This is a genomic window from Pseudolactococcus plantarum (assembly GCF_002441715.1).
In the GTDB taxonomy this organism is placed as follows: Bacteria; Bacillota; Bacilli; order Lactobacillales; family Streptococcaceae; genus Pseudolactococcus; species Pseudolactococcus plantarum.
Window position 1 is genome coordinate 1 of the sequence record NZ_JXJX01000010.1, and the last position, 110,592, is coordinate 110,592.

104 protein-coding genes, 1 riboswitch and 1 other annotated feature are annotated in these 110,592 nt (G+C 36.4%); of the genes, 52 read left to right on the forward strand and 52 right to left on the reverse strand.

The genetic code is table 11. From position 1 onward, the window contains the following. Positions 1–213 precede the first annotated feature (213 nt). From RU87_RS07190 to RU87_RS07235, 10 genes are all read left to right on the forward strand, one after another. Positions 214–1,164: an NAD(P)-dependent oxidoreductase gene (locus RU87_RS07190; protein ID WP_068163772.1), complete on the forward strand. Its 951-nt coding sequence runs from the start codon at positions 214–216 to the stop codon at positions 1,162–1,164. 351 nt (positions 1,165–1,515) lie between these two features. Beyond that, complete coding sequence (locus RU87_RS07195) at positions 1,516–2,397, forward strand: helix-turn-helix transcriptional regulator (protein ID WP_231860449.1); 882 nt, start codon at positions 1,516–1,518, stop codon at positions 2,395–2,397. Between the two features lie 214 nt (positions 2,398–2,611). Continuing rightward, positions 2,612–3,634 (forward strand): putrescine carbamoyltransferase, encoded by a 1,023-nt coding sequence (ptcA, locus tag RU87_RS07200; protein ID WP_068163770.1) that lies wholly within the window; start codon positions 2,612–2,614, stop codon positions 3,632–3,634. Positions 3,635–3,649: 15 nt separating this feature from the next. Continuing rightward, complete coding sequence (locus RU87_RS07205; protein ID WP_068163767.1) at positions 3,650–5,011, forward strand: APC family permease; 1,362 nt, start codon at positions 3,650–3,652, stop codon at positions 5,009–5,011. Between the two features lie 10 nt (positions 5,012–5,021). Continuing rightward, positions 5,022–6,128 carry an agmatine deiminase gene (gene aguA / locus RU87_RS07210; RefSeq protein WP_068163766.1) on the forward strand — a complete coding sequence of 369 codons (1,107 nt, stop codon included), beginning with the start codon at positions 5,022–5,024 and terminating at the stop codon, positions 6,126–6,128. Positions 6,129–6,134: 6 nt separating this feature from the next. Continuing rightward, positions 6,135–7,082 (forward strand): carbamate kinase, encoded by a 948-nt coding sequence (gene arcC, locus RU87_RS07215; RefSeq protein ID WP_068163763.1) that lies wholly within the window; start codon positions 6,135–6,137, stop codon positions 7,080–7,082. 282 nt (positions 7,083–7,364) lie between these two features. Next, positions 7,365–8,075: an acetolactate decarboxylase gene (gene budA, locus RU87_RS07220; protein ID WP_068163761.1), complete on the forward strand. Its 711-nt coding sequence runs from the start codon at positions 7,365–7,367 to the stop codon at positions 8,073–8,075. Then, the gene (locus tag RU87_RS07225) at positions 8,068–9,270 is read left to right on the forward strand and encodes a bifunctional folylpolyglutamate synthase/dihydrofolate synthase (protein WP_068163758.1); all 1,203 of its coding nucleotides are present in this window, start codon (positions 8,068–8,070) and stop codon (positions 9,268–9,270) included. Before budA ends, RU87_RS07225 begins: the two co-directional genes overlap by 8 nt. Positions 9,271–9,449: 179 nt before the next feature. Then, positions 9,450–10,958 carry a metal ABC transporter solute-binding protein, Zn/Mn family gene (locus tag RU87_RS07230; RefSeq protein WP_068163755.1) on the forward strand — a complete coding sequence of 503 codons (1,509 nt, stop codon included), beginning with the start codon at positions 9,450–9,452 and terminating at the stop codon, positions 10,956–10,958. A 168-nt stretch (positions 10,959–11,126) separates the two neighbouring features. After that, positions 11,127–12,401: an STM3941 family protein gene (locus RU87_RS07235; protein ID WP_068163752.1), complete on the forward strand. Its 1,275-nt coding sequence runs from the start codon at positions 11,127–11,129 to the stop codon at positions 12,399–12,401. Positions 12,402–12,452: 51 nt separating this feature from the next. On the opposite strand, the gene RU87_RS07240 is transcribed toward RU87_RS07235, so the two are convergent. Next, complete coding sequence (locus tag RU87_RS07240) at positions 12,453–13,463, reverse strand: lactonase family protein (RefSeq protein WP_068163748.1); 1,011 nt, start codon at positions 13,461–13,463, stop codon at positions 12,453–12,455. 281 nt (positions 13,464–13,744) lie between these two features. On the opposite strand from RU87_RS07240, the gene RU87_RS07245 reads away from it, so the two are divergent. From RU87_RS07245 to RU87_RS07265, 5 genes are all read left to right on the forward strand, one after another. Then, the gene (locus RU87_RS07245) at positions 13,745–14,881 is read left to right on the forward strand and encodes an AI-2E family transporter (RefSeq protein WP_068163745.1); all 1,137 of its coding nucleotides are present in this window, start codon (positions 13,745–13,747) and stop codon (positions 14,879–14,881) included. Positions 14,882–15,043: 162 nt separating this feature from the next. Further along, the gene (locus RU87_RS07250) at positions 15,044–16,501 is read left to right on the forward strand and encodes an AcpB/EbpR/MafR family transcriptional regulator (RefSeq protein WP_068163743.1); all 1,458 of its coding nucleotides are present in this window, start codon (positions 15,044–15,046) and stop codon (positions 16,499–16,501) included. 226 nt (positions 16,502–16,727) lie between these two features. Further along, complete coding sequence (gene glpK / locus RU87_RS07255; RefSeq protein WP_068163740.1) at positions 16,728–18,224, forward strand: glycerol kinase GlpK; 1,497 nt, start codon at positions 16,728–16,730, stop codon at positions 18,222–18,224. A 15-nt stretch (positions 18,225–18,239) separates the two neighbouring features. Beyond that, positions 18,240–20,072 (forward strand): type 1 glycerol-3-phosphate oxidase, encoded by a 1,833-nt coding sequence (glpO, locus tag RU87_RS07260; RefSeq protein WP_068163737.1) that lies wholly within the window; start codon positions 18,240–18,242, stop codon positions 20,070–20,072. 4 nt (positions 20,073–20,076) lie between these two features. Next, entirely contained in the window at positions 20,077–20,793 is a 717-nt protein-coding gene (locus RU87_RS07265) for an MIP/aquaporin family protein (RefSeq protein WP_068163734.1), read from the forward strand. Between the two features lie 63 nt (positions 20,794–20,856). On the opposite strand, the gene RU87_RS07270 is transcribed toward RU87_RS07265, so the two are convergent. Further along, entirely contained in the window at positions 20,857–22,437 is a 1,581-nt protein-coding gene (locus RU87_RS07270) for a sensor histidine kinase (protein WP_082782188.1), read from the reverse strand. Beyond that, positions 22,421–23,119: a response regulator transcription factor gene (locus tag RU87_RS07275; RefSeq protein ID WP_068163731.1), complete on the reverse strand. Its 699-nt coding sequence runs from the start codon at positions 23,117–23,119 to the stop codon at positions 22,421–22,423. Before RU87_RS07275 ends, RU87_RS07270 begins: the two co-directional genes overlap by 17 nt. Positions 23,120–23,350: 231 nt before the next feature. On the opposite strand from RU87_RS07275, the gene RU87_RS07280 reads away from it, so the two are divergent. From RU87_RS07280 to pheA, 4 genes are read left to right on the forward strand one after another with little or no spacing between them, the layout of a single operon-like run. Then, the gene (locus RU87_RS07280) at positions 23,351–23,680 is read left to right on the forward strand and encodes a putative DNA-binding protein (RefSeq protein ID WP_068163728.1); all 330 of its coding nucleotides are present in this window, start codon (positions 23,351–23,353) and stop codon (positions 23,678–23,680) included. Positions 23,681–23,730: 50 nt separating this feature from the next. Then, positions 23,731–25,251, forward strand: a complete 1,521-nt coding sequence (gene ffh / locus RU87_RS07285) for a signal recognition particle protein (RefSeq protein WP_068163727.1) — start codon at positions 23,731–23,733, stop codon at positions 25,249–25,251. 59 nt (positions 25,252–25,310) lie between these two features. Continuing rightward, positions 25,311–25,796 (forward strand): shikimate kinase, encoded by a 486-nt coding sequence (locus RU87_RS07290; protein ID WP_068163724.1) that lies wholly within the window; start codon positions 25,311–25,313, stop codon positions 25,794–25,796. Further along, positions 25,793–26,620, forward strand: coding sequence for a prephenate dehydratase (pheA, locus tag RU87_RS07295; protein WP_068163721.1), 828 nt, complete (start codon positions 25,793–25,795; stop codon positions 26,618–26,620). The genes RU87_RS07290 and pheA overlap by 4 nt, the downstream gene beginning before the upstream one ends. 20 nt (positions 26,621–26,640) lie before the next feature. Here pheA and RU87_RS07300 read toward each other — a convergent pair whose 3' ends face one another. Further along, positions 26,641–27,852, reverse strand: a complete 1,212-nt coding sequence (locus tag RU87_RS07300) for a hypothetical protein (RefSeq protein ID WP_068163718.1) — start codon at positions 27,850–27,852, stop codon at positions 26,641–26,643. A gap of 256 nt (positions 27,853–28,108) precedes the next feature. On the opposite strand from RU87_RS07300, the gene RU87_RS07305 reads away from it, so the two are divergent. The 23 genes from RU87_RS07305 to xerS all read left to right on the forward strand — a co-directional run bounded on the left by RU87_RS07305 (position 28,109) and on the right by xerS (position 50,505). Continuing rightward, positions 28,109–28,861 (forward strand): ABC transporter ATP-binding protein, encoded by a 753-nt coding sequence (locus RU87_RS07305; protein WP_068163716.1) that lies wholly within the window; start codon positions 28,109–28,111, stop codon positions 28,859–28,861. Next, positions 28,861–30,825 (forward strand): FtsX-like permease family protein, encoded by a 1,965-nt coding sequence (locus RU87_RS07310; RefSeq protein ID WP_068163712.1) that lies wholly within the window; start codon positions 28,861–28,863, stop codon positions 30,823–30,825. Before RU87_RS07305 ends, RU87_RS07310 begins: the two co-directional genes overlap by 1 nt. 115 nt (positions 30,826–30,940) lie before the next feature. Then, positions 30,941–31,597: a response regulator transcription factor gene (locus tag RU87_RS07315; RefSeq protein WP_068163710.1), complete on the forward strand. Its 657-nt coding sequence runs from the start codon at positions 30,941–30,943 to the stop codon at positions 31,595–31,597. Continuing rightward, positions 31,594–32,559 (forward strand): sensor histidine kinase, encoded by a 966-nt coding sequence (locus tag RU87_RS07320; RefSeq protein WP_068163704.1) that lies wholly within the window; start codon positions 31,594–31,596, stop codon positions 32,557–32,559. Before RU87_RS07315 ends, RU87_RS07320 begins: the two co-directional genes overlap by 4 nt. 182 nt (positions 32,560–32,741) lie before the next feature. Continuing rightward, complete coding sequence (trmFO, locus tag RU87_RS07325) at positions 32,742–34,088, forward strand: methylenetetrahydrofolate--tRNA-(uracil(54)-C(5))-methyltransferase (FADH(2)-oxidizing) TrmFO (protein WP_068163702.1); 1,347 nt, start codon at positions 32,742–32,744, stop codon at positions 34,086–34,088. A gap of 50 nt (positions 34,089–34,138) precedes the next feature. Beyond that, positions 34,139–35,386 carry a diaminopimelate decarboxylase gene (locus RU87_RS07330; protein ID WP_068163699.1) on the forward strand — a complete coding sequence of 416 codons (1,248 nt, stop codon included), beginning with the start codon at positions 34,139–34,141 and terminating at the stop codon, positions 35,384–35,386. A gap of 68 nt (positions 35,387–35,454) precedes the next feature. Further along, complete coding sequence (locus tag RU87_RS07335) at positions 35,455–35,691, forward strand: YneF family protein (protein WP_068163696.1); 237 nt, start codon at positions 35,455–35,457, stop codon at positions 35,689–35,691. 128 nt (positions 35,692–35,819) lie between these two features. Continuing rightward, complete coding sequence (gene racE / locus RU87_RS07340; protein ID WP_068163694.1) at positions 35,820–36,614, forward strand: glutamate racemase; 795 nt, start codon at positions 35,820–35,822, stop codon at positions 36,612–36,614. Continuing rightward, positions 36,611–37,540, forward strand: coding sequence for a nucleoside-triphosphate diphosphatase (locus RU87_RS10000; protein WP_082782187.1), 930 nt, complete (start codon positions 36,611–36,613; stop codon positions 37,538–37,540). The genes racE and RU87_RS10000 overlap by 4 nt, the downstream gene beginning before the upstream one ends. Positions 37,541–37,547: 7 nt before the next feature. Continuing rightward, positions 37,548–38,066 carry a metallophosphoesterase gene (locus RU87_RS07350; RefSeq protein WP_068163692.1) on the forward strand — a complete coding sequence of 173 codons (519 nt, stop codon included), beginning with the start codon at positions 37,548–37,550 and terminating at the stop codon, positions 38,064–38,066. Further along, a complete protein-coding gene (gene cbpB / locus RU87_RS07355; RefSeq protein ID WP_068163689.1) occupies positions 38,063–38,530 on the forward strand; it encodes a cyclic-di-AMP-binding protein CbpB in 468 nt (155 codons plus the stop codon). Before RU87_RS07350 ends, cbpB begins: the two co-directional genes overlap by 4 nt. After that, the gene (gene xerD, locus RU87_RS07360) at positions 38,511–39,230 is read left to right on the forward strand and encodes a site-specific tyrosine recombinase XerD (protein WP_167373832.1); all 720 of its coding nucleotides are present in this window, start codon (positions 38,511–38,513) and stop codon (positions 39,228–39,230) included. Before cbpB ends, xerD begins: the two co-directional genes overlap by 20 nt. Before the next feature lie 15 nt (positions 39,231–39,245). Next, on the forward strand, positions 39,246–39,992 hold the full coding sequence (locus RU87_RS07365) for a segregation/condensation protein A (RefSeq protein ID WP_068163684.1): 747 nt from the start codon (positions 39,246–39,248) through the stop codon (positions 39,990–39,992). After that, positions 39,985–40,560: an SMC-Scp complex subunit ScpB gene (gene scpB / locus RU87_RS07370; protein ID WP_068163681.1), complete on the forward strand. Its 576-nt coding sequence runs from the start codon at positions 39,985–39,987 to the stop codon at positions 40,558–40,560. The genes RU87_RS07365 and scpB overlap by 8 nt, the downstream gene beginning before the upstream one ends. Beyond that, positions 40,547–41,266 carry a pseudouridine synthase gene (locus RU87_RS07375; RefSeq protein ID WP_068163678.1) on the forward strand — a complete coding sequence of 240 codons (720 nt, stop codon included), beginning with the start codon at positions 40,547–40,549 and terminating at the stop codon, positions 41,264–41,266. Before scpB ends, RU87_RS07375 begins: the two co-directional genes overlap by 14 nt. A 77-nt stretch (positions 41,267–41,343) precedes the next feature. Then, positions 41,344–41,473: riboswitch (FMN riboswitch) on the forward strand. 59 nt (positions 41,474–41,532) lie between these two features. Continuing rightward, positions 41,533–42,138 (forward strand): ECF transporter S component, encoded by a 606-nt coding sequence (locus RU87_RS07380; RefSeq protein ID WP_068163675.1) that lies wholly within the window; start codon positions 41,533–41,535, stop codon positions 42,136–42,138. Between the two features lie 39 nt (positions 42,139–42,177). After that, positions 42,178–42,312, forward strand: a sequence feature (ribosomal protein L10 leader region). Positions 42,313–42,338: 26 nt separating this feature from the next. Then, on the forward strand, positions 42,339–42,839 hold the full coding sequence (rplJ, locus tag RU87_RS07385) for a 50S ribosomal protein L10 (RefSeq protein ID WP_068163672.1): 501 nt from the start codon (positions 42,339–42,341) through the stop codon (positions 42,837–42,839). Positions 42,840–42,927: 88 nt separating this feature from the next. After that, positions 42,928–43,293, forward strand: a complete 366-nt coding sequence (rplL, locus tag RU87_RS07390) for a 50S ribosomal protein L7/L12 (protein WP_068163669.1) — start codon at positions 42,928–42,930, stop codon at positions 43,291–43,293. Positions 43,294–43,382: 89 nt separating this feature from the next. Beyond that, entirely contained in the window at positions 43,383–44,741 is a 1,359-nt protein-coding gene (gene brnQ, locus RU87_RS07395) for a branched-chain amino acid transport system II carrier protein (RefSeq protein WP_068163666.1), read from the forward strand. A gap of 205 nt (positions 44,742–44,946) precedes the next feature. Continuing rightward, on the forward strand, positions 44,947–46,635 hold the full coding sequence (locus RU87_RS07400) for an alpha-glucosidase (RefSeq protein WP_068163663.1): 1,689 nt from the start codon (positions 44,947–44,949) through the stop codon (positions 46,633–46,635). Positions 46,636–46,769: 134 nt separating this feature from the next. Then, positions 46,770–48,215 (forward strand): sucrose phosphorylase, encoded by a 1,446-nt coding sequence (gtfA, locus tag RU87_RS07405; protein WP_068163662.1) that lies wholly within the window; start codon positions 46,770–46,772, stop codon positions 48,213–48,215. Positions 48,216–48,270: 55 nt separating this feature from the next. Then, positions 48,271–49,257, forward strand: a complete 987-nt coding sequence (locus RU87_RS07410; protein WP_068163659.1) for a LacI family DNA-binding transcriptional regulator — start codon at positions 48,271–48,273, stop codon at positions 49,255–49,257. A gap of 177 nt (positions 49,258–49,434) precedes the next feature. Further along, positions 49,435–50,505, forward strand: a complete 1,071-nt coding sequence (gene xerS / locus RU87_RS07415; RefSeq protein WP_068163786.1) for a tyrosine recombinase XerS — start codon at positions 49,435–49,437, stop codon at positions 50,503–50,505. A 63-nt stretch (positions 50,506–50,568) separates the two neighbouring features. On the opposite strand, the gene RU87_RS07420 is transcribed toward xerS, so the two are convergent. Both RU87_RS07420 and RU87_RS07425 read right to left on the reverse strand, forming a co-directional pair. Beyond that, positions 50,569–52,923, reverse strand: a complete 2,355-nt coding sequence (locus RU87_RS07420) for an HAD-IC family P-type ATPase (RefSeq protein ID WP_231860448.1) — start codon at positions 52,921–52,923, stop codon at positions 50,569–50,571. Positions 52,924–53,155: 232 nt separating this feature from the next. Then, positions 53,156–54,181, reverse strand: a complete 1,026-nt coding sequence (locus RU87_RS07425) for a branched-chain amino acid aminotransferase (RefSeq protein WP_068163655.1) — start codon at positions 54,179–54,181, stop codon at positions 53,156–53,158. Positions 54,182–54,315: 134 nt separating this feature from the next. On the opposite strand from RU87_RS07425, the gene RU87_RS07430 reads away from it, so the two are divergent. Continuing rightward, on the forward strand, positions 54,316–55,062 hold the full coding sequence (locus RU87_RS07430; protein WP_068163651.1) for a mechanosensitive ion channel family protein: 747 nt from the start codon (positions 54,316–54,318) through the stop codon (positions 55,060–55,062). Between the two features lie 5 nt (positions 55,063–55,067). Here RU87_RS07430 and rnhB read toward each other — a convergent pair whose 3' ends face one another. The 17 genes from rnhB to RU87_RS07520 form a co-directional block, all read right to left on the reverse strand. Then, a complete protein-coding gene (gene rnhB, locus RU87_RS07435) occupies positions 55,068–55,835 on the reverse strand; it encodes a ribonuclease HII (RefSeq protein WP_068163648.1) in 768 nt (255 codons plus the stop codon). Beyond that, positions 55,822–56,697 (reverse strand): ribosome biogenesis GTPase YlqF, encoded by an 876-nt coding sequence (gene ylqF / locus RU87_RS07440; RefSeq protein WP_068163646.1) that lies wholly within the window; start codon positions 56,695–56,697, stop codon positions 55,822–55,824. The genes rnhB and ylqF overlap by 14 nt, the downstream gene beginning before the upstream one ends. 267 nt (positions 56,698–56,964) lie before the next feature. Beyond that, positions 56,965–57,321: a PTS glucitol/sorbitol transporter subunit IIA gene (locus tag RU87_RS07445; RefSeq protein ID WP_068163642.1), complete on the reverse strand. Its 357-nt coding sequence runs from the start codon at positions 57,319–57,321 to the stop codon at positions 56,965–56,967. Between the two features lie 30 nt (positions 57,322–57,351). Continuing rightward, entirely contained in the window at positions 57,352–58,362 is a 1,011-nt protein-coding gene (gene srlE / locus RU87_RS07450; protein ID WP_068163640.1) for a PTS glucitol/sorbitol transporter subunit IIB, read from the reverse strand. Positions 58,363–58,380: 18 nt separating this feature from the next. After that, entirely contained in the window at positions 58,381–58,932 is a 552-nt protein-coding gene (srlA, locus tag RU87_RS07455; protein ID WP_068163634.1) for a PTS glucitol/sorbitol transporter subunit IIC, read from the reverse strand. Positions 58,933–58,965: 33 nt separating this feature from the next. Continuing rightward, positions 58,966–59,424 carry a transcriptional regulator GutM gene (locus RU87_RS07460; protein ID WP_068163631.1) on the reverse strand — a complete coding sequence of 153 codons (459 nt, stop codon included), beginning with the start codon at positions 59,422–59,424 and terminating at the stop codon, positions 58,966–58,968. After that, positions 59,421–61,265 carry a BglG family transcription antiterminator gene (locus RU87_RS07465; protein ID WP_068163628.1) on the reverse strand — a complete coding sequence of 615 codons (1,845 nt, stop codon included), beginning with the start codon at positions 61,263–61,265 and terminating at the stop codon, positions 59,421–59,423. The genes RU87_RS07460 and RU87_RS07465 overlap by 4 nt, the downstream gene beginning before the upstream one ends. 21 nt (positions 61,266–61,286) lie before the next feature. Further along, positions 61,287–62,087 (reverse strand): SDR family oxidoreductase, encoded by an 801-nt coding sequence (locus RU87_RS07470; protein WP_068163626.1) that lies wholly within the window; start codon positions 62,085–62,087, stop codon positions 61,287–61,289. A gap of 206 nt (positions 62,088–62,293) precedes the next feature. Further along, positions 62,294–64,222, reverse strand: a complete 1,929-nt coding sequence (locus tag RU87_RS07475) for a sucrose-specific PTS transporter subunit IIBC (RefSeq protein ID WP_068163623.1) — start codon at positions 64,220–64,222, stop codon at positions 62,294–62,296. 1 nt (position 64,223) lies between these two features. Continuing rightward, positions 64,224–65,897 (reverse strand): alpha-glucosidase, encoded by a 1,674-nt coding sequence (locus RU87_RS07480; RefSeq protein WP_068163620.1) that lies wholly within the window; start codon positions 65,895–65,897, stop codon positions 64,224–64,226. A 64-nt stretch (positions 65,898–65,961) separates the two neighbouring features. Continuing rightward, complete coding sequence (locus tag RU87_RS07485; protein WP_068163617.1) at positions 65,962–66,954, reverse strand: LacI family DNA-binding transcriptional regulator; 993 nt, start codon at positions 66,952–66,954, stop codon at positions 65,962–65,964. A 503-nt stretch (positions 66,955–67,457) separates the two neighbouring features. Next, the gene (locus RU87_RS09665; RefSeq protein ID WP_156470820.1) at positions 67,458–67,625 is read right to left on the reverse strand and encodes a hypothetical protein; all 168 of its coding nucleotides are present in this window, start codon (positions 67,623–67,625) and stop codon (positions 67,458–67,460) included. A 485-nt stretch (positions 67,626–68,110) separates the two neighbouring features. Next, positions 68,111–68,299: a hypothetical protein gene (locus RU87_RS07500; protein ID WP_068163607.1), complete on the reverse strand. Its 189-nt coding sequence runs from the start codon at positions 68,297–68,299 to the stop codon at positions 68,111–68,113. 208 nt (positions 68,300–68,507) lie between these two features. Then, positions 68,508–69,215, reverse strand: a complete 708-nt coding sequence (locus RU87_RS07505; protein ID WP_068163604.1) for a LytR/AlgR family response regulator transcription factor — start codon at positions 69,213–69,215, stop codon at positions 68,508–68,510. Between the two features lie 177 nt (positions 69,216–69,392). Next, complete coding sequence (locus RU87_RS07510) at positions 69,393–69,755, reverse strand: hypothetical protein (protein WP_068163601.1); 363 nt, start codon at positions 69,753–69,755, stop codon at positions 69,393–69,395. A gap of 313 nt (positions 69,756–70,068) precedes the next feature. Continuing rightward, positions 70,069–70,566: a GNAT family N-acetyltransferase gene (locus tag RU87_RS07515; protein ID WP_068163598.1), complete on the reverse strand. Its 498-nt coding sequence runs from the start codon at positions 70,564–70,566 to the stop codon at positions 70,069–70,071. 103 nt (positions 70,567–70,669) lie between these two features. After that, positions 70,670–71,545, reverse strand: coding sequence for an NAD(P)-dependent oxidoreductase (locus tag RU87_RS07520; RefSeq protein ID WP_082782185.1), 876 nt, complete (start codon positions 71,543–71,545; stop codon positions 70,670–70,672). A 49-nt stretch (positions 71,546–71,594) separates the two neighbouring features. Here RU87_RS07520 and murT point away from each other — a divergent pair, with 49 nt between their 5' ends. After that, the gene (gene murT / locus RU87_RS07525) at positions 71,595–72,941 is read left to right on the forward strand and encodes a lipid II isoglutaminyl synthase subunit MurT (protein WP_068163595.1); all 1,347 of its coding nucleotides are present in this window, start codon (positions 71,595–71,597) and stop codon (positions 72,939–72,941) included. Further along, the gene (gatD, locus tag RU87_RS07530; protein WP_068163592.1) at positions 72,938–73,714 is read left to right on the forward strand and encodes a lipid II isoglutaminyl synthase subunit GatD; all 777 of its coding nucleotides are present in this window, start codon (positions 72,938–72,940) and stop codon (positions 73,712–73,714) included. The genes murT and gatD overlap by 4 nt, the downstream gene beginning before the upstream one ends. Positions 73,715–73,824: 110 nt before the next feature. Here the strand turns inward: gatD and RU87_RS07535 are convergent, their stop codons facing one another. From RU87_RS07535 to RU87_RS07550, 4 genes are all read right to left on the reverse strand, one after another. Continuing rightward, positions 73,825–74,280, reverse strand: a complete 456-nt coding sequence (locus tag RU87_RS07535) for a MarR family winged helix-turn-helix transcriptional regulator (RefSeq protein WP_068163589.1) — start codon at positions 74,278–74,280, stop codon at positions 73,825–73,827. Further along, positions 74,280–74,702, reverse strand: a complete 423-nt coding sequence (locus RU87_RS07540; RefSeq protein WP_068163585.1) for an SRPBCC family protein — start codon at positions 74,700–74,702, stop codon at positions 74,280–74,282. Before RU87_RS07540 ends, RU87_RS07535 begins: the two co-directional genes overlap by 1 nt. A 104-nt stretch (positions 74,703–74,806) precedes the next feature. Continuing rightward, positions 74,807–76,624 (reverse strand): glutamine--fructose-6-phosphate transaminase (isomerizing), encoded by a 1,818-nt coding sequence (glmS, locus tag RU87_RS07545; protein ID WP_068163582.1) that lies wholly within the window; start codon positions 76,622–76,624, stop codon positions 74,807–74,809. Between the two features lie 123 nt (positions 76,625–76,747). Continuing rightward, a complete protein-coding gene (locus RU87_RS07550; protein WP_068163579.1) occupies positions 76,748–77,476 on the reverse strand; it encodes an XRE family transcriptional regulator in 729 nt (242 codons plus the stop codon). A 100-nt stretch (positions 77,477–77,576) separates the two neighbouring features. Here RU87_RS07550 and plsY point away from each other — a divergent pair, with 100 nt between their 5' ends. The 5 genes from plsY (at position 77,577) to nrdF (ending at position 82,104) form a co-directional block, all read left to right on the forward strand. Next, entirely contained in the window at positions 77,577–78,218 is a 642-nt protein-coding gene (plsY, locus tag RU87_RS07555; protein WP_068163576.1) for a glycerol-3-phosphate 1-O-acyltransferase PlsY, read from the forward strand. A 103-nt stretch (positions 78,219–78,321) separates the two neighbouring features. Further along, positions 78,322–78,540, forward strand: a complete 219-nt coding sequence (nrdH, locus tag RU87_RS07560; RefSeq protein ID WP_068163574.1) for a glutaredoxin-like protein NrdH — start codon at positions 78,322–78,324, stop codon at positions 78,538–78,540. Beyond that, positions 78,537–78,893: a class Ib ribonucleoside-diphosphate reductase assembly flavoprotein NrdI gene (nrdI, locus tag RU87_RS07565; RefSeq protein WP_068163571.1), complete on the forward strand. Its 357-nt coding sequence runs from the start codon at positions 78,537–78,539 to the stop codon at positions 78,891–78,893. Before nrdH ends, nrdI begins: the two co-directional genes overlap by 4 nt. 3 nt (positions 78,894–78,896) lie before the next feature. Then, positions 78,897–81,050, forward strand: a complete 2,154-nt coding sequence (nrdE, locus tag RU87_RS07570) for a class 1b ribonucleoside-diphosphate reductase subunit alpha (protein WP_068163568.1) — start codon at positions 78,897–78,899, stop codon at positions 81,048–81,050. A 91-nt stretch (positions 81,051–81,141) separates the two neighbouring features. Beyond that, the gene (gene nrdF / locus RU87_RS07575) at positions 81,142–82,104 is read left to right on the forward strand and encodes a class 1b ribonucleoside-diphosphate reductase subunit beta (protein ID WP_068163565.1); all 963 of its coding nucleotides are present in this window, start codon (positions 81,142–81,144) and stop codon (positions 82,102–82,104) included. Between the two features lie 41 nt (positions 82,105–82,145). On the opposite strand, the gene RU87_RS07580 is transcribed toward nrdF, so the two are convergent. From RU87_RS07580 to rpiA, 15 genes are all read right to left on the reverse strand, one after another. Further along, positions 82,146–82,907 carry a carbonic anhydrase gene (locus RU87_RS07580; RefSeq protein WP_068163561.1) on the reverse strand — a complete coding sequence of 254 codons (762 nt, stop codon included), beginning with the start codon at positions 82,905–82,907 and terminating at the stop codon, positions 82,146–82,148. Between the two features lie 132 nt (positions 82,908–83,039). After that, complete coding sequence (locus tag RU87_RS07585; RefSeq protein WP_068163558.1) at positions 83,040–83,906, reverse strand: glutathione S-transferase C-terminal domain-containing protein; 867 nt, start codon at positions 83,904–83,906, stop codon at positions 83,040–83,042. A 36-nt stretch (positions 83,907–83,942) separates the two neighbouring features. Beyond that, positions 83,943–84,077 (reverse strand): hypothetical protein, encoded by a 135-nt coding sequence (locus RU87_RS09890; protein WP_269447767.1) that lies wholly within the window; start codon positions 84,075–84,077, stop codon positions 83,943–83,945. A gap of 192 nt (positions 84,078–84,269) precedes the next feature. Then, the gene (locus tag RU87_RS09895) at positions 84,270–87,821 is read right to left on the reverse strand and encodes a calcium-binding protein (RefSeq protein ID WP_068163555.1); all 3,552 of its coding nucleotides are present in this window, start codon (positions 87,819–87,821) and stop codon (positions 84,270–84,272) included. Beyond that, positions 87,818–88,300 carry a hypothetical protein gene (locus tag RU87_RS07595; RefSeq protein ID WP_068163552.1) on the reverse strand — a complete coding sequence of 161 codons (483 nt, stop codon included), beginning with the start codon at positions 88,298–88,300 and terminating at the stop codon, positions 87,818–87,820. Before RU87_RS07595 ends, RU87_RS09895 begins: the two co-directional genes overlap by 4 nt. 137 nt (positions 88,301–88,437) lie before the next feature. Continuing rightward, positions 88,438–88,917: a hypothetical protein gene (locus RU87_RS07600; protein ID WP_068163548.1), complete on the reverse strand. Its 480-nt coding sequence runs from the start codon at positions 88,915–88,917 to the stop codon at positions 88,438–88,440. Further along, positions 88,917–89,429: a hypothetical protein gene (locus tag RU87_RS07605; protein ID WP_143471398.1), complete on the reverse strand. Its 513-nt coding sequence runs from the start codon at positions 89,427–89,429 to the stop codon at positions 88,917–88,919. The genes RU87_RS07600 and RU87_RS07605 overlap by 1 nt, the downstream gene beginning before the upstream one ends. Positions 89,430–89,569: 140 nt before the next feature. Beyond that, positions 89,570–90,052 carry a hypothetical protein gene (locus tag RU87_RS07610; RefSeq protein WP_068163542.1) on the reverse strand — a complete coding sequence of 161 codons (483 nt, stop codon included), beginning with the start codon at positions 90,050–90,052 and terminating at the stop codon, positions 89,570–89,572. Positions 90,053–90,147: 95 nt separating this feature from the next. Next, positions 90,148–90,432, reverse strand: coding sequence for a hypothetical protein (locus tag RU87_RS07615; RefSeq protein WP_068163539.1), 285 nt, complete (start codon positions 90,430–90,432; stop codon positions 90,148–90,150). A gap of 2 nt (positions 90,433–90,434) precedes the next feature. Continuing rightward, positions 90,435–90,902, reverse strand: a complete 468-nt coding sequence (locus RU87_RS07620) for a hypothetical protein (protein ID WP_068163536.1) — start codon at positions 90,900–90,902, stop codon at positions 90,435–90,437. A 120-nt stretch (positions 90,903–91,022) separates the two neighbouring features. Further along, complete coding sequence (locus RU87_RS07625) at positions 91,023–92,591, reverse strand: beta-barrel domain-containing protein (RefSeq protein WP_068163534.1); 1,569 nt, start codon at positions 92,589–92,591, stop codon at positions 91,023–91,025. Beyond that, a complete protein-coding gene (locus tag RU87_RS07630; protein ID WP_197456626.1) occupies positions 92,588–94,711 on the reverse strand; it encodes a peptidase domain-containing ABC transporter in 2,124 nt (707 codons plus the stop codon). Before RU87_RS07630 ends, RU87_RS07625 begins: the two co-directional genes overlap by 4 nt. A 249-nt stretch (positions 94,712–94,960) precedes the next feature. Continuing rightward, positions 94,961–95,449 carry an NAD(+) diphosphatase gene (locus RU87_RS07635; RefSeq protein WP_068163532.1) on the reverse strand — a complete coding sequence of 163 codons (489 nt, stop codon included), beginning with the start codon at positions 95,447–95,449 and terminating at the stop codon, positions 94,961–94,963. A gap of 155 nt (positions 95,450–95,604) precedes the next feature. Then, positions 95,605–96,582 carry a Gfo/Idh/MocA family protein gene (locus tag RU87_RS07640; protein WP_068163529.1) on the reverse strand — a complete coding sequence of 326 codons (978 nt, stop codon included), beginning with the start codon at positions 96,580–96,582 and terminating at the stop codon, positions 95,605–95,607. 13 nt (positions 96,583–96,595) lie between these two features. Continuing rightward, on the reverse strand, positions 96,596–97,264 hold the full coding sequence (gene rpiA, locus RU87_RS07645) for a ribose 5-phosphate isomerase A (protein WP_082782184.1): 669 nt from the start codon (positions 97,262–97,264) through the stop codon (positions 96,596–96,598). Positions 97,265–97,459: 195 nt separating this feature from the next. On the opposite strand from rpiA, the gene RU87_RS07650 reads away from it, so the two are divergent. Next, positions 97,460–98,281 (forward strand): MurR/RpiR family transcriptional regulator, encoded by an 822-nt coding sequence (locus RU87_RS07650; RefSeq protein WP_068163523.1) that lies wholly within the window; start codon positions 97,460–97,462, stop codon positions 98,279–98,281. Between the two features lie 137 nt (positions 98,282–98,418). Here RU87_RS07650 and RU87_RS07655 read toward each other — a convergent pair whose 3' ends face one another. The 8 genes from RU87_RS07655 to RU87_RS07685 form a co-directional block, all read right to left on the reverse strand. Further along, on the reverse strand, positions 98,419–100,692 hold the full coding sequence (locus RU87_RS07655) for an ABC transporter permease (protein WP_068163520.1): 2,274 nt from the start codon (positions 100,690–100,692) through the stop codon (positions 98,419–98,421). Continuing rightward, positions 100,692–101,387, reverse strand: a complete 696-nt coding sequence (locus tag RU87_RS07660) for an ABC transporter ATP-binding protein (protein ID WP_068163517.1) — start codon at positions 101,385–101,387, stop codon at positions 100,692–100,694. Before RU87_RS07660 ends, RU87_RS07655 begins: the two co-directional genes overlap by 1 nt. Positions 101,388–101,396: 9 nt before the next feature. After that, entirely contained in the window at positions 101,397–101,714 is a 318-nt protein-coding gene (locus RU87_RS09900; protein ID WP_269447766.1) for a hypothetical protein, read from the reverse strand. 95 nt (positions 101,715–101,809) lie between these two features. Next, positions 101,810–102,172: an AAA family ATPase gene (locus RU87_RS09905; RefSeq protein ID WP_269447765.1), complete on the reverse strand. Its 363-nt coding sequence runs from the start codon at positions 102,170–102,172 to the stop codon at positions 101,810–101,812. Then, positions 102,172–103,092, reverse strand: coding sequence for an AvrD family protein (locus RU87_RS07670; protein WP_068163514.1), 921 nt, complete (start codon positions 103,090–103,092; stop codon positions 102,172–102,174). Before RU87_RS07670 ends, RU87_RS09905 begins: the two co-directional genes overlap by 1 nt. Positions 103,093–103,223: 131 nt before the next feature. After that, a complete protein-coding gene (locus RU87_RS07675; RefSeq protein WP_068163512.1) occupies positions 103,224–103,826 on the reverse strand; it encodes a response regulator transcription factor in 603 nt (200 codons plus the stop codon). Continuing rightward, positions 103,823–105,601 carry an ATP-binding protein gene (locus RU87_RS07680; RefSeq protein WP_068163510.1) on the reverse strand — a complete coding sequence of 593 codons (1,779 nt, stop codon included), beginning with the start codon at positions 105,599–105,601 and terminating at the stop codon, positions 103,823–103,825. Before RU87_RS07680 ends, RU87_RS07675 begins: the two co-directional genes overlap by 4 nt. 325 nt (positions 105,602–105,926) lie before the next feature. Continuing rightward, positions 105,927–107,309, reverse strand: coding sequence for a 6-phospho-beta-glucosidase (locus RU87_RS07685; protein WP_068163508.1), 1,383 nt, complete (start codon positions 107,307–107,309; stop codon positions 105,927–105,929). A gap of 198 nt (positions 107,310–107,507) precedes the next feature. Between RU87_RS07685 and RU87_RS07690 the strand changes: the two genes are divergently transcribed. Further along, entirely contained in the window at positions 107,508–108,386 is an 879-nt protein-coding gene (locus RU87_RS07690; RefSeq protein ID WP_068163493.1) for a MurR/RpiR family transcriptional regulator, read from the forward strand. A 294-nt stretch (positions 108,387–108,680) separates the two neighbouring features. On the opposite strand, the gene RU87_RS07695 is transcribed toward RU87_RS07690, so the two are convergent. Together RU87_RS07695 and RU87_RS07700 are read right to left on the reverse strand one after the other, a co-directional pair. Then, on the reverse strand, positions 108,681–109,010 hold the full coding sequence (locus RU87_RS07695; RefSeq protein WP_068163491.1) for a nucleotide pyrophosphohydrolase: 330 nt from the start codon (positions 109,008–109,010) through the stop codon (positions 108,681–108,683). A gap of 11 nt (positions 109,011–109,021) precedes the next feature. Beyond that, positions 109,022–110,389 carry a DNA/RNA helicase domain-containing protein gene (locus RU87_RS07700; RefSeq protein ID WP_244173070.1) on the reverse strand — a complete coding sequence of 456 codons (1,368 nt, stop codon included), beginning with the start codon at positions 110,387–110,389 and terminating at the stop codon, positions 109,022–109,024. Positions 110,390–110,592: the final 203 nt, after the last annotated feature.

A 110,592-nucleotide genomic window follows, 5' to 3' on the forward strand; every position in this document is an offset into this window, starting at 1 on the left:
AACATCAAACTTGGTGAAACAATCTTACCAGATGAGTTTTATTAAGCGATAAGCATTAAGTTTGAGTAAAAAAGAAGGTGACTAAAAAGTACCTTCTTTTTTTCATGATGTGTTTATATGATAATCATTATAGATCTTTAATAGACAAAAGTTGACGATATGATAGTGAAAAAAGGCTAAACCCGACAGATAATTAGAAAGTGTAGTTAAACGATGAATGATAAAACAGTTGTACTAAATGCAGGTATTGTAAATTATGACGGAAAAATAGATTATTCAACGATTTCCTCTGACGTTAAGTGTTATGATGAAACAGATGAGTGTCAAATTTTAGAACGCGTGCAAGGGTTTAATATTGTGGTGACAAAGGAGATGAGGTTAAGTCGTGACATCATTTTAGATTTTCCTGATAGCGTCAAGATGATATGTGAAGCAGGTACAGGTTACAATAATATTGATTTAGAGGCAGTACGTGAGAAAAATATTATTTTATGTAATATTCCTGATTATAGTAGCAAACGTGTTGCACATACAGCAATTATGCTGATGTTAAACCTAGCAAGTTCAGTTCAAAAACAGCTGCGTATGTTAGCTCAAGATAATCACGATAATTTTCATAAGCACTTGATGGTTGACCATGTGGAACTTAACGGAAAGACTTTAGGTGTTATTGGCTACGGACATATCGCAAAAGAGATCATTAAAGTCGCTCAAGCACTAGATATGAACATATTAGTCTCAACAAGGACTGCAAGAGAAGATAAAGATGGTGTGCGGTTTACAACGGCAGAAACAGTGTGGACACAAAGTGATTTTATTTCTCTTAATTGCCCATTAACACCACAAACACATCATATGATTAAGGAAGACACATTAGCACTAATGAAAAACACAGCCTTTATTATCAATACAGCCAGAGGGCCATTGATTGATGAGGGTGCCTTAATTAAAGCGATTAATACGGGAGTCATCGCCGGTGCAGGTCTTGATGTGCAAGAAGTCGAACCATTAGCTGATACAAGTCCCTTATATTCGATGGATAAAGTGATTATCACGCCACATATTGGCTGGAGAGGCTTAGAAACCAGACAAAGATTAATCTCTATCATCAAAAATAATATCACTGCTTTTTCACAAGGCAAGCCCATAAATGTTATACAATAACGGTATTAACCAGTAATTTGCAAAATCAGATACGATAAAACCCTTAATTCTTTTGTGATTAAGGGTTTTTTCCATAGATATTGCTACATTTGCTAAAAATTTTGACAAATTTAATAGTTTTTGAGAGAATGAGTTTGTAAGCGGTTGCTTTTTTGGAGTTATATCGGTTTTGTCACGACATATGGTAAATGATGTTATAGACAAATGATCATGAGAATAGAAGTGGAGAGTGAGTTCAAACAAATGATGTTTAATTATATTTATACGAGCTTATTAACCATTTTATATACGATAGTCATGTCTTTATTTTTGTGTTTATATTTAAAAAAACGCCAAAAAAATGAGTTATTGATGATGATATATTTTTTAGTTGTCATTATAAAAGGTATTGTGATTGCCATGTCTGAAACTTTCCATGTGTTTGCTAACGGTTATAATCAACTTTTCATGATTAATCCAATTTTTGATACACTTTATTATTTGGCTATAGTTGGAATTGCCCTAAAGTTAACAGATGAGCTACTGAATATAAAGTTAAAGTTTTATCAGTATGTTCTCTATATCCTATTTGCTTTTTGGTTAATTCTTGTGCCGTTCATGAGTGACTCCGCCTTAAAAGTTTGGTTATATTATTTACCAAGTCAGGTATTAACGATTTATTTGGGAGGGTTATTATTAAAACATGTTCGCCAACTGGATGAAACCCGTCAGTTTTACAGATATATTAGATTACTTGGGTGGTTAACCATTAGCTTTGGTCTATTAATCTTTTTAGAAGATAGCTTTGTTATTTATGTTAGAGATAGTTATCATCGTAATGTGTTGCAAATTCAAAATAGAAATATATCAGAAGATGTCTTTCATATCGTACTTTGTATGATCTCAATCCGCTACGTGTGCACTCAGTTATTAGCAGACAAGTTCACCTATCACGCGCCTAGTCCCCCAAATAATAGTCAGTGTGAGCGTGTTGAAACGACAGCTAATCAGCAGATGCCCAACCAAGAAGATGACTTTTCCAGATTCGTAAGTAAATATGGGATTACCCAACGAGAAGCAGAAATACTAAAGTTACTCATCGCACATAAACATAATCAGGAAATCGCGACGCAACTCTATCTGTCTATAGGAACAGTTAAGACACATACACATAATATTTTTATCAAACTTCAAGTTGACCGTCGCACAGAGGTTTGTAAAATTTGGGAAGCATTTGAACAACATGATACATGATATGATCAATAACCATTTTTAAAATGGTTTTTTTTATGGTTATTTGATCTAAACCTTTCTCTAAACTTTTGGGCCATAGCCTAGTCTAACAGTAGTGCAAGCGATGCTTAAGGTTTACATCCTTTAGTTTATTGTTTTGCTAAAAACGACTTGCTATACTGAAAACGTTCCCAATAGAGAACGTCGATCACATACTATTCAGGAGGATAACAACATGAACGCAACAAAGAAACGTGATTTTATTACGACGGAAACCTACTCAAAATCTGAAATTCTCGATATTGTAACGCTGGGATTAAAGATTAAAGCTGCCATCAAAAATGGCTATTATCCACCATTATTAAAAAATAAATCATTAGGTATGATTTTTCAACAATCCTCAACACGTACGCGTGTTTCTTTTGAAACAGCCATGACACAGTTAGGTGGTCACGCCCAATATTTAGCACCAGGTCAAATTCAATTGGGTGGTCATGAAACAATAGAAGATACAAGTATAGTTCTCTCTAGACTACTGGATATCATTATGGCACGTGTCGACCGTCATGAGTCTGTTGATAAACTCGCTAAATATACGAGCATACCAGTGTTAAATGCCATGTCAGACTACAATCATCCGACACAAGAAATAGGAGATTTGACAACGATTATCGAACACTTGCCAGTTGGTAAAAAATTAGAAGACTGTAAAGTTGTATTTGTAGGAGATGCAACTCAAGTTTGTTTTTCATTAGGATTGATTACGACAAAAATGGGGATGAAGTTTGTGCATTTTGGACCAGAAGGGTATCAATTGAATGCAGATCATCAAGCCAGACTGGCCGCTAATTGTGACGTATCAGGAGGCAGTTTTGAGGTCACAGATGATGCCTCAGCGATTATCGGTGCAGATTTCCTTTATACAGATGTTTGGTATGGCTTATATGATGCAGAGTTGTCTGAGGCAGAGCGTCTAGCAATCTTCTATCCTAAATATCAAGTCACACCAGACATGATGGCAAAAGCAGGCGCAAATACAAAATTTATGCACTGTTTACCAGCGTCAAGAGGTGAGGAAGTTGTTGATGCAGTCATAGATGGGCCAAATGCGATCTGTTTTGATGAAGCAGAAAATCGTTTAACATCGATTCGAGCGTTACTGGTATGGTTAATGACTGATTATACTCAGAAAAATCCTTATAATCTAGCGACACAAAGCATAGCTGAGTCTGAGTTAAAAGCTTACTTAAGCAAATAGGAAAGTGTGAGCATTATGGAAAATGGAAAGAAAAAATTTAGCTTGTTTAGTGCGATTCTTTCCGTCATTTGTGTTGTTTTTGTTGCCGAGGCTGCTGCACCAGTAGCTGCTATCGGTAACTCGCAGTTCTTTTGGTGGATTATCCTTATCGTAGCTTTTCTCTTACCTTATGGGTTGATTACATCAGAACTTGGGACTACCTATACAGGAGAGGGTGGGTTGTATGATTGGATTACAAAAGCATTTGGGCATCGTTGGGGAGCGAGAGCGTCCTGGTTTTACTGGATAAATTTTCCGTTATGGATGGCATCACTTGCTGTATTATGTCCGAAGTTATTACAAACGATCTTTGGTTTTCAGCTAACGACTGGGATCTCGATAGGTATCGAGTTGGTTTTTATCTGGGTTATTGTCTTAATTAGCTTATATCCAGTAAGTGATAGCGTTTGGATTTTAAACGGTGGAGCTGTGATTAAAGTCTTCTTAGCTTTAGCATTAGGGGGATTAGGTGTTTACTCAGCCATGACCAAAGGGGTTGCAAACTACTATACACTTGTATCATTATTGCCAAACTTTGATTTGAACAGTTTATCTTTTATATCAGTCATCATCTTTAATCTACTTGGTTTTGAAGTCATCTGTACCTTTGCTGACAGTATGGAAAATCCTAAAAAACAGATACCACAGTCCATCATCATTGGTGGTGTTGTTATCGCAGCTATCTATATGTTTTCTGCTTTTGGGATAGGCGTTGCGATTCCGACAGATCAACTATCAACAAGTTCAGGATTAGTCGATAGTTTTCAAGTGATGCTAGGTACGCCAACAGGTTGGTTTATTAGCTTAATTTCTTTCTTGTTTATGCTAACACTCGTTGGGAATATGGTTTCATGGTCACAAGGGGTTAATAATATCGCAAGCTATGCAGCAGATAATGGTGATATGCCAAGGTTTTTCTCGAAACGTCGGGCGACTAATGGTATTTCTTGGGGTGCAGCCTTGATGAATGGTCTTGTTGCGACAGTAATTGTTGTGATTTCACCGTTATTACCAAATCAAGATTTGTTTTGGTCATTCTTCTCACTAAATCTTGTGTTATTTTTACTAAGCTATATCCCAGTCTTTCCTGCATTTTATAAATTACGACAGAGTGATCCAGATACACCACGTCCCTTTAAAGTTAGTGGTAGTGTTACAACATTAAAAGTGTATACGGCTTTGCCGATGATTATCATTATTATCTCGTTGATTTTTACAGCGATACCATTACAGTTTGATGCCGCTTCTTTAACAGCACAATTACCTATTACCATTGGTTCAATTATCTTTATTGGGATTGGTGAGTTAATTATTAAAGTGAAGCAAATAAAAAAATAGGAGAAAAAATATGTCTAAACGTATGATTGGCTCTACACCAAAATCAGATGGATTTTGGATGCCAGCAGAATTTGAAGCACAAGAAGAAATTTTTATGATTTGGCCTGAACGACCAGATAATTGGCGTGATGGTGCAAAACCTGTTCAAATAGCCTTTACACAAGTAGCTAAGGCAATCAGTCAATTCACACCAGTTACCATGTTAGTGTCTAAAGCACAGTACCAAAATGCACGTTATCAATTACCTGATGTTATTCGTGTACTTGAAGTATCGAATAATGATGCATGGGTACGTGACTGTGGACCAACTTTTGTCATCAATGATCACGGAGATATTAGGGCAAATGATTGGTCGTTTAACGCCTGGGGTGGTCTTGTAGATGGTTTGTATTTTCCATGGGATCAAGATGACCTACTAGCACAAAAAGTTTGTGAGATAGCGCGTATCGACTCTTATCGTACAGATGATTTTGTCCTAGAGGGGGGCTCGTTTCATGTAGATGGTGAAGGGACAGTCTTAACAACAGAAATGTGTCTGTTATCAAGAGGCAGAAACCCTCATATGACTAAATCAGATATTGAGTCTAAACTAAAAGCCTATTTAAATGTTGAAAAAGTCCTATGGCTCAAAGATGGCATCGATCCAGAAGAAACTAATGGACACGTAGATGATGTTGCTTGTTTTGTAGCTCCTGGCGAAGTGGCTTGTATCTATACTGAGGATAAAACATCACCATTTTATCAAGCCTCACAAGAGGCATACAAACGCTTGAGTCAGATGACAGATGCTAAAGGGCGACACCTAAAAGTTCACAAATTAACTTGTCCTGAAAAAACAGTCACGATAAAAGGTGATTTTAACATAGATAACGTGGAGGGAACAATCCCTCGAGAAGATGGTGATATTTGTATTGCATCTTATATGAATTTCTTGATTACGAATAAAGGTGTTATCGTACCGCAGTATGGAGACCGTCATGATGCACTTGCTTTAAAACAAGTACAAGCGATGTTTCCAAGTCATGAAGTTGTGGGGGTTAATACAGTTGAAATCGTCTATGGTGGCGGCAATATTCACTGTATTACCCAACAAAAACCTCAAGTGAAAAGGAGCTAGGTTAAGATGGGAAAACGTATCGTAGTCGCTTTAGGTGGGAATGCCATATTAACTGATGATCCATCTGCGAGCGCACAAGCAAAAGCACTACAACAAACAGCTGAGCAGTTAATGCCCTTGATTAAAGATAATGATGTTGAGATGGTTGTCACACATGGTAACGGCCCTCAAGTCGGTAATTTACTCTTACAACAATTGGAGAGTGATTCAGATAAAAATCCAGCTATGCCACTTGACACTGCAGTTGCTATGACACAGGGTGAAATTGGCTATTGGATGCTTCAAGCCTTTACGGCCGCACTCAATCATAACGATATGTCTGATGTGCCACTTGTTTCTGTGATTACACGAACTGTTGTAGATCCAGCAGATGAAGCATTTGATAACCCAACGAAGCCGATCGGACCTTTTTATACTGAATCAGAAGCAACCCTTATCAAAGCCCAATATCCAGAGTGGAAAATGATCGAAGATTCTGGCCGTGGGTATCGCCGTGTTGTGGCATCCCCACTTCCGTTAAAAATCGTGGAAGCGAAAGCGATAAAACCATTACTAGACGCATCAGCTTTGGTGACAGTATGTGGCGGTGGCGGTATTCCTGTGATAGAAAGTGATACAGGCTATGAGGGTGTGGAAGCTGTTATCGATAAAGATTTTTCTGCCTCAAAGTTAGCAGAACTTGTTGAAGCAGATGAATTAGTCATTCTTACTTCAGTGGGAGATGTATTTTTAAACTTTGGCAAACCTAATCAACAAGCACTTGGAACTGTTTCAGTGAGTGACATGCGTTCGTATTTGAACCAAGGATTATTTGCAGCAGGATCCATGAAACCAAAGGTCGCAGCAGCAGTTTCATTTGTTGAAAATACAGGCAAAAAAGCCACGATTACCTCGTTAGATAATGTTGAAAATTTCGTAAAACATGGATCAGGAACTTGTATTATTCCTGATTAATCAGCTGTAGTTATGATATGAGAAGTGTCCTAGTCCTCGAAACAGTCCTTTTCGAGGGCTTTTTTATTGGCAAGAGGTGGTAGGTTGATATCATCAAAGCAGTATTTTGTCACAATGATTAAGCATAAAAGTTAAACGTCTAAATGATATTTTACTAGTGTTTGTGATAGAATATAATTAAAACTTGCGAGGAAATCACAAGCTTTTCAGCAACATTTAAGGACATAGCACAGATGATGCGTCTATGACTCTGTAAAAAGATGATTAAGGAAAAATTAAAAAATGGCAGAACCAATTAAATTATTTCAGTACAATACCTTATCAGCACTCATGAGTGGCCTTTTTGAAGGTAGCATGACGATTGGTGAGTTGCTTGAGCAAGGGGACTTGGGCATTGGGACACTTGACGCGATTGATGGGGAATTGATTGTCCTTGATGGTAAAGCTTATCAAGCACGTGGCGATAAAACGATCACTGAAGTTGGACCAGATGTTCAAGTCCCTTACGCAGCAGTCGTATTTCATCAAGCAGAAGTTATCTTTAGACAACGTTTTGAAGCGACAGATGAAGAACTCCAAACACGTATTGAAACATACTATGATGGTGCTAACCTATTTCGTTCTATAAAAATTCATGGGACTTTTTCAAATATGCATGTTCGGATGATCCCTAAGGCAAAAGCAGGTGCAAAATTTGCTGATATTGCGACGAATCAACCAGAATACACTGAAAAAGATGTAACGGGTACAATTGTTGGGATTTGGACACCAGAGATGTTTCATGGTGTGAGTGTTGCTGGCTACCATCTACACTTTATTACGGATGATCATACATTTGGTGGGCATGTCCTAGACTACGTAATTACAGAAGGTACTGTAGAAGTGGGGGCAGTAGACCAACTAGATCAACGTTTCCCAGTACAAGATAGAAAATATCTTTTTGCTAAATTAAACTTAGATGAATTAAAAGAGGACATTAGTAAAAGTGAGTAATGCAAGTATTGATTGGATTCATTCGCGTTTAAAGTTTGGGATTAAACCTGGTTTATCTCGTATCGCATATTTACTACAAGAATTAGATAATCCACAAGATAAACTCAAAACAGTTCATATCGCGGGTACCAATGGCAAAGGCTCAACAGTTACTTTTTTGTCGAATATTTTACAGCAACATGGCTTAAGCGTTGGCACTTTCACCTCGCCATATATCGAGATATTTAATGAACGTATCGCGATTAATGGTCATTTTATAACAGACCAAGAACTTGATGATGTCGTAGGAGTGATCAAACCTATCGTTTTAAAAATGGATGAAGACGAGGCGCTGTCAAATATCACTGAGTTCGAAATTTTAACTGCTATTGGCTTTTACTATTTTAATGAAAAATCTGTGGATATTGCCATCATCGAAGTAGGGCTGGGTGGACTTTTTGATTCGACAAATGTTATCACACCTTTAGTGTCTGCAATTACAACGATCGGCTTAGATCATCAAGATATTTTAGGAGATACGCTTGCTAAGATAGCTAAAGAAAAAGCAGGCATCATTAAGCAAGGTGTGCCCGTTGTCATCGGTAGTCCAATCGGGATGCCCGATGAAGCATATGATGTCATCGTACAAGTTGCAAAGCTTAAAAACGCACCGCTTTACCAATCAAGTGCTGATGGTCGTTTTGATCTCAACTTACATGGTCAATATCAACAAGAAAATGCCGCTTTAGCGGTTAAGTTGTTTGAACAACTATCAGAGACACTATCCTTAACAGTAGATCAAACAAAAATAGCACAGGGCCTTAAACAAGCATTTTGGCCGGCAAGAATGGAAGCCTTGCATGGCTATATTTTAGATGGTGCGCATAATATACCAGCAATCAAGCGCTTAGCTAGTGAATTTCAAGGAGAACAGAAAGTCAATATTTTATTTTCTGCCTTACAACGTAAGGATTTCCATGAAATGATCTACCTTTTACAAGAAATCCCTAATGTAAGCTTGACATTATCTACGTTTGACTATCCTAAGTCAATACAAGAAAGTGACATAGCTGATATTTCAGGTGTTACCTGGTTGGCGAACTGGCAAACTTTTTTTGATAATCCTAAACATGCAGACGAGACCTACCTCATTACAGGTTCCTTGTATTTTATGAGTCAAGTTAGAGAATTTCTACTCAAACAAGAGAACAGATAAGAATTAAATAAAATAAAAATAATGTTTTTGGTTTGACATTATTTTTTTATGTGATATACTTAACTGGTAAATGACTTTTACATAGGGTCACGTCTGTATAAAATGTTAGGATTTGTTATCCTCATTTATATTTTTTTGACTATATGATTAACTGGTAAACTATTTTTAGAAAGAGAAACATGAAAAAGAAATTATTTTTTGGCTTATTAGCGACAGTTGCCTTAGTATCCTTAGCTGCCTGTGGTAGTGGCGATAAAACAAGTAAAAAGAGTGATAAACTCAATATCGTTACGACGTTTTATCCCATGCAAGAATTTACCAAACAAATTGTTGGTGATCAAGCAAGCGTTTCAGTTCTAGTTAAACCTGGAGTTGAGCCACATGATTTTGAACCATCAGCAAAAGATGTTGCTGCTATTCAAGATTCTGATGCTTTTGTGTATAACAATGAAAACATGGAAACATGGGTTCAAAAAACAACAAAAGATATGAAAAAAGTGGATGTCATTAAGGCTTCAGACGGTATTTTACTATTACCAGGCATCAGTGAGGAAGAATCTGCAGGTCATGAAGGCCATAGTCATGTATTGGATCCTCACGTTTGGTTAGCACCTAGTCTTGCGATTAAAGAAGTTGAAACAATCCGAGATCAACTGATTAAAAAGTTTCCTAGTAAAAAAGACATTTTTACACAAAATGCACATAATTACTTGAAAAAACTCAAAGCATTGGACGCAACTTATAAAGAAAGCTTAACGAATGCAAAACAGAAAAACTTTGTGACACAACATGCTGCATTTGCGTATCTAGCTATGGAATATGGTTTGAATCAAGTACCGATTACTGGTATTAATCCAGATGTAGAGCCATCTGCAAGTAGAATCAAAGATTTAAAAGCTTACGTAAATAAAAATGATATCAAATATATTTATTTTGAAGAAAATGCAACAGATAAAGTCGCTAAAACGTTAGCAAAAGAAGCAAACGTGACGACTCTTGCCTTGAATCCTTTAGAGTCATTAACACAAGAACAAGAAAAAACTGGCGATGACTACATTTCAGTTATGATGCAAAATCTGGAAAACCTGAAGAAAACAACAAATGCTGATACGAAAGTCACAGCAATCGAACCAGAAAAACAAGAAGCTAAAACAGCAGCACAAGGCTACTTTAAAGATAATGAAGTCAAAGATAGAAGCTTATCAGATTGGGCTGGTACATGGCAATCTGTTTATCCTTTACTAAAAAGTGGTGCGTTGGATCAGGTGATGAGCTATAAGTCATTACAAAATAAAGATAAAACTGCGGATGCCTATAAAGCATATTATGAAACGGGTTACCAAACAACTGTTAATCAGATTAAGATAAAAGGAGATGAGGTCACATTTTATATAGATGGTCAAGCACATAAAGCAAGTTATAAGTACAGTGGTAAAGAAACGCTAACTTATGATAAAGGTAATAGAGGTGTGCGTTATCTCTTTGAGGCTGTAGGAGATACAAATGGTGCATTTAAGTATTTGCAATTCAGTGACCATAGTATTGCACCTACAAAAGCTGAACACTTCCATATATATTTCGGAAATGACAGTCAAGCCGCATTAACAAAAGAACTTACTAATTGGCCGACATACTATCCATCATCTATGAGTGCAGCTGAGATCGCTCAAGAGATGGTAGCCCATTAATCAATCAAAAACAGTGACGTCGTAATTTAATTGCTCACTAAAGGACTACACTTATGAGTCAAAAAAAGCACACTAACTCTAGGAGTGACAGTTAGTGTGCTTTTTTAATTTATGTATCATATGTTATAATAGAGAGTATCATAAGCGATATGATTAGAAAAGGGTTAAATGAAAAAACATCGTGACAAACAACTAGCTATTCCCTTAGAGGTAAAAGCGAGTATCATTAAACTAGCAATGATATCAATCAGTATATTAGTACTGGGTATCGTCATGTTTTTGGGGTTCACCTTTACGCCTGATACACCTATACTTGTTTTATTATTTGGTATCTTTTTCATCATCGCAGGTATCATGGTCGGTATCATTTGTGTGAAGTCTAAAAAACAAATCATATTAAGAGTTGATGAAACAGGAATCACCTACCAACCAGTTTCATTTGGGAAACAACAAATCGTTGGCCCGGTGCTGTGGTCTGATATAATTGACATTAGCATAAAAGTCGTTCGTTCTGGAAAAAGTACACAACGTTACCTTGAAGTACAAGTCAAAAATCCAACTGATTATCAGTTAAAGAAAACGAAACCAATTCTGGATAAATTATCAAAGTTTAATTTAGCTAGTAAAACGCCTGATTTTACAGTGATTTTAGCCCCTTTATCGATGTTAAAAATAAAAAACGATGCCTTACTCGCAACCTGTCAACGTGAGTTTGAGACCTATCGACATCTGGCTAGTGAGGTATCAAGCGAACAACAAGATGAAAGTCAACATGACCTGACTCATGCGCAACCTTTTCAAATCAAAACTGATAGTGCCATGAGTTCGCCATTTGAAACTCAAGATACAAACCCAAATAGACAGGCAACGCAAAAACTGGCGACGCGTCTAACTATCCTACTCATTATCTTAATTTTTATAGGTGGTGGTTTATCTTATTTTAAAGCACAATCAAAATATGCAGGATTAAAGAACAAAACACAGTATTATTTGACGGAAAATAAGGGTGAAACCCCTGATATCTTATTTAGTTTTAGAATCTTTAGCAGTCTGAAAGCAAAATACCCAGTGGTTTTGTTTGCCACACAATATAAAACGAATACAGCCTTAACTAAAGACACTGTTGATGCTTTAAACAATGTTCAAAATCAAGTCATCCAAGATGATAAAATCTATGCATTGAAAAATGATGGTGACTACTATGCGAGTTACAGTAAATATCAGATTAAAAATAAACAAATCAAGATGGATTTAATAGATGGTGCAGGCAAGTATATTTTCGGTGATGTTGATTATCTAAACATCGGAGATATCAAGCGTGATAATCAAAAGCACTATTATACAGCGACACTTGAGTCTAGACAAGAGAATAAATCTAATAGTCTCAAAGTCAGGATTTATTCATCAGCTGATTTAATGAAAATTAAAGATTATCAGAAATAAGTGGTGATCGAATCTATAAACAAAAAAACTGACAAATGTGTCAGTTTTTTATTATTTTACAACAACACATACCGCTTCAGGTACCTTAAACTCATGTTGGACTTCAGTCAGTAAGCCTGTTTGAGCATCACGTAAAAATGTCGTAACAGTGTCAGAGTCTTGGTGCGGGGCAATTAAGACATGTTCATCTGTAGAAAGCGTAAAATCTCTTGGTATTTTACCGTTCGTTGCGATTATTTGTATCAGTTCAAGTGTACCATCACCGATAATTTTATAAGCAGCAATAGAATCATGACCACGGTTTGAGGCGTAAAGGAATTTACCATCTTTAGTGATGCGAATCGCAGCAGTACCGTTAAACTCAGTCCAATCTTTTGGCAGTGTAGAGATGGTTTGTAAGAGACTTAACTGTCCTACCCCATCATAAATTAATACTTCAATCGTACTATTCAATTCACAAATGAGATAGGCGATTTTTTGGGTAGGATGAAACACGATATGTCTCGCACCAGCACCTGGTGTTGCTTTATAGGTTGCGAGAATAGATAATTTGCCATCTGTAGCTACATCGTAAGTGATGACTTCATCAGTACCTAAATCACAGGTGATCAGATATTTATCGGGCGTAAGATCAGCAAAATGAAGGTGTGGACTTGCTTGGTTTTCATGTGGACCAGACCCACTATGTTTAGTGGTATCAACTAGTGTGAGTTTGCCATCGTCAGCTTGTTTATAGACAGTCACCTCACCTTTGTGATAATTAGCACCATAGACTAAACCACGTGCTTCATCAAAGGCGACATAACAAAGTGGCGCACCAGGAGAAACAACGTGATTTAACAGCTTGCCTGACGCGTCAAAAGCAGCAATACCACCTTCTCCATTTTCAGCACCAACGCTATAGAGATGCCCAGCAGCATCAAAAGTTAGATAGGTTGGATTAGGTTCTTTAATTTTTAACTCAAGCTCACGCAATATGCCAGAAGTCGTATCCAGCGATGCGCTATAAATACCCTCAGATGTTCTTTTAGTATAAGTACCAAAATATAGGTTGTCTATCATGAATGTAATCCCTTTCATTTCTATACTGATATTATACCATAAGTTTTTAAAATTGGTCAGAGTGGCCAGTTGTCATAGCAGTATCCTCATAAAACTATAATAAAATGAGTGAAAGACATGAACTGTTCTATAAATTGAAATCTTATTAGACAATGAAAGCACTAACATATGCTATAATAAAGTAACATCTTTTAAATTATGTAACTGTTGACATTAAGGTATCAGGTCATCTATATCTTATATTTTTTTTATACAAAATAACTGAAGAGTAGGGGAAATAGATGGAAAGTAATAATAATTTCAAATCGTCTTGGTTTTTTAAGTGGCTGTTGGATAATAAGGTAGCAACTGGTTTTGCTGTTACATTACTCTTTTTGCTCAACATAGTACTTTTGACCAAACTAAGTTTCATGTTTCAACCGATTGCTGACTTTCTTGGTGTTATCATGCTTCCCATTATTTTAGCAGCAGTCTTTTACTATTTACTTAGCCCGATTGTTGATTATTTTGAAACGCGTAAAGTCAAAAGAGTTATCACAATCAGTGTCTTATTTGCACTTATTTTGGCATTAATTATCTGGGGTTTAGCTGTTGCTATCCCAAACATTGCCTCTCAAGTTGAAAAATTAATTGCTAATTTTCCAGCATATGTTGAAACTGGTAAAACACATATTAATAGTCTTGTTGAAGATAACCGCTTTAAACAATTTCAACCTCAAATTGAGAAAGCAGTCACGAGTTTCTCAAATAACTTAATTGATATTTCAAAAAATATTTCAGGTAGTTTAGTGAATGGGACCAGTTCATTTTTATCTGCAGCAACTGGTGTTGTGATCGCACTCATGATTTTCCCGTTTATTTTGTTTTATTTATTAAGAGACGGTAAACAACTCAACGGCTATATCACTAAGATGTTACCAATCTCATGGCGTAAGGATACATCAAAGGTATTATCTCAAGTTAATGAACAATTATCTAGTTATGTTCGTGGTCAGTTAATTGTTGCAGGTGCTGTTGCCATTATGTTTTCTATCATGTTTTCAGTTATCGGCTTAAAATATGCTGTTTTGATTGGTATTTCTGCAGGGTTTCTTAACTTGATTCCTTATTTAGGGTCATTTCTAGCAATGATTCCTGCTTTAATCATTGGCCTTGTAGCGGGGCCGTTCATGATCGTTAAAGTTCTGATTGTCTTTGTTATCGAACAGACCATCGAAGGTCGGTTTGTTAGTCCATTAGTACTTGGTAGCAAGTTAAATATTCATCCGATTACAATTTTGTTTGTCTTGTTAACGTCAGGTAAGATTTTTGGTTTTTGGGGTGTGTTAATTGGGATACCTGCTTACGCATCTGCTAAAGTTATCGTTGTGTATTTGTTTAAGTGGTATCGTCAAATCTCAAGTCTTTATGAAGATTAACTGATCAGCTCATATAAAAAATCACGCATAGTTATGTGTGATTTTTTTATTGTCCAATGATTTGACAATATAATTGATATAACGTAATATAAAAATAACATAGGGATGAAAAAAGTGACCTGTTGTTCAACTTAGGCAGCAACAAAAAGAAAGTAAATTAGCATGCATATTGAGAGTTTATTAGATAAAAAAGAAGTAATACAAGTTGAGATCATACGGTTTTTATTATTTCAGACGAAAAAAACGACAAAACAAGCCTTAGCCAAAAAAGTCAAATTAACTCAAAATGCCTTAAAAGAGTACTTAGTGGATATCGTGACAACTTGTCAATCTTTAGGAGAAAGCTTTAGCATTTCAATCGAAGAAAAAGAGTTAGCCATCACCTTTTCATCAGATATTAACTTTGACAAAATCATATTAGCTTATGTGAATCAGAGTTTAGCCTATCAGATTTTGCGATATGTGCTAGAACATAAAAAAGTATCCATTTTTCAGTTAAGTCAAGAATTTAGCAGCAGTGAAGCCACTATATTTCGTAAATTAAGAGACCTAAATCAGCTACTAAAACCGTTTCATATTAAGATAAAAAATGGCCAATTAGTGGGGGATGAATTGCAAATTCGCTATTTTTACTTTAGCTTATTGACAATCATAGATACAGAATTTTCAAGTGATGATTTGGCTGTTACTCACTTGATAGAAAAAATACAACCTGAGTTTCGTCATACGTTTTCCAAAGGCGCATTGAAACGATTAAGCTGCTGGCTTTTTGTAACACGACATAGATTTTCAGTAGCAAATCATGAAAATAGTCATTTTTTTGAGATCCAAGATAAGTTTATTTCTGATCCCCTATATCAAAAAATGGGAGAGGGTATACAGCGTTATTTTAAAGATATGATCAGCTATGTCGGTAAATATGAAGGGGCGATGTTTTATTGCTTTTTTGTCAGTTTTGATATTTTAGGGACGGATAATTTTTCTAGTTATGACCTTACCAGACGAAAAAAGATATCGACAGCTATGTTAGATACCTATAGTCGTGAAATTATTCTGTCGTATTATGGGTATCAGCGCCTTAGTATCTCAGATGAGAAGGGATTAGCTTATAAACTTTCTCAAATCCATACACGTGTACTTTGCTTTCAGGGCGAGGTGACACTTTACGATACCAAACGGATACACGACTATTTTCAACAATATATCACACCTGATATGACAGACTTAATTATTAGATTGATCCAAACAACTCAAGAACGCTTAGGGTTAACAGAGGCGATAAAGCCCTTTCTCTGGACTAACTATGCCAATATTTTAGTATCAATCAACCTATCTCTTTATCAAAACTTAACTGTCGGCATTGATCTTGATAATTTGTTTAGTTTTGGAGAGAGTTTATATCACTTTTTACTCAGTGAGTTATCAGGGATTCCTCAGGTGAGATTTGAAAAATTTCATGAATACGAGTATTATGATCTGATACTGACGACTAGAGAAAAACCAATTTCTGAAACGCCACACTATTATTATTTATCAGAATTTATATCGCCGTATGATATCAAAAAAATAAAACTGATCATCAATAAAATCAAGCATCAAAAAAATAACTATCAAAAATAACGTAAAAATAGTCTATTATTGATAGTCTATTTTTTTGCGTCTATGTTACGATAAGATTATAGAAAACGTTTTCAACATCAAAAACAAACACTTTGATTGAAAATTGTTCGATAAGCTAATGATGCATCAGGGTATGCCCCATGAGTTATTAGCTTATCACAGACGTTGTGTAGTAGGTGTGATATCATATCTTTAACAGTAGATATCTAGATAATGGAGGATTATTTTGGTAGAAGAACAGTACATTATGGCAATTGATCAAGGTACCACAAGCTCACGTGCGATTATATTTGATAAGTCAGGTCAAAAAATTGGCAGCTCCCAAAAAGAATTTACACAATATTTTCCGCAAGAAGGTTGGGTAGAACATAACGCAAATGAAATATGGAATTCAGTCCAATCTGTTATAGCTGGAGCCTTTATCGAGTCTGGGATTAAACCGACACAAATTGCTGGTATCGGGATTACGAATCAACGCGAAACGACTGTGATATGGGAAAAAGATACTGGTAAACCTATTTATAATGCTATCGTGTGGCAGTCAAGACAGAGTTCAGAGATTGCGGACAAGCTAAAAGCAGATGGAAAGAGCGAGTGGTTTCATAAGAAAACCGGGTTGGTGATTGATGCTTATTTCTCAGCAACTAAAATTCGCTGGATCCTTGATCAGGTACCAGGTGCACAGGAACGTGCTGATAAGGGTGAATTATTATTTGGGACGATTGATACTTGGTTGGTATGGAAATTAACTGATGGTCAATCACACGTCACTGACCTCTCTAACGCCAGTAGAACCATGTTATTTAATTTAACAACACTAGAATGGGATGCAGAGATTTTAGACTTACTCAATATTCCGAGAGTGATGTTACCTAAATTAGTCTCAAACTCTGAAATTTATGGAATGACACAGAGTTTTCACTTTTACGGTAGTGAAGTACCAATCTCAGGTATGGCTGGAGATCAACAAGCAGCCTTGTTTGGACAGATGGCTTTTGAAGCAGGTATGGTGAAAAATACATATGGGACTGGCTCTTTCATTGTCATGAATACTGGGGATACGCCAAGTTTTTCTAAAAATAATCTACTCACAACTGTAGCCTATAGTCTAAATGGTCAAGTCAATTATGCTTTGGAAGGTAGTATCTTTGTTGCCGGTTCAGCAATTCAATGGATTCGAGATGGCCTTGAATTACTTGAGAAGGCTAGTGATTCTGAGGCAGCCGCAAAAGCGTCTCAAAATGATGATGAGGTTTATCTCGTACCAGCCTTTGTTGGTCTTGGTGCCCCTTATTGGGATCAAGATGTACGCGGTGCAATGTTTGGCTTGACGCGCGGGACAACTAAAAATGACTTAATTAAGGCGACCTTACAATCTATTGCCTATCAAGTTCGTGATATCGTTGATACCATGCAAGAGGATACAGGGATTGCAATCCCAATTTTAAAAGTAGATGGTGGTGGTACTGCAAATAATTACTTGATGCAATTTCAATCAGATCTACTAGATATTCCAATTCAACGGAGTAAAAACGCTGAAACAACTGCACTTGGTGCTGCATTTTTAGCAGGCCTTGGCGTTGGATTTTGGAAAAATACAGATGAAATCCGAGAATTTTATGAAGCAGGAAAAGTTTTTGAAGCAGATATGACTTCAGAGCGTCGTGAAAAATTATATGACGGATGGCAAAAAGCTGTCACAGCTACACGGACATTTAGATAAGGAAAGAGAGTCAAAATGGTAGAATTTTCAATTAAGACACGCAAAGAAACGATAGACACACTAGCTCAAGAACAACTTGATCTGCTCATCATTGGTGGCGGGATTACAGGTGCGGGTGTTGCTTTACAGGCAGCAGCATCAGGAATCAAAACAGGCTTGATTGAGATGCAAGATTTTTCAGAAGGTACCTCGTCAAGATCAACAAAATTAGTACATGGTGGTATTCGCTATCTTAAAACATTTGATGTAGAGGTGGTATCTGATACTGTCAAAGAAAGAGCTATTGTCCAACAAATAGCGCCACATATCCCTAAACCAGATCCGATGTTATTGCCGATTTATAATGATGAGGGACCAACAACTTTTGATATGTTTTCTGTTAAAGTTGCCATGGATTTATATGATCGTTTAGCAGGTGTTACAGGGACAAAGTATGAAAACTATACTTTGACTGCTAAGGAAGTTCTAGCACGTGAACCTTATATCAAAAAAGAAGGGTTACAAGGTGCGGGTGTCTATCTTGATTTTCGCAACAATGATTCCAGACTTGTTATTGAAAATATCAAACAAGCAGCACATGATGGAGCTTACTTGGCAAGTCGTGTTAAGGCGACGGCCTTCTTATATCAAGGCGATAAAATTATTGGAGTTAAAGCGCGTGATGAGTTAACTGGAAAAGTATTTGAGATTAAAGCAAATGTCGTTATCAACACAAGCGGCCCTTGGGTTGATAAGATTCGTAATTTAAACTTCACAAGAGCCGTTATCCCACAAATGCGCCCGACAAAAGGTGTACATCTGGTTGTAGATGCTAAAAAATTGCCAGTCCCACAACCCACTTATTTTGATACACAAAAACAAGACGGACGTATGGTTTTTGCAATTCCAAGAGAAAATAAGACTTATTTTGGTACAACAGATACCGATTATGATGGTAACTATGAAAATCCACAAGTCACACAAGAAGATGTTGATTATTTACTAGATGTGATTAATCTGCGTTATCCTGAGGCTAACTTAACGATCGATGATATAGAAAGTTCATGGGCAGGATTACGTCCACTTTTGATGGGAAATGCTGGGTCTGATTATAATGGGGGAGATAACGGCAGTTTATCAGATCAAAGTTTTGACAACGTACTCAATATCATCGGTGAATTCAAAGCTAATAAAGTAAGCAGAGCAGAAGTTGAAGACGTATTGAATCATTTAGAAAATTCGCGCGCTGAAAAAAAATTATCACCATCTCAAGTATCACGAGGCAGTTCTCTCAAACGAGAACCTGATCATCTCATTAGTTTATCAGGCGGCAAAATTACTGATTATAGAAAAATGGCTGAGGGAGCTATTGAGTTGATCAAAAAAGTGTTAGCTGATGAATTTGGGCAAGTCTATCAAGCGATTAATTCTAAAACATATGCTGTTTCTGGAGGAGATTTTGATCCAGAAAAAGTAGCAGAAACAGTAGAACAAAATGCTTTGATCGGAATAGATGCAGGGTTATCTAGTGACGAAGCAACTTATATTGCAGATTTTTATGGTACAAATGCGTTAATTATCTTTAAACTTGCTAAATCATATCCTGCCTATGCACAGTTAAGTTTAGCAGAATCAGCTATGCTACGTTATGCTATGGACGCTGAGATGGCGTTGACACCAAGTGATTATTTGATGAGACGAACAAACCATATATTGTTCCAACGTGATCGTTTAGATGCGATAAAACTGCCTGTAGTCGATGCTATGGCTGACTACTATGGTTGGACAGATGATGAGAAAACGCAGCAATTGGATTCACTCAACAAAGTCATTCATACATCAGATTTGATCGATTTGAAAGAGGGGTAAGCAAATGTCGGCAGAAATGACTCAAATTTTTAGTGAATTTATTGGTACAGCCATTCTTATCTTATTAGGTGATGGCGTTTGTGCGGCAGTAAATTTGAATAAAAGTAAAGCGCAAAATTCAGGATGGATCGTGATTGCGTTTGGTTGGGCATTAGCAGTTACGATAGCCGTTTTTGTAGCTGGGCTGAACGGACCTGCACATCTCAATCCAGCGGTAACGATTGCGATGGCGATGAATGGTAGTCTTAGTCCTAGTTTGGTCTTACCGTTTATCATTGCCCAGGTATTGGGTGGTATCGTGGGTGCCATTTTAGTCTGGTTAGCTTATCTACCACATTGGGATGTCACGACGGATAAAGGGGCAATACTTGGTACCTTTGCAACAGGTCCTGCCATCCGTCATTATCCTGCTAATTTTATCTCAGAAGTGATTGGCACTTTTGTTCTTGTAACTGGTTTATTAGCGATTGGTGCGAATAAGTTTGCAGAAGGGTCAAATGTCTTTGCAGTTGGTGGGTTAATTTTAGCTATTGGCTTATCACTTGGTGGGACAACTGGCTATGCTATCAACCCAGCTCGTGACCTAGGTCCTAGAATTGCTCACTTCATCTTACCGATGAAAAATAAAGGGGACTCAGATTGGGCTTACAGTTGGATTCCAGTCATTGCCCCTATCGTTGGTGGGGGATTAGCTGTTGCATTATTTACCTTAATCAAATAAGTGCTTAAGCTATCTAAAAAAACATTCTGGACAGTAGTCTAGAATGTTTTCATTTGTTTCATTTTAAAAAGTGACCGTAAATGTTGTGCCTTTATCAAGAACACTGACCACATCGATATGTCCACCAAGCTCTGCTAAATTCTTTTTGACGATAGCAAGTCCTAGTCCAGTACCTTCTGAATCTCTAGTATGATCTGCACGATAGAATCTTTCAAATATACGGGATGTTTCTAATGCCGTTAATCCTGGTCCATTATCAGATATGGTAAACGTTACTATTTTGTCGATTTTACTAGCAGAAATGAAAATTTTACCACCTGCAGGCGTATAATTAATCGCATTTTCTATCAAATTCTTTAGGATGGCATAGAGATGTTTTTCATTAGATTTAAAATAAAGCTTCGCATCATATTGTTTAGTGAGCGTTAGCTGTTTATCTTTAATCGCAAACTCAAAATTAGTTAATACCTCATCTATCTGTGTGGATAGATTCAATTTCGTCTTTTTGAGATGTAGTGGTTGTCTAGTCATTTCTAAGGTATCAGCAACCAAAGTAGATAAACGCTTAGTTTCTTTAACGATATGTTTAGCAAATACCTTGGCATCACTTGTAGAGAGTTTATCTAAGTCATTCACTAAAATATCAGCAAAACCAGCTATAGCTGTTAATGGCGTTTTTAAATCGTGTGAGACATTAGCAATAAAGTCATTATGGGCGATTGTGGTAGCTTTATAGGTAGTGACATCAATCATTGTCACCATTAATCGATGATCAAGAGACTGGATCGGTCGAACATTCATCGTATAGTAGGCATTGAGTTGTTCAAAATAAAACGTCTGTTCTTGTTGACCAGGTTTTAGCATTTTATTGACTAAAAATTGTAAAACATCACTATAGGGACTGAAGATGTCTAGATTTTTTGTATCAGCAAATTCATTTTTAAAACTAGCATTACTGCGGCGAATTGTCCCTTTTAGATCGTAAATGAAGATAGGAAATTCAAAAAGTTCGATGAATTCATATAAATTTTTCTTAGCAGGAGTAGAACTCTCAGCTTTATGCTGAATACTTTCTCCTAGATGATTTAATGCAGTTGTCACTTTATCATCATTTTCAGAGATTAGATAACTCTGAGTTAGGGGACTGCGTCGAATATTTTTAATCTTAGCAATGGTGTCTGTCTCAAACTGATGTAGTTTTTTAGCACTGGTATATAGTTGATAAATCCATATCAGATAGATGATTGTTGTAAAGGCAATAATGATACCATTAACAGCACTATCTGAAGAGCGTTCACGTGTAATTTGGATATAATTTTTTAAAACAGCATCCTGATAATTTGGTATGGTTACTGTCATAGATGTTTGGGTCAGTGAACGTGTAAATCTTGCCCCATTTTTGATATTTTCTACTGCTTTTGACTGAGTAGACAAAGGCAAGACTAAGACTGAATCATCAAATTTAGTTTGCGGATTTTTATTTAAAATATCAGCAACCGCATAAGCACGCACTGTCAAGTTATCGGTATCTATTTTCAAGGTATGTTGCGTTAAAAAGATAATCATCACAACTGTTGTTAAGAGATAAACACCAGAAAAAAGTAGGAGCTTAGACTTGTTAAATTTATTATTTAATTGTTTCATCTTCAATGAATCTGTACCCAAATCCTCTTTTAGTTTTAATATATCTGTTGTTTAATTTTTTTCTCAAGTTACTAACGGTGACATCTACAACACGTGTTTCATAATCTTGAACTTCGCCCCAAAATTCAGTGAGAATTGCTTCACGACTAACGATAATATCTTGATGTTGAATCAAAAAAACGAGGAGATTAAATTCTCGTTTTGACAATAACACTTTTTCATTTTCAAGTGTTGCTGTTTTTGTTTTCAGATCAATGCTTAAGTCTTTAAACTCATAAGCAGTAGGCACGACATCAGGTTGAGTTGCCTTATGATAGACCTGATTACGCCTAATCAACGCATTGGCTCGCGTGATAATCTCTCTTTGCGGTGTCGTTTTATCTAGATAATCATCGACACCAGCGTTGATGCCAGTGATTTTAAGATCATCATCATCACGTGCTGTTAAGATAATAATTGGCGTATAATTGCCATGTTGCCTTAACTGCTCAGTAACAGCAAGACCTGATAAACCAGGCATCATCATGTCTAGTAAGATAAGATCAAAACTTTGTTTACGTGCAAGTGATAAAGCCTCTACTCCGTCTGAGACAAGCGTTACCTTAAATCCACCTGACTCGAATGTATAAGATAATAGTGCTAAAATCGCACGATCATCGTCAGCAATCAAAATTGTTTTCATATTTAGATTATAACAGAAAAGTCCTGGTAAAATTCGATTATCTTGGTATTTTTTTACAAATATAATCCTATTTTTTTACAAAAACTAGTGATTAATATGTCATGAATATCACATAATAATCTTGTTTAATTTTAAAAAGTATGAGCAAATCAAAATAATCAACTCTAAAAGAGGTAAATGTTTATCCTGTATATTGCTGAGTTTATCTGATATTTTTGGTATAATAAAAGAATGGAAATTGAAAAAACAAATCGCATGAACGCCTTATTTGAGTTTTATGCGACTTTGCTTACTGAAAAACAAATGAATTATATCGAACTATATTATGCAGATGATTATTCACTTGCTGAGATAGCTGAAGAGTTAAACGTCACACGTCAAGCCGTTTATGACAATATCAAGCGTACTGAAAAGGTATTAGAAACGTATGAAACAAAACTACATATGTATTCTGATTATATTGTACGTGGTCAAATTCTATCTGATCTCTTGACTAAATATAGTGATGATACATATTTATCTGAACAACTTGAGTTATTACAAAGTTTAGAAAATGAATAGACATACAAAAAAGGAGAAGTTGAGCTGATTTTAGGCTCACCAAAAAAATCATGGCATTTGAAAATTTAACCCAACGGTTGCAAGGTGTTTTTAAAAATTTACGTGGTAAGAAAAAAATCACTGAAAACGATGTTTTAGAAATTACTAAAGAAATTCGTGTCGCTTTATTAGAAGCCGACGTAGCCTTACCAGTTGTTAAAAAATTCATCAGAAATATCCGAGAACGTGCAATTGGTGTTGAAGTATCTGAAGCGCTACAACCTGCACAACAAGTCATCAAAATTGTTGATGAAGAATTAACAACGATTCTTGGTGGTGGAGAAGTCGAATTAGGTAAGTCACCTAAAATCCCTACGATTATTATGATGGCAGGGCTACAAGGTGCCGGTAAAACGACGTTTGCAGGTAAATTAGCTAAACGACTTAAAGAAACAAATAACGCACGTCCCCTCATGATCGCAGCTGACGTTTATCGTCCTGCTGCAATTGAGCAGTTAAAAACAGTTGGTAAACAAGTTGATGTACCTGTCTATGATGAAGGAGTTGATGTTAACCCTGTAGAGATTGTGCGTAATGGGTTAGCATTAGCCGCTGAAAAAAGAAATGATTATGTCCTAATCGATACTGCAGGTCGTCTAGAAATAGATGACAAACTGATGGATGAGTTGATTCAGATCAAAGCTGTCGCTCAGCCAACAGAAATCCTGTTAGTTGTGGATGCGATGACTGGTCAGGTAGCTGCAGATGTTGCTAAAAAATTCAATGAAACCTTAGATATCACGGGTGTTATCATCACTAAGCTTGATGGTGATACACGTGGTGGTGCTGCCCTTTCTATTCGTGAGATTACTGGTAAACCAATTAAATTCGTTGGTACTGGTGAAAAATTAACGGATCTCGAAGTATTTTATCCAGATCGTATGAGCTCACGTATCCTCGGTATGGGGGATATGCTGACATTAATCGAAAAGGCACAAGGTCAATTTGACGAAGCGCAATCAGCAAAAATGGCTGAAAAAATGCGCGAAAACAGCTTTGATTTTAATGATTTTATAGAGCAACTTGATCAGGTTCAATCGATGGGACCATTAGACGAAATCATGAAAATGATTCCTGGTATGTCTGAAATTCCAGGTGCTGCTAATATGAAAATAGATGAAAAAGATGTCGCTAGAAAACGGGCGATGGTCTTATCTATGACACCAGAAGAGCGAGAAAATCCTGATATTCTATCTCCATCTCGCCGTAGACGGATTGCTGCTGGATCAGGGAATACTTTTATCGAAGTGAATAAACTGATCAAGCAGTTTAATGAGTCTAAAAAGATGATGAGTGGTATCATGAACGGTGATATGAATGCTATGCTTGGTAATATGGGGGGCAATATGCCCAATATGCCAGGAGGTATGCCTGACATGAGCGCTTTAGGTGATTTGGGTGGAGCTGGTATGCCTGATATGAGTGCCATGTTTGGTGGTGGTCTTAAAGGTAAAGTCGGTAAGATGGCGATGAATGCTGCCATGAAACGTGCTCAGAAAAAACTTAAAAAAGGCAAGAAAAAGAAAAAATAGTGCACAAGATGATGGCTTGCCATGCCTTGTGAGATGAAAGAGATAGGATATAAGTATACATGAAGCCAACTTTTTTGATCGGATTTATGGGGTCGGGTAAATCGACGATTGCTAAATTACTAGCAGATGACTTTGTTGATCTTGATACGGTCATTGTCGAAAAAATTGGTATGTCTATTTCTGACTTTTTTGAACAGTTTGGTGAAGCCAAGTTTCGTGAATTAGAAACTGAAACGCTAAAAAGTGTATCAACAACCCATCAAATCATCTCAACTGGCGGTGGTATCGTCATGTCTGAAGAAAACCGACAATTTTTAAAAGATGCAGATGTAAATGTTGTCTATCTAGAAGGTGACTTTGATAAACTCTATGCGCGTATTTTAGCTGACAAAGAAAATATCCGGCCAATAGCCATATCACGTACACGTGAAGAGCTATTTGATATCTATCAGCATAGAGCAGATTTATATGACGCTGTCGCCACACATAAGATTTGTGTGACAGACAAAACGCCTGAGGAGATTGTAAAGGAAATTCAATTATGAGAATCGGCTTTTTAGGACCTAAAGCATCATTTACTTATGCAGCTGCAACGGCTGCGTTTCCAGAAGATCAACATGAGTTAATCCCTTTTGAAACAATCACTGAGGTGATTAGAAGTTATGAGAGGGATTTGGTTGACTTTGCTATTGTCCCAGTGGAAAATTCTATTGAAGGTAGTGTACATCAAACGATAGATTATCTCTTTCTACAAGCTGATAACCTACATACACAGGCAGAAATTATCTTACCCATTCGACAACAGCTCATGGCAACAGATAATCAAAAGAAGATAGAGAAAATCTTTTCACATCCACAAGCGATTGCCCAATCTTTAAAATATATTCAGGAACATATGCCGGGTGTCAAACTTGAACCGACTGACAGTACAGCATATGCAGCACAATTTGTTGCACAACATCCTAATAAACCTTTTGCAGCTATTGCACCTGTAGCCAGTAGCATAGAATATGGCTTAACTATTATCGCCCATGATATTCAAGAAATACATGAAAACTATACACGCTTTTGGGTGTTAGGAAAAACGCGACCACAGTTAAATTTAGTGGCGGATACCCAAAAAATTACATTGGCTTTGACGCTACCAGATAATTTACCTGGTGCCCTGTATAAGGCCTTAAAAGTATTTGCTGATTTTGGTATTAATCTATCTAAAATAGAATCACGCCCATTAAAGACATTTCTTGGAGAATATTTCTTCTTAGTAGATGCTGTTTATTCTGGTGATTATCTTTATCTGCTAAATGCGCTTGAAAAACTTGGTGTCACGGTTAAACAATTAGGCAGATACAAAGTATATAAAATGTAACGCATCAAAAAAACTAATGACTATACTGAAATGTCATTAGTTTTTTTGACGATCACAATATGTTTGTCCCCAGTCAATTTTATGTTATACGTTATAGGGGGAGTCAGTGTCTGCTTAAGATTTTGTAAGCAAAGTATTAACCAGGTAAACCCTAGTCCATATCCAAGTATTTCAAAAGCCGTTAATGAAATATAATGAACACCCATGAATAAAACAATCAAGGCAACCATAGATCCTGCAAAGGTATAAGATAAGATTAAAAATTCTTTTGAGATATTCGGGACTAGATATTTTTGTAATAAAATGATGACTAACATCAGGACTACCATAGATTTTGCAGCAAAATTATGTGCAGTATGTAACCATGAATTAGCCACATTTTCAAATGTGCCAATTAAGCCAAGTGATAGACAAATTAAACCAAATAGGACTCTTAATATCGTCAACTTGGTATAAAGCTGTTTAGATAATTTATTTTTATCAATGATGTCACCAAAAATATAATCAGTTAGCGTTAACATCAAAAACGCGGAAAAGATGAGTGTCATGTTAAATTGCCACTTATTACCTGCATTTTGAGTACCTAGAAAGCTAAAATTGATCTGCCACCAGTTAGGATTGGTATTGGTGATCATTGATAAAAATAAACCACCAATTGTTGTCAATGAAAAAATGGTTGTAATTCGAGCAAATGTCAAACTCAAGGCTGAGTAGATCATACTATAATTACCAATCGCGACAATGATTAAGATCAACCAACTAGCAGTAAAGGCATCAAATTGTGCCCCAATAAAAGCAAAGTCGATGACATAAAAAAAGAGTGAGTAAAAGGCATAAAGTAGAATCGTATGTGCGGTAGTTAAGGTTATAAAGTTTCTAATACGTGTGAGTCGACCAGTTGAAAAACTAGCAATCCCTCGACTAAATGTTAACGTCACAATAAAACTTATCAAGCCTGAAATAACACCCAAAAAAGCACCAACTTCGCTAATGGAAAAAGTATCTGATACAAGTGGAACAAGTCGTATATGCTTCATAGCAAAAATAAGCCATGCTACAAGACCACTAATCAGTGCGGGTAATAAGGTCCATCGGATCGTTGTATTTTGATAGGTATTTGTGTTGTCTGTTGCTTTTATTACGAGAGTATCAGGTGATAAAACTGCGCCCATGTCATTATTACGCGCTAATTTATCATATAAATCGTCAGGTATCTGTAAATTGAGGTTCATAGCTATAGTATAGCATATCCTATAAAGCAACTCATCTATTAAGTCGATAGTTTTTTTAATGAAAACAGCAAAAATGGCTGAGCGACCATACAAAGTAGGCTAAATAAACTGTCTTACAAGACTGTAAGAAATGACATAAAGTCTGTAATAAAAAGACAACATCTTTATGAGATAATGAATAAGTATTAGCGTTGTCAGTTGATGACAGCAGCATTATTGAACTATAAAATTATTAAACCTACAGGAGAAATTTATCATGTTTTTACAAGTCAATCATCTAGAAAAAGTTTTTCAAACCCGTTTTTCAAAGGAAAAAACGACCGCACTATCTGATGTTAGTTTTACAGCAGAAGAAGGGGAATATATTGCAATTATGGGAGAAAGCGGTAGTGGTAAAACAACCTTACTTAATATCTTAGCCACCTTAGAAAAACCAAGTAATGGTGACGTTATTCTAGAAAATAAAAAGATTAGTGCTATAAAAGAAGCCCAGTTAGCAGAATTTAGACGTGATCATCTAGGGTTTGTTTTTCAAGATTTTAATTTGCTGGATACCTTGAGTATTCGCGATAATATTTTTCTACCTTTAGTACTAGCAAGACACCCCTATATAGAAATGGTAGAAAGACTCGAAGCGTTGGCACCTAAACTCAGTATTTCAGACTTATTGGATAAACAACCGTTTGAGTTGTCAGGCGGTCAAAAACAACGTGTTGCGATCGCACGCGCCTTAATTACACATCCCAAACTCATTTTAGCAGATGAGCCTACAGCAGCTTTAGACTCTAAAAACTCGGATGCATTACTTGAGCTATTTGAACATATTAATGCTGATGGTCAGACAGTGCTTATGGTCACACACTCCAGTTTAGCAGCGAGTCATGCAGGAAGAGTTTTATTTATCAAAGATGGTAAAATATTTCATCAACTTTACCGAGGCTCAAAAACACCAAGAGAGTTTAATCTTGATATTATGTCAACAATGACGACAATATTGGGAGGTAAATAATGTTTTATTTTAAACTTGCCATCCGAAATATCAAAAAATCCTTAGGTATTTTTGCACCATTTCTGTTAGCAACAACAGTGATGTTTGCCATGACATTTATCATCTCAAATATCAGTTTTTCTAAAGGAGTGGACAAACTACGAGGCGCACAATATGCGCAGTTCATGATGTTTGCAGGACTTTTTATTGTCATCGTATTTTCGGTGATCATCGTTAGCTATAGTTATCGATTTTTACTCAAACAAAGAACGAAAGAGTTTGGTTTATATAATATTTTAGGATTAAATAAACGTCAAATTTCAACAATTTCTTTCTGGGAGTTATTGATTGCTTTGATCATTACTGTGATTACGGGAGCAATTATTGGCATCATTTTATCTCAATTCCTATTTTTAGTATTTGTCAAAATTATTGGGGCAAACTATTTTAATTTAGGTATTTCTCCGATAGCAATTAGTCTTTCAGTAATCGTTTTTACTATTATTTTCTGCTTACTGATGGGATTTGCTTTGATCACGATTCGCAGACATTCTGCTATCAGTCTTTTAAAAGATAATAGTCGTAGTGAAAAAGAACCACGTGGTAGAGTCATCATATCTGTTTTGAGCTTGTTATTACTTGGTACTGCTTACTTTTTAGCACTGACAATTAAAAATCCATTAGTTGCATTCTTTATATTTTTCATAGCTGCGCTACTCGTTATCATCGGTACTTACTTACTTTATATGGGCGTAACTATCTTTGTTTTAAAACGTCAAAAGGCAAATAAAGCCTATTATTATAAACCTGAGCATTTCATCACGACAAGTAGTATGCTTTATCGAATGAAAACAAATGCAGTAGGACTTGCTAATATTACAATTTTAGTAACGATGACCTTTGTGACTATCGCAACTTCGCTAGCACTCTATATCGGTGTGCAAGATGTGGTCAAAGATTTATTTCCTAAAAACACAGATATTAAAACATATACAGGATCAATTTCAGAAAACAAGAATCGTTTAAATGCCTTTATCAAAGACAATAAATTAGAGAATCATGACCTATCAACATATTCTAATTTTTTGATCCAAACGACTTTTAATAGCGATACCGCAGATCATATTAACATATCATCTCAAAAAGCACCGGTAGATAATATGGCATCACTATTATTTGTTACGCGAGATGATATGGTAAAATTGGGCAATACTATTCCAGAATTAAAAGATAATCAACTAGTGATGTATCCTGTACTAGGTAAAGTAAATGCAAAATCAATGAGCTGGTATGGTGAAGACCTTTCTATCATAAAAGCATCATCCAAATTAAAAAATTTACCTAGTAATTATGCCATTACAACTTCACTCGTGTTTGTTGTGAAAAATGAACAAGAACTTATCAAATTAAATGAGTTGTTTAATGTTAATAATAAGTCAGAGATGTCTGATGGCGGTGCACAAAATGTTAAATCACCTATTAATACGGATAGTTTATTAAATATATCTGAAAAAAAACAACGTGATTTAGTCACTAAAAATACAGATAAGATTAACGTATCAACGAAAACTGAAGTTCAAGAGCTCATGAACGGGTTAACTGGTGGATTTCTATTTATAGGGTTTATACTTGGTATTACCTTCATCTTAGGTGCGGCTTTGATTATTTATTATAAACAAATTTCAGAAGGTGCAGAAGATAAAAGAAGTTATAGGATCTTACAAGAGATTGGTCTAACTAAAAATGAAGTCAAAAAGACGATTAATTCTCAAGTTCTGGTTGTTTTCTTTATGCCAATAATCGTTAGTATCATTCATTTTGCTGCTGCCTTTGTCATGATTTCAAAATTAATCAAACTTTTTGGCGTCACAAATATGTCCATTATTATAACTGTTAGTATCTCAACTATCATTATTATTACACTTATTTACTTCTTGATTTATCGCAAAACGTCAAAAATCTATTATCGGATTGTCGAAAGATAACGCACAAATGAAAAAACACTTGTTAAGGTGTTTTTTTGCATGTATATGATTCTAACAGACCGACTATTTACGACTCTATTATCGTTTTATATCATTATTTTGATAGAATAGTAGTATGTTAGATAAAGTATTTATAGTAGAAGATGACGCAACGATTGTTAAATTACTACATGATCGATTACAAGAAGAGTTCAAGGTCGCAGCAACTGAAAATTATCGTGCGGTCACATCAGAAATCCAGGAATACCAGCCTGATTTGATTTTAATGGATATCACTTTACCCTATTTTAACGGTTTTTATTGGACAACAGAAGTTCGTAAAACCAGTCAAGTACCGATTATTTTTATTTCAAGCGCGACTGATGAGATGAATGCGGTCATGGCAATGAATATGGGTGCTGATGATTTTATCAGTAAGCCTTTTTCAGTGGAAGTCTTGATAGCTAAAATCAATGCATTGCTAAGGCGCACTAAATTACAAACGGATCATATTTTGTATGAAAAATTTAAATTAGATTTGACGGGTATTTTTTCTGATGGTCAAAATGAAGTTACTTTAACTAGAACTGAGACAGTCATCCTAAAAATATTACTTGAGCAAGCAGGTAGTGTGGTAGATAAGCAAGTCATCGTAAAAAAATTATGGGAAAGTGATGACTATATAGATGCAAATACGCTGAACGTTAATATGAGTCGACTTAGAAAAAAATTAGCGCCACTACATTTTGATGCGATTCACACAATACAAGGTGTGGGGTATGTCGTGAAATGAGAAAACAATTAGGGTTATATTTTAAATTTTGTGCTGAACAAGCTAGCGAATTTATCTGCTTCTTTGTTTTAGAAGGCATGATTATCCTTATTTTTTTATTGCAAGGCTTAAATTTAGACTTTTTTTGGGTAGCTCTTTTTACACCCTTGCTTTTATTTTTGATGTTTCAATTAGCTGCGTTTGTTCGCTTCTTGCGTTTACATCAGTTCTTATCAACTGTGGAAGTAGAGATACTGCCAACCTTTACAGATACTCGTGTGATTAGTCAAGATTATCAAAAAATTATCGTGGCACTTGATCACTATCATCGCAATAACTATCAACAACTCGCGAGCTTTGATAAAAGTTTACTGGATTTAACCACTTTATGGACACATCAGATGAAAGTGCCATTATCAGCGTTAGATTTGATGGTACAAACAAATCGCCTAACAGCTTCTGATGTCGAAAATCAAGTATTAGAACTAGATAATTACCTAAACATCTTGTTAAGTTATTTAAGGCTACAACATACAGCGACAGATTTTCGATTTGAAACTTTTGATATGGCAGATATCATACATGTCATCATCAAAAAATATGCCAACCAATTTATTTTAAAAGACTTGTCAGTAACTGTGACAGGCTCTTATCAAGTAACTAGTGATAAAAAATGGTTAACGGTTGCGATTGAACAACTGATTAATAATGCGGTTAAATATACCAAAAAAGGTAGTGTTGCCATCGTTTTAGATCAAGGTATCCTGATTTCGGATACAGGTATAGGTATCTTGCCAGAAGATATACCACGCATTTTTGATCATGGATTTACTGGATTTAATGGCCGAAAAATGCAAAAATCAACTGGGTTAGGCCTGTACCTCACAAAAGATATTTTAAAGCAACTTAATTTTGATATTAAGATTACTAGTCAAATCGATCAAGGGACAGAGGTGACCATTACACCACACGATATAAAATAGTATAAGATAGCGATGGTCAAAGAGTGACACTCGCAAGACACGTCCCCTTTGTTGAAGAGCGATATAAAAACACGAGCTAGCTCACACTAGTTCGTGTTTTTATAAGGGCAAACCATAGTATCAGTTTAGCAGATATGCTATAATAATGAGAAGTAATAAAGTAATTAAAAAGGAAACTACTTATGTCTAATCATATAAATGTCATCGGAGCAGGTCTTGCTGGCTCTGAAGCAGCTTACCAAATTGCCAAACGTGGCATACCAGTCAAACTTTATGAAATGCGTGGTGTTAAGCCAACACCACAGCATAAAACAACTGATTTTGCAGAACTTGTGTGTTCGAATTCTCTACGTGGCGATGCAATTACGAATGCAGTCGGCCTCTTAAAAGAAGAGATGCGTCAGCTAGACAGTATCATCATCAATTCAGCTGATGAAACAAAAGTACCAGCAGGTGGGGCATTAGCCGTTGACCGCGAAGGATTTGCTGCAACTGTAACGCACAAGATTAGCAACCATCCATTAATTGAAGTCATTAGACAAGAAATAACTGAGCTACCTACAGACGAGATTACAATCATCGCCTCAGGCCCTTTAACATCAGATGCCTTAGCTGAAAAAATTCACGCCTTAAATGATGGTGATGGGTTTTATTTCTACGATGCAGCAGCGCCTATCGTTGACGTCAGTACGATCGATATGAGTAAAGTCTACCTTAAATCGCGTTATGATAAAGGTGAAGCAGCCTACTTAAATGCGCCGATGTCAAAAGCTGAGTTTACTGCATTTCAGGAAGCGCTGGTTAATGCTGAGGTTGCTGAGTTAAATGCTTTCGAAAAAGACAAATATTTTGAAGCCTGCATGCCGATAGAAGTTATGGCTGCTCGTGGCTATAAAACGATGTTGTTTGGTCCCATGAAACCTGTTGGTTTAGAGAATCCAAACGAAACTTATACTGTCACAAAACGAGATGGGACAACCTATGAAACAAATGTCCCCTATGCTGTCATTCAACTTCGTCAAGATGATGCTGCCGCAAGTCTATATAATATCGTCGGCTTCCAAACGCATCTTAAGTGGGGAGAACAAAAACGCATCTTTAGGATGATTCCAGGACTTGAGAATGCAGAATTTGTCAGATATGGTGTGATGCATCGTAATTCTTATATGGATTCACCAAACTTACTGACACAAACATTTAGATCTAAAAAACAAGATAATCTTTTCTTTGCAGGTCAAATGACAGGCGTAGAAGGCTATGTAGAATCAGCAGCATCAGGATTAGTTGCAGGGATTAATGCTGCTAAATTATTTAAATCAGAAGCAGAAGTCATCTTCCCTGAAACAACAGCTATCGGTGCACTACCTTACTATGTGACGCATGCTAATAGTAAAAATTTCCAACCGATGAATGTCAACTTTGGGATTATTAAGCAACTCGAAGGTGAGCGTATTCGAGATAAAAAAGAACGCTATACTGCAGTTGCTGATCGAGCACTTAAAGCATTGCAACCCTATTTATCTGTTTAATATGACATAATAAAAATTATGTAAACTACAGTGATCGTTAAGGAGAAATCATGAAATTACCTTTTGTTACACAAGAAAAACTTGAAGAAATCATCCAGGAATATCCGACCCCTTTTCACTTGTATGATGAAAAAGCCATTCGTGAAAAAGCTCGTGCATTAAACAATGCATTTAGTTGGAATGCGGGATTTAAAGAATTCTTTGCTGTGAAGGCAACGCCGACCCCAGCGATTTTAAAAATTTTACAAGAAGAGAACTGTGGTGTAGACTGTGCTTCTGAAATCGAGTTATTGATGTCACATAAACTTGGGTTTAAGGGTGAAGATATCATGTTTTCTTCAAATAATACACCTGCTCAAGAATTTCAATATGCTAGAGAAATAGGCGCAACGATTAACTTAGATGCTTATGAGCATGTCGCCTTTTTAAAAGATGTGACCAGTGTTCCAGAAACAATTTCATGCCGTTATAACCCAGGTGGTGTCTTCTCACTTGGTACTGACATCATGGATAATCCAGAAGAATCTAAGTTTGGCATGACAAAAGCGCAGTTGATTCAAGCTTTTAAAGACTTAAAAGTCTTAGGCGTGAAAAAGTTTGGTATCCATTCATTTTTAGCATCCAATACAGTGACTAATGATTATTATCCTGCACTTGCTAAAGAACTATTTGAGTTGGCTGTAGAAGTTGTTGCAGAGACTGGTGTCACACTCGATTTTATTAATTTATCAGGTGGTATCGGGGTAAATTACTTACCAGATCAAGTGGCAAATGATATTATGACGATCGGTGAAGGCGTTCGACAAGCATATGAGAGTATTTTAACACCTAACGGATTAGGAAACGTCAAATTATATACTGAGTTAGGTCGCTTTATGCTGGCTCCTCATGGTCATTTGATCACACGTGTCTTACACAAGAAAAAGACTTATCGTGATTATGTTGGTGTCGATGCCAGTGCTGTCAATCTTTTACGCCCTGCAATGTATGGCTCATATCATCATATTACTGTTTCAGGAAAAGAAACATTACCAGAGACTCATGTCTATGATGTTGTCGGTTCATTATGCGAAAATAATGATAAATTTGCCAAACAAAGACCGCTCCCAGAAGTTGAAGTTGGTGATCTGTTAGTCATTCATGATACTGGTGCACATGGGTTTTCTATGGGTTACCAATATAATGCAAAATTACGATCTGCTGAGATTTTGCTTCAAGAAGATGGGTCAACAAGACTGATTCGTCGTGCTGAGAAACCTGAAGATTATTTTGCAACCTTGTATGGGTTTGATTTCTAATCGAAAATAGACAGATTATGTAAAATTTGATATAATTAAGTGAATAAATAAAAGAAGAGAGATAAAAAATGCCAATCGTAGTTGCTATTTTATTAATTGTTATTGCTGCCATAGCTGGCTTTGCTGGTGGATTGTTCATGAGCCGTCGCCAAGTGAAACAAATGTTGATGGAAAACCCACCATTAAATGAAGACGCTGTTCGTACAATGATGAGTTCTATGGGACGTAAACCAAGCGAAACACAAGTACAACAAGTACTTCGTCAAATTCGTGCTGCTGCTAAGCAAGCTGATACTAAAAAATAAGTGTAGAATAAGGTATCTCTACTGACACATATCAGGACATGCACATCATAATTGGATGTGTGATTTTCCTAGAGGTATCTATAAAAAGCTGAGAGTGTCTCAGCTTTTGTTTTTGTGAGGTAATCTATATGGACAACCGCCCGATAGGATTTTTAGACTCAGGAGTTGGCGGCTTAACAGTTGTTAAGGAACTGATGCGACAACTACCTGATGAAGAAATCATTTTTGTAGGGGATTCACGCCGTGCCCCTTATGGGCCTAGACCTGCTGATCAAATACGCCTTTTTACGTGGGAATTAGTTAACTTTTTATTAGCTAAAGATGTTAAAATGATCGTATTTGCCTGTAATACAGCAACAGCAGTAGCATGGGAAGAGGTTAAAGCAAAGCTTGATATTCCTGTTTTAGGAGTGATACTTCCCGGTACTAGTGCAGCCATAAAAGCGACAACAGACGGAAAAATCGGTATTCTTGGCACAGAAATGACAATCCGATCTGATATCTACCAGAAAAAAATTCATTTATTATCTCCTAACTTAGTCGTTCATTCACTTGCTTGCCCTAAATTTGTGCCACTCGTCGAGTCAAATGAGATTAACTCTAGTGTTGCCAAAAAAGTTGTTTATGAGACGCTAACCCCTTTAGTAACTCAGGTAGATACGCTGGTGTTAGGCTGTACACATTATCCACTTTTAAAGCCGATTATCCAAAATGTGATGGGAAAATCAGTGAAATTGATAGATAGTGGGGCAGAATGTGTCAGAGATATCTCAGTATTGCTGAATTATTTTGAAATTAATCATGAACGTACCACTTTAGCTAAAGCCCACCAATTTTATACAACAGCAAGTGCACAATCATTTGATGCTATTGCAGAAAATTGGTTGCATATTCCAGTAAATTCAAGGACAATTAGATTATGACAAAACTCTATCAACATCCAACTAAACAATTATTTGCCTATGTACTTGAGGATAAGAGAGAGCTGATCATTGAAAATATTTTTGGTGATCCGCTTGAAATACCTATCTTTAGTTTGTTTTTTAAATACTTTCCTCATGATAAAGGATTGAAAGTGATTGCTGTTGATGACTCACCAGCAGAGGTGATTGACTTGTTCTTTCAAGTTTTGGTTGACATCACAACTGAACCGTATCACTACGAACTCACGCCGTCAGCATTGACTGTCGAATTGGCAGGCAAACAAATTCACTCTGAAACAATTAGCTTGCCACAGACTACTGAAAAAACGTTACTCATTGCAACGAGAAATGAAGGCAAAACAAAAGAATTTAAGGCATTGTTTAGCCCACTAGGCTATACTATAAAAAATCTTAATGATTTTCCAGACTTACCAGACGTAGCAGAAACAGGCATGACCTTTGAAGAAAATGCTAGATTAAAAGCTGAGACGATTGCTAAATTAACTGGTGAGATGGTGCTTGCAGATGATAGCGGTCTGATGGTCGATGTATTAGGAGGACTGCCTGGTGTTTGGTCAGCTAGATTTGCTGGTATTAACGCAACTGATGCAGCCAATAATGCAAAACTATTACATGAACTAGCAAGTACGGCAGTAACGCCAGAAAGACGGACAGCGAAGTTTCATACGACATTAGTCGTTGCTGAACCCGATAAACCCTCTTTAGTCGTAGAAGGGGAGTGGTTAGGGTCAATCGCAACCATACCAAAGGGTGAGAATGGATTTGGGTATGATCCATTGTTTGTCGATGATGAGACAGGTAAAACAGCTGCTCAATTAACATTGGAACAGAAAAACAAACGATCACATCGTGCAATTGCCCTACAAAACTTATTAAAAAAATTGCCAGAATGGCAAAATAGTTGAGGTTTTTATGATCATTATTATGAGCGATTCTCATGGAGAATCAGAAGCAATAGACAACATTAAAACAAAATATCAACATGATGCAAGTTTAATCATACATTGTGGGGATTCTGAATTTCCTGCTACAGATCCCATATGGCAAGGTGTGTCAGTTGTTAGAGGAAATTGTGATTTTGATAATGGGTTTCCAGAATCTACTGTCTTAACGGCAGATGGTATCTCTATTTTTGCTACACACGGTCATCTCTATAATGTCGGATTTACACTATCACACTTGGCACAAACTGCAACCGAAAACCATTGCCCAGTTGCAACCTTTGGTCATCTTCATACACCAATCGTGCGTGTCGAAGAAGGTGTCTTGTGTATCAATCCAGGCAGTGTGGCACAGCCTAGAGGACAATACCAAACTAAAATGTATGCTAAACTAGAGGTTACTCCTGATACGTATGTCATTACTTACCTTGATTTAGCACATCAGCCAATAGACGGCTTAGCGTTTGAAGTACCGAGGGTAAACAAATGATTGACAAACATATCGAGTCTTTCTTGATGAAACAAAGCGATACATTTTTAAAACCTGCCAGTGAAGTCGCAGTTTTATTAAGTGAGCATAATGTATCTCATGCAAAGATTTTACTCAGCCAATATAAATATTCTAAAGTCCCTGTCGTCAACCAAGACCATGAGTTTGTTGGTATTTTAGGATGGACTGATATCATCAATTTTGAAATCCAGCACGATTTTTTCTATGAAAAATCAGATCGGACAAAGATTTCAGAAATTGTTGATAGAGATGTCGCGACAGTTCAGAAACTTTACGAATTAGAAGATATTTTACATCTATTAGTGAGTGAACCTTTTTTACCTGTTTTACAAGGTAGAGAATTCTATGGTATTATCCCACGTCAGGAAATACTAAAAGCTTTTAATGCGTTTGCACATACTTTTACAAAGGATTATGACATTGTTGAACGAAAAAAAGATTAATACTTTTATCAGTACTCGACAAACTGTATCTGAAAATACAAAGTTGGCTTATTTTTATGATTTGCGTGCTTTCGTCAAGTTCTTAGATGAACGGCCGCTGACACAAACTTTATTAACACTTTTTCAGATTGACTTACAAAAATTAGCACCAGCCTCACAGCATAGAAAAATTACACATATCAATCGCTTTCTAAAATATCTATATCAAAGTGGTGATATCGACCAATTCTTTGAATTACCAGTAACTATACAGGATGAACAACACATCACCCGCCAGACGAAACTGCCAGAGTTACTGGATTTTTCTAAATTTTATCAAAAACTGCAAACACCTGGAGAATTTATCTTGTTGTTAATCGTAGAATTTGGCTTGAAACCATCAGAAATTCAAGCACTCAGATGGCATGAATTTGATTGGGATTTCAAGATTTTGACAGTAAAAGATAAAGGACTGACCCGAGTATTGCCGATCAGAGATAGATTTGCCAGAATTGTACGACCACTCCAAAACGCTGATGAGTTATTCTCAAAATCTAGACAGTTTTTATACTATGAACTCAAAAAAACAACAGCATTAACTGCAAAAGACTTAAGAGAGCAGTATATACTGCAACGTGTTTCTGAACATATTTCCATCTATGAATTAGCTGAGCTTCTGGGATTAAAATCAATTCACACTCTTGATAAATACTACAGATAAGAGAGTTTACATAAAATGAATTATGTAAAAAACGAAATTAACATTAAAATACAGGACTTTGAAGGTCCTCTAGATTTATTACTTCACCTTGTCAACCAATATAAGGTTGATATTTATGAGGTACCTTTGGTTGACGTCATTACCCAATACTTATCATACTTAGATATGATGAAAGATCATGCGCTCGATCTTGCGTCTGAATACTTAGTCATTGCTAGTCAATTAGTCTTGATCAAATCGCGTAGACTTTTGCCAACTGTATCTGAATCATTCGAAGAAGAGACGATAGATTTGGAACAAGAAATTTTAACGCAGATTGATGAGTATCGTAAATATAAAGCTTTGAGTTTACAATTAGCAGACAAACATAGTGAACGTAGTCATTTTTATTCTAAAGCTAAGACTGAAATATTGGCGGAAAATGTCACGCTCTTAGCTGATAAAGATGCCCTAGATTTGTATTTTGCATTTTCAACGCTAATTCAGCGAAAAAAAGCAGAATTTCAAGATCATCATAATACGATTAACTCTGATGAATTTTCAGTTGAAGATAAGCTTAAAGAGATTCTGACTGTATTTGAGACCACTAGTAGCTGTGGGTTTTCATCTCTTTTTCACTCATCAAACTCTTTAGATGAAATCGTGACCACATTTTTGGCCATGTTGGAATTGATCAAAAATCAATTGCTTTTCTTTCATCAAACTGCAGCATTCGATGAGATTATGCTAACGAGGACAGAAATGGAGGTCAGTCATGAATAAAACTGCTGAACTTGAAGCGCTCCTTTTTGTGACTGGAGAAGAAGGACTATCACTTAGAGACTTATCTGGTCTATTAACGATCACGCCTAGTGCCGTCACACAACAATTAGATAAACTTTCAGAGAAATATCAAGAGGATCCCCTGTCTGCTCTGACGATCATAGAAACAGCAGGTAAATACCGATTAGCAACCAAAGCTGACTTTCAAACACTCTTACAACATTATGCTAAGACACCGATGAATCAGTCGCTTTCTAAGGCAGCCTTAGAGGTGTTAGCAATTATTGCCTATAAACAGCCCTTAACTCGTTTAGAGGTTGATCAGATTCGTGGTGTTAATTCATCTGGTACCATGACCACGCTTCAAGCATTTGATTTGATTGAAGTTGTGGGTAAAAAAGAAGTCATAGGTAATCCAAATATCTATGCGACAACAAGCCATTTCTTAGATTATATCGGCATTAACAGTCTTGACGCACTGCCTGAGATAAACGAAGAATCACTTATGAATATTGACGATGTCGATATTTTCAATGAAAAGGAATTAATGACCAATGAGAATCAATAAATATTTAGCACATGCAGGGGTTGCAAGTCGACGTAAAGCAGAAGAGCTGATCAAAGCAGGTGAGGTTACCGTTAATGGTGAACGCATGGTTGATCTATCTTATCAAGTCAAAGCAGGTGATACTGTAGAAGTCAAACAGGCACAGGTTTATAAAGAAGAACCAGTTTATTATGTCCTCAATAAACCTCGTGGTGTTATTTCTTCAGTTTCTGATGAAAAAGATCGTAAAACAGTCCTAGATTTCTTTCACCATATTCCTGAAAGAATCTATCCTGTAGGTCGACTAGACTGGGATACTAGCGGACTCATTCTACTAACAAATGATGGGGAATTCGCAAATCTGATGACACATCCACGCCATGAAATCGAAAAAGTGTATGTTGCTAAAGTAGAAGGTCAAGCGACTAAAGAAAACTTGCGCCCACTGACACAAGGGGTCAAAATAGATGGCCGTAAAACAAAACCAGCCGTTTATCAAATTATCAAGCAAGATATTAAATCTAAAAAATCTGTCGTGCAATTAACGATTCATGAAGGACGTAACCATCAAGTTAAAAAGATGTTTGAAGCAATTGGGTTACCTGTCCAAAAACTCTCTCGTATCCAATACGGGACATTAGGCCTAACTGGGTTACAACCTGGTGAATTCCGTAGACTATCAAAAAAAGAAGTGAGTCAACTTGTTAATGCAGCTAAAGGTAATTAAGTTTACATAAATTTAATTATGTATCTATATGAATAAATCAAAAGACTTGCAAATCAGCAGGTCTTTTGTTATAGTTAGAGTGTCTTCAGGGCGGGGGTCGTTTCCCCACTGGTGGTAAAGTCCATGAAGCTTAAGCTTAATTGCTTGAGCCCGAATCGGTGAGATTCCGATACCAACTGTTAAAGTCAGGATAAAGAGGAGACAAAAAACAGCCATAGTCATATGGTATTTTTAGTCTTCTAAAATAAAATTTAGGAGGTGCCCAAATGACAAATTCTACACGTACACGCAAACTGGTCATCGTTGCCATGCTTGCTGCTATCTCATTCATTTTAATGATTTTCCCGCAGTTTCCGTTAATCCCAACTGCAGATTTTCTTAAAGTGGAATTTTCAATTATCCCAATACTTGTTGGGCTCTATTTATTTGATTTACCTACAGCATTTGTAATTCTTATCTTACGTTCGATATTAAAATTATTATTAAATAATGAAGGTGTCACAACTTGGATAGGGTTACCGCTAAATATCGTTGCTGTTGGCGCATTTCTACTAATTTTTGCACTATTCTTCAAAAAAGAAGTTGCAACTAAAACATATATTATAGGTAGTGTGCTTGCAACAATAGCGATGACAGTTGCGATGTCAGTCGCTAATATCATCTATGCTATTCCTTTATATGCTGAATTTGCACATTTTGATATCAGCAAAATATTTGGAACTAGTAAGTATATACTGAAAATGGTCGTGCCATTTAACCTGTTACAAGGCGTGATATTTGCTGTCAGTTTTGCGATCATTTTTGTCGCATTAAAATCAATGCTAGAAAATATGTCTAAAAAAACGAAAATTAATTCATATAAAATAAAATAAGTACTTGTCAAGATAAAAAAACTCTGCTATAATAAAATAGTTGTGAAAACAACTTGACCGAAGACAGTTGGTGATGAAAATCGTAAATCCAACCGAGGACAACTATTTATTAGCTAATAATGAATTTTTGTACTCTCTATGTCTATGGTTGGCGTAGAGTTTTTTTATGCCATCAAATAATAGAGGAGGAAAAATAAACAATGAGTGAAGCTACAATCGCTAAAAAAGCTGAGTTAGTTGACGTTATTGCCCAAAAATTTGCAGATGCTTCTGGTATCGTCGTTGCAGATTCTCGTGGTCTTACAGTTGGACAAGATACTGAATTGCGTAAACAATTACGTGAAGCTGGTGTTGAATTCAAAGTCATCAAAAACTCAATCTTGCGTCGTGCTGCTGAAAAAGCTGGTTACTCTGATCTTACGGACCAATTCGTAGGACCATCTGCAATCGCCTTTTCAAACGAAGATGCAATTGCTCCAGCAAAAATCTTATCAGATTTCGCTAAAACAGCTGATGCACTCGAAGTTAAAGCTGGTGTTATCGAAGGCAAAGTTTCTTCAAAAGAAGAAATCGCTGCAATCGCATCACTACCAAGCCGCGAAGGATTGCTTTCAATGCTCCTTTCAGTACTTCAAGCACCAGTTCGCAATGTTGCATACGCTGTCAAAGCAGTTGCAGACAAAGCAGAAGAAGCAGCTTAATTATAAGTCGCTTAATTTATTACCCGAGCGAGCAAGTCGCTTCATAATTCTTGCATATTAAATTAAAAATTCTAAGGAGATTCCAACAATGGCATTGAACATTGAAAACATCGTTGCTGAACTTGAAACAGCAACTATTCTTGAACTTTCTGAGCTTGTAAAAGCAATCGAAGAAAAATTTGACGTATCTGCAGCTGCTCCTGTAGCAGTAGCAGGTCCTGGTGCTGCTGCAGCTGAAGAAAAATCTGAATTTGACGTTGAGTTAACTTCAGCAGGCGACAAAAAAGTTGCTACTATCAAAGCTGTTCGTGAAGCTACTGGTCTTGGACTTAAAGAAGCTAAAGATCTTGTTGACGGCGCTCCAGTTGTCATCAAAGAAGGTCTTCCAAAAGCTGAAGCTGAAGCTATCGTTGAAGCTATCGCAGCTGCTGGTGGTTCTGCTGAACTTAAATAATCTATCGATTGTTTAAATAGATTAAAAGCAAAATACGAAATTCTTTCGTGCTTTGCTTTTTTTTATCAAATCATAATAAGAGAGAATTAATGGAAAAAAAATTAAAAATTAGTGATTATATCCTTATTGCTTCCATGCTTTTTGGCTTATTTTTTGGTGCGGGGAATTTGATATTTCCGCTGCATATGGGTCAAGAAGCAGGCGCCTCAATTTTTCAAGCAAATTTAGGATTTTTAACAACAGGGATTGGTCTACCATTCTTAGGGATTATAGCAGTTGGGTTGTCTCAGACCTCTGGTGTATTCGAGATGGCTTCACGGATTAACCGAAAATATGCCTATATATTTACAGTCTTACTTTATCTAGTGATTGGGCCTTTGTTTGCCTTACCACGTTTAGCAACAACGTCATTTGAAATCGGATTTGCAGAAGTATTACCAAGCAGTTCACTAAAGCCTGCATTAGCAATATTTAGTATTTTGTTTTTCTTTAGTGCTTGGTGGTTTGCGCGTAAACCTTCTAAGATACTAGACTACATCGGCAAATTTTTAAATCCAATCTTTTTGATTTTACTTGGGTTTTTATTAATTATTGCCTTTATTCGACCAATGGGGTCAAGTTCTGATGCCGTAGTAGGTCAAGCGTTTCAAACCTCACCTTATTTTGTTGGTTTTACACAAGGCTATAATACATTAGATGCATTAGCAGCTTTAGCATTTGGGATTATTATCGTAACGACGATTCGTCAACGTGGTGTCACAAACCCAAAAGTCATCGCAATTGACACAATCAAATCAGGTGTTATTAGTGTGTTACTCATGGGTGTTATCTACACATGTCTGTCGTATCTTGGTGCGATGAGTGTTGCTAAATTCAAAATGAGTGCTAATGGTGGTATTGCGTTGTCACAAATTGCCCATTATTATTTGGGTACATTTGGCATGGTTATTTTAGCCTTAATCATCGTAGTGGCCTGTTTAAAAACAGCAGTAGGCTTGATTACAGCATTTTCAGAAACATTTGTAGGGCTATTTCCTAGCCGGTCTTACCTGTTTTTTGCAACAACTGTAAGTATTTTACCTTGTTTGTTTGCAAACATCGGGCTAACAAAGCTCATTACTTTATCTATACCCGTATTGATGTTTATCTATCCATTAGCCATCACGTTAATCTTATTATCACTTGTTAGTCCATTATTTAAACATGATCAAGTGGTTTACCAAGTTACAACTCTCTTTACTTTGATTGCTGCTATCTTTGATGGCTTAAATGCCATTCAATTTACAGGTCAATCACCGCAATTGATCACAGTGTTAATCAACTTTGCTAAAACGTATATTCCTTTCTTTACGATTGGTATGGGCTGGGTCGTACCAGCACTGATTGGTTTTGTTATCGGTCTTATTTGGTCTTTCGTAAGCAAACGATTGATACATCAGAAAGGCTAACATATCCTTAAAAACAACATTTCATACTAAATGAAGTGGTTGTTTTTTTTTACGAATAAAGTTGTGGTAAATCTTTTCAATCATACCAGGTTATCGTTGACAATGGTAGTCATTTTAGGTACAATGACCTTGTATAGCAAGCGCTTTCTTTTTATTGTTTTTTTGGATAAATTGACAACGTTAGACAAATAAGGGGGAAATACTGATGAAACAAGAAGAGTGGTGGAAAAAATCTGTCGTTTATCAAATTTATCCAAAAAGTTTTCAAGATGATAATCACGATGGCGTAGGTGATCTTAGAGGGATTATTAATCGCTTACCTTATCTAGAAAAATTAGGTGTCACAGTTATATGGCTTAGCCCGTGCTACCAATCCCCAATGGATGATGGTGGCTATGACATTTCTGATTATTATGAGATTGACCCGATCTTTGGTAGCATGGCTGACATGGATGAATTAATTGCGACTGCTAAACAACATGGCATCAAGCTATTAATGGATTTAGTTATCAACCATACAAGCGATGAGCATACATGGTTCAAACAAGCTTTAGCTGATCCCAAAAGCAAATATCGACAGTATTACATTTTTCGTGAAGGCAAAAATGGTCAAGCGCCAAATAATTGGCGAGGGTATTTTGGTGGTTCATCATGGGAAAAAGTCCCTAATGAAGCTAATATGTACTACCTTCATGCCTTTTCTAGACGGCAACCAGATCTTAATTGGGAAAATGCCGAGATGCGTGAAGCGATTATTGACATGATCAACTGGTGGCTTGAAAAAGGCCTTGGTGGTTTCCGGATTGATGCGATTTTAAATCTTAAAAAACCGACTAATTTCTACAAATCATATCCAGCTGATGCAGAAGATGGCTTATCGTCCATTGCAAAGTCCATCGCTAATCAACCAGGGATACTTGAGTGGTTACATGAATTAGATGATAGATGTTTTAAAAAATATAATGCATTTACAGTTTCAGAAGCGGATGTGCCAGATCGTGACTTAATTGATTACGTTGGTCCTAACGGTGTCTTTAGAACAACTTTTGACTTTTCTTATTCAGATATTGCGCTCCCATCAAATGGCGCATGGTATTCACTTCGTGACTGGAGCGTTGCGGAGTTGAGAAAACGTATCTACCATCATCAATTAAAAGCACAACAACTGGGATGGGGTGTGCAATACTTAGAAAACCATGACCAGCCACGTTCTATAAGTAAATACATTCCAGAAGCAGATCGTAATGATACGACCAAAAAGCTCTTGGCTACCTTATTTATGATGCTACACGGCACACCATTTATCTATCAAGGTCAAGAAATTGGCATGGAAAATATTACCACCCTAAATCTGGATGACTATGATGATATTGCGACTTTTGAGATGTACGATCGCGCACTAATAGCAGGTCTTTCAAAACAAGAAGCGTTTGATGCAGTAGTCAAACGTAGCCGAGATAATTCACGTACACCTATGCAATGGAGTAGTGAGCCACATGCAGGGTTTTCAACAGCACAGCAAACATGGTTAAAAATTAATCCTAACTACACCACAATCAACGTTGCCTCACAAGAACAGGATACATCGTCAGTTTTATCCTATTATAAAAAACTCATCGACTTGCGCAAAGCAGCTAATCCTTACTCTGAGGTCACTATATTTGGTGAGTTTGTTCCAGTAAATGATACTCACGACAACTTAATTGCTTATCAGCGTGTCCTTGGAGATCAAGCTCTCTTTGTATTGATCAATTTTTCAAATGAGCCATTAGGTGTTGATATTGATAAAACGTTTAAACATATCGTACTTGATACCCTTGCACCCAGTAAGCTTGATGATGGTATATTGACTTTAAAATCTTATCAAAGTATTATTTTAGCCAACTACAACTGATGATAGATCTAAAGCCTATTGATTAATAGCCTGTACACATGTATTAAACGTGTGTCAAGTACAATCTTGCTTAGGTTTCTTAAACTCTATTATATTTAGTGCATCGTTAGTTGCGCTGTAAAAAAGGAGAAAACATGAAATTAAAAAATGAAGTGATGTTAATCACTTATGCAGATAGTCTAGGTAAAAACATGACCGACCTATCTCAAGTGTTAGATAAACATTTAAAAGGTGTCGTTGGTGGGGTTCATCTGTTACCATTTTTCCCGTCCACAGGAGATAGAGGATTTGCGCCAAGTGATTACACTGTAGTAGACGAAGCTCTCGGTAGCTGGGAAGGTGTTCAAAAACTTGGCGAAAACTACTATCTCATGTTTGATTTCATGATTAATCACATTTCTCGTGAAAGTAAATTCTTTCAAGAGTTCAAAAAAAATGGCTTGAATGCCAAATATAAAGAGATGTTTATATTGATTTCTGAGTTTTTTCCAGAAAACCGCCCTACTCAAGAAGATATCGATTTGATTTATAAACGTAAAGACAAAGCACCATTTCAAGAGGTCATCTTTTCTGATGGTGGTAAAGAGGCAGTATGGAACACGTTTGGCGAAGAACAAATTGATTTAGATGTCACAAAAGATATCGTTAAATCTTTTATAGCTGAAACCATAAAAGATATGGCAAGTCACGGTTGTTCGCTGATTCGTCTGGATGCATTTGCTTATGCAATTAAAAAGTTAGATACCACTGATTTTTTTGTCGAACCAGATATCTGGGAGTTGTTAAACGAAGTTCGTGATGTAGCAGCTCAATATGATGTTGACTTGCTACCAGAAATTCATGAGCATTATAGTATCCAAAAGAAAATCTCAGATCATGATTATTTTATTTATGATTTTGCACTACCTATGGTAACACTTTATTCACTCTATAGCGGTAAGAGTAATCGCCTAGCCAACTGGTTAAAAATAAGCCCTATGAAACAGTTCACAACTCTTGATACACATGATGGCATCGGCGTGGTAGATGCGAGAGATTTATTAACGGATGATGAATTGACTTATACAAGCGAAGCATTGTACAAAGTTGGGGCTAATGTTAAGAAAACTTATTCTAGTGCTAACTATAATAATCTAGATATCTATCAGATTAACAGTACTTATTATTCTGCTCTTGGGGACAATGACAGAAGCTACCTACTGGCTAGAGCAATCCAAGTCTTTGCACCTGGTATCCCACAAGTTTATTATGTTGGGTTATTAGCAGGGAAAAATGATATTGAGCTACTTGAAGCGACAAAAGAAGGGCGTAATATCAATCGACATTACTATACAACATCCGAAATTGAGTCAGAGGTCACACGAGCAGTTGTCAAAGATCTTTTCACATTACTACGCTTTAGAAATACATCAGCATCATTTGATTTAACTGGTAGTATCACAATCTCAACACCATCTGAGGAAAGCATTGAGATCATTCGAATGGATAAACAAAAGCAGACCGTTTCAAAACTAGTGGCTAATCTAAAAACAAAAAGTTTTGTTGTCACTGAAGATGATAAACTCATTATCAAACAATAAAATGAAAACCTGTTATAAGACAACAAAACGATGCCTCTAATTAAAGGAATATAACATGGTAACGATAAAAGATGTGGCAGAGCGTACTGGATACGCTATCAAAACGATTTCACGTGCAATGAACGATGAGCCAAACGTTTCCCAAAAAGCAAAAACAATTATTCGTCAAGCCATGCTAGAAATGGACTATTATCCCAACAGTGTGGCACAACAAATGCGGGGTAAAGCAACAAAAATGATCGGCGTTGTCATTTCCTACATCACCAATCCATTTTTTGCATATTTAGTTGATGCTATAGAAGAAACTGCAAATCAAAAAGGCTATCATGTCGTTGTTTTCCAAACAAAAGATAAACCTAAAAATCAAATGCGGTTTTTAGAAATGCTGAAAAGTAAACAGCTTGATGGGTTGATCTTAGCTTATATAGAAGAAGAAACTGATGACATCACAGATCTAATTGAAACTGGAAAAGTAGTCGTATGTAATCATCGTTCGCCACATTCTACACTTCCTGGTGTTTTTATTGATGAAAAGAAAGCGACATATGAAGCGATTACATTTTTGATAGAACAGGGCTATCGTAAAATTGCTTATTGTTCAGGCGGCAAGTATGATCCGGATAATTTAAGATTTTCTGGATTTATCCAAGCTTTAAAAGCACATCAAATCCCTTTTGATGACACCTATCATTTTGAACATAAGTGGGATGTGTTTGGTGGGCAGCAAGTCTTACGTGAAATGATGAAGATGCCAGAAGTAGATAGACCACAGGCAATTTTTGCAAATGGAGATTTACTTGCTTCAGGGATTTTAAGTGAATGTCTCACACAAGGGATTAAAGTACCCGAAACACTGGCAATCATGGGGTTCGATGATCAGCCTGTTGCACAAATTTTGACACCTAAGTTAACAACAGTGCAGCAGCCCATCAAAAAAATGGGGGAATTAAGTACCGAAATATTAATCGCAAACCTGCGTGGGGAAACACCCCCAGACTATGAGGTGCTAGCAACCATGTTAATGATTCGTGAAACGACTTAAAAAAACGGGCAAGTTATCAAGACACCACACATGTTTCAAACAAAAGTCAGTAGATACAGTAAAGCCTTTGATTTTTTTAAATCAATGACAACACCTACTGACTTTTCATCTCATAACATCTTTCCGAAAAACTATAATTTTCTTGACAAATGTTGCCCTATACCCTATACTAGTATTATGAAGAGAGAACGCTTAATTGAGAATATTGAAGATTTAAAAGAGGTCATGCCAGATTTTGTACTTGCCTACTATCGGTCAAAATCTGCTGTGCCCTATTCACTCACAACTTTATATGAATATCTGAAAGAATACCAACGTTTTTTTTCATGGTTAATTGATGCTGATATTTCAAGTGCGACATCAACAAATACCATATCTCTTGATACACTAGAACATCTGACAAAATCAGATTTAGAAACGTATATTTTATATCTACGTGAACGACCTAGATTAAATACAGCTGCAACAAAATATGGGATCTCTCAAACCACGATAAATCGAACCTTATCAGCACTTTCTAGTTTATATAAGTATTTAACTGAGGAGGTTGAAGATGAACATGGTGAGCCCTACTTCTACCGTAATGTCATGAAAAAAGTCAGTACGCAAAAAAAGAAAGAAACACTTGCTGCTAGAGCTGAAAATATTAAGAATAAACTATTTTTAGGCGACGAAACACAAGGATTTTTAGACTTTATAGATCATGATTACGAATTAGACTTATCCAACCGTGCTAAATCGTCTTTTTATAAAAACAAAGAACGTGATCTTGCAATCATTGCGCTGATTTTAGCGTCTGGCATCCGATTATCAGAAACTGTCAATATCGATCTGAATGATTTAAATTTAAAGACACTGGTTGTAGAGATTATGCGTAAAGGTGGCAAACAAGACGCCGTTAATATCGCAGGCTTTGCCAAATCGTATTTAGTCAATTATTTAGAAATCCGAGATAAACGCTACGGTGCACAAAAACAAGATACTGCTTTGTTCTTAACGACATATAAGTCAAAAGTTAACCGAATCGACAACTCTAGTATAGAAAAGATGGTTGCCAAATACTCTAAAGCGTTTAAAGTCCGTGTTACACCTCATAAACTCAGACATACGTTGGCGACACGACTCTACGCACAAACAAATTCGCAAGTTTTAGTCAGTCATCAACTTGGTCATGCCTCTACACAGGTCACAGACCTATATACCCATATCGTCAGTGATGAACAAAAAGATGCACTCGATAAGTTATAGTCACTACTTCTCTCACGTGTATATAAATACCCCTCCTATTTGAAATAGGAGGGGTATTTTGTACTACAACTTCATCACTTGTTTTTTGGCTTGTTTAGATTTAAAACGATTATAACTTTGATTAAACAATTTTGAAAACAGTTTTTGGAAAGTGACTGAGTAAAAACACAAGGCGACAAGCAAAATCAAATTAATATAGCTGATATTACCTAGACTTAATAGATTTTTGCCGATAATTAAGGCGATAAAATAAATCGTATGAGTTACGATAAAAACAATGGATCTATAAGATGTTTTTGTTGGATAGATATTTCTTTGCACAATCAGATAATTCCATGCTGTATATAGAATAGCCATGATTGACAGCGCACGAGGACTACTACCAAATATATGCCCTAAGTTAATGATTAACAGACTGCCTACTGCAATAGATAAACCAGCTGGAAAAGCTTTTTTAAATAATGTCGGCAAAAATTCACTTTTGACGCGATTAAAATCTAATTCAAAATTAAGTAAGAAGGTAGGTATACCAACAAAACAAGCATTCAATACTGTGAGTTGAATGGGTTCAAATGGATATTTAAACCCTACGATTAATGTACCAGCTGTTAGTAAAATAGAATAAACGACCTGAATTAATACTAAAGAGCCGGCTCTTGTAATATTGTTAATGACACGGCGTCCTTCATTTAAAATCGTAGGGATTGCCTCAAATTGATTATCTAATAAAACAATATCAGAAGCTTGTCTTGCTGCATCAACTCCTGACGCCATAGCGATCGAACAATTGGCTTCTTTAAGTGCTAAAACATCATTAACACCGTCGCCTGTCATGGCAACTGTATGACCTAATGCTTTAAGCGTAATCACGATTTGTTTCTTTTGTTGCGGACTGACACGACCAAAAATTTGATAATTTTCTACAATATCTTCTAAATCTTCATCAGCAACTTCCGACATATCGATATATTTCTCTGCTCCAGGTAAGTTAACTCGCTGTGCGATTTGAGATACTGTGGTTGGATCATCTCCAGAAATAATCTTACAATTAACATGTTGTCTATTGAAAAATGCTAACGTTTCAATAACATTTTCTCTTATCGTATCCGTAATTAAAAACATGGCGATAGGTTGGATATCTTTAATCTGGTCAAAAGCTTGTGTGCTATCACTATACCCTAAAGTTAGGACACGGTAGCCAAGTTTCGAGTGTTTTTTATCTAATTTAAGTATGTCCTGTTCTTTTGAGGGATCTAGCTTCATAAAAGCACTAGCACCCAAGAAATAGGTGCCATCACCTTCAAAGCTAACACAACTAAACTTACGATCTGAAGAAAATGGAACTACAGTAGTCGCCACTCGACTTGAACTTTCAGGAAATCCTTCTCGAAGAGCTAGAGCTGTCGGATTTTTATCAGGTAGCACAGCCATCATGTTGCCAATAATCGACGCAACATCACATGCGTCATCGATTTTGATAAGATCTTCAACGATCATCTGTCCTTTTGTTATCGTACCAGTCTTATCTAAGCATAGTGTATCTACCCTAGCGAGCGCATCAATACAATTTAATTCTTGGACAAGTACTCTTTTTCTAGATAGATAAACAGCACTAATCGTTAACGCAACACTTGTCAATAAGTACAGTCCTTCAGGAAACATCCCTACTGCTGCTGCAACTGTAGAGAGTATGGCACGGTTAATTGCTACACCTGACCAAAAGTATTGTTTGACAAATAGCAGGACACATAATGGGACTAAGACAATCGTAATGCCCTTAATAATTTTATTTAAGCTATCTTGAATCAGATAACTCTGTTTTTTAATAGCTTTAGCTTCTCTAGTTATCTTTTGGATATAATTATCTTCACCGACATGAATCACCTGACAGATCGCTTGACCTGATGTGACAAAACTACCTGAGAATAACTCACTTTGAGGTGTTTTATAGACATTATCAACTTCACCAGTAAGTAACGATTCATTAATCTCTAAACTGCCTTCAATGACCTTTGCGTCTGAAGGGACTTGATCACCATTTTCTAATAAAAGTAAATCATCAATGACAATCTTGTCTATCGGTAAGGTTACTAATTGATGATCACGGTAGACTTTTGTTTTGGAAACGGTTAAGATCGCTAACTTATCTAACGTACGTTTTGATCGAATCTCCTGAAAGAGATTAATCACGATATTACTAAAGATAACTAAGATAAACAGGCCATTATAATAGGATCCAGTCAAATAAACGAGGTAAAATAAAACAATGTTTATAAGATTGAAAAATGTAAACACATTTACAAAAAATATCTTAGCATATGACCGGCTAGATGTTTTTTTGATATGATTTGTTTGTCCGTTTTGTTCTCTTTCTTTGACTTCATCTGAGTTGAGACCACTCTGAGTGGATTTAATCATCCTACTCTCCTTTTTTAAACGATTTACTACCATCATATAACAATTCATAGTCTTTGTCATCCGTCCTCAGGACTAAATTTCTTACATTTTTGTTATTTTACTAGCTAAAACAAGCATTAATTTGGTTTTTTGACATAAAAAAAGAGTTATTGATCAAAATGAAAGGGTATTTGGTATAAAAAAATTGCATGCGTTTCATCATGCAATTTGTAGTGTATTAGTCAGTCATTAATCAGAGTGATACTGGATAAATCCAACCATCTGGTGCAGGTACATCACCTTTTTGGATGCCAACAAGTTCATCATATAACTTGTGCGTAATTGGTCCTACTTCTGTTTCACTGTAGAAGACATGATACTCATCTGCGTTTTGGATACCCGCGATTGGTGAAATAACGGCAGCAGTACCACAAGCACCAGCTTCAGCAAAACGATCTAACTTATCAATTTCAACATCGCCTTCTATCGCTTTAAGACCAAGTCTTTTTTCTGCTAAATAAAGCAAAGAATATTTAGTGATAGATGGTAAGATTGATGGGCTAAGTGGTGTCACAAATTCATTATCTTTTGTAATCCCAAAGAAGTTAGCTGATCCGACCTCTTCGATTTTTGTATGCGTTGCTGGATCAAGATAGATAACATCAGAATATCCCGCATGATGTGCGTTTTGACCTGGTAAAAGGCTACCCGCGTAGTTACCACCAACTTTTGCTGCACCTGTACCGTGTGGGGCAGCACGATCATAGTCACGTGATACGATGAACTTGGTAGGCGTTAAGCCACCTTTAAAATAGCTACCAACAGGCATTGCAAAAACAGTAAAAATATATTCTTGGGCTGGTTGTACGCCTATGATATCTCCAACACCGATTAGCAATGGACGTAAATAAAGGCTCCCACCACTTTCATACGGTGGCACATACTCATGGTTTGCTTTCACAACTGATTTGACGGCATCGATGAAAAAATCAGTTGGGACTTGAGGCATTAATAAACGATCTGCTGTTTTTTGCAACCGTTCAGCATTTTGATCAGGTCTAAATAATTGAATGTCACCTGACTTAGTCCGGTACGCTTTTAGTCCTTCAAAGGCTTGTTGACCGTAATGCAAGGCTGGTGATGACTCAGATAGATGTAGTGTTGCATCTTCAGTCAATTCTCCTTTTTCCCACTGACCATTTTTATAATGTGCAATAAAACGGTAAGGTAATTTCATATATGAAAAACCAAGATTTTCCCAATCAATATTAATAGACATAAAATATCCTCAACTCTAAGGGTTATAAAAACCCATCTTTTCTAAAAATTTGTTATACTTATTTTAGTACTTTTTACCTGTTTTTGCAAGAATTTACCACAATTTTCTGAAAATTGTTAATTTGGAGATCCCCTTTGAAATTTCTACACCTTGAACCATATTTTGACAGTGCTATAGAAAAAATTATTTTATTAGTCCTAGCTACTGTTTTATTTTATATATTTTATCGGATTATCAAACGTATCGTTAAGCATCTATTTGACAATTACAGCCATCTTAATCTGATGGATAATGCACGAATCTTAACTTTATCCAGACTCATCCTCTCTATCGCCCAATATTTTACCATCTTCCTCTATATCTATACTATTTTAGGTATTTTTGGCTTACCTATTGGTAGATTGTTAACTGGTGCTGGTATTATTGGTGTCGCACTTGGTTTTGCTGGTCGTGATCTGATGAGTGATGTCATTAATGGGTTTTTTATCATCTTCGAACATCAAGTTAATATTGGTGATACTGTATATTTCCAAAATTTAGATATTACAGGTAAAGTCAGTGCAATCTCTATTAGGTCATTAACTTTAACTAGCGCTAGTAATGGTATCACCTTCATCCCAAATCGAAATATTATCGCACTATCAAATTTATCCAGAACGACTACTAGCTTATTTGTGGATGTACCCGTTACGCTGGATACTGTAACGTCACTCAAAAAACGTGTTTTATCTGTTAATGAAACCTATGATAATGTTGAATTTATAGGAATGGTAACACTTGAAGATACGATATATCTCAGAAGTAAGATAAGTGGTCACTACGAGGATATCTCTAGTGAACAAACTAATCTACTTGCAGCCTATTACGAAAAAAATGACTAAGTTACTTAGTCATTTTTCATTGATTTAATGGGTTCAAATGAACGTCTATGGATATCTATGACGCCTTGTTCAACAAGTGCTTGCAGATGTTTTTTTGTCCCATAACCTGCATTATGTGCAAAATCATAACCGGGGTACTGTTTATCATACTCAGCCATTAACTTGTCTCGCGTGACTTTAGCGACGATAGACGCAGCTGCAATTGACATCGACTTGGCATCGCCTTTGATAAGAGATGTTTGAGGGATATCAACTGCTAACTGCATTGCATCTATTAATAGATGTTGTGGTTTGATAGTAAGCTGATCTATAGCTTGTAACATGGCGAGTTTCGTCGCCTCATAGATATTTACCTGATCAATCACTTGATGATCGATACAGCCGATACCTACTGCAAGTGCTTGCGCGATTACCTCATCATACACTTTCTGATGTTGTGATTTAGAGATTTGTTTACTATCATTTAATCCTGCTATTTTACAATTCTCAGGTAAAATAACTGCTGCTGCAACAACTGGACCAGCTAACGGACCTCGACCAACCTCATCTATCCCAGCAATTAACATAATATTATTTATGTAAAGTTCTCGTTCATGAATAAGTAATGTTTCAAGACGTTTGGCTTCAGCTATGTTAGCCAACAGTTGGCGTTTACGTTTAGCTATGAGTTTTTGAACACCTAATCTCCCGTCTTGCTCAAGTAACTCAAACAAAGGATCAGACAGTTCTACGACTGATGCTAACTGTTCCCCGATAGCTTTAATCGTCGCCATGAATCTCATCCTCATCTTCAAGTTCGCCTACAATGTCTAGCGTATAAGTGCCTAACTTACCATCTCTAACGTCTTTGATGAATAAATCGTAAAACCGATCATAATCATCTCTAAAACCATACTTTTTCGTTAATAAGACGATTAAGTCAACAGCTGGCATACTTAACTCAGCATCACCCAACTTATAACGTGACTGCAATTCATTTGGGAAATGCTTGCTAAAAAAGTCAAGGCCAAAAATCGTTATCTCATCTTTCGGGATTAACTCATCTTTGATTGCACCTGTTAATGCAAGTTTTAAACCAATCGTTTGGTCTTCAAATTTAGGCCAAAGAATCCCTGGTGTATCAAGAATTTCAAGTGCTTCATTGGTCTTCAACCACTGTTGCCCTTTCGTCACGCCTGGTTTATTACCTGTGATGGCACTTTTGCGACCGGCTAAACGGTTCATTAAGGTTGACTTACCTACATTAGGAATCCCAATAATCATCGTTCTGATGGCTTTATTTTGGATACCACGTGACTCTGCACGTTCTAGCTTATCAGCTAACACTTCCTTTGCTGCCTTAGTCAATTTTTTGACTGTTTGTTGCTCTTTGGCATTAATTTTAACGGCTAAAATACCTTGTTTTTCAAAATAATGAACCCATTTTTGCGTTTCTAACTCATTTCCTAGATCCTTTTTGTTAATAATCACTAGGCGAGGTTTAGTCCCGATAATTTTATCTAACATGGGATTACGACTTGATAACGGTAATCTCGCATCTACTAGCTCCATTACCAAATCCACATGCTTTAAATTTTCTTGAACCTGTCTACGTGCTTTAGACATATGTCCAGGAAACCACTGAATTACTACCATTTTTACTAACTCCTTATATGACAAAGAAAGCTGATTTCTTTGTTGTCTGATGACGTATTGTTACCTTTATTCTACCATAGTTTTGGTGTATTTTTTAGCGGGGTCAAAAATATGATAGAAAGTATCTCTATATTCACTTCTTCATACAAAAAATCATAGCATATAGGAGCGCTTAGCAGCCTCATACGCTATGATTGATTAGTAAATGTGTATATACTCCTTAGTGACAAAATAGTTAAGGCATATATCATTGAATATTATGACACGTTAAGCTATCGCTATCTCTGTTCCTTCTGTAATCTCGGGGATTTCTTTTGCTTCTAAATATAAAGTTCCTGGTAAGTTAGCAGTGCTATCACCTGTAAATGACATTGTAATATGTCCTAATTGATTCAGATTTTTTGTCACAAGATTTCCTACTGCCGTGATTACAAAGCTTGTTTGACAAATGCTTAACACCATATCTGTCGTGATATCTTCTTTAGCTTGATTCATGATAATTTGGTAAGCATAATCTTTTAATCCTTCTGGTGCATTATCACCAAATAAAATCAACATATTATCTTCTTTAAATAATGCTGCTTCTGAGCCGATTGCTTGTACTTTTGTTTCAAAAACTGACATCTTTTTCTCCTCTATTTTACACAACTCTACTTATCTATATAAGCCAAAACTTGCTAACCATGCGACAACAACTCGAGGTAAACCATTTAAAAATCTTGAATATAAGACAGCAGGTACACCCACTTCAACTGTTTCGGTTTCTGCATCCATCAATCCTAGTGAAACAGGGATAAAATCACACCCATTTTGTGTGTTGATGGCGAAGAGTGCTGGCAAAGCAAATTGTGGTGGAATATTTCCCTTACCAATCTCTACACCAATTAGCGATCCGATGAGCTGACTAATGACCGCTCCAGGTCCTAAAAGCGGAGATAAGAAGGGTAAACTACAGATAAATCCAATCAACATCAATCCCCAGATATTACCTGCAAGTGGTGCCAATGTATTGGCTAATAATTTCCCAATACCACTACCTTGAATAATACCAATCAGTAATGACACAAATGCCATAAAAGGAATAACAGTATTTAGCATCGTTTGAACTGACTCACGTGCTGCTTGATTAAAAATCGCAACAACTTTACCTGCTCCCATACCAATTTTTGCAATGATTGATCCATTTGCTGCACGTTGCTCAGTAATTTTTTTACTCGTATCAAAGGTTGCGTTACTTGTGTTAGCTTGTGTTTCAACGGCTACTTCTTGATAATCAGGACCTTTGGCTCCTTCGTACAAGGTAATATTTTTCTCCGTCACAGCTGAAACATAAATTGTTTCATTAATGTATTGTGCTAATGGGCCAGATTTACCAGTCGCAACGATATTAATTGTCGGTATCCCTTTTTTAGGATAAAGACCACAACGTAGTGTTCCGCCACAATCAACAATTGCCAATGCAACCTCAGCATCTGGAATAGACGTTTTGAAGGCATTAACACTTTCCATACCCGTTAATGCTTCTATTTTGTCAACAATAGCAGGGCGTTCCCCACCACCAGTCACATAGATAAACTTATGCTTTTCCTCAGTTGGTTTAATCACTAAAGGACCACCATAGCCACCTTGCCCTTTATGAACAATAATACTTTTATAATCAGTCATAACTCTCTCCTCATTCACTTACTCGTCAATTTTTACTGTTTTACTTAAGGTAACACCTTGCTGTTTACTAACATAAGTCACCATGAAATCCGTTACCCATCCGCCTATAAAATTCATGACAAGTCCAACTAGTAAATAACGAATTGCCAAATCCATTTGGTTAAGTCCTAGTGTTTTAATACCTGAAGCAATCCCAAGCCATACAAACAACTCTCCTGGATTAATATGTGGGAAGACACCATTACTTGTATGGTTGAATTGCATAATACTTGCAGAAAATCCTGGTTTATAAAACTCTGGTAAAAAACGACCCATTGTATGACTCATCGGATTCCCAAGCATAAAAGCTGAAAGAAATGGAACAAGCATATATCTGCCTAAAGGATTTTTTGACGCTTTTTGTGCAACAATCGCAATCTTATCCTCTCCAATTAAAGCTATCAAAGCGTTCATAGCGACTAAAAGCATGAGAACAACCGGAACAATACCTGTCATCCATGAAATAAATGTTTCTCCACCAACTTGAAACAGATGCATAAACCCATCTGCTAGTTTAATAATTACCTTCATTTTATTCCTCCTAATGTCTAAAACGCTTGCGTTTTAGCTCTTTTTAAATATTCCCGACAACTGAGCACGTATCATTGTAAATGGGCTTAAAGGTGTCGGTTCGTGGTAGGTTTTACTTGCTACTGCAAGATATAAGTTTCTTGCATCAATTATTGCTTGTTGCGTTAATTTATTTTCTTTTTGAACTTTTTCATGTGTTTCAGTTAAATGATTAATATTCTCACCGATGTAGGTTTCTTTATCTTTGAATTTAGCTAATACCGTAACACCTTGCATGAGTTTAGCATCTAAAATATCACCGCTTGCGTTGATCGCAAACATTGCAATCGTTCCTGATTTTACTTTTCCTGGTCTTCTACCAATCGCTACTTTGCCTTGTTTTCTTAAACAAGCATAAATTTGATTAAAGTGTTTAATCTGCTTAAGAGCTAATAATATTTGGCAAACATAGGCAATGGTAATTAAGCCGCCAATCAATAGATAAGTATTCATCCAACAGTTCCTCCTTTATTTAAAAAGTCGACTAAGTCTGTCAGACTTTCTATGTTTAATAAGCTATTTCTTAAGTGACTATGACGCATCAAATTAAACACCATATCATAAATAGCCAAAGTCATCTTTTCAGTTCTCGGGGACATAGTACTTGGGACAGCGAGTAGAAAAATAATATAAATTTTTTCGTCTTCAAGCACGATTCCTTCCTTTGAAGTTGCTATAGATAGTATAGGCTCAGTCAAACGTGTATTTGTTGCATGTGGGAAAACAATGCCATTTTCAACAAAATAATTATGGTGTACTTGACTGATAAATGTGTCATCGATTAACTGATCTAACAACAAAGTATCTAGGATTAACGACATATTTTCTTGATAAGAAAGGCCAACCTGCAACTCCTGTTGATAAATAATCTCTTCATCAAAGAACATATGATTACCATATTGAAAATCTAACCAAACTTTTGATAACCGTTCTTCATCAAATAGGTGACTGATGCGAACGATAATCGCATCTATAGTTGTAACATCTAGATAAACTGTTGAAAAAATCACATCGTAACAATTCAAATCTGTTTGCTTCGCAGCCTGCTCAGTCAAGGTTGTGATTTGCGTTTTACTGCCAACAATATCAGCTATTCGCTGCTTAATCATGGTTTGAATGGCAAGGCTACCATTTGATACAATCGCAATATGATGATAGCTCTGTTGATTTCGTTCTTGTAATAATAATTCAAAATGTACGGTTAAATAGCCTAATTCAGCTACCTCTATAGGTGTTTGTAACAGGTTAGAGAGACTATTTAATGCAACTCTTGCCATTTTTGACGCTACAGGAAAACTCGTTTCAATTTCACCGATAAAGATATCTGATGGTTTGACATGAAATACGATACGATTTAACATGGTAATCAGATGTGTATTTATTTTTTCTAAAAATAATGGTTGATCAATCTTAATTAAGAACTGCTTTTCAACTTCTGATATCATCTCCTGAAAAACAGTTTCTAAAACTTTTTCATCCTTGTCATCTAAGGCAATTTCAGTTAACTGATTAAAATAAACATAAACAGGGAACTGAATAAATTCTTTTTCATAATAACTGAGTGTTAAGCCGATCTCAGTCTCAACTTTCTCAAATAAACTTTCTAATTCCTGATTGAGTAATACCTTATTATAATAATAAGGATAAGAGTTGATACCGTGCAGTTTTGATAGTCGATATAGAGAAACAGCTAGCGCTTTTTCTAACAGATCATGACTCTTTTTCTCGATGTTTTTAACCATAGCATAATGATCTACAGCAGTTTGAATCTTAGGCGATAACCTAAAATCATCTGGTAAATAATCGATAACATGGTGGATCAATACTAAACGAATTTGACTTTCTTCTCCACTTAATTGTAGACCTCGATTAGGTCTACCAGATAATACGAGTTGGAAATTTGCTAGTACGTCTCTTAATTGACGAAGATCTTTTGTCAGTGTTGTATCAGCCACTTGCATCACATCAGATAAATGGCTTTTTAATGTATAGGGCTCATCAACTAAGCATTTTAAAATATAAGCTTTACGTTTACCCGAAGAATTAAAATCACTAAGCGCGTGAAACTTGCCTGAAAACAACCGATCAAATCTTTCATGATTTAAAATGTTCAGTCGATAACCTAGTCCTATTGACGTAATAGTTGCTTCTTGTTTTAAGAGTTGATTGAGCTCTGCAATTTTATTTTTAATAATATGAGCTGAAAAAGTCGTTTTTTGTGCCAACTCAGCAAGTGTCATGTCTCCATATTGTAGTAAAGTACTTACGATGACATATTTTTTACTGTCACTCATCCAACCAACTCCTAATCATTCTTACCCTCTAGATTTTCCGCCGGCTATATTTGTTGTAATTCCAGTTATATAGCTAGAGCGATCACTTAAATAATAACAAACTAAATCTGCAACTTCTGAAAGTTTACCACTACGACCAAGTGGGGTCGCACTCGTATTGGCATATCCTTTTCTTAATTCTTCAACTGTTTTTCCTCTTGTGTAACTTAGTGCTTCTTCATAAGCTAATGTACGTAGCCCAGTTTCTTCCATGATACCTGGTGCGATTCCTACTACTCTGACGTTATATTTACCGAGTTCTTTAGCCCAAGAACGCGTGTAGCCAATTACAGCAGCTTTTGTTCCTGAATAAGCACCTTGCCCTTCAGAACCTTCGAGCCCTGCTTCACTTGCCATATTAATGATGACACCTGATTTTTTTGCGACCAATATCCGTCCAACTGTTTGTGCAACTAAAAATAGTCCTTTTTGATTAATACTGGTCATTTTATCAAAGCTATCATCTGATAATTCATATTTTCCATGTGTGTCTTGTGGATCAACTAAAAGTGCTGGTATATTGATCCCAGCGTTGTTGACAACACCATCTATTGTACCAAATTTATCTACTACCACCTCGACTGCTGTTTCTACTGCTTGGCGATTTGTCACGTCAGTTTGAATAAAAAGATAGTTTTTATCAGTTATCTCACTGTCTTGAATATCAAGATTAATGACAGTCGTTTCTTCTTGTAACAAAGCCTCTACAATCGCTTTACCGATACCAGATGATCCTCCTGTCACTAGGTAAATCTTTCCTTTGATTCCTAACCAATCCTTCATTTCTTATACTTCCTTTCTTTTGATAACTTAAGTATAAACGAGAGCGTTTACAAAATTAAGACGCATATTTTTTCTATCATAAAAAATTTGATACCTGAATTGATTATCTCATGTCTCTTTGGATCGTTACGCTAAGCTATCGAAAAGAAAAAAACACGCAAATGAGCAACTCATCAGCATGTTTTTTTAGCATATGGTGATTTTCTTTATTCAGCGGTATTTAGGGCTAATAATTGTTCACCAACACCCACTGTTTGTCTAAATGATGGAATTGTTTTAATACTAGAATAATTCAAGGTATTTGTCACAATGACCATAACAGTAGGATCAAGTTGTTCAGATTTGATGCCAGCGATGTCAAATGTACCCAGTAAGTCACCTTTCTTAACTTGTTGTGCAGCATGTACTTTGACATCAAAATGTTTGCCACCAAGTGAGACCGTATCGATACCGATATGAATCAAAATTTCGCCACCGTCTCGCGTTTCTATCCCATAAGCATGACCTGTTTCAGCAACAAGACTCAACGTGCCATCAGCTGGTGCATAAACACGTCCTTCAGCAGGTAAAATTGCTGCACCCTTACCCATCATTTCACTAGAAAATACTGGATCATTAACAGATGTTAAGTCAAGCACTTGGCCTGAGATTGGCGAAAAGACAACCTCATCTTTTAAGTCACGGACTTCTGTTTTAGCTTCTTCGATTTCAGCAGCAATAATAGATTCCGGTACAAGTACTTCATCAGGAATGGCAAATATACTCGTTAATACAAAACAAAGTGCGACAGAACCAGCAGCTACGACTGCATAAACGATAAATTGATGAGCACTATAGATGTACATCAAGAAGGATGGGATAACAGCTAAACCATAAGAATTAGATTGGATATGAAAAGCAGATAAGACAGCGCCACCTAAACCAGAGGTGAAAAGCACACAAAGGAGTGGTTTTAAATTCCAACGAATTAACAGACCAAACAAGACCGGTTCACTCACACCAAACAACTGAGATAACATGGCACCAATTGCGGTTGATTTTACTTTTTGATTTTTTGAACGCATACTGAAAGCTAAACAACTTCCCACATTTGCAAATCCGTACATAGCACAAATCGTGATCAACGCGTTAAACCCAGTATTGGCTAAGAGTGATGTTTCTACCATCGTTAAGGTATGGTGGATACCGATGATTACCATAAGTGGATAGGCAACCCCAATCGCAAATCCCCCAACGCCAAATGGTAGGGTAACTAACCATTCGACAACACCGACCATGCCATTTTCTACTGTATGCAAGACTGGCCCAATACCAAGAATCATGATTAGGAAGGTAACAAGCATCGTCACAAATGGTGTGAAAATCACATCCAGTACATTTGGCATTTTTTTGCGAAGGAACAGTTCAATCTTAGCACCGATGATACCTGCTGCAATTGCTGAAAGTACTGAGCCTTGTGCACCTACGACTGGAATGAACCCAAAAGCCATGATCGCTTTAACGCCTGATGCTGGATTTGCCACAGCATAGGCATTCGGTAAAATAGGAGAGACTAACATCAACCCAATCACGATACCAATAACAGGTGTCGCCTTGAATGCTTTAAAGGTTGACCAGACGATTAATGCTGGTAAAAAACCAAAAACTGTATCCGTAATCACTGAGGTGATTTGTTGTAGACTCTGAGGAATATCAGAAACTGATGCGCCAAATAAGTGCAAGAAAGTATCGTTAAAGAGGACACCCTTTAACCCTAGAAATAAACCTGTTGCTGCGATAACTGGGACGATCGGGATAAAGATTTCACTTAAAATCCGCATCACCTTTTTCATGCCAGTTTCATTTTCTTTCAGATATTCTTTTTGTTCAGCTTTTGAAACAGATTTTATCCCAATGTTTTCGATTTCGTTATAAACTTTATTAACGATTCCAGTGCCTAGAATGATTTGATATTGACCACCATTAAAGAAAACACCTTTAACTAAGTCAAGCTGTTCAAGTGCTTTATCATCACTGGCAGATCTATCTTTTAAGACAAAACGAAGTCTAGTTTGACAATGCGTAGCTGAAATGATGTTATCTTTCCCAACAATATCAACGATTTTCTGAGCAGTTGCTCTGTAGTCTTGCGTCATATTACTCTCCTAATTCTTCTATTAAGATACCACTAAAGGGCTTTAGTGTTACTGTGTTATCAGTTAGTATAGCACCTGTTTCTCGCGTCGTAAGCAGAACATGAGGATGATATACCTTGAGTGGTTCACACACCTCAGTCTCTCCTAAATTAAAGTAACCATAAATCCGTTTCCCATCACTTATCCGTTGATAGGCAATAACAGTGTCACTTATCGGGGTTATTGGCTTAAAGTCACCATATATCAAAACGTCATGACTTTGACGGATATGAATCATTTTTTGATAAAAATAATATAAACTATCAGGGTTTTGTAATGCTTGTGCTGCGTTTATTTTATCGTAATTCTCTGTGCTTGCTAACCAAGGTGTGACAGTTGAAAACCCACCGTTTACATCACTTGTCCATGGGAAAGGGGTACGTGAATTATCTCGACTTCTTAAATTAATGATCTCCAAAGCTTCTTGTGCACTCAAGCCTTCATCTATTGCCCGATAGTATTGATCAATACTTGAAATATCGTCAAATTCATCGATTGACTGGCGTTTAAAATTAGTCATACCAAGTTCTTGACCTTGATAGATAAAAGGTGTGCCTCTAAGATAAAAATACATAGCGCCAAGTGTTTTAATCGCATCACTATTTGTTTCAGCAGCTTTTAAATATTTTGAGGTTGATCTGGGCTGATCATGATTCTCGATAAAGTTTGCAGACCATCCAGCAGCTTGCATGGCTAGTTGTTGCTTGACAATCAACTCTCGTAAATCAGCAATAGACCAATCGTTTCGTTTAAACCACTCACTGCCTGATTTGATATCAAGATCGGCCCATTTAAAATCAAAAATCATGTCAAAATAGCCCGTCTCACCGATAAACTCCGGTAAATTAGGATAATCAACTCCGGCCGCTTCAGCGACAGTCACAACATCAAATCCTTCAAAGGCTTCTTGCTTGAGTTCATTTAAAAAGTTTTCCATGCCTGGCATATTTCGACCTGCTTTGGTCACTTTAGCTAGGCCATCTATACCATCTGCAGGTAGATTAGTCCAAGTTTGATCTTTCTTGATGAAGTTTATCGCATCTACTCTAAACCCTGCAATGCCTTTGTTTAACCAAAAACGAATCATTTGATAAATGTCTTTGCGCATCTTAGGATTTTCCCAATTTAAATCAGGTTGCTTTTTATGAAATGAGTGAAAATAATAGGTATTCGGTTCACCATTTGGTAATGGTTCCCATACATTGCCACCAAAGTTTGATCGCCAATTCGTTGGCGCCTGATCAGCTTGTTTCAAGATATAATAATCTCTATAAGGACTGTCGGGATTAGCCAGCAAATTTTTAAACCAAGCATGTTCATCAGAAGTATGATTCACAACTAGGTCTAAAATAATTTTAATCTGACGTTTTTTGGCTTCTGAGACTAATAAATCAAAGTCTTCCATGGTGCCGAACTCATCAGCTATGCCATAATAATCGGAAATATCATAGCCATTATCTGCCATGGGTGAAGGATACATGGGACTCAACCAAATCAAGGTAATCCCTAAATTTTTAAGATAATCTAAATGCTCGATAATCCCTTTCAAGTCACCGATACCATCTTGATTGGCATCCGCAAAACTTCGAGGATAAATCTGATAGGCGACCTCGCCCATCCACCAGTGTTTTTTCATGTTGTCTACTTTCTATTTTGATTAATTTAAATATGGTATCGATACCATGTTTGCTATAAATAAATCAGGCAGATTCTCTTTTAACTAACGTTAAAGTCAAATCTTCTGAGTTCATTTTATATGGTTTTGCATTAATTGCTGCGATGAAACATCGAAACGTTTCTCGACCTAATGCTTGTACGGGTTGATTTACCGTAGTTAATGGCTTTGCGACTAAGGCAGCAAATGGCTGATTATCATAGCCTAGTACTGCTATATCTTCTGGCACTTTGACACCAGCTTCTAAAAATTGGGCAATCATGCCACTTGCAATCTCATCACCACTAGTGAATACAGCTGTTGGTAGATGTGTTAGATCCATCAACTGTTTAGCTACTTTTCTACCATCTGCAACAGTGTGAACCTGACGAAAGATAAGATTGTTATCTACGCTTAGATTAGACTCGGACATCGCTTTTTGAAATCCTTTATTTCTTGCTTGACCATGATTGCCACCTTCATAATCACCCCCTGTACAGTAAGCAATCGTTTGATGTCCTTGCTCGATCAAGTACTTAGTACCAAGATAGGCACCTTGAGTTTGATCAAGTGCTACATTTGGCAATTTTGACCCTTTGAACACTTCATTACATAGGATAATCACACCAAACTGTCGATAAGGTTCAATCAAGGCAATGTCATTTTCAACAGAGCACATGATGATACCATCTACCTGTCCATTTTTAAGCATATCTAAGAACCTTAGCTCTTCACTTTTATCACTGCGACTTTGGAAAAAAATTAACCGATAACCTTTTTTCACAGCCTCTTGCTCGATAGCATCTACTAAAGACGTAAAGAATGGATTGGTAATCCGAGAGACAATGACGCCAACAATCTGACTACTTTGTCCTCTTAATTTTTTAGCAGCAATGCTAGGCACATAGTTCAATTCTGCCATAGCAGCTTCAACCTTTTCCCGATTCATATCAGAAACATAAGGATGATCATTCAGTACCCTAGATACAGTTGTCTTGCCAACACCTGCTAACTTTGCAACATCAGATATGGTCGCCATTTTAAATACCTCGTTGATGTGAAATCGATTCCATATATGTATAATAGCGCTTTCAATCAATCTTGTCAACACTTATTTTAAAAAATAGTCATTTATTTGTTTTTGTTTTATGTATCCAGTATGAAACATCTGTATTTTTTAAATATTTGAAACACCAATTACTGAGACTTTCTTTGTATCAGCCAGATCATAACACTTATACTTACCATAAATAGAGACACAATCAGGACTATTAAATTGTCACTTCGTCCATTTATAAAATAAATAACTAGAGCGAGCAATGATAGACAAATTATCGATGCACTAAAAAGATAGCCGTTTTTCGTTTTTAATATGTCGACTTGCTATACCTATATAAATACAAACTAGTACTCGCAGTTCTCTATTTGTTAAGAAAAAAATAGAACCATCTTTCTTCAAAATAGATAAAGAAAAACCTAATAAGGGAAAGAAAAATGTGAGTATATCATAAAATAACAAAGCTTTAAGTTTTTTCAAAATTATCAAAATTTTATATCCCATACAAAATTACCAGCTCCAATATAACTCTTACGGTTACTGAAGCTTCCACTACCACCACGAGACTTCAAATTTTTATATACCTGAATACCACCGTCAGCATAAGTCATTTCTTCTTCTGTCATTTCAACATATTTTCTAGGCACTCTCATGTTCATGTTCTCCTTTAATTTCTTAAGTCCTTTAATTTTCAAAGTATATTGTTTTATGTATTTTATCCTACATCAAAACAATAACGTAAAATAAAAATATATTACTTTAATTCAAGACTCCTATATATAATAAACCGATACATTAATAAACTAGGAATGGTATAGAATATCAAGTTTGTGCCTAAATTCGTTGTTATACCATTTAGCATTCCTTTTTCAAACTGCGGTGTACATAAATAAATTTCTAATGTTAGTATTATCTCAGCCATATGCCAAAAACTTTTAATTTTTACATGCATAATATCTACGTTATAAGTTTTTTTGAAACTTTTTAGCACATAAATTTTTCTAGCTACCAAAAAAATAAACGTGAAACCAATGATCGGAGAAGAGTAGTCGTAATTACTGCTCATCAATTTATATACTAAATTAGCAGATAGAATGATAATAATGATCCAGTTATTAAAGTTTGTTTTTTTAAACATCTAAACTCGAATAGTCCTAACCCAACTTACTAATGGCATGTTTACGCCAATGGGAATAAATAATTTACCATTAGTTAACATTTTATTAATCTCATAATCAAGTTCTGCCGGTTGAATTTGATCTAATGAGTTGACTACTACGTTAACTAACTTTAATCGCTTACCCTCTTGAATTTCTATTTTACTCATATCTTCTCCACATTTTTTTAAAGTAATAAGGTAAAATTTCTAACCATTACTTAGTTCATAACTTATCTTTTAATTTATATTTTGATTATATATTACCTCAATTTCATTTTTAAAAAAAGACCAGTTTAGATAACTGGTCAAAAATAGGTATTAAGTGGTCTCATATGCTAGTGGTATTTAGTAAACTAGTTTATTAGTCAAAAGCTAACTACTGATCCAACAAAATTTTTTTTAATTTTGTAAATTCCCGTCTAGATAATGATATACTGAAATCTTTAAATTCAACTTCTTTTGTTTCATTATTTAAGCACACAATTTCTTTCAGATTAATGATGTGCAGTCTAGATTCACTATAAAATAATGGATAATTCGCTAAATAATCTCGCCAATATTTCAAACGTTTGTTATCTACAAAACAACTATTATCTACAAAATAAAATTCGGATTGCTTCTCTATTGCCTCAACATAAATAATCTCATTTAACCATACCCTTCGGATTTGTTTCTGTTCAAAACATAAAGAAATCTGGTGCTCAGATTGAAACCTTAAAAATGTTGCTAATGCTTCTTTGAGATCATCATATTGTAACGGCTTTGATAAGAAACGAAAGGCATGGTGCCGCAAGCTATCTTGACTTAGCGTCAACTCACTAGATACATAGATAATTTTAAGATAATTATGCTGATTTACTAGAGAATCAGCTAGCTTAAACGCATGAGTTTCTGATAAGGTTGTGTCTAAAAAAATTAAATCAAATCCTTCTTTTGCCTCTAACAATGTATTAGCACAACAAAACAGTTTAATACTGAAGTTGTAAATTTTCATATCTCTTAAAATCATCGATATAAGATTTTGTTGTCTAATTAAACTTACTGCTTCATCATGGCAAAGTGCTATTTTTATTTGCGTGTCCAATACACTATCCTCCCTTTAATTATATTGATATTTTTATTATAACACCTTTATTAATAATTACAAATATTTCATCGTTAAATACTATTTTGTATCGACCTACTGTGATGCACATAAAAAAAAGACCGAAGTCTCTATTTACCATATATTTCCAAAATTATAAGGACTTACCAAGCTATTCTATCTCAATTTTGTTTTGATAACCCGAATACACCAATAAGTAAGATAGCCTACACAAGATACAATCAATATATAAGCTAATAAATTATCTATTTGCCATGATATATCAAACATCTCACTCCCAATCGTGATCATCATATAAATCACAAAGAATAGACCAACTAACTTTATTGCATTGATATTTTTATGTCTAACATAGCCTACGATTAAAAATAGTATCGCAATATCCCAAATATCTCTTACAGGCTGAAGGGAATAAAAACTATCATTATTACTGATGATCGACCGGATGATATCTAACAAAAAAATAAAAGAAACTGTTGCAAAAAAATCTCTAATCATACGGTTTTGGTGCTGGTTCATTATGATATCTCCTTTGAACTGATCACTATCAAGTTATTTTCTATAAAAGTAACTACCCAAATCATGCAGCAACACTGACTAGATATTTTCTTTTTTATTTATCATATATTACACATTATTATATAATTAATATGATATTTACACATAATATCACTTAATCTATAATTTTAGTATAACATATAGCGTTAGTTATTTGAAACATTTAACCTATAACCAGACTTTGTATTCATTTATTAACATAACAATAAAAAAAGACCAAGGCCTTTTTCTCAATTAACTCAATTAACTCAATTAACTCAATTAAAAGTCAAACTTATAGCATCACTTCATCTTTAAAAATCCCCATAAAGAGGCTATCATGATATCTGCCATTAGCGTAAAATTGTTGTCTCATAACGCCTTCTTTAACAAAGCCAACGCCTTCATAGATATGAATACCCACTTGGTTATCGACATCAACATAGAGATAAACCTTATGCATATTTAACATATTAAATGCATAATCCAGTCCTTCACGTATTGCTTTTTTTGCCAGTCCTCGACCTTGATATTTTTTTCTAACAATAATCTGAATTTCTGTGGTTCGATGGATATAATCTATCTCAACTAATTCGATAACACCTGCAAAATCGCCATCTAAATCGATGACAAAACGACGTTCTGTATTATCGTGAATATGTTTATCGTAGAGACTAGTTAACTCATCTATAGACTCATAGGGTTCTTCAAACCAAAGTGCCATCGTCTGTTTATGGTTATCAAGTTGGTGTATAAAGGGTAAATCATTTCTTTCTAATGGGCGTATCTTCATTTTCTTCTTCCTGTCCTTTTGTTTACATAATAAAAATTACGTAAACTAATGCTTTTAACAGCGTTTATATTAACGGTATCATCACCTATCAGGTTTAATCAGGTTATGACCACCATAACTTGATTAATGCCTGTGTGCCTTCATCTTCATAGCCTGCTTCAGCTAATTGGTCATAGAGTGTTAACGCATTTTGTGTAGCTGGCAACGTTAATCCCATCTTTTGTGCCTCATCTAATGCAATTTTTAAATCCTTAATAAAATGTTTGACAAAAAAACCTGGTGAATAGTCGGCTTTTAAGATCCTTGGCCCATAATTAGTTAGCGACCAAGTATTAGCACCTCCAGCAGATAAGGTGTCGAGTACATCTGGTAAGGGTAATCCGGCAGCTTTTGCATAAACTAATAGTTCGGTTAGTGCTGTCATTGTCCCTGCGATACCGATTTGGTTTGCCATTTTAACATGTTGACCACTACCTGCAGAACCAAAGTACTGCCATTTTTTAGCGATATGACTAAATACATCAGCTACTTGATCAAAAGCGAGTTGATCTCCGCCAGCCATGACGGTTAGCGTTCTATTTTTAGCACCGATATCACCACCACTAACAGGTGCATCAAGAGCAAGAACGCTTAATGTATTAGCTTTTTCAGCTATTTTCTTAGCTAAAGTTGGTGTAGAGGTGGTCATATCAATCACAATTTTTCCAGCTGAAATTCCAGAAAAGATACCCGTTTCTTGATCAAAATAAACACTTTCTACATCAGTTGGGTAGCCGACCATCGTCATGATTATATCACTTTGTTGTGCGACTTCTCTTGGTGTTGAGGCATAAATAGCGCCTTTAGCAACCAAGTCGTCGGCTTTTTTTGCAGTTCGGTTATAGACGACTAGAGAAACCCCATCTGTCAGTAAATTATCTGCAATTGCATGTCCCATGACACCCAATCCGATAAATCCAATCATTTTATTTTCTATCATGTGTATACCTCCACTCAAATTTTAACATAAAATATGGTAAAATAGTGTCATGACATTTAAAACGCATTTAGCGATTTTCGCTGGAAAATCGAGCCAATTTATACTTAAAAAACTGTTTAAACGTGGCTCTACGTTCCCAGGAAGACTCGCACTTAAAATAGACCCCAAAATACTTGATAAACTCGCACGTGATTATGAAATCGTGGTTGTAACAGGGACAAATGGTAAAACACTGACAACTGCTTTGACTGTAGGTATCCTTGAAAATGCCTTTGGGCATATCGTCACGAATACAACTGGTGCAAACATGATAACAGGGATTGTCTCTACTTTTTTATCAAGTAAGCAAAAGAAAACAGGTCGAAATATCGCTGTACTTGAAATAGATGAAGCGAGCCTTCCTGCTGTCACAAACTATATCACACCAAGCCTCTTTGTCTTTACAAATATCTTTCGTGACCAGATGGACCGTTACGGTGAAATCTATACGACTTATGACTTTATTATAAAAGGTGCTGCTAATGCCCCTAAAGCGACTGTTTTGTTAAACGGAGATAGTCCATTATTTAATACCAAAACATTAGTCAATCCCGTGCAATACTATGGATTTGATCACGAGAGTCATGAGCCACGTCGTGCCCACTACAATACTGAAGGGGTTTTGTGTCCAAATTGTAAGCATATATTAGATTTTAAGATGAATACCTATGCTAATTTAGGGGATTATATCTGCCAAAATTGTGGTTTCCATCGTCCTAACTTAACGTATTGCTTGTCACAGTTAACAGCTATTACAAATACGTCATCAGAGTTTGTGATTGATGGAGCTGATTATAAGATAAATGTTGGTGGACTTTATAATATCTATAATGCCCTTTCTGCTGTATCTGTTGCCGAATATTTTGGTCTTGACGCAACACTCATCAAACAAGGATTTCAACATTCACATGCTGTTTTTGGTCGCCAAGAAACATTTAACGTTGGCGATAAACGTTGCACACTTGTTTTGATTAAAAATCCAGTCGGTGCCAATCAAGTCTTAGATATGATGAAACTAGCACCTTATGACTTTTCTCTTGTCGCACTACTCAATGCTAACTATGCTGATGGTATCGATACAAGTTGGATCTGGGATGCTAATTTTGAGCTTATCAATCAACTCCCTGTTACTCAGGTTATTACAGGTGGTGTTAGACATAGTGAGATGGCCAGACGTATCCGTGTTGCTGGTTTTGATAAAGATAAGATTACTGAATCAGAAAAACTTAGTGATGTGATCAGTTTGATCGAACAACAAGATACGCAACATGTTTATATCCTTGCAACTTATACCGCTATGCTAGAAATGCGTGAGATACTCGCAACAAGACACTATGTGAATGGAGAAATGAAATGACCTATACTTCTATCAAGTCTGATGGCACTTTCCCACATGCACTTCGCGTTGCTCATCTTTATGGCGATCTGATGAATACCTACGGTGATAACGGTAACATTTTGATGTTGAAATATGTCGGTGAAAAACTAGGTGCTCAAATGACTTTTGATATCGTGTCACTTGAGGATGACTTTAACGCAGATGACTATGATTTAGTTTTCTTTGGTGGCGGCCAGGACTACGAGCAAGTCATCGTCAGCGAAGACTTACCATCGAAAGCTGTTGAACTCAAACGCTTCATCGAAAACGATGGCGTCATGCTTGCTATTTGTGGTGGCTTCCAGTTTTTGGGACAATACTATACAGATGCGAGTGGTCAAAAAATTAAAGGCATTGGTGCCATGGACCACTACACGTTGAGTCAAGAAAACAATCGTTTTATAGGTGATATCGAAATCTATAATGAAGCGTTTGATGAAACGTATTATGGCTTTGAAAATCACCAAGGCAGAACTTTCTTAGCTTCAACTCAAAATCCTCTAGGGAAAGTCATCTCTGGTCAAGGTAATAATGGTGAAGATGGTACTGAAGGACTACACTATAAAAACGTCTTTGGCTCATACTTTCATGGCCCTATTTTATCTCGTAATGCAAGACTTGCTTACCGCATCATCCGTCAAGCTTTGCTAGAAAAATACGAGACGATTGACCTGCCGCTTTTTGAGGATATTCTATCAGATGAAGCTAAAGGCCAACAAATTACAGATAGCAAAAGAAAAGTTGAGCATTAATCTGTAGCTAGTATTTATTTGTCACTCATCTATGAACAAAATCCCCCTTATCGCAAAAGGGGGATTTTGTTTTAAATTAGCTCAGTCATCCAAACTGATGAGTGATATCGTTACTCATGGGCGTTTTGAATCAACTGGTGTAAACTCTGATTAAAGGTATCTTGTTCATCGCCAAGTGCTGCAAAAAACGAGTCATCAACGCTCTCGACAATTTTTAAAGCTTGTGTTAATACCTGCTTGCCTGCTACAGTTATTGACAAGATCTTTGCACGTGTATCACGTATTGAGTTTTGGCGATAAAGTAAGTCGCCTTTTTCTAAGTTTCTAACTATCGTAGAGCAAGTCATCACATCCATATCTGCACTAGCTGCGACATCAATTTGTTTCACTTCATCTTGATGTGAAGCAAGATAACCAAGTGCTGCAAGAACGACAAACTGTGGATGTGTTAATCCGATATCCAGCAACTCTTTTTTTATTTTTCTATGCCAAATATTATATGCTTTAATAAAGGAAAAACCGATTGATTTTGTTGAATCATCAGCATATTTAGACTCAAATACCATCAGCTTTTTACCGATGCCTTAGCTAACGAAAAGATGGCTTGAGGCACATCAGAAAATACTTGTGTTAAAAAAGATAACTGCTTTTCTTCCTCATTATCAGCTATACATACTAACTCAACACTGTGTTTAATGACTGTTCCTTGAACAGTAGGGATAAGTTCGTGATTAAAGTATAAGGACCCTATACCTGGAATTTTAGTTACATCACAAAAACTGCGATGATCTAGCACCTCTACCAACTCAAATGCTAGTGGTGGCATACCTTCTAATGTCATTTCACCAAAAACACCTGTTTGAAACGGACCATCCAACTTAATATCTAAAAGATCGGCTTCCCAAATAAACCATTTTTGCACATCTGAATAATTATGCCAAATTTCCTCTGGTGTTGCTTTTGTTGTCATTTCAAAACTATATTTCATCCTAATCTCCTTATATTTTTAATAAGTACACTTATTATATTAACACTTATTATAAATTGAGTCAATAAAAAAACAATCTTTTGATTAGATTGTTTTTTCTTTTACTATTCAACTGTAACTGATTTAGCTAAATTACGTGGTTTATCTACATCTAGACCACGATGTAGGCTTGCATAATACGCAATCAGTTGTGTTGGAATAACCATAGAAATGCTTGATAGATACGGATGAACATTATTAATGATGATATCATCTTCTGTTGTAGCCGCTTCTTGCTCAACGATTGTAATCACATGGGCACCACGTGCAACAACTTCAGAGACATTACCACGTGTGTGCGCAGCGACTTTTGGATTATTTGAAATCAATGCGATCACTGGTGTGCCTTCTTCAATCAAAGCGATTGTACCATGTTTTAACTCACCAGCTGCAAATCCTTCACACTGAATGTATGAAATTTCTTTTAATTTCAAACTTGCTTCCATAGATACATAGTAGTCTTGTCCACGACCGATATAAAAAGCGTTACGTGTATCAGAAAGTAACCCTGCTACCTTACTTTCAATCAACTCTTTTTCAGACAGCGTAGCTTCGATAGACTGAGCGACAAGAGATAACTCATGCACAATATCAAATGCGGCTGCTGCTTCATTACCTATTGCTTGTCCGACTGCTTTGGCTAAAAAGGAAAGGGCTGCTATTTGTGCAGTATATGCTTTAGTTGAGGCAACTGCAATCTCAGGGCCAGCATGTAATAACATCGTGAAACTTGCTTCACGTGATAAGGTTGATCCAGGCACATTCGTTACAGTTAGGCTTGGAATACCCAACTCATTTGTTTTCACTAGGACTTGACGACTATCTGCAGTTTCACCAGATTGTGATAAAAAGATGAAGAATGGTTTTTCAGACAGTCTTGGCATATTATAGCCCCACTCTGATGCAATCCCCAACTCAACTGGTTTTTCTGTTAAAGTTTCTAAAACATACTTACTCGCATATCCGGCATTATAAGAAGTACCGGCTGCAATGATATAGATACGGTCTGCTTGACCTAAAGCATCAATAATCGCATGATCTACTGTCACATTACCTGCATCATCTGTGTAAAGTTGGCTGAGTTTACGCATGACAGCAGGCTGTTCATCAATCTCTTTGAGCATATAAAACGGATATGTCCCTTTACCAATATCAGAGATATCTAATTCTGCAGTATAAGGCTCACGTGACATCTTATTACCAGCTGCATCTTGGATGAGCACACCATCTTTTGTGAGCGTTACAAGTTCTTTATCATGGATTTCCATAAATTCACTTGTTTCTCGAATCATAGCCATGGCATCTGAACAGACCATATTGTACCCATCACCAAGCCCAATCAAGAGTGGTGATTTGTTTTTTGCAACATAAATCACGTCAGGTTCTAAGACATTCATCAAAGCAAAAGCATAAGAACCTTCTATAATATTAAGTGCTGCTTTAAATGCATCAGCTGTACTTAGATTTTTTTCTTTAGCCAGTTTTGCGATCAAGTGAACAGCAATTTCTGTATCTGTTTCACCAGTAAAATGATCATCAGCCAAGTATTCTCTTTTGATCTCAAGATAGTTCTCAATCACACCATTATGTACTAAAACAAATTGTTCATCCGCAGACTGGTGTGGATGTGCATTACTTTCGCTTGGTTTACCATGTGTTGCCCATCTGGTATGACCAATACCTGAAGTACCTGTCACCTCCATACCGATTTTTTCTCTTAAATCCGCAATTCGACCAACTGATTTAACTAAATGAGCAGCTTGTGCTTCATTAGTAACAAAGATACCTGCACTATCATACCCACGATATTCTAGCTTCTCTAAGCCTTGCATCAAAATATCACGTGCATTTCTACTCCCTACAACTCCTACAATGCCACACATATTATTTCCTCTTCTTAAAATTGGTATAGGTCATTATCTGAATATAAAAACCCGATATATGTATCATATACAAAAGAAAATGAAATGTCAATGATTAAATTATAAATATTGGTATACTTATTTTTAAACCTCTACCGGATAAAAGTTACCGATGATTTTACCAACGATTCTAGGTGACTCATCGAAAGGTGCAAACTTATCTTGATATTTCTCATTCAGTGATACCAGACGCAAGCCTTCTGATTCTTTATAAACTTTTTTAATGTAAGTTTGCCCTTCCCAGTCGATAGCATAAATCGCACCATCATAGTCAAATGTTGTATCTTTAATTAAGGCAACAGACCCATCAGCATATACCGGTTCCATAGAATCTCCATACACCCAACTGGCGAAGTCGTAGTCCATCTCAGCATCAAAATAAACGGTATCATAACTACCATCATCCATATAAGAAAATCCTGTTCCAGCTGATAATTTTTCATATACTTTATATGGATAAAGGGTAACGACCTTATCTTGATCGTGATTATCTTGTTCCTGGATAACTTGATCTTGGTTAGCTTGAACTTGCGTGCTTAATTGTTCTTTAGTATAGCGCATCACATTCCTCTGTCTACTATCAGAGAGTTGCTTAAACATGGTTAACAACTCTGAGCTTTCATCTTTTAATAACACTTCTGGTGTCACCTTTAATAGACGTGCTAGCTTTTCCATATTCTCTTGTTTTGGTCGCGTTTTCCCTTGTTCCCAAGCAAAATAAGAGGTATTGGCAACACCTAAACGTTTAGCTAATTCACGTTGTGATAGGTTTTGAGCTTGTCTCAAACGCTTTAAATTTTCATGAAATGGCATCCATCATCTCTTCTTTCTTTTGTTAGTTTTTAAAACTAACACTAGTATATATTTTTTAGATGCTAATGTCAAACAATCATTTTTTTGTTATAATATAGAAATGACAACGACATTATTATTAATTATCGCCTATCTACTAGGGTCAATTCCTTCTGGATTATGGATTGGCAAAGTTTTTTTTCACAAGAATCTACAAGATTATGGATCTGGTAATATTGGGACAACCAATACCTTTCGCATTTTAGGGACAAAAGCTGGCATTGTTGTATTTATACTTGATTGCCTAAAAGGGACATTAGCGACTATCTTACCGTCATTATTAGGTATCCATACGATTAGCCCTGCTTTATTTGGGTTGATTGCTGTGCTTGGCCATACGTTTTCTATCTTTAATCACTTTAAAGGTGGTAAAGCAGTCGCAACTGCAGCTGGGCTTTTCCTAGGGTATAGTCCTTGGTTTGTGGTGATATTAGGAATTCTTTTCTTACTCACATTCTACTTAACCAGCATGGTCTCATTTTCTAGTATCGTCTGTGCCGCTACTGCTGCTATTTTAATTTTAGTCTTACCATTTTTTCATATTATTTTTGTTTCCTATGACTGGTTATTTACGATTACTATTTTGTTTATTGCGTCGTTTATTATCATTAGACATCGAGAAAATATAGTCAGAATACGCAATAAGACAGAAAATATTTTTAATTTCGGTTTAAATCTTACACACCAAAAACACAATATATAGTGTGTTTTTTTCTGTCTAAGCACATGATATAGTATTTTATTATTGACGGAAACTTTTTTTCTTGCTAAAATAAGAGAATAAATTCTTTTAAAGGGGAAGCAATATGGTAACAGTATTTTCAAAAAATAATTGCATGCAATGCCACATGGTCAAAAAATGGTTAGTTGACAAAGCAGTGCAATTTCAAGAAATAAATATTGACGAACAACCACAATATATCGATCAAGTTAGAGAGATGGGATTCATGGCTGCACCTATTATCGTCAAAGATACCCTATCATTTTCTGGTTTCCGTCCAACTGAGCTGGCTAAATTGATATGAACATTGCCTATTATAGTGTGACAAGGCAAGTATCACGTTTTGTTAAAAAACTAAATTTATCAGATGAGCACGTAGCTGAAATCTCTAGTACACTTAGCTTATCTGAACCGTTTATCCTAATAATCCCAACCTATGAAAAAGATGTTCTTCAAGAGGTTTGGGATTTTATGTCGGAAAATGCGGCACTTTGCCAAGGTATTATCGCCAGCGGCAACCGAAATTTCGCTGATTTATATATCTATACAGCCAAAGATATCTCAGCAGAATTTCACGTGCCTATCTTGTATGATTTTGAGTTCAATGGTACGACTGAAGATGTCGACGCCGTTAATAATATCTTAGAAAGTTATTAATCTATGTCTCTTAAAACTTTGACTGACGTGACTTATTTCCGTCTCAATAATGAAATTAATATTCCTGTTGATGGACAAATTCCATTGCATAAGGACCACGAAGCACTACTTGCCTTCTTTGAGGAAAATGTCAAACCTAACCTCAAAAAATTTGCAACAGTTGCCGATAAAATTGACTACTTATTAGCCAATGATTATCTGGAAACAGCTTTTATCAAAAAATATAGTATTGCCTTTATTACTGAGTTATCTGATTGGTTATATGCACAAAACTTCCAATTCAAATCGTTCATGGCAGCCTATAAGTTCTATCAACAATATGCCCTCAAAACAAATGATGGTGAGTATTATTTAGAAAACATCGAAGATCGTATCTTGATGAACGCCCTCTACTTTGCTGATGGCGATACAGAACTTGCTAAATCACTTGCAGATGAGTTGATTAACCAACGGTATCAACCAGCTACACCAAGTTTTTTAAATGCTGGTCGTTCTCGTCGTGGTGAGCTTGTGTCGTGTTTCTTAATTCAAGCTACTGATGATATGAACAGTATCGGTCGCTCAGTCAACTCAGCACTTCAACTCTCTCGTATCGGTGGTGGTGTTGGGATTAACTTATCTAACCTACGTGAAGCTGGTGCACCGATTAAAGGTATCGAAAATGCTGCTAGTGGCGTTGTGCCTGTTATGAAACTCTACGAAGATAGTTTTTCATATTCTAATCAACTTGGCCAACGTCAAGGAGCTGGTGTCACGTATTTAAGCGTTTTTCACCCAGATATCATGGCTTTCTTATCAACTAAGAAAGAAAATGCAGATGAAAAAGTTCGTGTCAAAACCTTATCACTTGGTATCACAGTACCGGATAAATATTACGAACTTGTGCGTCAAAATGCAGATATGTTCTTGTTTAGTCCTTATGATGTAGAGCGTTTATATGGTCAACCATTTAGCTATATCGATATCACGAAAGAATACGATAACTTAGTTGCTAATGACGACATCAAGAAATATCGTATCCGTGCGCGTGATTTAGAACAAGAAATCGCAAAACTACAACAAGAGTCAGGCTACCCTTATATCATCAATATTGATGTGGCAAATCGTGCTAATCCAGTAGCAGGTAAAATTGTCATGAGTAACTTATGTTCTGAAATCTTGCAGGTACAAACACCTTCTGTGATTAATGATGACCAAAGTTACCAAACAATGGGGACTGATATCTCATGTAATTTAGGCTCGACTAACGTCGTGAATCTCATGCAAACAACTGATTTTGAAAAATCAATCGATAGCATGGTCAAAGCCTTAACGTTTGTAACGGATAACTCTGATATTGATGCTGTTCCAACAATCAGAAATGGTAACCAAAAAGCACATACGATTGGGCTGGGTGCGATGGGACTTCATTCATACTTAGCCAAACAACATATCGCTTATGGTTCTCCTGAATCAATCGAATTTACCGATGTTTACTTTATGTTGTTGAATTTCTATACATTAAAATCATCTATGAATATCGCGCGTAACTTGAACAAAACCTTTGATGGGTTTGAGAACTCAAAATACGCTGATGGCACTTACTTCGATCAATATATCGAAGATAAAGACTTATCTGAAAAAATAGCACCTTTATTTGCACATATCGCAGTGCCTACTGCACAAGACTGGCGTGAGCTGAAACAAGACGTGATGACACACGGTCTCTACCATCAAAATCGTCTTGCTGTCGCACCAAACGGCTCTATTTCATATATCAACGATGTTTCTGCAAGTATTCATCCGATTACACAACGTATCGAAGAACGTCAAGAGAAGAAAACAGGTAAGATTTACTATCCTGCGCGTGACTTAGCAACTGATACGATCCCTTATTATACAAGTGCCTATGACTTAGATATGCGCCGTGTGATTGATGTCTATGCTGCTGCTACTAAACACGTCGATCAAGGCTTATCTTTAACCTTATTCTTAAGAAGCGAGATGCCTGAGGGACTTTACGAGTGGAAAACAGACAGTAAACAAACCACACGTGATCTCAATATCTTACGTAACTATGCACATCACAAAGGTGTCAAATCAATTTACTATATCCGTACGTTTACAGATAATGGTGATGAGGTTGGCGCTAACCAATGTGAATCATGTGTGATTTAATCACGTACTAAGACGCGTTAATACGTAACTCATCAAACTTATACAGCTAAAATAATTGACGGTATCGTCAAACTCTTAGAAAGTTTAAACTATGACAAATCCAAATTATACCAAAGCCATTAACTGGAATAATATCGAAGATGTAATCGATAAATCAACTTGGGAAAAGTTGACAGAACAGTTCTGGTTGGATACTCGGATCCCACTATCAAATGATTTAGATGACTGGCGTAGCCTCTCAGATGTCGAGCGTGACTTAGTCAGTCATGTTTTTGGTGGCCTCACACTACTTGATACCGTTCAATCTGATACAGGTATGGACTCACTTCGTGCTGATGCTAGAACACAACATGAAGAGGCTGTTTTAAACAACATTCAATTTATGGAATCTGTCCATGCTAAATCATATTCTTCTATTTTCTCTACACTTAATACAAAGACAGAGATAGATGAAATTTTTGCTTGGATCGATGCCAATGAAAATCTGCAATATAAAGCACAAACCGTTAACAATATCTATCAAAATGGTAGCCCACTTGAGAAAAAAATCGCTTCTGTATTTTTAGAAACATTTCTTTTCTATAGCGGTTTCTTCACACCACTCTACTACCTAGGTAATAATAAACTAGCTAACGTTGCTGAAATCATTAAACTCATCATTCGTGATGAGTCTGTGCATGGTACTTATATCGGCTATAAATTCCAAATCGGCTTTGACGAGCTACCAAGTGAAGAACAAGAAAAACTTAAGTCTTGGGCTTATGAACTCTTATATGATTTGTATGCCAATGAAGAAATCTACACAGATGATCTCTATGGTACACTTGGTTGGGCTGAGGATGTGAAAACATTCTTACGCTATAACGCAAATAAAGCCTTGATGAACTTAGGGTTTGATCCACTCTTTCCTGATACTGCAGCAGACGTTAATCCGATCGTGATGAATGGTTTGTCTACAGGGACAACCAACCACGACTTCTTCTCCCAAGTAGGTAATGGCTACCTACTTGGTCAGGTCGAAGCGATGAGTGATGATGACTATATCTTTGATTAATATAAAAAAACTTCATACATGATGTGTGAAGTTTTTTTGTCTTATGAGGCATCGTGTGCAAAAATTTTTCTGTCATTCAGTGGTTGTACTTCACGATTGTTATGGTCATAAAGTTTTTTAAATGATGTCAGTTGTGATTTAGAAATTTCAACTGGCGTTTTCATGACATACCACTCAACATTCTCAGTTAAAGGTGGTGTTGTTAATGACCCTAAGTAATGATAATACCCCTTGTTTTCAGGCAACATTTGATCGATATCTTGGATCGGTTGATTTTGATGAGAAGCAACATCAGCTAAGACTTCTTTAAAGCCATTATTTTCAGCTCCTTCGACAAAGAACACTGCAATAACAGCAAGTCTACCATCTTGTGAGGTATTAACGAAATGTGCTTCCATTGGGTAGTGTTTACCATCTATCGTGTGTTCACTTGCCGCATGAAAATGAAACTGTGTCAATTTAAAATGTCGGCCATTAATCATGGATTGTCCACCATCTGTTACTTGTATACTATGGCCATTATTTTCTACCTTTTTGATAGTTTGATCATATGTTAAGGTGAGCTTCCCATCATCTGGCGTCATAGCAGCAACTTGACTTGTCTTAATATCGATAGGAGACTGCATCTTACCAGAGACAAAGTCCCATTTTTTCTGATCTTCATAGTCAATCTTCTCATGTGCCGGTTTACTTGTCACACTTGTTTTTTGATCAGCATTTTTGTGTCCTGTTTGTTTGGTTTGACAACCAGCCAAACACCCCATGGTGATGACGACAAGGCCTAATGTTAACATTTTTTTCATGTTTTACTTCCTTCTTTTAATGATTAGCCAATTAAGGCTATGCGATTTATTTAAATAAAAATTGCTAGTATACTGGATACTAACAATTCACTATTTAGCTTAACTTATAATAAAGCTGATACACATTAATGATTAATCAGCTAGCCAGATACTAGTATCAGGTCCTAACGGGATAATGGGTTTGGCATTATCTTTGCGATGATTAAGCCAAAATCCTTTTCTAATCGCTTCAAAATTCGTTGTCTCACGAAAAGCCGGTATCTGATATAGTCTTTTAGCATATGGCCAAAGATTTTTAAAATCGATCAGGCGATTGCGATTAGCGAGATTGAGACTATAATACGCGATGTCAAATCTGACTAAGCAAACAAATAATCTAATATCTGCTTCAGTTAACTGATCACCGAATAGATAATCTTGATCAGCTACTCTCGCATCCAACTCGTCTAAGCGATTAAAGAGTGTGTGGTAGTTTGTTTCATATACTTCTTGTGTGTCAGCAGCACCCATACGATTGATGGCACCGATCACTTCATCTAACACAACTGCATTTAGTGCATCGATGTCTTGACGAAGATGTTCAGGATACAGCTCCGGCGCGTCTGCCTTAGCTACCTCTTTAAAATTCAAGGCTAACTGTCTCATGAGGTCATGTGATTCGTTATTGACAATTTTTTGCGTTGTCAAATCGATGATGACCGGTACCGTGGCACGACCTGGATAATTTGGATCAGTCTTGAGATAACTCTCCATCATATATCTCGTCCCAAGTATAGGATCATGGTTACCCTCATCTAGTGAAAACTCCCAGCCTTTTTCAGTGATAACCGGGTTCAATTTGCCTTCACTGATCACCTCAGTCAAACCCATCAGGTGGCGAACAATCGCAAAACGGTGACTCCAAGGGCATACCTCAGTCCAGATAAAGCGATAACGACCAGCCTCTACGGGAAATTCTTCACTACCTAACACACCTTTAAATAGCTCTGCTTTTGTCATCTTTCCTCCAATATTAGTCTAATAGTTTGATAGTCACTATTTATTAAAAATCTTTGGTCCTTTTCTCATATGTTTACGGTCATTTTTAGTTGGTGTTTGTTGTGCTGAACGCCCACCACCTTGTTTTGCTTTTATGATTTCTAACATCTTGTCTTTAGTTGATTGATCCACTTATACTGCCTCTTTTCTTGATTTATGATGCTAAAGTTCTTAATTTGAGGTATAAGTTCCTAAAATAAACCCTACGCTTCAACACTTTAAACATCATACACTTCTTATTATAACAGAAATAGTAAGCAAGTTATACAGCATTTGGTAACTAAAGATAGCTAGCTTATATTAGTATCAGCCAATGCTTTAGTGTTAAACAGTATTTTCCCAACTAGGCATGATACTACTAGTTTGACTAAATAAATCATCAGCAAGTATAGATGAGTCTAGCCTTGTTACCGAAGCTCTAGTATCAAAGCTTGCCATTGCCTGAATAATTTGATCAGTTTGTGACAGCAATACCGCATTCATCTGTCCCGTATCAGATACTGCGTTTGCTTCGCTAAAAGCAAGAATATCTTGTTGTAACGACCGACTACTCTTTTGCTTTTTAGTTACTGATACAACCGGTGCGAAACCAATCTGATTATTCTGATAAGTCATTTTTTGTTGGCTACCATCGGAGAAGGATAAGACATAGTTCTGATAAGCACTACTATATCGGTAATCAGATAAGATAAGTTGATCTTGTGTCACTTTGATTCGTAGGATGATATCATAATTAGCACCAGTCGTCGCTTCTAAATCAGATAGGCGCAAGTCTCCTGTAAATCGGATGGTATTCACACCTTGTGTATCTTGGATAGTATCTATGCCGTATCCACGACCAAAGATGTAAGTATCATCGCCTGCACCGCCATCGAGATAGTCATTACCCGTACCACCATCTAAGATATCATCCCCAGCTTCGCCGAAGAGTTGGTCGTTACCTTCACCACCGTAAAGTCTGTCATTACCAGCATTACCGTAAAGACAGTCATTACCAGCATCCCCGTATAGCTGGTCATCATGAATAGAACCTTTGAGTGTATCATTACCACCTAAACCATGGATTGTCGTCTGATCTAAAACTGCGGTCAAGTAATCACCACTATCTGATCCAAACATATGTCTAAATGGACTATTTTTAGCACCTACCGCAAAAAAAGTACCATCCGAAAAGGCAAGTTCAAAATTTCGGTAAGCGTCATCATAACGGAACCAGTCAAGTATCAGCGTATCATTTGTACCACGAATCGTGATTTTTAATCCATCATAGCCACCATCTGAAAAAGCGAGATCTGATTGTGAGATACCTGCACCAAACTGAATTCGATTAATCCCTTGGCTATCTTTGATAGTGTCATAGCCATAACCACGACCAAAGATATAGGTATCATTGCCAGCACCCCCTTCTAGATAGTCAGTACCTGATCCACCATCTAAGATATCGTTTCCAGCATTTCCATAAAGATAGTCATTACCATCATAGCCTCTGAGTTCAGCATTATTGGGGTAGAAAGCAGTGAGGCTATCATTACCATTTGTTCCCTCATACTGATTAAAAGGGCTTCTTGGATCACTCATATGCATGACTGTGCCATCCGAAAATGCTAGATTGAAGTTACGATAATTCGGACTACTATGATGTGAGACGATCGTTAGAAAGTCTGTGGTACCTTTGATTCCTATCGTCATGTTTCCACCAGTAACCAGCACTACAGCAAGATCACTAGGTTTGATATTTCCTTGAAACCGAATGGTGTTTAACCCTTGATAATCAAAGATAGTGTCGTGACCGTATCCACGAGCAAAGATATAAGTATCATCGCCAGCGCCACCCTCTAATCTATCATTACCAATACCGCCGTCTAGAAAGTCATTACCATCTCCTCCGCTAAGATAATCATTCCCAGCGCCACCATCCAGTGTATCATTGCCTCCAGCTCCATAGAGCTGATCATTACCACCATGAGCGATCATACGTGTATCCATGTCATAAAACGCTTTCAAAACATTATCTTCGCTATCACCGATCATGTTTCTAAGTGGGCTAGTCGCATCCTTGACATGAATCAGTGTACCATCTCTAAAGGAGAGTCTCAGATTTCGATTACCAGCATAGCCACAAAATGAATCGACAACCAACATATCTTTGGTACCTCGGACTTTAAAGACCAAATCTCCTGTAGCAGTATAAACAACGGATAAATCAGGTAGTCGCAGTTGACCAATAAATCGGATCATGTTACTCCCTTGGTCATCGATGATGCGATCTATCCCATACCCTCGGCCAAAGATATAGATATCATCTCCTTCACCACCATATAGTCTATCATTACCAGTACCGCCGTTTAAGATATCATTGTCACCTTTACCATAGAGACTATCATTACCGGAACCGCCGTTTAGGATATTTGATCTGTCATCTCCGTACATGACATCATCTCCATAGCCACCGTTTGATGTGCCATGTGTTTCTATATATACCTTATTATTATAAACCTCACCAAGTGCATCAGCTAGGTTTTTCCCCCACGAACTTCCAATTACCGCAGCACCTATCCCAACTGTTAAGCCAATCGCGATGCCGACTGGTCCCGTACAGATACCAGCCAATAGTGCTGTTGTCACACTGCTTGCTGCACTGCCTAATAACCAGGCACCCGCCGAACTCGCGCCCCAATCTTTAAGATATTCTAAAGCTTGGGCATTATCCCCATCTAAACTAGCATTTAGGGCATCTTTTGCAACAAATCCAAGCTCTATAATATCCGCAAGTGCCCCAGCAACCGTTAAAATCTTAGCGGACGTCGAGAGATTACCAAACTTCTTCCAGTATCCTGTTTTCTCTAAGGCATCAGATACTTGATCATATGCTCTAGCAAAATCAGTGCCTGCTATCTTGTTTGATCCTGTACCAACAGGCCTATCTAGCCAAGCGATACTGATAGAGCCCGATTCATTGTTAACGATATTCTTAACTTTATTTAAGGTATGATCTGAGATATAAAGTTTTTCAAAACTCATATCAGCCTTGGTCCAGCCATTTTTAGTCAATGTTTTTTGATAGTTTTTTTGATAGTTAGTGTACTCAATCAACTCTATCTTTTTACCTACCGTCGTTTCAAGATCTAGCGCCCAAGCACTGGTATGTGTCGTGACGGACGCTAATTCATGAGAAAATGCCTGTGCCAGATCTTCTGCTCGCTGACCTGTTTCAAAGATATCCTTACTATGACCTCTGATCGATTCAAGTAAAGTATCAAACCACTTCATCTCAAAATATGACTTGTTGGCAGGTAGGTTAGCCATCCCTTTTTGCCACTCTCTTTCAAACCATATTTTGGGTTTACCGTTTATCGATGTAACAAGCGGATTTTCTAAGATCTTTGGCATCTCAACCATGGCCCATGTCCGATCTAATCCCGCATTAGGCACGATGTTATAGACACTGCCTTTTGTATTTTGGGCAAAGTGCTTAGAAGCCTCAGCCCATGGTCCTGTCGTGCCCCTACTCTCACCACCGTAGAGGTAGGCGCCTATCGCACCTTCTAGTCTATCTAGTGTAATATCTGGATAGGTGTTCATATAGGCAACTTCAAGTGCTCTTTTATATTCAGTACTTAAAAGAAATTGCCCAACATGAGTTCGATCCATGACTCTGACATCAGCTCTCTGGCCCATTTTTTGAATGATGTCATTACTATGAACATCTGGCTTAACCATCCCACTATATAGGACAGTCGTCGCATCAGAATTAGCCGATGGATCTACTATCGATATCTGACTAACTAACTGCTCCAAATCAGTTAAAGTGTAAGAACTACTATATTCAACAACCTTTTTTAAGTTTACTAAGGCTTCATCATAAGTTAAAATCAATAGACTTTACCCTCCGCCCTAATTTGGATATGAGGGAGAGGGGGGTCTAATTTTTCATACCCCTTTGTTCCAATCCCCTTACGACCGTGAACGACCATAGCTGATTTGAAATCTTGTAAAATTTGTTCTTGATTTGTTTCTAGTTCTTCTGGAAGATGGATACCGTATGCATATATTAATCCTGGATAAGTCATTAATCGGTTAAATTCCCACGCTTTTAGATAACCTCCTACCCAAATCTGCCTCGTGTTTACAGAGAATAGATGACCATGCCAAAAATAATAAAATTCTATCTCCTGTGGGTCATCATGATTTACACGTTTTGTAGCAACAAAGATTGATTGATCTTCATTGACTGTTAAGCCATTCCATGTTCGATAGTCTCCTGTAAATCCACCTTCTGTTCCATATTTGTCATCAAAATACTCAGCCCACTTAACTGCCTCTTCTTTTTCTAAAATTACATTTTTAAATGCCATTTGCTTCCTTCTTTCTTCATTCTGCTACATCGTATCATCACGATTACTTTGAGTGTCCAACTCAGTCGACTCTCTCTCCTTTCTCGTGTTTAGTATCTAAACACTTATGACTACTTTGAGAATTAAAGTAATCATAACTATTTAAAAATGAGTAACTTCATCTCAGAAGATGTAACAAGCGGATTTTCACTGCCTTCTGTATTTTGGGCAAAGCGCTTAGAAGCCTCAGCCCATGGTCCTGTCGTCCCCCTACTCTCACCACCATAGAGGTAGGCGCCTATGGCTGATTCTAGTTTACTTGGGGAAACATCTAGATAGGTATTTATATAAGCAGCCTCAAGTGCTATTTCATACTCTGGACTTAAAAGAAATTGTCCGATATGGGTTCGATCAATAACTCTTACATCTGATCTATTATAGATTTCCTGAATAATTTTATTACTATGTACACCTGGCTTAACCATCCCACTATAAAGAACCGTTGTCGCATTTCCATTAGCGATAGGATCATCAATAGAAATTTGTCTGATTAATTGTTCCAAATCAGTTAAAGTATAGGAGTTACTATTTTTGACAATAAGTTTTAATTTTTGTAAGGCTTCATCATAGGTTAACATCAATAGACTTTATCCCCCACTCTGATTTGAATATGAGGAAGTGGAGGATCTAATTTTTCATATCCTGATATCCCAATTCCCTTACGTCCATAAGTTACCATAGCAGTTTTAAAGTCTTGTAAAATCTGTTCCTTATCTTTTATCAACTCCTCAGGTAGATGAATACCAGACGAATAGTTGAATCTTGGATATGACATTAACCTAGAAAACTCCCAAGCTTCTAAATCATCATCCCCCCATACTTGCCTGACATCCACAGAAAATAGATAACCATGCCAAAAATAGTATAATTCTATCTCATTTGGGTCTTCATGATTTACCCATTTTTTTCTAATAAACATTGATTTATCTTTATTTACTGTCATGCCTCCCCATGTTCGATAGTCTCCTGTAGCTCCTCCATGATCTCCATATTTTTCATCAAAATACTCAGCCCACTTAACTGCCTCTTCTTTTTCTAAAATTACATTCTTAAACACCATCTGTTTCCTTCTTTCTGTTTTTTGCTCCATCGTATCATCACGATTACTTAGAGTGTCCAACTCAGCCGATCATCTCTCCTTTCTCGTGCTTAGTATCTAAACACTTATGACTACATTGAGTATTAAAGTAATCATAACTATTTAAAAATGATTAACTTCATCTATCAACATCAATAGACTTTGCCCTCCACCCTGATTTGAATATGCGGAAGTGGTGGATCTAATTTTTCATACCCTGCTACTCCAATACCTTTACGACCGTATACAATCATGGCAGCTTTAAAATCTTGTAAAATCTGTTCTTGAAATTGCGTTAGTTCTTCAGATAAATTAAGAATATTAACATAATCTAAAGTAGGATAAGCTATTAAATATTTTAAATCCCAAGCTTCTAGACCATTTTCCCCCCAAATTTGTCTCGCCTTGACAGAAAATAGATAACCATGCCAAAAATAAAATAGATCTATATCATGTGGATCTTCACGATTTACATGCGCTACTTTAACAAATATTGTTTGTTCAGTATTAATAGTCATACCAGTCCATCTGACCATTTGACCCAATCTTATTTTATGGTCTGGATATTTTTTAACGAAGTAAGTTCCCCACTTGCTCGCTTCTTCTTCTTCTAAAAATACATTTTTGAATTTCATTACTTTCTTCTTTCTGTTTTTTGCTACATCGTATCATCACGATGACTTTAAGTTTCCAACTCAGTCGACAGTTTCTCCTTTCTCGTGTTTAGTATCTAAACACTTATAACTACTTTAGCTAGTAAAGTAATCATAACTATCTCCCAAACATTTTTCGTAACACCATTCACTGTCATCGCACCTGTATAAGGGATGACAGTGGCATTACTACGACTCGCTGGTAATTCATAGCCCATGCGATCGATACAGTCATAGGTAAAGTTAATTAACTGGCTACGCTGAGCAGATGTTAGGGCTTGCCCTTCCGGAATACCGATATTGTTTCTCCAGTTAGTCAGCTCTCCTGCTATACTCTTTATATTTAATTTGATATCCGTCATGGCTAATCCTGCCTTCTCTGGATACAATCATCTGCAAAGACAAGATGCTGATCATCTCCAAGTGTCCCTCTTGCTTCATACTCAACAAATGTCGTCCAGCCCTTTTCGATCATCTCGCGTAACTCTTCATCACTATAGGACACCCCAGCAGGTATATAGGCATGCTCCACATAGTAGGTGAACATCCCTAATTCAGATGATTTACGGAACATTTGATAGTAACTAAATAACTCCAACCTGATGACCGTGCCATCTTTAAATCCTAGGACATAAAAGGCCGGGCGTTCTTCTGGAATTTTACGGCCTGGACCATTAAGGTAAGTCAGAAATATACCGTGTTCCCGATCGATAGCCCATTTGCTTTGTGTAAACTTACTAGCGCCTGAGTAGGGATCCTCAAAATTAAAGCGATCAAACCAAGCACGATCCGCACCTTCTGGAATATTTTCTCCGATAAAATTAACTATCATATTTTACTTCTTTCTATTTTTTCTCTACTAATTTTTAGGTGAACACTCACTTTTTCTGTTGACATCACGTTTTGCGACTCGTTACGCTAAGGTTTACGTTGCATACATCTCTCCTTATCTCTAACGTGATTTGAACGTTTCATCTAAATATTTTGTGACTGGTTCGAAAAAGAAATCGATGATACGTCGTTTACCGATTTCGATATCTGCAGTGACGGTCATGCCAACACCTACTTGCTTAGGATCTGATTTAAACTTAGTCTGTTTTTTAGCTAAACTGACTTTGGCTTTATACATCATCTGCCCATCTTTTTGTCTTTCAGACTCTGGACTAATATAAGTCACTTTTCCTGTTAAGACACCTTTCTTTTGAAAGGGGAAAGCAGCTACTTTTATCGACACGTTTTGTCCGATATGAATATAGCTGATATCTTGATTTTTGATTAAGATATCAAAGTATAGGGACGCATCCTTAGGCACGATCGTTAAGACTTCTTGAGCCTGACCTAAGGTTTTACCTAGTTCAACAGTTTTAATCTCACCTACTGTCCCTGAAATAGGTGCCAAAACAGTTTGATTAGCTGCTATCTTCTCGCCTTTATCAACAGCAGACTGATATTGCGTAATTTCTTTAGTTTTGTCTAAGACCATGTTTGACAATTTTGCTTTTTCAGTTGCCTGTGCTTGGTCAATCTGTAAAGTAAGCGCCGACACTTTTGCTTGGTAAATCTGAATCGTTTCTTCTTGGCTAGCTAGATTACTCATGAGTTGTTCAACAGTTGCCTCATAAGTCTCAACCTGACTCTCTATCTCTTTTGAGGCATCAAGCATCTCTGCTTTTTTGATAGCAACTTGTCGTTCATCACTCTCGCGATCTTTTTTAGCATTCTCCCAGTAACTTTTATAGCTAGCATTCTTTTGCATCTCTTGATAATATTTGTCTTCACTAGCTTTTTTATCAGCAACTTGTTGTTCAAGTTTTGCTAATTCTTGCTTGGCAACAGACTGTGTTTTCTTTTGTGTTAGATAAGCTATTTTACTTTGAGTTGCTTTAATTTCTGAGTTGATACCTGTTTTTTGCTTTTCATACATGGTGACGTAATGCGCTTGTTGCGACCGCTCATTTTCTAGTAAGTTGATCGTTGACTGATTCGTTGCGATTAAGCTAGTGTAGTATGCTTTGATCTCTGGATACCGGTCGATTTCTGATGGTTTGAGTACATCAGTTAAGGCACGACCTTCAGATACAGCGCATAAGACTTGTTTTTCCAACTTAAGTTGCGTTAATATTTTTTCAGTTGATTGATTATCCACTTGAATCTGCTGATCATCATCAAATAAAAACAAAACACTTCCCCTTTTGACTTGTTTGCCTTCCGTTACTTTCATAGCAGTTATGGTACTTGTTTTTGGCATTTGGACATGAACGACATCTCCGATAGTTTTAGCGACTCCTGTACCAGTTGAGACAACAGCTAACTCTCCGACATAAGCGAAAACAAAAAGTAAACAAATGACCAAACAAATCGTTTTCAGGATCAATCGAGCTGCTGGCGATACTGGTTGTTCTAGTAATGCAACGACATCAGGTCTAAACTCATTTAATATGCGTAATTCTTTTCTGTTTTGCCTGTCTATCTTTTTTTGATGTTTCAGTTGACTATCTGGCTTGTTTTTATCTATTTTCATGATGTTCCTTTCAACATATTTTCTTGCTGGTCATACAAACTTTTAAAAATGCCAGTTGGCTGAGCGAGAAGCTCGTCGATACTCCCAACTTCTTTTAATTCACCATCTTCTAAGGCAAAAATCATATCTGCATCTTTAATTGTTGTCAATCTATGTGCAATGATGAGCACTGTCCGATTTTCAGCTATTTTCTTCAGGTTTTTTTGAATCACTTGTTCTGACTCAACATCTAAAGCAGAGGTCGCCTCATCAAAAATCAAAATTTTGGGGTTCGTCATCAAGGCACGCGCAATCGCAACACGCTGTTTTTGACCACCTGAGAGCCCAACACCCTGCTCGCCTACTTCAGTATCATAACCATTTGGAAATGAGGCGATAAACTCATGCGCACCAGCTGCTTTTGCTGCATCAATCACCGCCTCAATCGAAGCACTTGGATAATTAATAGCAATATTTTCTCTTATAGTCCGATTAAATAGAAAATTTTCCTGTAAAACGACACCAATCTGACTGCGCAACCACACGGTATCAGTGACAGAGATATTGACCCCATCTATATAAATATCCCCTGATTCTGGCACATAAAGCCTTTGAATTAATTTGGTTAACGTACTTTTTCCTGATCCACTGCGGCCAACAATCCCTACCGTTTTGCCTGCTGGTATCTCAAATGACATCTCCTTAATAGCAGGCGAACGATGACTATCATAACGAAAGCTAACCTGTTGAAACTTGATATCTCCCTTTAATGCTTGCATTCTAGTCTTATTCTCACTCGATGATTCTATCTTGCTATTAAAAATATCCCCTATCCGATCAATCGAGACACTCGTTTGTTGGACATCTTGCCAAATTTGAACAATCCGTAAAATAGGGCCACTCACTTTACTGGCTAACATACGAAAGGCAATTAACTGACCAACTGTTAATTTACCGTCCAATACCGCTTTTGCACCCAACCATAAAATCAGCAAATCAGAAACTTTCTGAATGAACTGCCCGATTGCACTAATATCGCCAGACAAAATGGCACCTTTAAAACTTGCCTTTGTATAACCTGCTTCGAGTTCACCCCATTGTTCTCTCATCTTAGGTTCTAAGGCTAATGACTTTATCGTATGGACACCTGACACACTCTCAACTAAAAACGATTGGGCTCTTGCGCCTGTAGCAAACCGCTCTTCTAATCTTTGTTTAAATAGCGGTGTGGTCAAAATAGATAGACCGATAAATAAGGGAATGGTTAATAAAACAATCCAAGTTAAGGATAAAGAATAAAAACATAAGATGATAATATACAGTACTAGAAAGAAACAGTCTAATATGGCATTAAGTGGGGTACCCGTCAAAAAATTACGGATTGTTTCAAGTTCTCGGATTCGTGCAACTGTATCTCCAACTCGTCGATTTTCAAAATAGCGTAAGGGTAACCTTAAGAGGTGTTCATAGAGCTTAACACTCAACAGCATATCGATTTTATTTGTCGTATTTGCAAAGACATGATTTTTGGCAACACTTAAAATCATCTCTAAAATAAATGAAATCAATAATCCTGTCCCTAGTACTGTTAACGTAGCTAGACTATTATGGGAAAGGACTTTATCGATGACGACTTGAATAAAAATCGGTACAGAGATACCAAATAATTGGATGAAAAAAGAAGCAAGCATAACTTCTATTAGCAAATACTTAAATTTACTCAGGACTGGTAAAAACCATTTGAGACCAAACTTCTGATGGTTTCGTTTGATAACTTGATGCTTTAATAATATGACCGTTTCTACTGATAAGGCATCCAGTTCTGCAAAAGATAACGCTTTAGGCCTTTCTTCTTTAGGAAAATAGACCAATACTTGCGTTTCACTAGCCTGAAGCAATACATAATAGCTTCCTTTGACATCTACTAGTAAACAAGGTATAGGGTAACGATTTGACAAGGTTATTTTAAACTGTCTTGCCTTAGCACGGTACCCAATAAATTTTGCTATCTTAAGCATCTGATCTGGGCTTACATCATCTGTTTCTGTCATATTTAATTTGTGAAATAGTTGTAATGGATCCATCGGGACGCCATGTAATTCACTTACCACTAATAAACTCAATAACCAATCTTTCTTCACACACTACTCCTTCTTTTTAGCCTTTATAAGCTGGCCAGCATCTTTTAGTTTTATATCTCTTTTTCTTACTTATCTAAAAATTTAAGTAATTTGATTATTTTTAATTATACTATCTTTTTAACTTTATAACAATTCCCGTCTTTTTTATTTTAAAACATATTTTTATATACAAAAAAACACATAGAGATCCTATTCTCTCTATGTGTTTTCATACGATTAACGTTATCATTCGCTCAAGTTTAAACTGGTTTATTTACCCTGTTTAGTCAAGAAAGATTCTAAAAAATACTGGGCTAAGCTATTTGGTTTGATAGCTTGTCTGGCTTCATCTAACCCAAACCATTGGGCTTTATCTACTTCATCTGTTAAAGCAATATCCTCTTGTTGGGCGATACAAGAATAGTTTAAAATCAACGTGTTCGAAGGCGCATAAAACTGAGATTGATTCGGACTTATATGTGAAATCTCTAAGCCAACTTCTTCTGACACTTCTCTAGCGACAGCATCCTCAGCGCGTTCTCCTTGATTAATATAACCTGCAACCAAAATATTGTCTTTTTTCTGATATTGCTGGATCAACAGCACTTTATCTAAAGGTTGATTTAAGATGAGCATACTGACTGCAGCATTAAACACTGGAAACCGAAATGTATCACAGTTGCTACAAAACGGGATATCACCCTCATTTTTTAAAAAACGTTTTTCTAGTTTACACCCACATACTGAACAATAATTCATTTGACTACCTCATCACACTATCTACTCATTTTTTTAACATTACTATCACTTAGTTATATCCTTAAGTATACACCTTATCATGATGATGTGCCAATGATGACCATCAAGCTATAGTTGTGTTAGCAGTCATTGCTCAGCTAGCTACCTGACGAGCTTCACTCTTTTTCAGACGGATAATAAAATCCCCATTCTTTTCGCACTGCAGTCATCAAGTTCATGACATCTATCGTATAGGCTAAGGCACCATCCAAATCTTGATTGTCTATAAACCGTTTGACATCAGCCACTTCATAGGCAAGTGCTTTAGCTGAGGACCCTTTAGCGATTTCTGTTTTCTGTCCTGTAGCTGTCTCGACAAATACCGCCTTATCGCCTCTTGGATAATCATATACTTCGATATAGCCTTTATCGCCAGAGATGAGTGCACGTTTTGGTTGTTTAGCCTGCATGGTTAAGGTGATAGAGGCCATCTCGCCTTCTTTGTTTTTCAACACAATAACCGATTCCTCATCCACACCTGTTTCGAAGTAATTGACTGTAGTCAACAATTGATTAGGCTGGCTTTTCATAAATAAACGTGCAACGCTCAACGCATACCCACCAATATCTAGTAACGCACCGCCTGCTAACTCAGGATTAAAGAATCTATTGGTCACATCGTATGCTTTATGGCTTCCAAAATTAATTTGGATCATTTTGACATTACCAACAAGTCCATCATCAACGGATTTTTTCAAGTATTGCCATATCGGCATATGTAACACGGTCATCGCTTCCATCAATATTAAGTTTTTTTGTCTAGCTAACGCAGCAAGTGACGTTAATTCATCACTATTGATGGTAATGGCTTTTTCAGAAACCACATGCTTACCTGCTTCTAGTGCTTGACGGATGAGCTTGGCATGCAGATGATGAGGAGTTGCGACATAGACGATGTCAACTGCTTCATCTGCTAATAAATCGGCTACTGATGCAAACTGGTGCTTAACAGGATACTGCTTAGCAAACTGCTCAAGTTCCTCCGTTCTTCTTGTTGTCACACCATAGATCTCGCCTTTTTCATCAGTCAGTGTTTGTGCCATTTCTCCAGCAATCCAACCTGTTCCGATAATGCCCCAATTATATGTTGTCATAATATCCACTCCTTTATTTGTTTCTTGTTAATCTTGAAACCGTCCCTTGTCTACTGTCACCTAATAAGATGTCAGTCACCTCACGCATAAATAAACTATGAGAGACGATACCGATTGTTTGATCTAAAATCTGTGCAATCATCTCAACGCTATCAGTTTGATGCCAGCTAATGTCAACTAAATAATTGCCATGTGGTGTTTTCTCAAATGCCTGGTCCTGCTGTCTTAATACCCCTTTTACCTGATGCGTGCGCTCAAGCTGTCGTAAGACGGGTAGCGCATCTGGTAGTAGCTCGCAACAAATTGGTAGGCTAAAGGATAAGTTTGCTTGATACTTTTCTTCTGTTGCGAGTAACACATAGTGGTGGGATATCTGTGCTAAGAGTTTTTCCTGTGTTTGGATACCCCCTTTGGTCTTGAGCGCGTGAAACTGTTCATCCACTAAATCACACCCATCAAATGTCCAATCAATGACGTCAACCTCTGAAAAATCAGTTAAAGCTAGGCCAACTTCCTGACAGACTTGACGTGTCGCGTCAGACAGAGCGACCACTTTAAGATGTTTGGTTTGACTTTTTGACAAGGCAGTCGCAATCTGTGCCACTGTTGAGCCCCCACCTAAGCCGATGACTTGATGCTCATCAATTAAATTCAGAACATAGTTCGCTATCGTTTGTTTCATAATACTTGCCTTTCAACAAATTCGCTTTCACAAAAAGTATAGCACAAGAAATTTATTTTTACAATAGATGACACTCAAGAAATAGTTTTTCATTTGCATATGTTATAATGACCTATAGAGATAAGACAATCAAAAATCGCAAGATACAATGACGATTATATCTTATGTTTCTTATCATAATACGGAGTAAACCTGATGAATATATTAGATCATATACAACAAAATTATCCTACTTTATTTGAGAGTGAAAAGAAAATTGCTGACTATATTTTAGCCAATGCTGCTCAGGTCATTAATATGCCGATCGCAGTCTTAGCTAAACACGCAAAAGTCAGTGAAGCAAGTATCTCTAGATTTTGCAAAAAAATAAACTTAACTGGTTTCCACCAATTAAAAATAGAGCTGGCAAAAATTCAAGAAGATCGTCCTGCCCAACTGAGTGAACACAGTACGCTTAGTGATCAACTACGCACCATCGCACAAACAAAAGCTGATGAGCTCAACATCTCTACTGAAAATTTGGATGAAGCCCAATTAGTTCAGGTATTGAAAGCCCTAACTGACTGCCGACTCGTGCAGTTTGTCGCTATTGGTAACACCACACCCGTTGCCAAAGATGCTGCTTATCGGTTTAACCAACTAGGCATCACGTCAGTTGCCTTTGATGACTGGCAAGTGCAAGCAGCTTTTACGCTAAATATGACTGCCGACGATCTTTTCGTCGTCATCTCAAATTCTGGTGAATCAACATCGCTTTTAAAATTAATTGACGAAGTCAAAGCAAAGGGTATCAAAGTGATTGCGGTTACCAATCACCCAGAATCTCCTATCTCTTTAGTTGCTGATTTCCATCTAACAAGTTTTAGTCGGGATGCCTTCTTCCATAAAGATTATTATTTTTCTAGACTATCAGCCATGTATCTCATGGAATTGTTATTCTTAATTCTTTCCCAAGATCCCGCACGTCTGTCACATATCAAAGCACATGAAGATGTTATTTCTAGTGACAAAATTTGAAAAAGCAAGCTAACAGCAGACTAGTACGCCTATCATCTTTTATCTATCTTAAATGACTTTAAGATAGATAATGAACTAACTATCAAAAAAAGAGGACAGGAACCCTCTTTTTTTTAGATGCATTTATAATGTGTTTTTTATTCATTTCCTTTAAGTGCTTGAACCATATCAAGATGTTTGATTCTTCTGCTAATAAATAATGTGGTGCTCATCGCACATACAACGACAATGATAGTAGACAACAAAATGTTGTGCCAAGTGACATATGGTGTATAAGCTAATTTTATCGTACTAAATGTTTGTACATAAGTATCTAAAAACCAAAACCCAAGAGGCAGACCTAAACACCAACCGATAGCTGTCGTACCAATATTTTCAAGCATCGTAATTTGTCTTAGTTCCTGTTTTTTAAAGCCAAGAACACTGAGTGTAGCATAATCTCTACTTCGCTCAACAAAGTTTAACGACCCTAAATTATATAACACAACGACAACTAAAAGAATTGCAAATCCCACAATCATTAAAAAGATACTCATCAAACTGGCTACAAAATCATTAGCGTTTTTTTCTTGATCCTGCATTTTTATAGATGAAACGACAGCTTGATCACTTTCAATATCATGATCGTAGTCACCTTTTCTAACCAATAATGTACTAGGAGAAAAACGACCGTTAGCTTTTTCAAATGCTTTTTGCGTCAAATATGCGCCTTGGTTTGTCTCACTTGTAATGATCCCTTTTATATCAAACTGATACTGTTTACCATCTAGGTAAGGTGTAACCTTAAGCGTTTGTCCAACAGTTAAGTTAGCACGCTTTGCAAAATCTTTAGTGACATAGATGCCATCTGACTTAACCGACTTTCCTGATTCAGTTTTGATGTTTACATAATCTCCATCACTCATCACGATTAACAAACGATTATAGCCATCATCTGGTGTAAACTGTGCTTGTTTGATATCAACCCACTGCCCTTTGGGATAGTTATTTTTTACAGTATCATAATTTGGCATATGTAGGCGAATATCATAGTTAAAATCCTTATGATAGGCCTTATCCACCAAATGATTGATAGATTGTGGCATACCAATACCAGCTATGAGTAGCATCATACCAAATGCAACCCCAATGATCCCCATTAACAGTCTAACTTTATTGGATAACGCATCTCGAATTGCCCAACGCTGTTCAAAACGTAATACTTGCCATAAGGATGTCACACGTTCTAAGAGGACCTTTCTACCAGCTTTTTGCTTGTTTCCTCTTAAGAATTCTGCCGGCAGGCCTTTGATAGCACCACGGCTAGCGAGATAAGAGGCTAAAATACAAACTGATAAGACCAGAATGATGACACAGGCAGAACTTAGTGAATAAGCGATTGTCCAAGAGGGAAGTGAGAACATTTCTTGTTGTGTGCCCAGTACAAACCAAGACATAACAGGGGATATCATAGCACCTAAGACTGCACCTGTTCCGCCAACTAGTAAACCAAAACTGGTGTAATGCCAGCCTATTTTCCAGTTTGAAAAGCCTAGCGCCTTCAAAATCGCGATTTCTTTTTCCTGCGTTTCAATCATCCTACGAATGGTTGTATACATGGCTAAAATCGCTAGTAAGATAAAAATGAAAGAAAAAAGATAAGATAGATTTCGAATCTGACCGACACGATCAAGGGCATCAGACACATCTACCAAAGTATGGCGATCGTTATAGGCTAGTAATCGACTGCCTAGTATTGTGCTTAACTTTTCACGTATTTGTTTAGGTTGTCCTTTGAGTTCTAACATATTTGCTTTGCCTTGATAGCCAAGATCTTCTATTAGTGTCGGCTGTGAGAGATATCCATAACCATAGTCTGAATGGTTTGGAGAGATGAACTCTTCTGTTCCTGTAAAATAAATACGATCCGCAGACTGAACGAGCCCAAGCACTGTTAGAAAAACATCCTTGCCTTGAAAGCTAAAACGCCTACTATCACCAACTTTAATCTTATTTGCTTTAGCATATTCGATATTTAACCAGATACCGTGCTTATTCTCTTGTAACTGCTCACCTTTTACGATGTGAGGCTTAGTTAATTTAGCATCAAATGTATCTAGATATAACTGTTTTTCTTTTTTAGTTCCACGCGCAGCTTGTAACTGTACTCTAGTTGATTTACCTGTCTGTTTAATGCCTTTTATTGCATTAATTTGTTCTATGTCTTGCTTGTTAAATCCGGTACTCATCACCCATGAATCTGCTAGGTCTGAATCATTTATATAGCGATTCAAACTGACTTCTAGCCCGTGCCAAGCACCTTGTAAGCCGACAAAAATCAAAATACTGAGAAAGGCCATTAGAAAGACTGAGAAAAACTGTGTCCAATTCCTCCGAAAGTCTCTTCTTAATTTTAAATTTAAGAATTTCACTAGATGTTCACCTCCGATAAACTCGCTGGTTTTGGATTCATCTCTATTGCTGCTACTTCACCATCATGAAGGCGGATCACTTTATGCGCTAATTTTGCAAATTCTGCATTATGCGTCACCATGACAACTGCTGTTTGACTATTTTCAGAAGCTTTACGTAGAATATCTATAATTTTCAATCCAGTGACAGAATCTAATGCACCTGTTGGTTCATCACATAAAAGCAACTTTGGTTTTTTAGCTAATGCTCTCGCAATTGATACACGTTGCATCTCACCACCAGATAACTGTGCTGGAAAGTTATTTTTTCTGTGTGCAAGTCCGACACTTTCTATAAAGGTTTCTGCTAGGTCTTGATGGTTCGTGAGCTGTGCTGCAATCCCAACATTTTCAAGTGCTGTCAAACTAGGAATTAGATTATAAAATTGGAAAACAAAGCCAACAATATCACGTCTATAATCAGATAACTTAGCTTCTGTAAATGTATCAATTGCCAAATCATCAAATAAGAATTGACCACTTGTTGGTTTATCTATCCCACCAAGTATATTTAATGCAGTACTCTTTCCTGAACCAGATGGCCCTAAAATAACTGTAAATTCTCCCTGTTCAATATCAAAACTTACATTTTCTAGTGCTTTAACTTCTTGGTCACCGACCTTATATGTTTTATTTATATTTTTAAACCTAATCATAACAGCCTCCTAATATGTTGATATAATTTTTATTTTTTCTTTTAGTGTCGGTTCCGTATATTGTTCAATTATTTTTTTAGCAACAGCTTCCCGACTTTTATTAATCTTAAGTTCTGCCAGTTCTAGTGCCTCCTCAATTGGCATTACAACTGGTAAATCATACGTATCAATAATTAATTTTAAACGCTCTAATTGTGTTCCCTTTACAATTGTTGGTCGCAACCCAATCTCTGAAAAGGCATCTTGTAGCGCAAGATCTGAAAGGGTTCTATATTTTTCAGAAACTGGTCGATGGCCATCAGGTGACATCTCAAATTCAATCGGCAAATGAACAGCATCTGTATACCACTGTTTTGCATGTAAATTGGCGACTTGACCATAAGCATTCAGATAACTTTTAAAAAATGACTTAGCCGGTATGCCTAAAATAGCCTTGCTACTCTATGGAAAAATTTTGATCCTGGATTTATCCCTACTTTCATTCGTACCGTACCATAAACCCATTCATTAAGTACTGAGCCATCTGATATAAAACTACTATAATCCTTGTATAGCACTGTCTCTTCTCGCACACGCTCTTCAAACCTTTTCAAACCCAATGCCATCAGCTCAGTTGCATTCATATCCTCAAAACGTCGACCAGGGTATAACTCTGTCAATATTTCCCTAGCTGATTGGGCATTGATCAAAGGAATCCCTGTGGCGATAGATAGTGCAGTCGTCGTTGTCGTTTTACCTGTCGAATAGGTACCTGAGATGACTAAGCGAATTTCCTTTTTAGACATTATCTATTGTCTCCTCTCTCTTTTGGTATCTTATGTGCAATATTTCCGCTAAACATCACATCTTCATCTATCGTCCCACCCTGCAACTCTAATATACGCCATTCATCTGCACCTCTTTTTAAACTTGTACTTTTGACAATTTCACCCATTAGCATTATGGGCGTCACATCCTGAAAAGGCTTCTTAATTTTAGCTTTTATTGTTCTCATCCAAAGTGTGTCACTATCACATCGATCGATGTCATCAAAATTATAAGCCATCACTTGGGCGAACTGTGAAACGATAATTAACCATTCTAAAATAGAAATCGTGTGACTATGATCACTTGCAAGGCCCTGATATGAGGCATCATGAATAACTTCTCTAACAACATCACAGATGGCATATTTTTCAGACAATAGATCGATATTGACTAAATCATGCGTCGAATTCTTTAAATGGTTAGCTGTGTAATTGATTGATCCAACTGAATTTAAACTAGATGGAGTCGTATCATACGCTGTTAAAGATAAACTTATCTTCATACCTAATATAGTTACTTTTGCCAGATAACGATTTTGATCTTCGCTTATTGTCTTTAACCTAATCGGGATATGTGTTAAATCCTCTATTGGTGTTGCACCTGCTTTGATTTCAAAACTATCATTGAACAGTGATGCAATAGGATGTGGTGAATTCACTATCTCTAGATATTTTTCAACGATACCTATTGCAAGGATAATCCCATCCAGACTACTCAGATGAGGTGTTAACGCAATATTTTTCTTTTTTGACCAACCCAACTTCTGAGTTAAGGCAATATACCCTAAATAGCCAGCCTCATCTTCCTTAAAGTCAAAAATATCTGAATAAGTTGTTTGTTTATGTCCATTACCAAAATAACGTTCATCATACCGACCTAGTATTTTATCAACTAACATATTTCCCTTTTCCTTCTTAAATTGCTTAGCCTATCTTAAATAGACTCACTACTCAATCATAACTTGTGATATAAAAAAAAACATCCGTATGTTCCGAATGTTTTTTTGCGGTACACCGCAAGCGATCTAAATTATACCAGTCGTAATTTCAAACTTTCCCTAACAGCGCCAATACGGGAGTTTACACCAAGCTTTCGACAAATATTTGAAACATGTGTTTCTACCGTACGTCGGCTGATAAATAAAGCCTTGGCAATTTTTTCATTTGTATATTCTTCAACTAACAATCTTAAAACGTCAAGTTCAATTTCAGATAGTAACACTTGTTGCTGAGGTGCTACTAAAAAATCAGGAATGATATGGTTACCATTCGCAACATTTATAATACAACCAATCAATTCCTCATAGCTGACTTCTTTTCTTAAAAATGCTTTGACACCTAATGTTAACGCACGTTTATGGAGCAGCTCTTCATAGAAGCCAGAAATTAAAATAATTTTTAAGTCTGTATACCCCATAGCATGTATCTGATTGATCAACTCAAAGCCATGTATTTCTTTAAGCATTAAATCCATAATCACAACATCGATAGGCTTATGTTTTAAACAGAGTAAAAACTGCTCAACATTATCATAGCTGCCAACCACATTAAATTTATCAACTGATTGTAATTTTTCTTCAAGACCATGCAGCACTAGCTGGTGATCATCAATTAGGGCTAAATTGATTGTCATGTCGTCATCTCTTTCATTACTGGAATCTTAAACTTAATACAAGTCCCTTTTTCTGTGTGAATGTGTAATTCACCGTTTAGTAACTTTAACTTTTCTTTAATAATATCTAGTCCAAAATGATTAGCATCTGTGGCTGAGTTCTCTTTGGTAACAAATTTACCATCATCTTTGATCTCGAACAGGTAATAGCCATCGTTTTCTGTGATAGAGACAATAATTGTTTTAGCTTCACCATGAAAAATACTGTTATGGATTAACTCTTTAATTGATCTAAGCACAAAATTACTCATCTTTTCCGATAACTGTAGCATAGCTACTTCTATCTTTATCGTAATCAAGACAGGATATTTCTTTTGGAGTTGGTTGACCATATTGTCTAATGCATTTTTTAAGCCTAATTCTTGAATCATTAAAGGGTAGACATCAGCACATAATTCTCTTAAGAGATAAATCGTTTCCTCTAGCATATCAACTGCTTCTGGTATGTCAGGAACGTTATCTTTTTCTTTTAATTTTCGAGTGAAAAATACGATATCTTGGATGATTGTATCATGAATATGTAGAGATATTTTTTCACGCTCTTCTTCAGCAACAAAAAATGAGGTCAAATTATCACTTTCATCTCTGTCTTTTCTGATGACAGATACCATCTCACCGATAATCATTAATAAGGCATAATAGAGTAAAAACGCATAAGTACATAGTAGTGGAAATGGCACATAATGACTCAATGCAATGAGTAAAATCATCACAATCGTTACAATTACTGTAATAGCCAAATACAAAACTTGCTGATGAATTCTATAGCGAAACAGAAAACTTTTGGATAGGGTTAACCTATGAAATAGGGCAATGAGTGGCAAGCCTAAAAAAGGGATCACGATAGAAAAAGGAGTTGACCAACCTAACTGTAGGAAATAACAAAAGAAAAAAGGAAGGATACTTAGTAAGCTAAGTAAAACTAGATTTGCATCACTCTTGTTATGATGATGATTAAAAATATGCCCTATACCAATCACAAAGATGGATAAGAACAAGCTGTAAAAAATGCCCTTATCTAAATAATTGATCACGTGCATCGGCATGTCTGTCATCAAATTAGCCAATAGTAAAAGCGTGTTACAGATGAATACGACAAAACAAAATAATGCTGTCCGATTATGCTTAGCTTGTTCTTTTAAGAGATAAGTTTTATAAGAAAATACACTAATCAACAAAGGCAATAAAGAGATCATGATAATCAGAATGCTACGACCGACAGTGTTACCAATACTAGAGGGGACGATAGATAATAAAGTAAAGATGATACTAACTAAAAAATAGTAGAAATAAGTACTTCTTTTACTAATAATTTGTCTTTGACTATACCAAGCTAAGAAGAGTAACAAGATTACGACAAGGACCAAAAATTCATAGAATCGATAGATATTGACTTTATTTTTTTTAAAGGTATAAGAAAATGACTTCCCATCTCTCTCTACAGTTATCTGTTTGGCTTGTTCCACCAGTAACCATTTTCTAATCCCTTGGTTTTCTCCTGGTGCTGTGCCATCAACAGACAAAATTTTATCTTCGATTAAAAGACCTGTTCGTTCAGCCGCACCATCTTTTTGAATTTTTGTAATTTCCCAACTATTGTCATGTTGTATGACGCCAATCCCCAGATAGGTAGGGCTGTGCATAGTTGAGTAGTAAAAAACAGCTAGGCAAGCCACAATCAGGTAAACGACTATACTTTGGTAGACATAATGATTTTTGGTCTTATTTCTCTTCACGTCAAGTCTTCTCCTATCTATTCTTATAATCTTTACCTCTCAAACTTGTGATAAGTAGCAAGTTTAATCTCTAGCACGACTCATCTAAATCACTTGGTAAAAAACCTTTAGGTACTACTATAGCATAGATTATAAAAATTTCAAATTTCAATATAATAGCTAGTTGCATCAAAAAAAAAATAAAAGCATTAAGCTAAACATTAATGAAGACAAACAAGAACACGCCAACTATAGTGGCACCTCATATAAAAAGTGATTGATACTTTGGTTATCTATCACTTTCATATTGATTTAATTGACCAAACTAATTGGGTAAAGTTATGGGTTAAGGTGCACACATCTCTCTGACAAGTTCATCTTTAATGACGATATTTTCTGTCTTAAGCTCGTCTATGGCTGCTTTAAACCGCGGTAAGTATCGTTCATGTGCGATAAAGAGCTCATTCATGACTTGCTTAGCTGTGTCACCTGACTGAATCAACGGATTAATCGTGAAGGCTTGTAGGGCTGTGGCATAGTCTCCAGTAACAGCCGCTTCGATCGTCAGTAACTCCATGGCTTTCATCACTTGTAACCAGCCTTTTTCAGCAGTTGGTAATTCTCCAAATGCGACATTTCTAGCACCTTGAGCCCCGATATAGGCTGTCACTTCGACAACACAGTCTGCTGGGAGATCAGGAATGGCTCCGTCATTTTTTGTTGATACCACGATTTCGGTATTTTTATTGCCATAGATAGAGGCGATCGTTTCACATGCAGCATCTGAATAATAAGCCCCTCCACGTTCTTCTAACTGTTTAGGTTTGTAATCTAACTCAGGATCTTTGTACAACTCGAATAATTCATGCTCGATCTGTTTGACCTGCTGGGCCCTAGTCCCTACAGTCGCATATTCTTCCAAGCCGTGTTTTAACATTTCCTCTGCACGATAATAATAGCGATGATAGCCACATGGAATCATCTTCATCTGTATTAACTGCTCTTTATAAAAATCGGCATCAAAGATATTTTTAGGTAAGCCACTATTTTCCTCATATAATTTATCGATCAAGTCTAAGGTGATGTCTTCTCCATCTTTATTCGCTACTTTATGCCAATGAAAATGATTGACCCCAGCAAACTTATAGATCAGGTCTTCCTTAGGCACACCTAAAGTTTCAGATTCTCCCATTTTTGCCATGACAGGGACATTGCACAGTCCAACTACTTTATCCCATTTACCATATCTGATGATAGCCTCTGTCACCATACCACTAGGATTGGCGAAATTAATTAACCAGGCTTTGGGACATAGTGCTTTCATATCCTCGACAATATCCAAGATCACAGGAATTGTTCTAAATGCTTTAAACATCCCACCAGCACCATTGGTTTCCTGGCCTAAAAAGCCATAGGAGAAAGGAATGCGTTCGTCCTTGATACGTGCGTTCAACTGCCCAACACGAAACTGCGTCGTCACAAAATCGGCATCTTTTAAAGCAAGTTTTCTGTCCAATGTTGTGTGAATCTTAACATCATAGGGTGTCGCATCCCACATTCTTTGCGCCATCTTGCCAACAATTTCTTGTTTGTCTTTACCCTCTTCGACATCTACAAGCCATATCTCTTTTATCGGCAACTCATCATAGCGTTTGATAAATCCTTCCATCAGCTCAGGCGTATAACTACTCCCACCACCGATGGTTGCAATCTTGACTTTTTTCTTCATGGTCTATCTCCTTTACTTTTTTACAACTTTAGTGTATCATAAAGAAAATTAAATTTGCAGTTTTTTACATATTATAAAAGTTATTATACAAAAATAGCTTAAAAATAGCCTTTTAATTCGAATTTTTTAGTCAAACGCATGATTATCAGTAACTTTAGTTGTCAAAAAATAGACTCATTATGAAAAAGGACGTGTCAGATGTTAATCAAAGAGCAACTACAAACTTATCATTTTTCATCAGCAGAACAAGTGACTGTCGATTTTTTATTAGCCCATCCAGAAGAGATACAAGCCTTAACCATCCAAACCTTAGCTAAAAAAACATTTACCCAACCCTCTACGATTGTACGTATTGCTAAAAAGTTAAATTTTCGTGGTTGGAAAGAGTTAAAACTAGCTTATTTGGCAGAATGGGATTATTTGAAACGGCATTTCACCAAAACCGATGCGAATCTGCCATTTAGTCAAACTGATTCAATCATGACAGTAACAAAAAAGATCGCTGATCTTGAACAATCAGCAATCTCAGATATCCACTCCTTGCTAGAACATGACAGTTTGTCAGCGATCAAAAGACAACTCGTTGATGCCAATAACATCCGCATCTTTGCCCAAAATGCTAACTTACTAATCTCCAAAGATTTTGCTTTAAAAATGAATCGCATCGGTAAACACGTCAGCCACTCAGAGATTAAAGGTGAAGCTCTTTACGAAGCCTATAACCTGACAGATCAAGACTGTGCCATCTTAATTTCGTATTCTGGTGAAAATGTCAGTTTACTAGCTATCAATGACGTCCTTAAACACGCAAACGTGCCGACGATCGCCATTACCAGTATCGGCGATAACCAATTATCTAGAGACTGTACCCACTTTTTGCCTATCACAACAAGAGAAAAACTTTATTCTAAAATTGGTAACTTCACGACAAATATCTCGATCATCTGTTTATTAGATATTCTTTATTCCCTAGTCTTTTCAGAGCACTATGATCAAAACCTCAAACAGCTCAGAGATAAAGGACACGCTATCGATAAACGGGTGATTAATACAGATATAATGCGGGAGAATGATTAAAGCAAAAACACCCGACTATTAAACAAAAAACATCTTAGAAAAAGACCTTGTCATCCTCACAAGTAGTCTTTGGGTCTTAAATTAGGTTAAAACACATAATAACTATCGTGTGTTATTATCCAGTAGCGAGTTTTATGAAAAAATTGAGAAGTTTATATGTGAGATCGTAATTCGTGCCTTTGATAACCTCTCCTATATTATTTCTTTTCAAGCATACCTACTCTGATTTAATTTTAAAAATTTTTTGAAACATAAATGCATTCTATACTATTTTAAAGTTAGATTGTAAATACATTATTCAACACTTCTTTTTATATGATTACCTTTACTGTTTTTTATAGTATATTTTTTAGCATTTTTTTTGATTTTACTTCTTATAATTTCATTAACATTTAAATCTAAATCATCAGCTAGCATCAAACAATAAATCATTACATCAGCTATTTCGTCCTTAATATTTTCTATATCATCAGTAATTGCTTCCTCACTTGACCGCCATTGAAAGTTTTCTAATAATTCCGAAGCTTCAAGAGATACTGATATTGCCAAATCTTTAGCATTATGAAATTGTCTCCAATTTCGATCATCTCTAAATTGGTTTAATTCTTTTATTAACTCATCCATTTATGCACCTCTTATAGCCCCACTCGTTCCTTAAATAATTTTTCTACACTCTTGTCTTCAAAATAAACAGCACAACCATCAATCCCTCTTGAAAGCAATACATAATAAATATTTAATATATATTCTGTTAATTCCGATAGGTTAAACCCATCTTTTAAAGGTATTCCACCAATATCTTTATAATTTTCTAAAACAGCCACAATTTTTTGGTTTTTTACTGTCAAATCATTACCTATAATGACTCCTGAATAATTTAAATCATATCCTTGAATAGCATGAATTGAACCAATTTCATTTTCTGAATTTGGTTTTTTTACCCAATCTACATCCGTTGAATTCCATCTTTTTAAAACATTACCTACATGCCAGTCATATGGTAATTCCTCATATTTTTTACCTTTATTTATTTTCTTTTTTCTGTTAGATACCCATTCTCTGCAATAACCAGCGATTACTCTATTAGTTGTTTTGGGATAGGCATGAGAATAATCATCTACATAATCAACGACCTCTTTCAGCGTATCTACAATTCTGAAATACTCACCTTTAAAAACATCGGAATTAAAATTTCTATCATCTGACAATTGCAAACCATATAATATACCATTTAAAAAATCTTCTCCTGTAAAACTACTATTTCCTCCAATTCTAAACTGTTGCATCAACTGCATGTTTACATAGTTTTTTGTTAGTTTTCTAATTTCTGAAGGACTGATATTTTGAGGTTTTATACCCTGATATGGGTCATATAATAAAACTAACCCGTCAGTGATTTTTTCAAGGAGAGAGATTTCCTCATCACCTTCTCTTAAATGCCTCCTTGCATTTGGTTGTCCTTTAGGATAATATTTCTTTAATTTATGCGCTTCATCTACAATAATAATATCAAATCTTTTATTATTTTTTCGAGCATCCATTATGATCTGAGAACCTGTTTGAGCTTTTAATTTTTTACTTAAACCTATTGATTTGAAAATCAAATTAAACTGCTTAGTTAAATTCCCAGTAGTAATTAATCCTATGCTTAAATTAGAATTACTTTCGGCTAACGAAAACGCTAAATTAGTAAAAATCACAGACTTTCCAGAACCAGCTGGAGCCTCTATCAAGAATTTATCCGTTTTATTCTTTTCAATTTCATCTATAATTATTTTTTGTTTTGATGACAATTGCTTGAATGGAGAATACTTAAATAAAAGTCTTTCTCTTAATTCTTCAATTTTAGGGTTATGAACTAGTCCTAATCCATATAATTCATTTTTCCAAAGTTTATAAAAAACTACCGTTAATATTTCTTCTTTATTTTTGTATACTAATTCAGTCTGTCCATTATTCCCATTAGCAAATATAAATTTTGTTAAATCAGATTCAGCAATCATATAATTTAATATCAGAGATTCCAAGTCTAAAATAGACGATGTATCAAATAAACTGGAGTATATAACTAAACAATTTGTATAACTTTTATAATCCACTTTTGGATTAATTTCATTCAGATGTTCATTATGCCTTCTTAAAAAACCATTAGTCTCTCCAACATAAATATTTTTATGATTTTGACGTTAAGTCAATTTATTAGAGT

Excerpts from the sequence above, each read along its gene's own strand:
- gtfA (WP_068163662.1), top strand. The coding sequence starts at position 46,770 with ATGAAATTAAAAAATGAAGTGATGTTAATCACTTATGCAGATAGTCTA.
- RU87_RS09905 (WP_269447765.1), bottom strand. The coding sequence starts at position 102,172 with ATGTCTAAAAAGGAAATTCGCTTAGTCATCTCAGGTACCTATTCGACA.
- RU87_RS07290 (WP_068163724.1), top strand. The coding sequence starts at position 25,311 with ATGAAGCCAACTTTTTTGATCGGATTTATGGGGTCGGGTAAATCGACG.
- RU87_RS07445 (WP_068163642.1), bottom strand. The coding sequence starts at position 57,321 with ATGTCAGTTTTTGAAACAAAAGTACAAGCAATCGGCTCAGAAGCAGCA.
- RU87_RS07380 (WP_068163675.1), top strand. The coding sequence starts at position 41,533 with ATGACAAATTCTACACGTACACGCAAACTGGTCATCGTTGCCATGCTT.
- RU87_RS07605 (WP_143471398.1), bottom strand. The coding sequence starts at position 89,429 with ATGGAGCAAAAAACAGAAAGAAGGAAACAGATGGTGTTTAAGAATGTA.
- RU87_RS10000 (WP_082782187.1), top strand. The coding sequence starts at position 36,611 with ATGACAAAACTCTATCAACATCCAACTAAACAATTATTTGCCTATGTA.
- budA (WP_068163761.1), top strand. The coding sequence starts at position 7,365 with ATGGCAGAACCAATTAAATTATTTCAGTACAATACCTTATCAGCACTC.
- RU87_RS07420 (WP_231860448.1), bottom strand. The coding sequence starts at position 52,923 with ATGATTAAATCCACTCAGAGTGGTCTCAACTCAGATGAAGTCAAAGAA.
- nrdI (WP_068163571.1), top strand. The coding sequence starts at position 78,537 with ATGAACATTGCCTATTATAGTGTGACAAGGCAAGTATCACGTTTTGTT.
- RU87_RS07400 (WP_068163663.1), top strand. The coding sequence starts at position 44,947 with ATGAAACAAGAAGAGTGGTGGAAAAAATCTGTCGTTTATCAAATTTAT.
- rnhB (WP_068163648.1), bottom strand. The coding sequence starts at position 55,835 with ATGGCGACGATTAAAGCTATCGGGGAACAGTTAGCATCAGTCGTAGAA.
- RU87_RS07675 (WP_068163512.1), bottom strand. The coding sequence starts at position 103,826 with ATGACAATCAATTTAGCCCTAATTGATGATCACCAGCTAGTGCTGCAT.
- ylqF (WP_068163646.1), bottom strand. The coding sequence starts at position 56,697 with ATGGTAGTAATTCAGTGGTTTCCTGGACATATGTCTAAAGCACGTAGA.
- RU87_RS07315 (WP_068163710.1), top strand. The coding sequence starts at position 30,941 with ATGTTAGATAAAGTATTTATAGTAGAAGATGACGCAACGATTGTTAAA.
- RU87_RS07280 (WP_068163728.1), top strand. The coding sequence starts at position 23,351 with ATGGAAATTGAAAAAACAAATCGCATGAACGCCTTATTTGAGTTTTAT.
- RU87_RS07685 (WP_068163508.1), bottom strand. The coding sequence starts at position 107,309 with ATGAAGAAAAAAGTCAAGATTGCAACCATCGGTGGTGGGAGTAGTTAT.
- RU87_RS07245 (WP_068163745.1), top strand. The coding sequence starts at position 13,745 with ATGGAAAGTAATAATAATTTCAAATCGTCTTGGTTTTTTAAGTGGCTG.
- scpB (WP_068163681.1), top strand. The coding sequence starts at position 39,985 with ATGAATAAAACTGCTGAACTTGAAGCGCTCCTTTTTGTGACTGGAGAA.
- RU87_RS07625 (WP_068163534.1), bottom strand. The coding sequence starts at position 92,591 with ATGAAAATAGATAAAAACAAGCCAGATAGTCAACTGAAACATCAAAAA.
- murT (WP_068163595.1), top strand. The coding sequence starts at position 71,595 with ATGACATTTAAAACGCATTTAGCGATTTTCGCTGGAAAATCGAGCCAA.
- RU87_RS07190 (WP_068163772.1), top strand. The coding sequence starts at position 214 with ATGAATGATAAAACAGTTGTACTAAATGCAGGTATTGTAAATTATGAC.
- RU87_RS07240 (WP_068163748.1), bottom strand. The coding sequence starts at position 13,463 with ATGATAGACAACCTATATTTTGGTACTTATACTAAAAGAACATCTGAG.
- RU87_RS07520 (WP_082782185.1), bottom strand. The coding sequence starts at position 71,545 with ATGATAGAAAATAAAATGATTGGATTTATCGGATTGGGTGTCATGGGA.
- cbpB (WP_068163689.1), top strand. The coding sequence starts at position 38,063 with ATGATTGACAAACATATCGAGTCTTTCTTGATGAAACAAAGCGATACA.
- RU87_RS07235 (WP_068163752.1), top strand. The coding sequence starts at position 11,127 with ATGAAAAAACATCGTGACAAACAACTAGCTATTCCCTTAGAGGTAAAA.
- RU87_RS07615 (WP_068163539.1), bottom strand. The coding sequence starts at position 90,432 with ATGACGGATATCAAATTAAATATAAAGAGTATAGCAGGAGAGCTGACT.
- RU87_RS07275 (WP_068163731.1), bottom strand. The coding sequence starts at position 23,119 with ATGAAAACAATTTTGATTGCTGACGATGATCGTGCGATTTTAGCACTA.
- srlA (WP_068163634.1), bottom strand. The coding sequence starts at position 58,932 with ATGAAGGTAATTATTAAACTAGCAGATGGGTTTATGCATCTGTTTCAA.
- srlE (WP_068163640.1), bottom strand. The coding sequence starts at position 58,362 with ATGACTGATTATAAAAGTATTATTGTTCATAAAGGGCAAGGTGGCTAT.
- rplJ (WP_068163672.1), top strand. The coding sequence starts at position 42,339 with ATGAGTGAAGCTACAATCGCTAAAAAAGCTGAGTTAGTTGACGTTATT.
- RU87_RS07620 (WP_068163536.1), bottom strand. The coding sequence starts at position 90,902 with ATGATAGTTAATTTTATCGGAGAAAATATTCCAGAAGGTGCGGATCGT.
- trmFO (WP_068163702.1), top strand. The coding sequence starts at position 32,742 with ATGTCTAATCATATAAATGTCATCGGAGCAGGTCTTGCTGGCTCTGAA.
- RU87_RS07230 (WP_068163755.1), top strand. The coding sequence starts at position 9,450 with ATGAAAAAGAAATTATTTTTTGGCTTATTAGCGACAGTTGCCTTAGTA.
- RU87_RS07205 (WP_068163767.1), top strand. The coding sequence starts at position 3,650 with ATGGAAAATGGAAAGAAAAAATTTAGCTTGTTTAGTGCGATTCTTTCC.
- RU87_RS07670 (WP_068163514.1), bottom strand. The coding sequence starts at position 103,092 with ATGTTAGTTGATAAAATACTAGGTCGGTATGATGAACGTTATTTTGGT.
- pheA (WP_068163721.1), top strand. The coding sequence starts at position 25,793 with ATGAGAATCGGCTTTTTAGGACCTAAAGCATCATTTACTTATGCAGCT.
- aguA (WP_068163766.1), top strand. The coding sequence starts at position 5,022 with ATGTCTAAACGTATGATTGGCTCTACACCAAAATCAGATGGATTTTGG.
- RU87_RS07335 (WP_068163696.1), top strand. The coding sequence starts at position 35,455 with ATGCCAATCGTAGTTGCTATTTTATTAATTGTTATTGCTGCCATAGCT.
- RU87_RS07650 (WP_068163523.1), top strand. The coding sequence starts at position 97,460 with ATGAATATATTAGATCATATACAACAAAATTATCCTACTTTATTTGAG.
- RU87_RS07510 (WP_068163601.1), bottom strand. The coding sequence starts at position 69,755 with ATGAACCAGCACCAAAACCGTATGATTAGAGATTTTTTTGCAACAGTT.
- RU87_RS07250 (WP_068163743.1), top strand. The coding sequence starts at position 15,044 with ATGCATATTGAGAGTTTATTAGATAAAAAAGAAGTAATACAAGTTGAG.
- RU87_RS07410 (WP_068163659.1), top strand. The coding sequence starts at position 48,271 with ATGGTAACGATAAAAGATGTGGCAGAGCGTACTGGATACGCTATCAAA.
- RU87_RS07305 (WP_068163716.1), top strand. The coding sequence starts at position 28,109 with ATGTTTTTACAAGTCAATCATCTAGAAAAAGTTTTTCAAACCCGTTTT.
- RU87_RS07270 (WP_082782188.1), bottom strand. The coding sequence starts at position 22,437 with ATGAAACAATTAAATAATAAATTTAACAAGTCTAAGCTCCTACTTTTT.
- RU87_RS07300 (WP_068163718.1), bottom strand. The coding sequence starts at position 27,852 with ATGAACCTCAATTTACAGATACCTGACGATTTATATGATAAATTAGCG.
- RU87_RS07635 (WP_068163532.1), bottom strand. The coding sequence starts at position 95,449 with ATGAATTATTGTTCAGTATGTGGGTGTAAACTAGAAAAACGTTTTTTA.
- gatD (WP_068163592.1), top strand. The coding sequence starts at position 72,938 with ATGACCTATACTTCTATCAAGTCTGATGGCACTTTCCCACATGCACTT.
- rpiA (WP_082782184.1), bottom strand. The coding sequence starts at position 97,264 with ATGAAACAAACGATAGCGAACTATGTTCTGAATTTAATTGATGAGCAT.
- nrdH (WP_068163574.1), top strand. The coding sequence starts at position 78,322 with ATGGTAACAGTATTTTCAAAAAATAATTGCATGCAATGCCACATGGTC.
- RU87_RS07640 (WP_068163529.1), bottom strand. The coding sequence starts at position 96,582 with ATGACAACATATAATTGGGGCATTATCGGAACAGGTTGGATTGCTGGA.
- RU87_RS07310 (WP_068163712.1), top strand. The coding sequence starts at position 28,861 with ATGTTTTATTTTAAACTTGCCATCCGAAATATCAAAAAATCCTTAGGT.
- RU87_RS07695 (WP_068163491.1), bottom strand. The coding sequence starts at position 109,010 with ATGGATGAGTTAATAAAAGAATTAAACCAATTTAGAGATGATCGAAAT.
- RU87_RS07515 (WP_068163598.1), bottom strand. The coding sequence starts at position 70,566 with ATGAAGATACGCCCATTAGAAAGAAATGATTTACCCTTTATACACCAA.
- RU87_RS07585 (WP_068163558.1), bottom strand. The coding sequence starts at position 83,906 with ATGACAAAAGCAGAGCTATTTAAAGGTGTGTTAGGTAGTGAAGAATTT.
- RU87_RS07475 (WP_068163623.1), bottom strand. The coding sequence starts at position 64,222 with ATGACGCAAGACTACAGAGCAACTGCTCAGAAAATCGTTGATATTGTT.
- nrdF (WP_068163565.1), top strand. The coding sequence starts at position 81,142 with ATGACAAATCCAAATTATACCAAAGCCATTAACTGGAATAATATCGAA.
- nrdE (WP_068163568.1), top strand. The coding sequence starts at position 78,897 with ATGTCTCTTAAAACTTTGACTGACGTGACTTATTTCCGTCTCAATAAT.
- xerS (WP_068163786.1), top strand. The coding sequence starts at position 49,435 with ATGAAGAGAGAACGCTTAATTGAGAATATTGAAGATTTAAAAGAGGTC.
- glpO (WP_068163737.1), top strand. The coding sequence starts at position 18,240 with ATGGTAGAATTTTCAATTAAGACACGCAAAGAAACGATAGACACACTA.
- RU87_RS07580 (WP_068163561.1), bottom strand. The coding sequence starts at position 82,907 with ATGAAAAAAATGTTAACATTAGGCCTTGTCGTCATCACCATGGGGTGT.
- RU87_RS07610 (WP_068163542.1), bottom strand. The coding sequence starts at position 90,052 with ATGAAATTCAAAAATGTATTTTTAGAAGAAGAAGAAGCGAGCAAGTGG.
- RU87_RS07600 (WP_068163548.1), bottom strand. The coding sequence starts at position 88,917 with ATGTTAACCTATGATGAAGCCTTACAAAAATTAAAACTTATTGTCAAA.
- RU87_RS07690 (WP_068163493.1), top strand. The coding sequence starts at position 107,508 with ATGTTAATCAAAGAGCAACTACAAACTTATCATTTTTCATCAGCAGAA.
- RU87_RS07595 (WP_068163552.1), bottom strand. The coding sequence starts at position 88,300 with ATGGCATTTAAAAATGTAATTTTAGAAAAAGAAGAGGCAGTTAAGTGG.
- RU87_RS07460 (WP_068163631.1), bottom strand. The coding sequence starts at position 59,424 with ATGAATACTTATCTATTGATTGGCGGCTTAATTACCATTGCCTATGTT.
- racE (WP_068163694.1), top strand. The coding sequence starts at position 35,820 with ATGGACAACCGCCCGATAGGATTTTTAGACTCAGGAGTTGGCGGCTTA.
- arcC (WP_068163763.1), top strand. The coding sequence starts at position 6,135 with ATGGGAAAACGTATCGTAGTCGCTTTAGGTGGGAATGCCATATTAACT.
- RU87_RS07540 (WP_068163585.1), bottom strand. The coding sequence starts at position 74,702 with ATGAAATATAGTTTTGAAATGACAACAAAAGCAACACCAGAGGAAATT.
- RU87_RS07375 (WP_068163678.1), top strand. The coding sequence starts at position 40,547 with ATGAGAATCAATAAATATTTAGCACATGCAGGGGTTGCAAGTCGACGT.
- glmS (WP_068163582.1), bottom strand. The coding sequence starts at position 76,624 with ATGTGTGGCATTGTAGGAGTTGTAGGGAGTAGAAATGCACGTGATATT.
- RU87_RS07465 (WP_068163628.1), bottom strand. The coding sequence starts at position 61,265 with ATGAGTGACAGTAAAAAATATGTCATCGTAAGTACTTTACTACAATAT.
- RU87_RS07195 (WP_231860449.1), top strand. The coding sequence starts at position 1,516 with ATGATGATATATTTTTTAGTTGTCATTATAAAAGGTATTGTGATTGCC.
- RU87_RS07265 (WP_068163734.1), top strand. The coding sequence starts at position 20,077 with ATGTCGGCAGAAATGACTCAAATTTTTAGTGAATTTATTGGTACAGCC.
- RU87_RS07550 (WP_068163579.1), bottom strand. The coding sequence starts at position 77,476 with ATGCCATTTCATGAAAATTTAAAGCGTTTGAGACAAGCTCAAAACCTA.
- RU87_RS07470 (WP_068163626.1), bottom strand. The coding sequence starts at position 62,087 with ATGAAGGATTGGTTAGGAATCAAAGGAAAGATTTACCTAGTGACAGGA.
- RU87_RS07480 (WP_068163620.1), bottom strand. The coding sequence starts at position 65,897 with ATGAAAAAACACTGGTGGATGGGCGAGGTCGCCTATCAGATTTATCCT.
- RU87_RS07350 (WP_068163692.1), top strand. The coding sequence starts at position 37,548 with ATGATCATTATTATGAGCGATTCTCATGGAGAATCAGAAGCAATAGAC.
- RU87_RS07500 (WP_068163607.1), bottom strand. The coding sequence starts at position 68,299 with ATGAGTAAAATAGAAATTCAAGAGGGTAAGCGATTAAAGTTAGTTAAC.
- RU87_RS09665 (WP_156470820.1), bottom strand. The coding sequence starts at position 67,625 with ATGAGAGTGCCTAGAAAATATGTTGAAATGACAGAAGAAGAAATGACT.
- RU87_RS07425 (WP_068163655.1), bottom strand. The coding sequence starts at position 54,181 with ATGTCTATTAATATTGATTGGGAAAATCTTGGTTTTTCATATATGAAA.
- RU87_RS07660 (WP_068163517.1), bottom strand. The coding sequence starts at position 101,387 with ATGATTAGGTTTAAAAATATAAATAAAACATATAAGGTCGGTGACCAA.
- RU87_RS07700 (WP_244173070.1), bottom strand. The coding sequence starts at position 110,389 with ATGATTGCTGAATCTGATTTAACAAAATTTATATTTGCTAATGGGAAT.
- RU87_RS07330 (WP_068163699.1), top strand. The coding sequence starts at position 34,139 with ATGAAATTACCTTTTGTTACACAAGAAAAACTTGAAGAAATCATCCAG.
- ptcA (WP_068163770.1), top strand. The coding sequence starts at position 2,612 with ATGAACGCAACAAAGAAACGTGATTTTATTACGACGGAAACCTACTCA.
- plsY (WP_068163576.1), top strand. The coding sequence starts at position 77,577 with ATGACAACGACATTATTATTAATTATCGCCTATCTACTAGGGTCAATT.
- ffh (WP_068163727.1), top strand. The coding sequence starts at position 23,731 with ATGGCATTTGAAAATTTAACCCAACGGTTGCAAGGTGTTTTTAAAAAT.
- rplL (WP_068163669.1), top strand. The coding sequence starts at position 42,928 with ATGGCATTGAACATTGAAAACATCGTTGCTGAACTTGAAACAGCAACT.
- RU87_RS07365 (WP_068163684.1), top strand. The coding sequence starts at position 39,246 with ATGAATTATGTAAAAAACGAAATTAACATTAAAATACAGGACTTTGAA.
- RU87_RS07535 (WP_068163589.1), bottom strand. The coding sequence starts at position 74,280 with ATGGTATTTGAGTCTAAATATGCTGATGATTCAACAAAATCAATCGGT.
- brnQ (WP_068163666.1), top strand. The coding sequence starts at position 43,383 with ATGGAAAAAAAATTAAAAATTAGTGATTATATCCTTATTGCTTCCATG.
- RU87_RS07320 (WP_068163704.1), top strand. The coding sequence starts at position 31,594 with ATGAGAAAACAATTAGGGTTATATTTTAAATTTTGTGCTGAACAAGCT.
- RU87_RS07485 (WP_068163617.1), bottom strand. The coding sequence starts at position 66,954 with ATGGCGACCATATCTGATGTTGCAAAGTTAGCAGGTGTTGGCAAGACA.